101 protein-coding genes, 1 tRNA gene, 3 rRNA genes, 2 pseudogenes and 1 riboswitch (1 of these 108 running past the window's edge) are annotated in these 115,343 nt (G+C 50.9%); of the genes and pseudogenes, 62 read left to right on the top strand and 45 right to left on the bottom strand.

Annotated features, from left to right (window positions below):
- The 9 genes from FFT88_RS01110 to rpoC all read left to right on the top strand — a co-directional run.
- On the top strand, nucleotides 1-482 hold a 482-nt coding region (locus FFT88_RS01110), incomplete at its 5' end, for an EF-Tu/IF-2/RF-3 family GTPase (RefSeq protein WP_032274332.1).
- Between the two features lie 229 nt (nucleotides 483-711).
- Nucleotides 712-1,095 carry a preprotein translocase subunit SecE gene (secE, locus tag FFT88_RS01115; RefSeq protein ID WP_001275702.1) on the top strand — a complete coding sequence of 128 codons (384 nt, stop codon included), beginning with the start codon at nucleotides 712-714 and terminating at the stop codon, nucleotides 1,093-1,095.
- A 1-nt stretch (nucleotide 1,096) separates the two neighbouring features.
- Nucleotides 1,097-1,642: a transcription termination/antitermination protein NusG gene (gene nusG / locus FFT88_RS01120; RefSeq protein ID WP_001287516.1), complete on the top strand. Its 546-nt coding sequence runs from the start codon at nucleotides 1,097-1,099 to the stop codon at nucleotides 1,640-1,642.
- Nucleotides 1,643-1,800: 158 nt separating this feature from the next.
- Nucleotides 1,801-2,229 (top strand): 50S ribosomal protein L11, encoded by a 429-nt coding sequence (rplK, locus tag FFT88_RS01125; RefSeq protein ID WP_001085926.1) that lies wholly within the window; start codon nucleotides 1,801-1,803, stop codon nucleotides 2,227-2,229.
- 3 nt (nucleotides 2,230-2,232) lie between these two features.
- Entirely contained in the window at nucleotides 2,233-2,937 is a 705-nt protein-coding gene (rplA, locus tag FFT88_RS01130) for a 50S ribosomal protein L1 (RefSeq protein WP_001096684.1), read from the top strand.
- A gap of 412 nt (nucleotides 2,938-3,349) precedes the next feature.
- Nucleotides 3,350-3,847 (top strand): 50S ribosomal protein L10, encoded by a 498-nt coding sequence (gene rplJ / locus FFT88_RS01135; protein WP_001207201.1) that lies wholly within the window; start codon nucleotides 3,350-3,352, stop codon nucleotides 3,845-3,847.
- A 66-nt stretch (nucleotides 3,848-3,913) separates the two neighbouring features.
- Complete coding sequence (rplL, locus tag FFT88_RS01140) at nucleotides 3,914-4,279, top strand: 50S ribosomal protein L7/L12 (RefSeq protein ID WP_000028879.1); 366 nt, start codon at nucleotides 3,914-3,916, stop codon at nucleotides 4,277-4,279.
- 319 nt (nucleotides 4,280-4,598) lie between these two features.
- Entirely contained in the window at nucleotides 4,599-8,627 is a 4,029-nt protein-coding gene (gene rpoB / locus FFT88_RS01145; protein WP_000263098.1) for a DNA-directed RNA polymerase subunit beta, read from the top strand.
- A 76-nt stretch (nucleotides 8,628-8,703) separates the two neighbouring features.
- Nucleotides 8,704-12,927 carry a DNA-directed RNA polymerase subunit beta' gene (rpoC, locus tag FFT88_RS01150; RefSeq protein WP_000653944.1) on the top strand — a complete coding sequence of 1,408 codons (4,224 nt, stop codon included), beginning with the start codon at nucleotides 8,704-8,706 and terminating at the stop codon, nucleotides 12,925-12,927.
- Between the two features lie 241 nt (nucleotides 12,928-13,168).
- On the opposite strand, the gene thiH is transcribed toward rpoC, so the two are convergent.
- The 7 genes from thiH to FFT88_RS01185 all read right to left on the bottom strand — a co-directional run bounded on the left by thiH (nucleotide 13,169) and on the right by FFT88_RS01185 (nucleotide 19,242).
- Complete coding sequence (gene thiH, locus FFT88_RS01155; protein WP_135405226.1) at nucleotides 13,169-14,302, bottom strand: 2-iminoacetate synthase ThiH; 1,134 nt, start codon at nucleotides 14,300-14,302, stop codon at nucleotides 13,169-13,171.
- Nucleotides 14,299-15,069: a thiazole synthase gene (gene thiG, locus FFT88_RS01160; protein WP_135405228.1), complete on the bottom strand. Its 771-nt coding sequence runs from the start codon at nucleotides 15,067-15,069 to the stop codon at nucleotides 14,299-14,301. Before thiG ends, thiH begins: the two co-directional genes overlap by 4 nt.
- Nucleotide 15,070: 1 nt before the next feature.
- Complete coding sequence (thiS, locus tag FFT88_RS01165) at nucleotides 15,071-15,271, bottom strand: sulfur carrier protein ThiS (RefSeq protein ID WP_001166232.1); 201 nt, start codon at nucleotides 15,269-15,271, stop codon at nucleotides 15,071-15,073.
- Nucleotides 15,255-16,010 (bottom strand): thiazole biosynthesis adenylyltransferase ThiF, encoded by a 756-nt coding sequence (gene thiF / locus FFT88_RS01170; RefSeq protein ID WP_135405231.1) that lies wholly within the window; start codon nucleotides 16,008-16,010, stop codon nucleotides 15,255-15,257. Before thiF ends, thiS begins: the two co-directional genes overlap by 17 nt.
- Nucleotides 16,003-16,638 (bottom strand): thiamine phosphate synthase, encoded by a 636-nt coding sequence (thiE, locus tag FFT88_RS01175; RefSeq protein WP_135405536.1) that lies wholly within the window; start codon nucleotides 16,636-16,638, stop codon nucleotides 16,003-16,005. The genes thiF and thiE overlap by 8 nt, the downstream gene beginning before the upstream one ends.
- Nucleotides 16,638-18,533, bottom strand: coding sequence for a phosphomethylpyrimidine synthase ThiC (gene thiC, locus FFT88_RS01180; protein WP_135405234.1), 1,896 nt, complete (start codon nucleotides 18,531-18,533; stop codon nucleotides 16,638-16,640). The genes thiE and thiC overlap by 1 nt, the downstream gene beginning before the upstream one ends.
- A gap of 80 nt (nucleotides 18,534-18,613) precedes the next feature.
- A riboswitch (TPP riboswitch) is annotated at nucleotides 18,614-18,714 on the bottom strand.
- 51 nt (nucleotides 18,715-18,765) lie between these two features.
- On the bottom strand, nucleotides 18,766-19,242 hold the full coding sequence (locus tag FFT88_RS01185; RefSeq protein ID WP_064530412.1) for an Rsd/AlgQ family anti-sigma factor: 477 nt from the start codon (nucleotides 19,240-19,242) through the stop codon (nucleotides 18,766-18,768).
- Between the two features lie 94 nt (nucleotides 19,243-19,336).
- Here FFT88_RS01185 and nudC point away from each other — a divergent pair, with 94 nt between their 5' ends.
- From nudC to FFT88_RS01215, 6 genes are all read left to right on the top strand, one after another.
- Nucleotides 19,337-20,110: an NAD(+) diphosphatase gene (gene nudC / locus FFT88_RS01190; protein WP_130210155.1), complete on the top strand. Its 774-nt coding sequence runs from the start codon at nucleotides 19,337-19,339 to the stop codon at nucleotides 20,108-20,110.
- A gap of 39 nt (nucleotides 20,111-20,149) precedes the next feature.
- Complete coding sequence (gene hemE / locus FFT88_RS01195; RefSeq protein ID WP_130222636.1) at nucleotides 20,150-21,214, top strand: uroporphyrinogen decarboxylase; 1,065 nt, start codon at nucleotides 20,150-20,152, stop codon at nucleotides 21,212-21,214.
- 9 nt (nucleotides 21,215-21,223) lie between these two features.
- On the top strand, nucleotides 21,224-21,895 hold the full coding sequence (gene nfi / locus FFT88_RS01200; RefSeq protein ID WP_130216333.1) for a deoxyribonuclease V: 672 nt from the start codon (nucleotides 21,224-21,226) through the stop codon (nucleotides 21,893-21,895).
- A gap of 42 nt (nucleotides 21,896-21,937) precedes the next feature.
- Nucleotides 21,938-22,528 carry a YjaG family protein gene (locus tag FFT88_RS01205; RefSeq protein WP_135405236.1) on the top strand — a complete coding sequence of 197 codons (591 nt, stop codon included), beginning with the start codon at nucleotides 21,938-21,940 and terminating at the stop codon, nucleotides 22,526-22,528.
- A 186-nt stretch (nucleotides 22,529-22,714) separates the two neighbouring features.
- Nucleotides 22,715-22,987 (top strand): nucleoid-associated protein HU-alpha, encoded by a 273-nt coding sequence (gene hupA / locus FFT88_RS01210; protein WP_001044513.1) that lies wholly within the window; start codon nucleotides 22,715-22,717, stop codon nucleotides 22,985-22,987.
- A gap of 12 nt (nucleotides 22,988-22,999) precedes the next feature.
- On the top strand, nucleotides 23,000-23,695 hold the full coding sequence (locus tag FFT88_RS01215; RefSeq protein WP_032147960.1) for a DUF1481 domain-containing protein: 696 nt from the start codon (nucleotides 23,000-23,002) through the stop codon (nucleotides 23,693-23,695).
- Nucleotide 23,696: 1 nt separating this feature from the next.
- On the opposite strand, the gene zraP is transcribed toward FFT88_RS01215, so the two are convergent.
- Nucleotides 23,697-24,125, bottom strand: coding sequence for a zinc resistance sensor/chaperone ZraP (gene zraP / locus FFT88_RS01220; protein ID WP_130222640.1), 429 nt, complete (start codon nucleotides 24,123-24,125; stop codon nucleotides 23,697-23,699).
- Nucleotides 24,126-24,362: 237 nt separating this feature from the next.
- Here zraP and zraS point away from each other — a divergent pair, with 237 nt between their 5' ends.
- Nucleotides 24,363-25,760 carry a two-component system sensor histidine kinase ZraS gene (zraS, locus tag FFT88_RS01225; RefSeq protein WP_135405239.1) on the top strand — a complete coding sequence of 466 codons (1,398 nt, stop codon included), beginning with the start codon at nucleotides 24,363-24,365 and terminating at the stop codon, nucleotides 25,758-25,760.
- Nucleotides 25,757-27,082, top strand: coding sequence for a sigma-54-dependent response regulator transcription factor ZraR (gene zraR / locus FFT88_RS01230; RefSeq protein ID WP_135405242.1), 1,326 nt, complete (start codon nucleotides 25,757-25,759; stop codon nucleotides 27,080-27,082). The genes zraS and zraR overlap by 4 nt, the downstream gene beginning before the upstream one ends.
- On the opposite strand, the gene purD is transcribed toward zraR, so the two are convergent.
- Both purD and purH read right to left on the bottom strand, forming a co-directional pair.
- Complete coding sequence (purD, locus tag FFT88_RS01235; RefSeq protein ID WP_135405245.1) at nucleotides 27,079-28,368, bottom strand: phosphoribosylamine--glycine ligase; 1,290 nt, start codon at nucleotides 28,366-28,368, stop codon at nucleotides 27,079-27,081. The two genes, zraR and purD, sit on opposite strands and share 4 nt — an antisense overlap.
- Before the next feature lie 11 nt (nucleotides 28,369-28,379).
- Nucleotides 28,380-29,969 (bottom strand): bifunctional phosphoribosylaminoimidazolecarboxamide formyltransferase/IMP cyclohydrolase, encoded by a 1,590-nt coding sequence (gene purH, locus FFT88_RS01240; RefSeq protein ID WP_135405247.1) that lies wholly within the window; start codon nucleotides 29,967-29,969, stop codon nucleotides 28,380-28,382.
- Nucleotides 29,970-30,585: 616 nt separating this feature from the next.
- Between purH and FFT88_RS01245 the strand changes: the two genes are divergently transcribed.
- From FFT88_RS01245 to rrf, 4 genes are all read left to right on the top strand, one after another.
- Nucleotides 30,586-32,127: ribosomal RNA gene (locus FFT88_RS01245) — 16S ribosomal RNA — on the top strand.
- An 85-nt stretch (nucleotides 32,128-32,212) separates the two neighbouring features.
- A tRNA-Glu gene (locus FFT88_RS01250) sits at nucleotides 32,213-32,288 on the top strand.
- Nucleotides 32,289-32,481: 193 nt separating this feature from the next.
- Nucleotides 32,482-35,383, top strand: a 23S ribosomal RNA gene (locus FFT88_RS01255).
- Between the two features lie 97 nt (nucleotides 35,384-35,480).
- Nucleotides 35,481-35,596 (top strand): 5S ribosomal RNA (gene rrf / locus FFT88_RS01260).
- The 16S, 23S and 5S rRNA genes sit together here with 1 tRNA gene alongside, the layout of an rRNA operon.
- A gap of 102 nt (nucleotides 35,597-35,698) precedes the next feature.
- On the opposite strand, the gene mobB is transcribed toward rrf, so the two are convergent.
- Nucleotides 35,699-36,226 (bottom strand): molybdopterin-guanine dinucleotide biosynthesis protein MobB, encoded by a 528-nt coding sequence (gene mobB / locus FFT88_RS01265; RefSeq protein ID WP_135405250.1) that lies wholly within the window; start codon nucleotides 36,224-36,226, stop codon nucleotides 35,699-35,701.
- Nucleotides 36,208-36,792 (bottom strand): molybdenum cofactor guanylyltransferase MobA, encoded by a 585-nt coding sequence (mobA, locus tag FFT88_RS01270; protein ID WP_135405252.1) that lies wholly within the window; start codon nucleotides 36,790-36,792, stop codon nucleotides 36,208-36,210. The genes mobB and mobA overlap by 19 nt, the downstream gene beginning before the upstream one ends.
- 69 nt (nucleotides 36,793-36,861) lie before the next feature.
- On the opposite strand from mobA, the gene FFT88_RS01275 reads away from it, so the two are divergent.
- The 4 genes from FFT88_RS01275 (at nucleotide 36,862) to FFT88_RS01290 (ending at nucleotide 40,423) form a co-directional block, all read left to right on the top strand.
- Complete coding sequence (locus tag FFT88_RS01275) at nucleotides 36,862-37,131, top strand: YihD family protein (protein WP_001295263.1); 270 nt, start codon at nucleotides 36,862-36,864, stop codon at nucleotides 37,129-37,131.
- Nucleotides 37,132-37,207: 76 nt separating this feature from the next.
- Entirely contained in the window at nucleotides 37,208-38,194 is a 987-nt protein-coding gene (srkA, locus tag FFT88_RS01280) for a stress response kinase SrkA (protein WP_130216161.1), read from the top strand.
- 16 nt (nucleotides 38,195-38,210) lie between these two features.
- Complete coding sequence (gene dsbA / locus FFT88_RS01285) at nucleotides 38,211-38,837, top strand: thiol:disulfide interchange protein DsbA (RefSeq protein WP_064527999.1); 627 nt, start codon at nucleotides 38,211-38,213, stop codon at nucleotides 38,835-38,837.
- A gap of 155 nt (nucleotides 38,838-38,992) precedes the next feature.
- A complete protein-coding gene (locus FFT88_RS01290; protein ID WP_130223072.1) occupies nucleotides 38,993-40,423 on the top strand; it encodes a DUF945 family protein in 1,431 nt (476 codons plus the stop codon).
- 40 nt (nucleotides 40,424-40,463) lie between these two features.
- Here the strand turns inward: FFT88_RS01290 and FFT88_RS01295 are convergent, their stop codons facing one another.
- Nucleotides 40,464-41,396 (bottom strand): acyltransferase, encoded by a 933-nt coding sequence (locus FFT88_RS01295; RefSeq protein WP_130223070.1) that lies wholly within the window; start codon nucleotides 41,394-41,396, stop codon nucleotides 40,464-40,466.
- Nucleotides 41,397-41,759: 363 nt separating this feature from the next.
- Between FFT88_RS01295 and polA the strand changes: the two genes are divergently transcribed.
- Complete coding sequence (gene polA, locus FFT88_RS01305; protein ID WP_135405256.1) at nucleotides 41,760-44,546, top strand: DNA polymerase I; 2,787 nt, start codon at nucleotides 41,760-41,762, stop codon at nucleotides 44,544-44,546.
- A 391-nt stretch (nucleotides 44,547-44,937) separates the two neighbouring features.
- Here polA and yihA read toward each other — a convergent pair whose 3' ends face one another.
- Nucleotides 44,938-45,570, bottom strand: a complete 633-nt coding sequence (gene yihA, locus FFT88_RS01310) for a ribosome biogenesis GTP-binding protein YihA/YsxC (RefSeq protein ID WP_130258776.1) — start codon at nucleotides 45,568-45,570, stop codon at nucleotides 44,938-44,940.
- 296 nt (nucleotides 45,571-45,866) lie between these two features.
- Here yihA and FFT88_RS01315 point away from each other — a divergent pair.
- From FFT88_RS01315 to hemN, 3 genes and pseudogenes are all read left to right on the top strand, one after another.
- Nucleotides 45,867-46,033 (top strand): annotated as a pseudogene (locus FFT88_RS01315) (hypothetical protein).
- 118 nt (nucleotides 46,034-46,151) lie between these two features.
- Nucleotides 46,152-46,661, top strand: coding sequence for a Der GTPase-activating protein YihI (yihI, locus tag FFT88_RS01325; RefSeq protein ID WP_130216171.1), 510 nt, complete (start codon nucleotides 46,152-46,154; stop codon nucleotides 46,659-46,661).
- Between the two features lie 188 nt (nucleotides 46,662-46,849).
- Nucleotides 46,850-48,223: an oxygen-independent coproporphyrinogen III oxidase gene (gene hemN / locus FFT88_RS01330; RefSeq protein ID WP_130216173.1), complete on the top strand. Its 1,374-nt coding sequence runs from the start codon at nucleotides 46,850-46,852 to the stop codon at nucleotides 48,221-48,223.
- A 178-nt stretch (nucleotides 48,224-48,401) separates the two neighbouring features.
- Here the strand turns inward: hemN and FFT88_RS01335 are convergent, their stop codons facing one another.
- The 4 genes from FFT88_RS01335 to glnA all read right to left on the bottom strand — a co-directional run bounded on the left by FFT88_RS01335 (nucleotide 48,402) and on the right by glnA (nucleotide 52,679).
- Nucleotides 48,402-48,512 carry a YshB family small membrane protein gene (locus FFT88_RS01335; protein WP_064527982.1) on the bottom strand — a complete coding sequence of 37 codons (111 nt, stop codon included), beginning with the start codon at nucleotides 48,510-48,512 and terminating at the stop codon, nucleotides 48,402-48,404.
- 113 nt (nucleotides 48,513-48,625) lie between these two features.
- Complete coding sequence (glnG, locus tag FFT88_RS01340) at nucleotides 48,626-50,035, bottom strand: nitrogen regulation protein NR(I) (RefSeq protein ID WP_088563506.1); 1,410 nt, start codon at nucleotides 50,033-50,035, stop codon at nucleotides 48,626-48,628.
- 11 nt (nucleotides 50,036-50,046) lie between these two features.
- Nucleotides 50,047-51,096: a nitrogen regulation protein NR(II) gene (gene glnL / locus FFT88_RS01345; RefSeq protein ID WP_000190577.1), complete on the bottom strand. Its 1,050-nt coding sequence runs from the start codon at nucleotides 51,094-51,096 to the stop codon at nucleotides 50,047-50,049.
- Between the two features lie 173 nt (nucleotides 51,097-51,269).
- A complete protein-coding gene (gene glnA, locus FFT88_RS01350) occupies nucleotides 51,270-52,679 on the bottom strand; it encodes a glutamate--ammonia ligase (RefSeq protein ID WP_137511117.1) in 1,410 nt (469 codons plus the stop codon).
- 372 nt (nucleotides 52,680-53,051) lie between these two features.
- On the opposite strand from glnA, the gene typA reads away from it, so the two are divergent.
- The 4 genes from typA to FFT88_RS01370 all read left to right on the top strand — a co-directional run bounded on the left by typA (nucleotide 53,052) and on the right by FFT88_RS01370 (nucleotide 58,157).
- Nucleotides 53,052-54,875, top strand: coding sequence for a ribosome-dependent GTPase TypA (gene typA, locus FFT88_RS01355; protein ID WP_001514692.1), 1,824 nt, complete (start codon nucleotides 53,052-53,054; stop codon nucleotides 54,873-54,875).
- A gap of 216 nt (nucleotides 54,876-55,091) precedes the next feature.
- Nucleotides 55,092-55,802: a GntR family transcriptional regulator gene (locus FFT88_RS01360; protein ID WP_000147433.1), complete on the top strand. Its 711-nt coding sequence runs from the start codon at nucleotides 55,092-55,094 to the stop codon at nucleotides 55,800-55,802.
- A 7-nt stretch (nucleotides 55,803-55,809) separates the two neighbouring features.
- Nucleotides 55,810-56,790: a TIM barrel protein gene (locus FFT88_RS01365; RefSeq protein ID WP_130216175.1), complete on the top strand. Its 981-nt coding sequence runs from the start codon at nucleotides 55,810-55,812 to the stop codon at nucleotides 56,788-56,790.
- Between the two features lie 101 nt (nucleotides 56,791-56,891).
- Nucleotides 56,892-58,157, top strand: a complete 1,266-nt coding sequence (locus FFT88_RS01370; RefSeq protein WP_130216177.1) for an MFS transporter — start codon at nucleotides 56,892-56,894, stop codon at nucleotides 58,155-58,157.
- Between the two features lie 110 nt (nucleotides 58,158-58,267).
- Here FFT88_RS01370 and FFT88_RS01375 read toward each other — a convergent pair whose 3' ends face one another.
- Both FFT88_RS01375 and FFT88_RS01380 read right to left on the bottom strand, forming a co-directional pair.
- Complete coding sequence (locus tag FFT88_RS01375; RefSeq protein ID WP_000022286.1) at nucleotides 58,268-59,056, bottom strand: DeoR/GlpR family DNA-binding transcription regulator; 789 nt, start codon at nucleotides 59,054-59,056, stop codon at nucleotides 58,268-58,270.
- A 39-nt stretch (nucleotides 59,057-59,095) separates the two neighbouring features.
- Entirely contained in the window at nucleotides 59,096-59,992 is an 897-nt protein-coding gene (locus FFT88_RS01380; protein ID WP_135405538.1) for a sugar kinase, read from the bottom strand.
- A 172-nt stretch (nucleotides 59,993-60,164) separates the two neighbouring features.
- Here FFT88_RS01380 and yihU point away from each other — a divergent pair, with 172 nt between their 5' ends.
- The 10 genes from yihU to fabY all read left to right on the top strand — a co-directional run bounded on the left by yihU (nucleotide 60,165) and on the right by fabY (nucleotide 69,855).
- Nucleotides 60,165-61,043, top strand: a complete 879-nt coding sequence (gene yihU, locus FFT88_RS01385; RefSeq protein WP_135405259.1) for a sulfolactaldehyde 3-reductase — start codon at nucleotides 60,165-60,167, stop codon at nucleotides 61,041-61,043.
- Nucleotides 61,044-61,067: 24 nt separating this feature from the next.
- Complete coding sequence (locus tag FFT88_RS01390) at nucleotides 61,068-61,955, top strand: aldolase (protein WP_135405261.1); 888 nt, start codon at nucleotides 61,068-61,070, stop codon at nucleotides 61,953-61,955.
- Nucleotides 61,956-61,987: 32 nt separating this feature from the next.
- On the top strand, nucleotides 61,988-62,998 hold the full coding sequence (locus FFT88_RS01395) for an alcohol dehydrogenase catalytic domain-containing protein (protein WP_135405264.1): 1,011 nt from the start codon (nucleotides 61,988-61,990) through the stop codon (nucleotides 62,996-62,998).
- 69 nt (nucleotides 62,999-63,067) lie between these two features.
- The gene (locus tag FFT88_RS01400) at nucleotides 63,068-64,501 is read left to right on the top strand and encodes an MFS transporter (protein WP_130223060.1); all 1,434 of its coding nucleotides are present in this window, start codon (nucleotides 63,068-63,070) and stop codon (nucleotides 64,499-64,501) included.
- A 101-nt stretch (nucleotides 64,502-64,602) separates the two neighbouring features.
- On the top strand, nucleotides 64,603-65,952 hold the full coding sequence (locus tag FFT88_RS01405) for an MFS transporter (protein ID WP_135405539.1): 1,350 nt from the start codon (nucleotides 64,603-64,605) through the stop codon (nucleotides 65,950-65,952).
- Complete coding sequence (locus FFT88_RS01410; RefSeq protein ID WP_135405266.1) at nucleotides 65,942-66,829, top strand: aldose 1-epimerase; 888 nt, start codon at nucleotides 65,942-65,944, stop codon at nucleotides 66,827-66,829. Before FFT88_RS01405 ends, FFT88_RS01410 begins: the two co-directional genes overlap by 11 nt.
- 140 nt (nucleotides 66,830-66,969) lie before the next feature.
- Nucleotides 66,970-67,569 (top strand): glucose-1-phosphatase, encoded by a 600-nt coding sequence (gene yihX, locus FFT88_RS01415; protein WP_135405269.1) that lies wholly within the window; start codon nucleotides 66,970-66,972, stop codon nucleotides 67,567-67,569.
- Nucleotides 67,563-68,435 carry a virulence factor BrkB family protein gene (locus FFT88_RS01420; RefSeq protein ID WP_000920721.1) on the top strand — a complete coding sequence of 291 codons (873 nt, stop codon included), beginning with the start codon at nucleotides 67,563-67,565 and terminating at the stop codon, nucleotides 68,433-68,435. The genes yihX and FFT88_RS01420 overlap by 7 nt, the downstream gene beginning before the upstream one ends.
- Nucleotides 68,432-68,869 (top strand): D-aminoacyl-tRNA deacylase, encoded by a 438-nt coding sequence (gene dtd, locus FFT88_RS01425; RefSeq protein WP_000560983.1) that lies wholly within the window; start codon nucleotides 68,432-68,434, stop codon nucleotides 68,867-68,869. Before FFT88_RS01420 ends, dtd begins: the two co-directional genes overlap by 4 nt.
- A 44-nt stretch (nucleotides 68,870-68,913) precedes the next feature.
- Nucleotides 68,914-69,855, top strand: coding sequence for a fatty acid biosynthesis protein FabY (gene fabY, locus FFT88_RS01430; protein WP_001297068.1), 942 nt, complete (start codon nucleotides 68,914-68,916; stop codon nucleotides 69,853-69,855).
- Between the two features lie 10 nt (nucleotides 69,856-69,865).
- On the opposite strand, the gene FFT88_RS01435 is transcribed toward fabY, so the two are convergent.
- Both FFT88_RS01435 and FFT88_RS01440 read right to left on the bottom strand, forming a co-directional pair.
- Nucleotides 69,866-70,321, bottom strand: coding sequence for a helix-turn-helix domain-containing protein (locus FFT88_RS01435; RefSeq protein ID WP_135405271.1), 456 nt, complete (start codon nucleotides 70,319-70,321; stop codon nucleotides 69,866-69,868).
- The gene (locus FFT88_RS01440) at nucleotides 70,278-70,628 is read right to left on the bottom strand and encodes a type II toxin-antitoxin system HigB family toxin (RefSeq protein WP_135405274.1); all 351 of its coding nucleotides are present in this window, start codon (nucleotides 70,626-70,628) and stop codon (nucleotides 70,278-70,280) included. The genes FFT88_RS01435 and FFT88_RS01440 overlap by 44 nt, the downstream gene beginning before the upstream one ends.
- Before the next feature lie 398 nt (nucleotides 70,629-71,026).
- Between FFT88_RS01440 and FFT88_RS01450 the strand changes: the two genes are divergently transcribed.
- From FFT88_RS01450 to FFT88_RS25795, 3 genes and pseudogenes are all read left to right on the top strand, one after another.
- On the top strand, nucleotides 71,027-71,245 hold the full coding sequence (locus FFT88_RS01450) for a CopG family transcriptional regulator (protein ID WP_135405279.1): 219 nt from the start codon (nucleotides 71,027-71,029) through the stop codon (nucleotides 71,243-71,245).
- A gap of 218 nt (nucleotides 71,246-71,463) precedes the next feature.
- Nucleotides 71,464-71,706: a CopG family transcriptional regulator gene (locus tag FFT88_RS01455; protein WP_135405282.1), complete on the top strand. Its 243-nt coding sequence runs from the start codon at nucleotides 71,464-71,466 to the stop codon at nucleotides 71,704-71,706.
- A 49-nt stretch (nucleotides 71,707-71,755) separates the two neighbouring features.
- Nucleotides 71,756-71,854, top strand: a pseudogene (locus tag FFT88_RS25795) (hypothetical protein); the annotation flags it as partial.
- Nucleotides 71,855-72,035: 181 nt separating this feature from the next.
- On the opposite strand, the gene fdhE reads toward FFT88_RS25795, so the two are convergent.
- The 4 genes from fdhE to fdnG are packed head-to-tail and all read right to left on the bottom strand — an operon-like array spanning nucleotide 72,036 to nucleotide 77,559.
- Nucleotides 72,036-72,965, bottom strand: coding sequence for a formate dehydrogenase accessory protein FdhE (gene fdhE, locus FFT88_RS01465; RefSeq protein WP_000027708.1), 930 nt, complete (start codon nucleotides 72,963-72,965; stop codon nucleotides 72,036-72,038).
- On the bottom strand, nucleotides 72,962-73,597 hold the full coding sequence (fdoI, locus tag FFT88_RS01470; protein WP_000829013.1) for a formate dehydrogenase cytochrome b556 subunit: 636 nt from the start codon (nucleotides 73,595-73,597) through the stop codon (nucleotides 72,962-72,964). The genes fdhE and fdoI overlap by 4 nt, the downstream gene beginning before the upstream one ends.
- Entirely contained in the window at nucleotides 73,594-74,496 is a 903-nt protein-coding gene (fdoH, locus tag FFT88_RS01475) for a formate dehydrogenase O subunit beta (protein WP_000331381.1), read from the bottom strand. The genes fdoI and fdoH overlap by 4 nt, the downstream gene beginning before the upstream one ends.
- A gap of 12 nt (nucleotides 74,497-74,508) precedes the next feature.
- Complete coding sequence (fdnG, locus tag FFT88_RS01480; RefSeq protein WP_130209998.1) at nucleotides 74,509-77,559, bottom strand: formate dehydrogenase-N subunit alpha; 3,051 nt, start codon at nucleotides 77,557-77,559, stop codon at nucleotides 74,509-74,511.
- Between the two features lie 193 nt (nucleotides 77,560-77,752).
- On the opposite strand from fdnG, the gene fdhD reads away from it, so the two are divergent.
- The 4 genes from fdhD to FFT88_RS01500 all read left to right on the top strand — a co-directional run bounded on the left by fdhD (nucleotide 77,753) and on the right by FFT88_RS01500 (nucleotide 84,308).
- Entirely contained in the window at nucleotides 77,753-78,589 is an 837-nt protein-coding gene (fdhD, locus tag FFT88_RS01485) for a formate dehydrogenase accessory sulfurtransferase FdhD (RefSeq protein WP_130258789.1), read from the top strand.
- 310 nt (nucleotides 78,590-78,899) lie between these two features.
- On the top strand, nucleotides 78,900-80,735 hold the full coding sequence (locus FFT88_RS01490; protein WP_135405286.1) for an ATP-binding protein: 1,836 nt from the start codon (nucleotides 78,900-78,902) through the stop codon (nucleotides 80,733-80,735).
- A 1-nt stretch (nucleotide 80,736) separates the two neighbouring features.
- The gene (locus FFT88_RS01495) at nucleotides 80,737-83,043 is read left to right on the top strand and encodes a hypothetical protein (protein ID WP_135405289.1); all 2,307 of its coding nucleotides are present in this window, start codon (nucleotides 80,737-80,739) and stop codon (nucleotides 83,041-83,043) included.
- A gap of 209 nt (nucleotides 83,044-83,252) precedes the next feature.
- Complete coding sequence (locus FFT88_RS01500) at nucleotides 83,253-84,308, top strand: YiiG family protein (RefSeq protein ID WP_135405292.1); 1,056 nt, start codon at nucleotides 83,253-83,255, stop codon at nucleotides 84,306-84,308.
- Nucleotides 84,309-84,472: 164 nt separating this feature from the next.
- On the opposite strand, the gene araD is transcribed toward FFT88_RS01500, so the two are convergent.
- The 10 genes from araD to yiaK all read right to left on the bottom strand — a co-directional run bounded on the left by araD (nucleotide 84,473) and on the right by yiaK (nucleotide 93,453).
- Complete coding sequence (gene araD, locus FFT88_RS01505; RefSeq protein ID WP_135405294.1) at nucleotides 84,473-85,168, bottom strand: L-ribulose-5-phosphate 4-epimerase; 696 nt, start codon at nucleotides 85,166-85,168, stop codon at nucleotides 84,473-84,475.
- Nucleotides 85,162-86,022, bottom strand: coding sequence for an L-ribulose-5-phosphate 3-epimerase (locus FFT88_RS01510; protein WP_130258794.1), 861 nt, complete (start codon nucleotides 86,020-86,022; stop codon nucleotides 85,162-85,164). Before FFT88_RS01510 ends, araD begins: the two co-directional genes overlap by 7 nt.
- Nucleotides 86,015-86,677 (bottom strand): 3-keto-L-gulonate-6-phosphate decarboxylase UlaD, encoded by a 663-nt coding sequence (gene ulaD, locus FFT88_RS01515; RefSeq protein ID WP_135405297.1) that lies wholly within the window; start codon nucleotides 86,675-86,677, stop codon nucleotides 86,015-86,017. Before ulaD ends, FFT88_RS01510 begins: the two co-directional genes overlap by 8 nt.
- Entirely contained in the window at nucleotides 86,674-88,170 is a 1,497-nt protein-coding gene (gene lyxK / locus FFT88_RS01520; protein ID WP_135405300.1) for an L-xylulokinase, read from the bottom strand. Before lyxK ends, ulaD begins: the two co-directional genes overlap by 4 nt.
- Nucleotides 88,171-88,173: 3 nt before the next feature.
- Nucleotides 88,174-89,160 carry a 2,3-diketo-L-gulonate TRAP transporter substrate-binding protein YiaO gene (gene yiaO, locus FFT88_RS01525; protein ID WP_135405302.1) on the bottom strand — a complete coding sequence of 329 codons (987 nt, stop codon included), beginning with the start codon at nucleotides 89,158-89,160 and terminating at the stop codon, nucleotides 88,174-88,176.
- A 12-nt stretch (nucleotides 89,161-89,172) separates the two neighbouring features.
- Complete coding sequence (yiaN, locus tag FFT88_RS01530) at nucleotides 89,173-90,450, bottom strand: 2,3-diketo-L-gulonate TRAP transporter large permease YiaN (RefSeq protein WP_167851620.1); 1,278 nt, start codon at nucleotides 90,448-90,450, stop codon at nucleotides 89,173-89,175.
- A gap of 2 nt (nucleotides 90,451-90,452) precedes the next feature.
- Nucleotides 90,453-90,920, bottom strand: coding sequence for a 2,3-diketo-L-gulonate TRAP transporter small permease YiaM (gene yiaM / locus FFT88_RS01535; protein WP_130223023.1), 468 nt, complete (start codon nucleotides 90,918-90,920; stop codon nucleotides 90,453-90,455).
- A 114-nt stretch (nucleotides 90,921-91,034) separates the two neighbouring features.
- On the bottom strand, nucleotides 91,035-91,955 hold the full coding sequence (locus tag FFT88_RS01540) for a DUF4862 family protein (RefSeq protein WP_135405307.1): 921 nt from the start codon (nucleotides 91,953-91,955) through the stop codon (nucleotides 91,035-91,037).
- Nucleotides 91,956-91,978: 23 nt separating this feature from the next.
- Nucleotides 91,979-92,443, bottom strand: a complete 465-nt coding sequence (locus tag FFT88_RS01545; protein WP_135405310.1) for a YhcH/YjgK/YiaL family protein — start codon at nucleotides 92,441-92,443, stop codon at nucleotides 91,979-91,981.
- Between the two features lie 11 nt (nucleotides 92,444-92,454).
- The gene (yiaK, locus tag FFT88_RS01550) at nucleotides 92,455-93,453 is read right to left on the bottom strand and encodes a 3-dehydro-L-gulonate 2-dehydrogenase (RefSeq protein WP_135405313.1); all 999 of its coding nucleotides are present in this window, start codon (nucleotides 93,451-93,453) and stop codon (nucleotides 92,455-92,457) included.
- Nucleotides 93,454-93,668: 215 nt separating this feature from the next.
- On the opposite strand from yiaK, the gene yiaJ reads away from it, so the two are divergent.
- Nucleotides 93,669-94,502 carry an IclR family transcriptional regulator YiaJ gene (gene yiaJ / locus FFT88_RS01555; protein ID WP_135385348.1) on the top strand — a complete coding sequence of 278 codons (834 nt, stop codon included), beginning with the start codon at nucleotides 93,669-93,671 and terminating at the stop codon, nucleotides 94,500-94,502.
- Nucleotides 94,503-94,603: 101 nt separating this feature from the next.
- Nucleotides 94,604-95,077, top strand: coding sequence for a 4Fe-4S binding protein (locus tag FFT88_RS01560; RefSeq protein ID WP_135405315.1), 474 nt, complete (start codon nucleotides 94,604-94,606; stop codon nucleotides 95,075-95,077).
- A 141-nt stretch (nucleotides 95,078-95,218) separates the two neighbouring features.
- Here the strand turns inward: FFT88_RS01560 and avtA are convergent, their stop codons facing one another.
- Both avtA and malS read right to left on the bottom strand, forming a co-directional pair.
- Complete coding sequence (gene avtA, locus FFT88_RS01565) at nucleotides 95,219-96,472, bottom strand: valine--pyruvate transaminase (RefSeq protein ID WP_130216234.1); 1,254 nt, start codon at nucleotides 96,470-96,472, stop codon at nucleotides 95,219-95,221.
- 174 nt (nucleotides 96,473-96,646) lie between these two features.
- Complete coding sequence (gene malS / locus FFT88_RS01570; RefSeq protein ID WP_135405317.1) at nucleotides 96,647-98,677, bottom strand: alpha-amylase; 2,031 nt, start codon at nucleotides 98,675-98,677, stop codon at nucleotides 96,647-96,649.
- A 320-nt stretch (nucleotides 98,678-98,997) separates the two neighbouring features.
- Here malS and FFT88_RS01575 point away from each other — a divergent pair, with 320 nt between their 5' ends.
- Entirely contained in the window at nucleotides 98,998-99,822 is an 825-nt protein-coding gene (locus FFT88_RS01575; RefSeq protein WP_130216238.1) for a protein bax, read from the top strand.
- Between the two features lie 128 nt (nucleotides 99,823-99,950).
- On the opposite strand, the gene xylR is transcribed toward FFT88_RS01575, so the two are convergent.
- From xylR to xylF, 4 genes are all read right to left on the bottom strand, one after another.
- Nucleotides 99,951-101,129: a D-xylose utilization transcriptional activator XylR gene (gene xylR / locus FFT88_RS01580; RefSeq protein ID WP_130210034.1), complete on the bottom strand. Its 1,179-nt coding sequence runs from the start codon at nucleotides 101,127-101,129 to the stop codon at nucleotides 99,951-99,953.
- A gap of 77 nt (nucleotides 101,130-101,206) precedes the next feature.
- Nucleotides 101,207-102,388 carry a xylose ABC transporter permease XylH gene (gene xylH / locus FFT88_RS01585; RefSeq protein WP_130210036.1) on the bottom strand — a complete coding sequence of 394 codons (1,182 nt, stop codon included), beginning with the start codon at nucleotides 102,386-102,388 and terminating at the stop codon, nucleotides 101,207-101,209.
- On the bottom strand, nucleotides 102,366-103,907 hold the full coding sequence (locus tag FFT88_RS01590) for a D-xylose ABC transporter ATP-binding protein (protein ID WP_135405320.1): 1,542 nt from the start codon (nucleotides 103,905-103,907) through the stop codon (nucleotides 102,366-102,368). Before FFT88_RS01590 ends, xylH begins: the two co-directional genes overlap by 23 nt.
- 77 nt (nucleotides 103,908-103,984) lie before the next feature.
- Entirely contained in the window at nucleotides 103,985-104,977 is a 993-nt protein-coding gene (gene xylF, locus FFT88_RS01595; RefSeq protein ID WP_130210040.1) for a D-xylose ABC transporter substrate-binding protein, read from the bottom strand.
- Between the two features lie 366 nt (nucleotides 104,978-105,343).
- On the opposite strand from xylF, the gene xylA reads away from it, so the two are divergent.
- The 4 genes from xylA (at nucleotide 105,344) to yiaA (ending at nucleotide 109,183) form a co-directional block, all read left to right on the top strand.
- On the top strand, nucleotides 105,344-106,666 hold the full coding sequence (gene xylA, locus FFT88_RS01600; RefSeq protein ID WP_064527882.1) for a xylose isomerase: 1,323 nt from the start codon (nucleotides 105,344-105,346) through the stop codon (nucleotides 106,664-106,666).
- Between the two features lie 70 nt (nucleotides 106,667-106,736).
- The gene (xylB, locus tag FFT88_RS01605) at nucleotides 106,737-108,191 is read left to right on the top strand and encodes a xylulokinase (protein WP_135405323.1); all 1,455 of its coding nucleotides are present in this window, start codon (nucleotides 106,737-106,739) and stop codon (nucleotides 108,189-108,191) included.
- Nucleotides 108,192-108,358: 167 nt separating this feature from the next.
- Nucleotides 108,359-108,700, top strand: coding sequence for an inner membrane protein YiaB (gene yiaB / locus FFT88_RS01610; RefSeq protein ID WP_130210044.1), 342 nt, complete (start codon nucleotides 108,359-108,361; stop codon nucleotides 108,698-108,700).
- A 45-nt stretch (nucleotides 108,701-108,745) separates the two neighbouring features.
- Nucleotides 108,746-109,183, top strand: coding sequence for an inner membrane protein YiaA (gene yiaA / locus FFT88_RS01615; RefSeq protein ID WP_130216246.1), 438 nt, complete (start codon nucleotides 108,746-108,748; stop codon nucleotides 109,181-109,183).
- Nucleotides 109,184-109,219: 36 nt separating this feature from the next.
- Here yiaA and wecH read toward each other — a convergent pair whose 3' ends face one another.
- On the bottom strand, nucleotides 109,220-110,215 hold the full coding sequence (gene wecH / locus FFT88_RS01620; protein WP_135405325.1) for an O-acetyltransferase WecH: 996 nt from the start codon (nucleotides 110,213-110,215) through the stop codon (nucleotides 109,220-109,222).
- Between the two features lie 174 nt (nucleotides 110,216-110,389).
- Here wecH and FFT88_RS01625 point away from each other — a divergent pair, with 174 nt between their 5' ends.
- From FFT88_RS01625 to yidD, 5 genes are all read left to right on the top strand, one after another.
- The gene (locus FFT88_RS01625; RefSeq protein WP_135405328.1) at nucleotides 110,390-110,689 is read left to right on the top strand and encodes a YsaB family lipoprotein; all 300 of its coding nucleotides are present in this window, start codon (nucleotides 110,390-110,392) and stop codon (nucleotides 110,687-110,689) included.
- 94 nt (nucleotides 110,690-110,783) lie between these two features.
- On the top strand, nucleotides 110,784-111,695 hold the full coding sequence (gene glyQ, locus FFT88_RS01630; RefSeq protein ID WP_001168544.1) for a glycine--tRNA ligase subunit alpha: 912 nt from the start codon (nucleotides 110,784-110,786) through the stop codon (nucleotides 111,693-111,695).
- A 9-nt stretch (nucleotides 111,696-111,704) separates the two neighbouring features.
- On the top strand, nucleotides 111,705-113,774 hold the full coding sequence (glyS, locus tag FFT88_RS01635) for a glycine--tRNA ligase subunit beta (RefSeq protein WP_135405330.1): 2,070 nt from the start codon (nucleotides 111,705-111,707) through the stop codon (nucleotides 113,772-113,774).
- A 320-nt stretch (nucleotides 113,775-114,094) separates the two neighbouring features.
- A complete protein-coding gene (hokA, locus tag FFT88_RS01640; RefSeq protein ID WP_130223007.1) occupies nucleotides 114,095-114,247 on the top strand; it encodes a type I toxin-antitoxin system toxin HokA in 153 nt (50 codons plus the stop codon).
- A 157-nt stretch (nucleotides 114,248-114,404) separates the two neighbouring features.
- Entirely contained in the window at nucleotides 114,405-114,785 is a 381-nt protein-coding gene (yidD, locus tag FFT88_RS01645) for a membrane protein insertion efficiency factor YidD (protein WP_135405333.1), read from the top strand.
- A gap of 53 nt (nucleotides 114,786-114,838) precedes the next feature.
- Here yidD and cspA read toward each other — a convergent pair whose 3' ends face one another.
- Together cspA and FFT88_RS01655 are read right to left on the bottom strand one after the other, a co-directional pair.
- Entirely contained in the window at nucleotides 114,839-115,051 is a 213-nt protein-coding gene (cspA, locus tag FFT88_RS01650) for an RNA chaperone/antiterminator CspA (RefSeq protein ID WP_000014594.1), read from the bottom strand.
- A 281-nt stretch (nucleotides 115,052-115,332) separates the two neighbouring features.
- Nucleotides 115,333-115,343: the final stretch of an HTH-type transcriptional regulator gene (locus FFT88_RS01655; protein ID WP_130216258.1), read on the bottom strand. Its footprint extends 280 nt past the window's final position; 11 of the gene's 291 nt are visible here — the last part of the coding sequence; its start codon lies beyond the right edge, outside the window; it ends in the stop codon at nucleotides 115,333-115,335.

The following is a 115,343-nucleotide window of genomic DNA, read 5'->3' on the forward strand; positions in this document are numbered from 1 at the left end:
GTATCATCAAAGTTGGTGAAGAAGTTGAAATCGTTGGTATCAAAGAGACTCAGAAGTCTACCTGTACTGGCGTTGAAATGTTCCGCAAACTGCTGGACGAAGGCCGTGCTGGTGAGAACGTAGGTGTTCTGCTGCGTGGTATCAAACGTGAAGAAATCGAACGTGGTCAGGTACTGGCTAAGCCGGGCACCATCAAGCCGCACACCAAGTTCGAATCTGAAGTGTACATTCTGTCCAAAGATGAAGGCGGCCGTCATACTCCGTTCTTCAAAGGCTACCGTCCGCAGTTCTACTTCCGTACTACTGACGTGACTGGTACCATCGAACTGCCGGAAGGCGTAGAGATGGTAATGCCGGGCGACAACATCAAAATGGTTGTTACCCTGATCCACCCGATCGCGATGGACGACGGTCTGCGTTTCGCAATCCGTGAAGGCGGCCGTACCGTTGGCGCGGGCGTTGTAGCAAAAGTTCTGAGCTAATTGCCGATAACATTTGACGCAATGCGCACTAAAAGGGCATCATTTGATGCCCTTTTTGCACGCTTTCGTACCAGAACCTGGCTCATCAGTGATTTTCTTTGTCATAATCATTGCTGAGACAGGCTCTGTTGAGGGCGTATAATCCGAAAAGCTAATACGCGTTTCGATTTGGTTTGCCTCGCGATCGCGGGGTGAAAATGTTTGTAGAATACTTCTGACAGGTTGGTTTATGAGTGCGAATACCGAAGCTCAAGGAAGCGGGCGCGGCCTGGAAGCGATGAAGTGGGTCGTTGTGGTGGCATTGCTCCTGGTGGCAATTGTCGGCAACTACCTTTATCGCGACATTATGCTGCCGCTGCGTGCGCTGGCCGTAGTAATTCTGATTGCTGCAGCGGGTGGTGTCGCGCTGTTAACGACAAAAGGTAAAGCAACCGTTGCTTTTGCCCGTGAAGCGCGTACCGAAGTCCGTAAGGTCATTTGGCCGACTCGCCAGGAAACATTGCACACCACGCTGATTGTGGCTGCGGTTACCGCAGTAATGTCACTGATCCTGTGGGGACTGGATGGTATTCTGGTTCGCCTGGTATCCTTTATCACTGGCCTGAGGTTCTGAGATGTCTGAAGCTCCTAAAAAGCGCTGGTACGTCGTTCAGGCGTTTTCCGGTTTTGAAGGCCGCGTAGCAACATCGCTGCGTGAGCATATCAAATTACACAACATGGAAGATTTGTTTGGTGAAGTCATGGTACCAACCGAAGAAGTGGTTGAAATCCGTGGCGGTCAGCGTCGCAAAAGCGAACGCAAATTCTTCCCAGGTTACGTCCTCGTTCAGATGGTGATGAACGACGCGAGCTGGCACCTGGTGCGCAGCGTACCGCGTGTGATGGGCTTCATCGGCGGTACTTCCGATCGTCCTGCGCCAATTAGCGATAAAGAAGTCGATGCGATTATGAACCGCCTGCAGCAGGTTGGTGATAAGCCGCGTCCGAAAACGCTGTTTGAACCGGGTGAAATGGTCCGTGTTAATGATGGTCCGTTCGCTGACTTCAACGGTGTTGTTGAAGAAGTGGATTACGAGAAATCTCGTCTGAAAGTGTCTGTTTCTATCTTCGGTCGTGCGACCCCGGTAGAACTTGACTTCAGCCAGGTTGAAAAAGCCTAACCCAGCGATCAAAAAAGCGGCGATTTAATCGTTGCACAAGGCGCGAGATTGGAATACAATTTCGCGCCTTTTGTTTTTATGGGCCTTGCCCGTAAAACGATTTTTTATATCACGGGGAGCCTCTCAGAGGCGTTATTACCCAACTTGAGGAATTTATAATGGCTAAGAAAGTACAAGCCTATGTCAAGCTGCAGGTTGCAGCTGGTATGGCTAACCCGAGTCCGCCAGTAGGTCCGGCTCTGGGTCAGCAGGGCGTAAACATCATGGAATTCTGCAAAGCGTTCAACGCAAAAACTGATTCCATCGAAAAAGGTCTGCCGATTCCGGTAGTAATCACCGTTTACGCTGACCGTTCTTTCACTTTCGTTACCAAGACTCCGCCGGCAGCAGTTCTGCTGAAAAAAGCGGCTGGTATCAAGTCTGGTTCCGGTAAGCCGAACAAAGACAAAGTGGGTAAAATTTCCCGCGCTCAGTTGCAGGAAATCGCGCAGACCAAAGCTGCCGACATGACTGGTGCCGACATTGAAGCGATGACTCGCTCCATCGAAGGTACTGCACGTTCCATGGGCCTGGTAGTGGAGGACTAAGAAATGGCTAAACTGACCAAGCGCATGCGTGTTATCCGCGAGAAAGTTGATGCAACCAAACAGTACGACATCAACGAAGCTATCGCTCTGCTGAAAGAGCTGGCGACTGCTAAATTCGTAGAAAGCGTGGACGTTGCTGTTAACCTCGGCATCGACGCTCGTAAATCTGACCAGAACGTACGTGGTGCAACAGTACTGCCGCACGGTACTGGCCGTTCCGTTCGCGTAGCCGTATTTACCCAGGGTGCAAACGCTGAAGCTGCTAAAGCTGCAGGTGCTGAACTGGTAGGTATGGAAGATCTGGCTGACCAGATCAAGAAAGGCGAAATGAACTTTGACGTTGTTATTGCTTCTCCGGATGCAATGCGCGTTGTAGGCCAGCTGGGCCAGGTTCTGGGTCCGCGCGGCCTGATGCCAAACCCGAAAGTGGGTACTGTAACGCCGAACGTTGCTGAAGCGGTTAAAAACGCTAAAGCTGGCCAGGTTCGTTACCGTAACGACAAAAACGGCATCATCCACACCACCATCGGTAAAGTGGACTTTGACGCTGACAAACTGAAAGAAAACCTGGAAGCTCTGCTGGTTGCGCTGAAAAAAGCAAAACCGACTCAGGCGAAAGGCGTGTACATCAAGAAAGTTAGCATCTCCACCACCATGGGTGCAGGTGTTGCAGTTGACCAGGCTGGCCTGAGCGCTTCTGTAAACTAATGCCTTTACGTGGGCGGTGATTTTGTCTACAATCTTACCCCCACGTATAATGCTTAATGCAGACGTATATCCGAGAGCTTCGGATTGTGGCAAGGCGGCAACTGAGTGAGTCGCCAGGAGCATAGCTAACTATGTGACTGGTGCGAACGAAGAAAGCCAACGCCGCCACAAGCTGAATAGCGACGGATAGAAAAGATTTGTTCGTTGGAGCCTGGCCTATCCAGGCCTCCGTCGAAGACCGCAGGAGTTTCGCAAGAAACTTAATCCCCTGCGTAGACGGTGACAGAACGCTAAGATTATTCTTTTATATTCTGGCTTGTTTCTGCTCACCGTAATTAAGACGCTCTCTCCATTTGGAGGAGTGAAGTGAGTTCCAGAGATTTTCTCTGGCAAACATCCAGGAGCAAAGCTAATGGCTTTAAATCTTCAAGACAAACAAGCGATTGTTGCTGAAGTCAGCGAAGTAGCCAAAGGCGCGCTGTCTGCAGTAGTTGCGGATTCCCGTGGCGTAACTGTAGATAAAATGACTGAACTGCGTAAAGCAGGTCGCGAAGCTGGCGTATACATGCGTGTTGTTCGTAACACCCTGCTGCGCCGTGCTGTTGAAGGTACTCCGTTCGAGTGCCTGAAAGACGCGTTTGTTGGTCCGACCCTGATTGCATACTCTATGGAACACCCGGGCGCTGCTGCTCGTCTGTTCAAAGAGTTCGCGAAAGCGAATGCAAAATTTGAGGTCAAAGCCGCTGCCTTTGAAGGTGAGCTGATCCCGGCGTCTCAGATCGACCGCCTGGCAACTCTGCCGACCTACGAAGAAGCAATTGCACGCCTGATGGCAACCATGAAAGAAGCTTCGGCTGGCAAACTGGTTCGTACTCTGGCTGCTGTACGCGATGCGAAAGAAGCTGCTTAATCGCAGTTATCTTTTTAACGCATTCGCTTACGTATAAACTTATTCTGATATTCAGGAACAATTTAAATGTCTATCACTAAAGATCAAATCATTGAAGCAGTTGCAGCTATGTCTGTAATGGACGTTGTAGAACTGATCTCTGCAATGGAAGAAAAATTCGGTGTTTCCGCTGCTGCTGCTGTAGCTGTAGCTGCTGGCCCGGTTGAAGCTGCTGAAGAAAAAACTGAATTCGACGTAATTCTGAAAGCTGCTGGCGCTAACAAAGTTGCTGTTATCAAAGCAGTACGTGGCGCAACTGGCCTGGGTCTGAAAGAAGCTAAAGACCTGGTAGAATCTGCACCGGCTGCGCTGAAAGAAGGCGTGAGCAAAGACGACGCAGAAGCACTGAAAAAATCCCTGGAAGAAGCTGGCGCTGAAGTTGAAGTTAAATAAGCCAACCCTTCCGGTTGCAGCCTGAGAAATCAGGCTGATGGCTGGTGACTTTTTGGTCACCAGCCTTTTTGCGCTGTAAGGCGCCAGTAGCGTTTCACACTGTTTGACTACTGCTGTGCCTTTCAATGCTTGTTTCTATCGACGACTTAATATACTGCGACAGGACGCCCGTTCTGTGTAAATCGCAATGAAATGGTTTAAGCGTGATAGCAACAGGCATTGCGGAAAGTGTTCCATTTTCCGGTCAACAAAATAGTGTTGCACAAACTGTCCGCTCAATGGACAGATGGGTCGACTTGTCAGCGAGCTGAGGAACCCTATGGTTTACTCCTATACCGAGAAAAAACGTATTCGTAAGGATTTTGGTAAACGTCCACAAGTTTTGGATGTACCTTATCTCCTTTCTATCCAGCTTGACTCGTTTCAGAAATTTATCGAGCAAGATCCTGAAGGGCAGTATGGTCTGGAAGCTGCTTTCCGTTCCGTATTCCCGATTCAGAGCTACAGCGGTAATTCCGAGCTGCAATACGTCAGCTACCGCCTTGGCGAACCGGTGTTTGACGTCCAGGAATGTCAAATCCGTGGCGTGACCTATTCCGCACCGCTGCGCGTTAAACTGCGTCTGGTGATCTATGAGCGCGAAGCGCCGGAAGGCACCGTAAAAGACATTAAAGAACAAGAAGTCTACATGGGCGAAATTCCGCTCATGACAGACAACGGTACCTTTGTTATCAACGGTACTGAGCGTGTTATCGTTTCCCAGCTGCACCGTAGTCCGGGCGTCTTCTTTGACTCCGACAAAGGTAAAACCCACTCTTCGGGTAAAGTGCTGTATAACGCGCGCATCATCCCTTACCGTGGTTCCTGGCTGGACTTCGAATTCGATCCGAAGGACAACCTGTTCGTACGTATCGACCGTCGCCGTAAACTGCCTGCGACCATCATTCTGCGCGCCCTGAACTACACTACTGAACAGATCCTCGACCTGTTCTTTGAAAAAGTTATCTTTGAAATCCGTGATAACAAGCTGCAGATGGAACTGGTGCCGGAACGCCTGCGTGGTGAAACCGCATCTTTTGACATCGAAGCTAACGGTAAAGTGTACGTAGAAAAAGGCCGCCGTATCACTGCGCGCCACATTCGCCAGCTGGAAAAAGACGACGTCAAACTGATCGAAGTCCCGGTTGAGTACATCGCAGGTAAAGTGGTTGCTAAAGACTATATTGATGAGTCTACCGGCGAGCTGATCTGCGCAGCGAACATGGAGCTGAGCCTGGATCTTCTGGCTAAGCTGAGCCAGTCTGGTCACAAGCGTATCGAAACGCTGTTCACCAACGATCTGGATCACGGCCCATATATCTCTGAAACCTTACGTGTCGACCCAACTAACGACCGTCTGAGCGCACTGGTAGAAATCTACCGCATGATGCGCCCTGGCGAGCCGCCGACTCGTGAAGCAGCTGAAAGCCTGTTCGAGAACCTGTTCTTCTCCGAAGACCGCTATGACCTGTCTGCGGTTGGTCGTATGAAGTTCAACCGCTCTCTGCTGCGCGAAGAAATCGAAGGTTCCGGTATCCTGAGCAAAGACGACATCATTGATGTTATGAAAAAGCTCATCGATATCCGTAACGGTAAAGGCGAAGTCGATGATATCGACCACCTCGGCAACCGTCGTATCCGTTCCGTTGGCGAAATGGCGGAAAACCAGTTCCGCGTTGGTCTGGTACGTGTAGAGCGTGCGGTGAAAGAGCGTCTGTCTCTGGGCGATCTGGATACCCTGATGCCTCAGGATATGATCAACGCCAAGCCGATTTCCGCAGCAGTGAAAGAGTTCTTCGGTTCCAGCCAGCTGTCTCAGTTTATGGACCAGAACAACCCGCTGTCTGAGATTACGCACAAACGTCGTATCTCCGCACTCGGCCCAGGCGGTCTGACCCGTGAACGTGCAGGCTTCGAAGTTCGAGACGTACACCCGACTCACTACGGTCGCGTATGTCCAATCGAAACCCCTGAAGGCCCGAACATCGGTCTGATCAACTCTCTGTCCGTGTACGCACAGACTAACGAATACGGCTTCCTTGAGACTCCGTATCGTAAAGTGACCGACGGTGTTGTAACTGACGAAATTCACTACCTGTCTGCTATCGAAGAAGGCAACTACGTTATCGCCCAGGCGAACTCCAACCTGGATGAAGAAGGCCACTTCGTAGAAGACCTGGTAACTTGCCGTAGCAAAGGCGAATCCAGCTTGTTCAGCCGCGACCAGGTTGACTACATGGACGTATCCACCCAGCAGGTGGTATCCGTCGGTGCGTCCCTGATCCCGTTCCTGGAACACGATGACGCCAACCGTGCATTGATGGGTGCGAACATGCAACGTCAGGCCGTTCCGACTCTGCGCGCTGATAAGCCGCTGGTTGGTACGGGTATGGAACGTGCTGTTGCCGTTGACTCCGGTGTAACTGCGGTTGCTAAACGTGGTGGTGTCGTTCAGTACGTGGATGCTTCCCGTATCGTTATCAAAGTTAACGAAGACGAGATGTATCCGGGTGAAGCAGGTATCGACATCTACAACCTGACCAAATACACCCGTTCTAACCAGAACACCTGTATCAACCAGATGCCGTGTGTGTCTCTGGGTGAACCGGTAGAACGTGGCGACGTGCTGGCAGATGGTCCGTCTACCGACCTCGGTGAACTGGCGCTTGGTCAGAACATGCGCGTAGCGTTCATGCCGTGGAATGGTTACAACTTCGAAGACTCCATCCTCGTATCCGAGCGTGTTGTTCAGGAAGACCGTTTCACCACCATCCACATTCAGGAACTGGCGTGTGTGTCCCGTGACACCAAGCTGGGGCCGGAAGAGATCACCGCTGACATCCCGAATGTGGGTGAAGCTGCGCTCTCCAAACTGGATGAATCCGGTATCGTTTACATTGGTGCGGAAGTGACCGGTGGCGACATTCTGGTTGGTAAGGTAACGCCGAAAGGTGAAACTCAGCTGACCCCAGAAGAAAAACTGCTGCGTGCGATCTTCGGTGAGAAAGCGTCTGACGTTAAAGACTCTTCTCTGCGCGTACCAAACGGTGTATCCGGTACGGTTATCGACGTTCAGGTCTTTACTCGCGATGGCGTAGAAAAAGACAAACGTGCGCTGGAAATCGAAGAAATGCAGCTCAAACAGGCGAAGAAAGACCTGTCTGAAGAACTGCAGATCCTCGAAGCGGGTCTGTTCAGCCGTATCCGTGCTGTGCTGGTAGCCGGTGGTGTTGAAGCTGAGAAGCTCGACAAACTGCCGCGCGATCGCTGGCTGGAGCTGGGCCTGACCGACGAAGAGAAACAAAATCAGCTGGAACAGCTGGCTGAGCAGTATGACGAACTGAAACACGAGTTCGAGAAGAAACTCGAAGCGAAACGCCGCAAAATCACCCAGGGCGACGATCTGGCACCGGGCGTGCTGAAGATTGTTAAGGTATATCTGGCGGTTAAACGCCGTATCCAGCCTGGTGACAAGATGGCAGGTCGTCACGGTAACAAGGGTGTAATTTCTAAGATCAACCCGATCGAAGATATGCCTTACGATGAAAACGGCACGCCGGTAGACATCGTACTGAACCCGCTGGGCGTACCGTCTCGTATGAACATCGGTCAGATCCTCGAAACCCACCTGGGTATGGCTGCGAAAGGTATCGGCGACAAGATCAACGCCATGCTGAAACAGCAGCAAGAAGTCGCGAAACTGCGCGAATTCATCCAGCGTGCGTACGATCTGGGCGCTGACGTTCGTCAGAAAGTTGACCTGAGTACCTTCAGCGATGAAGAAGTTATGCGTCTGGCTGAAAACCTGCGCAAAGGTATGCCAATCGCAACGCCGGTGTTTGACGGTGCGAAAGAAGCAGAAATTAAAGAGCTGCTGAAACTTGGCGACCTGCCGACTTCTGGTCAGATCCGCCTGTACGACGGCCGCACTGGTGAACAGTTCGAACGTCCGGTAACCGTTGGTTACATGTACATGCTGAAACTGAACCACCTGGTCGACGACAAGATGCACGCGCGTTCCACCGGTTCTTACAGCCTGGTTACTCAGCAGCCGCTGGGTGGTAAGGCACAGTTCGGTGGTCAGCGTTTCGGGGAGATGGAAGTGTGGGCGCTGGAAGCATACGGCGCAGCATACACCCTGCAGGAAATGCTCACCGTTAAGTCTGATGACGTGAACGGTCGTACTAAGATGTATAAAAACATCGTGGACGGCAACCATCAGATGGAACCGGGCATGCCAGAATCCTTCAACGTATTGTTGAAAGAGATTCGTTCGCTGGGTATCAACATCGAACTGGAAGACGAGTAATTCTCGCTCAAACAGGTCACTGCTGTCGGGGTAAAACCCGGCAGCGGATTGTGCTAACTCCGACGGGAGCAAATCCGTGAAAGATTTATTAAAGTTTCTGAAAGCGCAGACTAAAACCGAAGAGTTTGATGCGATCAAAATTGCTCTGGCTTCGCCAGACATGATCCGTTCATGGTCTTTCGGTGAAGTTAAAAAGCCGGAAACCATCAACTACCGTACGTTCAAACCAGAACGTGACGGCCTTTTCTGCGCCCGTATCTTTGGGCCGGTAAAAGATTACGAGTGCCTGTGCGGTAAGTACAAGCGCCTGAAACACCGTGGCGTCATCTGTGAGAAGTGCGGCGTTGAAGTGACCCAGACTAAAGTACGCCGTGAGCGTATGGGCCACATCGAACTGGCTTCCCCGACTGCGCACATCTGGTTCCTGAAATCGCTGCCGTCCCGTATCGGCCTGCTGCTCGATATGCCGCTGCGCGATATCGAACGCGTACTGTACTTCGAATCCTATGTGGTTATCGAAGGCGGTATGACCAACCTGGAACGTCAGCAGATCCTGACTGAAGAGCAGTATCTGGACGCGCTGGAAGAGTTCGGTGACGAATTCGACGCGAAAATGGGTGCGGAAGCAATCCAGGCCCTGCTGAAGAGCATGGATCTGGAGCAAGAGTGCGAACAGCTGCGTGAAGAGCTGAACGAAACCAACTCCGAAACCAAGCGTAAAAAGCTGACCAAGCGTATCAAACTGCTGGAAGCGTTCGTTCAGTCTGGTAACAAACCAGAGTGGATGATCCTGACCGTTCTGCCGGTACTGCCGCCAGATCTGCGTCCGCTGGTTCCGCTGGATGGTGGTCGTTTCGCGACTTCTGACCTGAACGATCTGTATCGTCGCGTCATTAACCGTAACAACCGTCTCAAACGTCTGCTGGATCTGGCTGCGCCGGACATCATCGTACGTAACGAAAAACGTATGCTGCAGGAAGCGGTAGACGCCCTGCTGGATAACGGTCGTCGTGGTCGTGCGATCACCGGTTCTAACAAGCGTCCTCTGAAATCTTTGGCCGACATGATCAAAGGTAAACAGGGTCGTTTCCGTCAGAACCTGCTCGGTAAGCGTGTTGACTACTCCGGTCGTTCTGTAATCACCGTAGGTCCATACCTGCGTCTGCATCAGTGCGGTCTGCCGAAGAAAATGGCGCTGGAGCTGTTCAAACCGTTCATCTACGGCAAGCTGGAACTGCGTGGTCTTGCTACCACCATTAAAGCTGCGAAGAAAATGGTTGAGCGCGAAGAAGCTGTCGTCTGGGATATCCTGGACGAAGTTATCCGCGAACACCCGGTACTGCTGAACCGTGCACCGACTCTGCACCGTCTGGGTATCCAGGCATTTGAACCGGTACTGATCGAAGGTAAAGCTATCCAGCTGCACCCGCTGGTTTGTGCGGCATATAACGCCGACTTCGATGGTGACCAGATGGCTGTTCACGTACCGCTGACGCTGGAAGCCCAGCTGGAAGCGCGTGCGCTGATGATGTCTACCAACAACATCCTGTCCCCGGCGAACGGCGAACCAATCATCGTTCCGTCTCAGGACGTTGTACTGGGTCTGTACTACATGACCCGTGACTGTGTTAACGCCAAAGGCGAAGGCATGGTGCTGACTGGCCCGAAAGAAGCAGAACGTCTGTATCGCTCTGGTCTGGCTTCTCTGCATGCGCGGGTTAAAGTGCGTATCACCGAGTATGAAAAAGATGCTAACGGTGAATTAGTAGCGAAAACCAGCCTGAAAGACACGACTGTTGGCCGTGCCATTCTGTGGATGATTGTACCGAAAGGTCTGCCTTACTCCATCGTCAACCAGGCGCTGGGTAAAAAAGCAATCTCCAAAATGCTGAACACCTGCTACCGCATTCTCGGTCTGAAACCGACCGTTATTTTTGCGGACCAGATCATGTACACCGGCTTTGCATATGCAGCGCGTTCTGGTGCATCTGTTGGTATCGATGACATGGTCATCCCGGAGAAGAAACACGAAATCATCTCCGAGGCAGAAGCAGAAGTTGCTGAAATTCAGGAGCAGTTCCAGTCTGGTCTGGTAACTGCGGGCGAACGCTACAACAAAGTTATCGATATCTGGGCTGCGGCGAACGATCGTGTATCCAAAGCGATGATGGATAACCTGCAAACTGAAACCGTTATTAACCGTGACGGTCAGGAAGAGAAGCAGGTTTCCTTCAACAGCATCTACATGATGGCCGACTCCGGTGCGCGTGGTTCTGCGGCACAGATTCGTCAGCTTGCTGGTATGCGTGGTCTGATGGCGAAGCCGGATGGCTCCATCATCGAAACGCCAATCACCGCGAACTTCCGTGAAGGTCTGAACGTACTCCAGTACTTCATCTCCACCCACGGTGCTCGTAAAGGTCTGGCGGATACCGCACTGAAAACTGCGAACTCCGGTTACCTGACTCGTCGTCTGGTTGACGTGGCGCAGGACCTGGTGGTTACCGAAGACGATTGTGGTACCCATGAAGGTATCATGATGACTCCGGTTATCGAGGGTGGTGACGTTAAAGAGCCGCTGCGCGATCGCGTATTGGGTCGTGTAACTGCTGAAGATGTTCTGAAGCCGGGTACTGCTGATATCCTCGTTCCGCGCAACACGCTGCTGCACGAACAGTGGTGTGACCTGCTGGAAGAGAACTCTGTCGACGCGGTTAAAGTACGTTCTGTTGTATCTTGTGACACCGACTTTGGTGTATGTGCGCACTGCTACGGTCGTGACCTGGCGCGTGGCCACATCATCAACAAAGGTGAAGCAATCGGTGTTATCGCGGCACAGTCCATCGGTGAACCGGGTACACAGCTGACCATGCGTACGTTCCACATCGGTGGTGCGGCATCTCGTGCGGCTGCTGAATCCAGCATCCAGGTGAAAAACAAAGGTAGCATCAAGCTCAGCAACGTGAAGTCGGTTGTGAACTCCAGCGGTAAACTGGTTATCACTTCCCGTAACACCGAACTGAAACTGATCGACGAATTCGGTCGTACCAAAGAAAGCTACAAAGTACCTTACGGTGCGGTACTGGCGAAAGGCGATGGCGAACAGGTTGCTGGCGGCGAAACCGTTGCAAACTGGGACCCGCACACCATGCCGGTTATCACCGAAGTAAGCGGTTTTGTACGCTTTACTGACATGATCGACGGCCAGACCATTACTCGTCAGACCGACGAATTGACCGGTCTGTCTTCGCTGGTGGTTCTGGATTCCGCAGAACGTACCGCAGGTGGTAAAGATCTGCGTCCGGCACTGAAAATCGTTGATGCTCAGGGTAACGACGTTCTGATCCCGGGTACCGATATGCCAGCGCAGTACTTCCTGCCGGGTAAAGCGATTGTTCAGCTGGAAGATGGCGTACAGATCAGCTCTGGTGACACCCTGGCGCGTATTCCGCAGGAATCCGGCGGTACCAAGGACATCACCGGTGGTCTGCCACGCGTTGCGGACCTGTTCGAAGCACGTCGTCCGAAAGAACCGGCAATCCTGGCTGAAATCAGCGGTATCGTTTCCTTCGGTAAAGAAACCAAAGGTAAACGTCGTCTGGTTATCACCCCGGTAGACGGTAGCGATCCGTACGAAGAGATGATTCCGAAATGGCGTCAGCTCAACGTGTTCGAAGGTGAACGTGTAGAACGTGGTGACGTAATTTCCGACGGTCCGGAAGCGCCGCACGACATTCTGCGTCTGCGTGGTGTTCATGCTGTGACTCGTTACATCGTTAACGAAGTACAGGACGTATACCGTCTGCAGGGCGTTAAGATTAACGATAAACACATCGAAGTTATCGTTCGTCAGATGCTGCGTAAAGCTACCATCGTTAACGCGGGCAGCTCCGACTTCCTGGAAGGCGAACAGGTTGAATACTCTCGCGTCAAGATCGCAAACCGCGAACTGGAAGCGAACGGCAAAGTGGGTGCAACTTACTCCCGCGATCTGCTGGGTATCACCAAAGCGTCTCTGGCAACCGAGTCCTTCATCTCCGCGGCATCGTTCCAGGAGACCACTCGCGTGCTGACCGAAGCAGCCGTTGCGGGCAAACGCGACGAACTGCGCGGCCTGAAAGAGAACGTTATCGTGGGTCGTCTGATCCCGGCAGGTACCGGTTACGCGTACCACCAGGATCGTATGCGTCGCCGTGCTGCGGGTGAAGCTCCGGCTGCACCGCAGGTGACTGCAGAAGACGCATCTGCCAGCCTGGCAGAACTGCTGAACGCAGGTCTGGGCGGTTCTGATAACGAGTAATCGTTAATCCGCAAATAACGTAAAAACCCGCTTCGGCGGGTTTTTTTATGGGTGTAGTTCAGAGGGCAAAGTCTTCACGGGAAATATTAAGAAAGGCAGGGCGAAACGAGGAAGAAGCTTTTCGCCCTGGACAACATTCCTGCTGACGGCACTACCATAAAAAAACACAACGCTTTCAACAACCTTGCGTTTTTCATCTTCCGTAGCGGCTCGGAATAAATTTACGTTGTTACATTCTGTCTCATGGCCTTTGCGAGGCGCGTCCCAGATAGCTGTCCCAGTCTTTCCATACCGGCTGCAAACCCTGAGCAGTTAACGCGGCAGCAACCGCTTCCGGTCTGCGATCGTCGTGTGGTGAGAACTGTTCCAGCTCGGGGTGATTGTCGGCATAGCCACCTGGCTGCGTTTTCGAAAAAGCGCTGACGTTATTAATTGCCAGCGGAATCACGCGATCGCGAAACCACGGTGATTCCCGCGTGGAGAGTGACAGTTCAATCTCCGGTGCAAGCAGCCGGAAGGCACAGATGGTTTGCACTAACTGGCGTTCATCCATAATCGACGCAGGCTCAATGCCGCCAGTACACGGGCGCAGGCGCGGGAAGGAGACAGAGTAACGGCTTTGCCAGTAATGCTGTTGCAACCATAGCAAATGTTCGGCAACCATATAGCAGTCAACGCGCCAGCTGTCGGAAAGACCGATCAGAGCGCCGAGGCCTATCTTATCAATTCCCGCACACCCCAGCCGATCCGGCGTTTCCAGCCGCCAGAAGAAGTCCTGTTTTTTGCCTTTCAGATGATGGCGGGCATATGTCGCCTCGTGATACGTCTCCTGATAAACCATCACGCCATCGAGACCAAGCTGTTTTAGTTCGGCATATTCCGCCTCCGCCAGCGGTTGCACTTCCATCTGTAGTGAAGAGAACTGTTCACGCAGGGCAGGGAGATGACGACGAAAGTAATCCATCCCCACTTTCGCCTGATGTTCACCAGTGACTAATAGCAGATGTTCAAAGCCCATCTCCCGTATAGCGGCACTTTCCCTGGCAATATCTGCTTCATCCAGCGTTTTGCGCTTGATGCGATTGCTCATGGAAAATCCGCAGTACGTGCAGTCGTTAGCGCAAAGATTGGAAAGATAAAGCGGGACGTAGAAACTAACTGTGTTGCCAAATCGCTGACGGGTCAGGCGCTGCGCCCGTTGGGCCAGTGGTTCCAGATAGCCACTGGCAGCTGGCGATAACAGCGCCATCATATCGTCGCGGGTGAGTTGCGAGGCATTTAGCGCTCGCTCTACGTCAGCAGCCGTTTTGCCGTTGATACGCAGGCGGATGTCGTCCCAGTCCAGTTGTCGCCAGCGATCGCTGAAGGTTTTCATGCCGATGCCTCCAGAAATCCAGTCAGCGGGCTGGTGGCATGGGCAAAATGACTGCGGCTGCCCGGTCCGGACTGACGAGCCAGCAGGCCTGCTTCTACTGCCAGACGAAATGCCTTCGCCATGTTGACGGGATCGTCCGCGACGGCAATCGCCGTATTCACTAACACCGCGTCGGCCCCCATTTCCAGCGCCTGTGCGGCATGGCTGGGAACGCCGATGCCAGCATCAACGACCACCGGAACAGTGGCTTGCTGGATAATAATCTCCAGCATGGCACGGGTTTCCAGTCCCTGATTCGAGCCAATCGGCGCGCCGAGCGGCATCACCGCTGCACAGCCGACTTCTTCCAGACGTTTACACAATACCGGATCGGCCCCGCAGTAAGGCAGCACGACAAATCCCTGTTGTACCAGTGTTTCGGCGGCTTTTAATGTTTCGATGGGTTCGGGCAACAGCCAGCGGGCGTCAGGGTGAATCTCCAATTTTAGCCAGTTTGTGCCTAACGCTTCACGAGCCAGATGGGCGGCGAAAATGGCTTCTTCCGCGGTTTTCGCCCCGGATGTATTCGGCAGCAGGGTCACACCCGCCGCGATAAGCGGTTCGAGGATAGCGTCGTTGTGCTGGCGCAAGTCGACACGTTTCATCGCCAGCGTCACCAGTTGGCTGCCGGAAGCGCGGATCGCCTCCACCATCAGTTGTGAAGAGGCGAATTTCCCTGTGCCGGTAAAAAGATGTGAATCAAACGTTTTGTCCGCAATACGTAACATCTCAACCCCCTGCAATAACCTGAAAAAGCAGGATCTGGTCGCCATCCTGCACGATATGTTGCGTCCACTGCTCACGCGGGACGATTTGCTGATTAATCGCCAGAGCCGCGCCCGCTTGTCGTTGGTCGAGTTGCTCCAGTAGTTCGTGAACAGTTTGCCCGGCGGCGCACTGCATCGGTTGATCGTTAAACAGGATCTGCATTGCGTCCTCCGCATACCGGGCAACCTGTAGCGCGGCGCAACGCCAGGCTGCGCCACTGGCTCGACTTACCGTCGAATAGTCGGAGTTCTCCCGCCGGCGTCTCTATACCGCTTAATAACTTAATTGCTTCCAGTGCCTGCAAAGTGCCCATAACCCCGACCACCGGGCCAACCACGCCCGCCGTGCGGCAGTTGCGTTCTGGCTCCTGGTTATCTGGCCACAGGCAGCGGTAACACCCCTGCTCCCAGGGCGGCGTCAGTACCATCAACTGACCGCCAAATCCGACCGCGCTGGCGGTGATAAGCGGCGTGTTGAGTGCTACGCAGGCGGCATTAATCTCCTGGCGAGTCGCCATATTGTCGGTACAGTCGAGCACCACATCGGCTTGTGCAACCGCATCTTTTAACGCCTCACCCGTTAACCGCTGTTGCAATGCCGTCAGCTGAATATCGGGATTCAACTGAGTCAGTCGCTGTTGGCTGACATGTGATTTCGGGCGATCGATATCTTCAGTGGTAAAGAGGATTTGTCGTTGAAGGTTGCTTAAATGCACATGGTCGTCATCTGCCAGTATCAGCGTCCCGACGCCAGCGCCCGCCAGGTACAGCGCAGCAGGTGTACCCAGCCCGCCCAGACCAATAATCAGCACCTGGCTGTCGAGCAGTTTTTGCTGCCCGTCAAGAGCGATATCGTCGAGCAGGATTTGGCGGCTATAACGCATAAAATCACGGTCATTCATCGCCAACTCCTGCAATTTCCAGCAACTGTGCCGTTGCCAAACGCCAGTCTGCGGCTTGAGTAATGGCGCTAACGACGGCGATACTGCCGACACCCGTTGCTATCACCGCAGGCGCGCGTGGCAGACTGATACCGCCAATCGCCACGGTGGGATAATCCGCCAGTCGCTCAATGTGCCGTGCCAGTTGTTCCAGTCCCTGCGGTGCAGAAGGCATCTGTTTGGTTTGCGTCGGGAACACATGTCCCAGCGCGATATAAGAAGGGCGTGCTGCCAGCGCGACGTCGATCTCCATATCGTCATGGGTCGAAACGCCCAGCCGCAGGCCTGCCGCGCGGATGGCGTGGAGATCGGTGGCTTGCAAATCTTCCTGCCCCAAATGGACGCCATACGCCTGATGCTTGATCGCCAGCCGCCAGTAATCGTTGATAAACAATCGCGCGTTATAGCGGCGGCCCAGCGCAATTGCCGCCACGACATCGGCTTCCACTTCTTCATCGCGTTGATCTTTGATGCGTAGCTGGAGAGTACGTACGCCTGCACCCAACAGACGTTCGATCCACTGTACGCTGTCCACCACCGGGTACAGTCCTAAACGAAAAGGTACAGGAGGAAAATCAGGCTGATACATCACGCTTCCTCCTTACGCAGGTAGATTTCTCCGCCTCTGGCGCGGAAGTTCTCCGACATATCCGCCATTCCCACTTCAATGGTTTGCGCGGCGGCGTAATCACGTACTTCCTGGCTGATTTTCATCGAGCAGAATTTCGGCCCACACATGGAGCAAAAATGGGCGACTTTGCCGGACTCTTGCGGCAGGGTTTCATCGTGATAAGCGCGGGCGGTAAACGGGTCGAGGGCCAGATTAAACTGGTCTTCCCAGCGAAATTCGAAGCGGGCTTTCGACATGGCGTTATCGCGAATTTGCGCGCCCGGATGCCCTTTCGCCAGGTCGGCGGCGTGGGCGGCAATCTTATAGGTGATAAGCCCCTGCTTAACATCTTCTTTATTAGGCAGACCCAGATGCTCTTTTGGCGTTACGTAACAGAGCATCGCGCAGCCAAACCAGCCAATCATCGCCGCACCAATCCCCGACGTGAAGTGGTCATAGCCCGGCGCAATATCGGTAGTTAGCGGCCCCAGAGTGTAAAACGGCGCTTCGTGGCAGTGCTCTAACTCCTCGGTCATATTGCGGCGAATCATCTGCATCGGCACGTGGCCTGGGCCTTCAATCATCACCTGTACGTCATATTCCCAGGCGATTTTGGTCAGTTCGCCCAGCGTATGCAGTTCGGCAAACTGCGCTTCATCGTTGGCGTCCTGAATAGAACCGGGGCGCAGGCCGTCGCCCAGCGACAGCGAAACGTCATAAGCGGCACAGATTTCACAAATTTCGCGGAAGTGTTGATAGAGGAAATTTTCCTGATGATGGGAGAGGCACCATTTCGCCATAATCGAACCGCCGCGAGAGACGATACCGGTCAGGCGTTTCGCGGTCATCGGCACGTAGCGCAGCAGCACGCCCGCATGGATAGTGAAGTAATCCACACCTTGCTCGGCCTGTTCCAGCAACGTGTCGCGGAACGCTTCCCAGGTAAGATCTTCGGCGATCCCGTTAACCTTCTCCAGCGCCTGGTAGATCGGCACAGTACCGATCGGCACCGGGCTGTTACGCAAAATCCACTCGCGGGTTTCGTGAATATAGCGACCGGTGGAGAGATCCATCACCGTATCCGCTCCCCAGCGCGTGGACCATACCAGCTTTTCCACTTCTTCTTCGATGGAAGAGGTGACCGCCGAGTTGCCGATATTGGCGTTAACTTTTACCAGGAAGTTGCGACCAATAATCATCGGCTCCGATTCCGGATGATTAATGTTGGCCGGGATAATCGCACGTCCGGCAGCAACTTCATCACGGACAAATTCCGCAGTGATATTTTCCGGCAGACGTGCGCCAAAGCTCATTCCCGGATGCTGGTGGCGTAAAACTTCGCTACGGATGCGCTCGCGGCCCATATTCTCGCGGATGGCGATGAATTCCATCTCCGGTGTGATGATGCCCTGGCGGGCGTAGTGCAGTTGTGTGACGCGGCGCCCTGCTTTGGCGCGTTTTGGCGTTAATACGCCGCTAAAACGCAGCTCGTCGAGGCCATCATCTGCCAGCCGCGCTTTAGTGTAATCGGAACTGCGCACGGTAAGTTCTTCGGTATCGCCGCGCGCATCGATCCACGGCTGGCGTAGTTTTGCCAGCCCTTGTTGCACGTTAATGGCAATCTGCGGATCGCCATACGGGCCGGAGGTGTCGTAGACCGGAATCGCTTCGTTTTCTTCGTACTGCGGCTGTTCTTTGCTGCCGCCAATTAGTGTCAGGCTAAGCTGGATCTCACGCATCGGTACGCGCACGCCGGGGTGTGTGCCAGTGATATAAATGCGTTTTGAGTTCGGAAAGGCGGTGCCTTCCAGGGTGTCGATAAAATGTTGGGCCCGGGCGCGTTGTTCGCGGCGGGTCAGTTTTGTTGCAGACATAGCTCATTCCAAAAAGTTAAGGACGTGGCTTGTCAGACGACGGATGAAGCAAGAGACGATCGCCGCAAAGGCGATGCGATAGCAGATTAACTCTTGTTCCCTTCGCAGGTATTAGCCTGATCAGGTTCCGCGGATCCCGAATGAACGGTCTCAGCCAGTTAAGGCACTCCGACAAGAAATTAGCCCCGCAAACGGGGCGTTGAATGTAAATTACGCGTTAACAGCGCAGAACTCAAGCAGGATGTTTGACGCGGGCGGCGTCAAGCACAAGCAGAATCAGCTTATCTTCCAGCACAAAGCGTGCTTCCAGCGCCTCGCCGATGTCAGATAAAACCTGTTGAAACTCAAGGTAATTATCATGATCGATGGCGGTTTCCAGGCTGGAATCGTAGTAATCCATAATCTGTTGCGTGTTGGCTTCGAGTTGCGGCCAAATCTTCGCGGCATGAGCGAGTTGCCCGTTGCCTTCCAGTTTATGAAGAATGCGTTCATAAATACTGAAATGTCCGGCAGACAGGTAGTCGACCAGACTCTGGCAAAAATCATCAAGGGCTTTTTCATTCAGCCTCATGTACGATTCTTTGCCAGGCTTAATGCCAACCAGATTGTAGTAAGCCACGAGCAGATGCTTACGTACATGTAGCCAGCGATCAACCAGTTTGTTACTTCCTCTGACGTGCTCCGTCAGGTTATCGAGCTGGTTAAGCATGATTGACTCCGCAAGTTTGTATTCAAAAACTGCTCAGTGAGAAATGTAAAAACCATGTTAAACATGCCAGTGATGCAAAGGTAGTGCAAGAGCTATGGATCGTATAATTGAAAAATTAGATCACGGCTGGTGGGTAGTCAGTCATGAACAAAAATTATGGTTGCCGAAGGGAGAATTACCATACGGCGAAGCGGCAAATTTCGATCTTGTGGGTCAGCGCGCACTACAAATCGGCGAATGGCAGGGAGAACCTGTTTGGCTAGTGCAACAGCAGCGTCGTCACGATATGGGCTCGGTGCGCCAGGTCATTGATCTGGATGTCGGGCTGTTTCAATTAGCCGGACGTGGTGTGCAACTGGCGGAGTTTTATCGCTCGCATAAATACTGCGGTTACTGTGGGCATGACATGTATCCGAGCAAAACCGAATGGGCGATGCTATGCAGCCACTGCCGTGAGCGTTACTACCCACAAATCGCTCCCTGCATTATCGTTGCCATCCGTCGCGATGATTCAATCCTACTTGCTCAGCATACCCGGCATCGTAACGGTGTCCATACGGTACTCGCCGGATTCGTCGAAGTGGGCGAAACCCTCGAACAGGCAGTCGCGCGGGAAGTGATGGAAGAGAGTGGCATCAAAGTCAAAAACTTGCGTTACGTGACTTCCCAGCCGTGGCCGTTTCCTCAGTCTTTAATGACCGCGTTTATGGCGGAATATGACAGCGGCGACATCGTGATCGACCCGAAAGAATTGCTCGAGGCGAACTGGTATCGCTATGACGATTTGCCGTTACTTCCACCGCCCGGCACCGTAGCGCGCCGTCTGATAGAAGATACGGTGGCGATGTGTCGGGCAGAGTATGAGTGATGATACACTGACCGCCTGACGCACTAAGGAACAGCCAAAATGACCGAACTTAAAAACGATCGTTATCTGCGGGCGCTGCTGCGCCAGCCCGTTGATGTCACTCCAGTATGGATGATGCGCCAGGCGGGCCGCTATCTACCGGAATATAAAGCCACGCGCGCCCAGGCGGGCGATTTTATGTCGCTGTGCAAAAACGCCGAGCTGGCGTGCGAAGTGACTTTGCAACCGCTGCGTCGCTACCCGCTGGATGCGGCGATCCTCTTTTCCGATATCCTCACCGTGCCGGACGCGATGGGGTTAGGGCTCTATTTTGAAGCCGGAGAAGGTCCGCGTTTTACCTCGCCAGTCACCTGCAAATCCGACGTCGATAAACTGCCAATTCCGGACCCGGAAGATGAGCTGGGTTACGTGATGAACGCGGTGCGTACCATTCGTCGCGAACTGAAAGGCGAAGTGCCGCTGATTGGTTTTTCCGGCAGTCCGTGGACGCTGGCGACCTATATGGTGGAAGGCGGCAGCAGCAAAGCGTTCACCGTGATTAAAAAAATGATGTATGCCGATCCGCAGGCGCTGCACGCTCTGCTCGATAAACTGGCGAAAAGCGTCACTCTGTACCTGAATGCGCAGATTAAAGCCGGTGCTCAGGCAGTGATGATTTTCGACACCTGGGGCGGCGTGCTAACCGGGCGCGATTATCAACAGTTCTCGCTCTATTACATGCATAAAATTGTTGATGGTTTACTGCGTGAAAACGACGGTCGCCGCGTACCGGTCACGCTGTTTACCAAAGGTGGCGGACAGTGGCTGGAAGCCATGGCAGAAACCGGTTGCGATGCGCTGGGCCTCGACTGGACAACGGACATCGCCGATGCACGCCGCCGCGTGGGTGATAAAGTCGCGCTGCAGGGCAATATGGACCCGTCAATGTTGTACGCGCCGCCTGCCCGTATTGAAGAAGAAGTGGCGACAATCCTTGCCGGTTTCGGTCACGGTGAAGGCCACGTCTTTAACCTCGGCCACGGTATCCATCAGGATGTGCCGCCAGAACATGCTGGCGTATTTGTGGAGGCAGTGCATCGCCTGTCTGCGCCTTATCATCAGTAAGGAGTGGTTATGGATCTCGCGTCATTACGCGCTCAACAACTTGAACTAGCTTCTTCTGTGATCCGCGAGGATCGACTCGATAAAGATCCGCCGGATCTGATCGCTGGAGCCGATGTCGGGTTTGAGCAGGGCGGAGAAGTGACGCGAGCGGCGATGGTGCTGCTGAAATACCCCTCGCTTGAGCTGGTGGAGTATAAAGTGGCCCGCATCGCTACTACCATGCCTTACATTCCAGGTTTTCTTTCCTTTCGCGAATATCCTGCGCTGCTGGCAGCGTGGGAGATGCTGTCGCAAAAGCCGGATTTAGTGTTTGTCGATGGTCACGGGATCTCGCATCCGCGCCGTCTTGGCGTCGCCAGCCATTTTGGCTTATTGGTGGATGTGCCGACCATTGGCGTAGCGAAAAAACGGCTCTGCGGTAAATTCGAAGCGCTCTCCAGCGAACCGGGCGCGCTGGCCCCTCTGATGGATAAAGGCGAGCAGCTGGCCTGGGTCTGGCGCAGCAAAGCGCGCTGTAACCCTCTGTTTATTTCTACCGGCCATCGGGTCAGTGTGGATAGCGCGCTGGCGTGGGTACAACGCTGCATGAAAGGCTATCGCCTGCCGGAACCAACGCGCTGGGCGGACGCGGTGGCCTCGGAACGTCCGGCGTTCGTGCGCTATACAGCAAATCAGCCCTAATTCAGGTAAACTGCGGATAATTTCCGTATTTGAGAACTCAACATGTTACAAAACCCAATTCATCTGCGTCTGGAGCGCCTGGAAAGCTGGCAGCATGTCACTTTCATGGCTTGTCTGTGCGAACGCATGTACCCCAATTACGCTATGTTCTGCAAGCAAACCGGTTTTGGCGATGGGCAAATTTATCGGCGTATTCTCGATCTCATCTGGGAAACGCTGACCGTCAAAGACGCAAAAGTAAATTTCGACAGCCAACTGGAGAAATTTGAAGAAGCGATCCCGTCAGCCGACGATTTCGATCTGTACGGCGTTTATCCGGCAATCGATGCCTGCGTGGCGTTAAGTGAACTGGTCCATTCGCGTTTGAGTGGTGAAACGCTCGAACACGCGGTGGAAGTGAGTAAGACCTCTATTACCACCGTTGCGATGCTGGAAATGACTCAGGCTGGTCGCGAAATGAGCGATGAAGAGCTGAAAGAAAACCCAGCCGTTGAGCAAGAATGGGACATTCAGTGGGAAATATTCCGACTTTTAGCCGAGTGTGAAGAACGTGACATCGAGCTGATAAAAGGCCTTAGAGCCGACCTGCGTGAGGCGGGTGAGAGCAATATTGGTATAATTTTTCAGCAATAAGACCAGAAAACGTGAATTAACGCCTGATTTGTCGTACCTGGAGTCTTCCCTTTCGCCCCCCGTCTGGTCTACATTTGGGGGGCGAAAAAAAGTGGCTATCGGTGCGTGTATGCAGGAGAGTGCTATTCTGGCATTTCCGTCGCACTCGATGCTTAGCAAGCGATAAACACATTGTAAGGATAACTTATGAACAAGACTCAACTGATTGATGTAATTGCAGAGAAAGCAGAACTGTCCAAAACCCAGGCTAAAGCTGCTCTGGAGTCCACTCTGGCTGCAATTACTGAGTCTCTGAAAGAAGGCGATGCTGTACAACTGGTTGGTTTCGGTACCTTCAAAGTGAACCACCGCGCTGAGCGTACTGGCCGCAACCCGCAGACCGGTAAAGAAATCAAAATCGCCGCTGCAAACGTACCGGCATTTGTTTCTGGCAAGGCACTGAAAGACGCAGTTAAGTAAGATTGCGTGGCAGTGAACAGTTTTAACGAAGGGGTGGTTTCACCCCTTTTGTCTTTCTGGCGTCGCTCATTGATGCTGGCAGGCGCGCTGTTTCTTACTGCTTGTAGCCATAACTCCTCACTTCCTCCCTTTACCGCCAGTGGATTTGCTGAAGATCAGGGCGCGGTACGCATCTGGCGAAAAGACAGCGGCGATAATGTCCATCTGCTTGCTGTATTTAGCCCGTGGCGCAATGGCGATACCACGACGCGAGAGTATCGCTGGCAGGGCGATAACCTCACGCTTATCAATATCAATGTTTACAGCAAACCGCCGGTGAACATTCGCGCGCGTTTTGACGATCGCGGCGATCTGAGCTTTATGCAACGTGAATCCGACGGGGAAAAGCAGCAGCTTTCTAACGACCAAATTGATTTATATCGTTATCGTGCTGACCAAATCCGCCAGATTAGCGATGCCTTACGTCAGGGGAGAGTCGTGCTGCGCCAGGGGCGCTGGCATGCGATGGAACAGACCGTGACCACCTGCGAAGGGCAAACCATTAAACCTGATTTAGATTCGCAGGCGATAGCGCATATCGAGCGCCGCCAGAGCCGCTCTTCTGTTGATGTCAGCGTGGCATGGCTGGAAGCGCCCGAAGGTTCGCAATTACTGTTAGTGGCAAACTCTGATTTCTGTCGCTGGCAACCCAACGAGAAAACGTTCTGATTTACCAGTGGCCCATTCCCATATGACCGCCACCACCACCGCAGCCGCTGTAACCCATGCCCATTCCGGTACCGCGCGGAATACCCGCTTCAGCCATCGCAATATCCCGTTTCACCCGTAACTCATCTAACGACTGACGCAAAGCCTCCATCTCTTTGGCGACCGCGTTAATTTTGCTGCTATCCGGTGGGTTCGCGGCTAACAGGGCATTGTATTCATAACGCTTCGTCACCAGTTGCTGTTGCAGTGCGCTGCTTTGAGCGTAAAAGTCATTATGGATTTTCTGCCACGCTGTCTGTTGTTCGCTGGTCAAAGGCGCGGCATTTTGTTGCCACATCCCGTGTCCGCCGTGAGCAAATGCAGATGTCGATCCCATCGCCATTGCTGAAAGCGCCATCATCACCAGGGCAATTTTCGTGTTCCGTTTCATGGTTAATCCTCCAGTGGTTGTCTTACTTTGGGTATTGCATCTTTCGTGCCAACAACGAAACGCTGATATGACGGGCAATCTGGCGTGATAAGCGAGTAAAAATGACTCGCCTGCTGTGGTAAGCGAGTCATTTTTACTCATTGAAATTTAAGTCTTTGTGTTACAGCGCAGGGTAAGCGCTGCTAAAAGATGGCATGATTTCTGCTGTCAAAAAGGGATGAACAGGCAAAGAAGAAGATACGTTTTATGCAACGTTCAAAAGACACCTTAGCCAAATGGTTAAGCACGATCCTCCCCGTGGTCATTGTTGGGCTGGTGGGATTGTTTGCGGTAACTGTGATTCGTGATTATGGGCGGGCAAGTGAGGCTGACCGTCAGGCATTACTGGAAAAAGGTAATGTGCTCATTCGCGCTCTGGAGTCAGGAAGCCGCGTAGGGATGGGGATGCGAATGCACCATGTGCAGCAACAGGCGCTTCTGGAAGAGATGGCAGGCCAGCCTGGGGTGTTGTGGTTTGCGGTCACCGATGCGCAGGGCATCATCATTCTTCACAGTAACCCCGAAATGGTCGGGCGTGCACTCTATTCTCCTGATGAAATGCAGCAGTTAAAGCCAGAGGAAAACTCCCGCTGGAGACTGCTTGAGGATGCAGAAAAAACGCCTGCGCTTGAGGTCTATCGTTTGTTCCAGCCAATGTCATTGCCCTGGCGGCATGGTATGCACAATATGCCGCGCTGTAACGGCAAAGCTGTGCCACAGGCAGAAGCACAACAGGCTATTTTCATCGCCGTTGACGCCAGCGATCTGGTTGCAACCCAGAGTGGGGAAAAGCGCAATACCCTGATTATCCTCTTCGCCCTGGCGACGGTCTTACTGGCAAGCGTGTTGTCATTCTTCTGGTATCGCCGCTATCTGCGCTCGCGCCAGCTTCTACAGGATGAGATGAAGCGCAAAGAGAAGCTGGTGGCGCTGGGGCATCTGGCGGCAGGCGTTGCCCACGAAATCCGTAACCCACTTTCCTCGATTAAAGGGCTGGCGAAATATTTTGCCGAACGTGCGCCAGCAGGGGGAGAAGCGCATCAACTGGCGCAGGTGATGGCGAAAGAAGCCGACCGTTTAAACCGCGTGGTAAGCGAGCTGCTGGAACTGGTTAAACCAACGCATCTGGCTTTGCAGGCGGTGGATCTCAACAATCTGATTAACCACTCATTACAGCTGGTAAGCCAGGATGCAAACAGCCGGGAGATCCAGTTACTCTTTACCGCCAACGACATGTTGCCGGAAATTCAGGCCGATCCGGACAGGCTGACTCAGGTCCTGTTGAATCTCTATCTCAATGCTATTCAGGCGATTGGTCAGCATGGCGTGATTAGCGTGACGGCCAGCGAAAGCGGCGCGGGCGTGAAAATCAGCGTTACCGACAGCGGTAAGGGAATTGCGGCAGATCAGCTTGAAGCCATCTTCACTCCGTACTTCACCACCAAAGCCGAAGGCACCGGATTGGGGCTGGCGGTCGTGCATAATATTGTTGAACAACACGGTGGTACAATTCAGGTCGCAAGCCAGGAGGGAAAAGGCGCAACATTCACTCTCTGGCTTCCGGTCAATATTACGCGTAAGGACCCACAAGGATGACGCACGATAATATCGATATTCTGGTGGTGGATGATGACATTAGCCACTGCACTATTTTGCAGGCATTGCTGCGCGGCTGGGGCTATAACGTCGCGCTGGCGAACAGCGGGCGACAGGCGCTGGAGCAGGTGCGGGAACAGGTTTTTGATCTTGTGCTTTGCGATGTGCGAATGGCGGAGATGGACGGCATTGCCACGCTAAAAGAGATCAAAACGTTAAACCCGGCGATTCCGGTACTGATTATGACCGCGTACTCCAGCGTCGAGACGGCGGTAGAGGCGTTGAAAACCGGGGCGCTGGATTATCTCATCAAACCGCTGGATTTCGATAACCTGCAGGCGACGCTGGAAAAGGCGCTCGCGCATACGCACAGTGTCGATGCTGAAATACCTGCGGTGTCCGCCAGCCAGTTCGGTATGGTCGGTAAAAGCCCGGCGATGCAACACCTGCTCAGTGAAATCGCCCTCGTCGCGCCATCGGAAGCCACGGTGCTGATCCACGGCGATTCCGGCACCGGTAAAGAGCTGGTCGCCAGGGCGATTCACGCCAGTAGCGCACGTAGCGAAAAACCGCTGGTAACGCTCAACTGTGCGGCACTCAACGAATCCTTGCTGGAATCTGAATTGTTCGGTCACGAAAAAGGGGCGTTTACTGGAGCCGATAAACGCCGGGAAGGGCGCTTTGTTGAGGCGGACGGCGGCACGCTGTTTCTCGATGAAATTGGCGATATCTCGCCGATGATGCAGGTGCGTCTGCTGCGTGCGATTCAGGAGCGCGAAGTTCAGCGTGTCGGTAGCAACCAGACTATCTCGGTTGATGTCCGGCTGATTGCGGCGACCCATCGCGATCTTGCCGCAGAGGTAAATGCCGGGCGTTTTCGCCAGGATCTCTACTATCGCCTGAACGTGGTGGCGATTGAAGTACCGTCGCTGCGTCAGCGGCGGGAAGATATCCCTCTGCTGGCTGGCCATTTTCTTCAGCGCTTTGCCGAACGTAATCGCAAGGCCGTAAAAGGCTTTACGCCCCAGGCGATGGATTTGCTGATCCACTACGACTGGCCGGGAAACATTCGTGAACTGGAAAACGCGGTGGAACGGGCGGTGGTGCTGCTGACCGGGGAATATATTTCCGAACGCGAGCTGCCGCTGGCGATTGCCAGTACGCCGATCCCGCTGGCACAAAGTCAGGATATTCAGCCGCTGGTGGAAGTCGAAAAAGAAGTGATTCTGGCTGCACTGGAGAAAACGGGCGGCAACAAAACCGAAGCCGCCCGTCAGTTAGGGATCACGCGTAAAACGCTATTGGCAAAACTGTCGCGTTAGTTCTGTTCGCGTTCGATGGCGCGCCAGCCGATATCTTTCCGGCAGAAGCAGTCGTCCCAGTGGATATCGGTCATTAAGGCATAAGCGCGTTTCTGCGCTTCAGCTACGGTATGACCCAGCGCGGTGACGCACAGTACGCGCCCGCCGCTGGTCACTACCTGCTCGTCATCCGCCAGTTTTGTGCCCGCGTGGAACACTTTGCCGCCTTCCACTTCTTCCAGCGGCAGGCCGTGGATCACATCGCCGGTGCGGTAATTACCCGGATATCCACCCGCAGCCATCACCACGCCGAGAGAAGCGCGTTCATCCCACTCGGACGTTTTCTCGTCCAGCTTGCCTTCACAGGCTGCCAGGCACAGTTCAACCAGATCGGACTTCATGCGCAGCATAATCGGCTGGGTTTCCGGATCGCCAAAGCGGCAGTTAAATTCAATAACCTTCGGATTGCCCTGTTTGTCGATCATCAGGCCCGCATAGAGAAAACCGGTGTAGGTGTTGCCTTCCGCCGCCATGCCTTTCACGGTTGGCCAGATGATACGTTCCATCGTGCGCTGATGAACTTCATCGGTCACTACCGGCGCAGGAGAGTAAGCGCCCATTCCGCCAGTGTTTGGCCCGGTATCTTTATCGCCTACGCGTTTGTGATCCTGGCTGGTGGCCATCGGTAGCACATGCTCGCCGTCCACCATCACGATAAAGCTCGCTTCTTCGCCATCGAGGAACTCTTCGATAACGATGCGATGACCCGCGTCGCCAAAAGCGTTGCCTGCCAGCATATCGTGAACAGCCGCTTCAGCTTCTTCCTGCGTCATCGCCACGATAACGCCTTTCCCGGCAGCCAGACCGTCAGCTTTAATGACGATTGGCGCGCCTTTCTCACGCAGATACGCCAGCGCAGGTTCTACCTCGGTGAAGTTCTGGTATTCCGCCGTAGGGATCTTATGGCGGGCCAGGAAATCTTTGGTAAACGCTTTTGAACCTTCCAGTTGCGCGGCATCTGCGGTTGGGCCGAAGATTTTCAGCCCGGCGGCGCGGAAGGTATCAACCACGCCTTTCACCAGCGGCGCTTCCGGGCCGACGATGGTCAGATCGATCTTTTCGTTTTGTGCGAAATCCAGCAGCGCCGGGATATCGGTCACGCCGATATCGACGTTCTGTAGCGCGGGTTCCAGCGCAGTGCCTGCGTTACCCGGTGCGACAAATACGGTCTTAACCAGCGGCGACTGGGCCGCTTTCCAGGCCAGCGCGTGCTCGCGCCCGCCGTTACCAATCACTAATACTTTCATCTGTCGCTCCATTAATGGCGGAAGTGGCGCATGTCGGTGAAGAGCATCGCAATACCGTGCTCGTCGGCGGCGGCAATCACTTCGTCATCACGGATAGAACCGCCAGGCTGGATTACACAGGTCACGCCCGCAGCGGCGGCGGCATCAATACCGTCGCGGAACGGGAAGAACGCGTCAGAAGCCATCGAGGAACCTTTCACTTCCAGGCCTTCATCGGCAGCTTTAATACCGGCGATTTTCGCGGAGTACACGCGGCTCATCTGGCCCGCGCCAATACCGATGGTCATATTGTTTTTGGCATAGACGATGGCGTTGGATTTCACGAACTTCGCCACTTTCCAGCAGAACAGCGCATCACGCAGTTCCTGTTTGGTCGGCTGGCGTTTGGTGACGACACGCAGTTTTTCCGCGCCGACCATCCCCAGGTCACGATCCTGAACCAGCAGACCGCCGTTCACGCGTTTGAAATCAAGACCCGGAATACGTTCGCCCCACTGACCGCAGGTCAGAACGCGTACGTTCTGCTTGGCGGCGGTGATTTTCAGGGCTTCTTCGCTGGCGGACGGCGCAATAATCACTTCGACAAACTGACGAGAAATGATGGCCTGTGCGGTTTCCGCATCCAGCTCGCGGTTAAAGGCGATAATGCCGCCGAATGCGGAGGTTGGGTCGGTTTTGTACGCGCGATCGTAAGCATCAAGAATGGAATTGCCGATAGCCACGCCGCAAGGGTTGGCGTGCTTCACAATCACACATGCCGGCTCGGCGAACTCTTTCACGCACTCCAGCGCTGCATCGGTATCGGCGATGTTGTTATAAGAGAGGGCCTTACCCTGAACCTGGGTTGCTGTGGCAACGGAGGCTTCTTTTACATTCTCTTCTATATAGAAGGCAGCCTGCTGGTGGCTGTTCTCGCCGTAGCGCATATCCTGCTTCTTAATGAAGTTCAGGTTCAGCGTGCGCGAGAAGCGACCGGCGGCTTCTTTGCTTTCGCCGTGGTAAGCCGGAACCATGCTGCCGAAATAGTTGGCAATCATGCTGTCGTAGGCGGCGGTGTGTTCGAAGGCTTTGATAGCGAGGTCGAAACGGGTTGCAAGCAGAAGCGATCCTTCGTTGGCATCCATCTCATTAATAATGGCGTCGTAGTCGCTGCTCTTCACCACGATTGCGACATCTTTATGGTTCTTGGCGGCGGAGCGCACCATGGTTGGGCCGCCGATATCGATGTTCTCAACCGCATCTTCCAGCGAGCAGCCTTCACGAGCAACGGTCTGGGCGAACGGATACAGGTTAACAACCACCATATCGATAGGTTGGATCTGATGTTCTTCCATAATGGCATCGTCCTGGCCGCGACGGCCCAGAATGCCACCATGTACTTTCGGATGCAGGGTCTTCACGCGTCCATCCATCATCTCCGGGAAACCGGTGTAATCGGAAACTTCGGTTACCGGCAGACCTTTTTCTGCTAACAGACGGGCAGTGCCCCCTGTAGACAGCAGCTCCACACCGCGTGCGGAAAGTGCCTGGGCGAATTCGACGATACCGGCTTTGTCAGAAACACTGAGCAGAGCGCGGCGGACTGGACGACGTTGTTGCATGGTAAATCCCCTGGATTTGACTATTACAGAGAGCGTTAGCTGAATTTTTCGCGAAAAACTCAGCTAACGCCCCTAACGGGGCATCCTTATTTTTCGCCCGCATTGTAACGAAAACGTTTGCGCAACGCTCGCGAATTTTTCTCTTTCAATGGCGATCACAATTTTGACAGTGGTTACCGTGGGAAAAATACAGAAATTACATTGATGATTGTGGATAACTCTGTGCGTAAAAAGGTATAAAGCGGGGTTTTGCTGGGGAATGCAGCAGTCAGTCATTTTTTTGCAATTTTTCTATTGCGGCCTACGGAGAACTCCCTATAATGCGCCTCCATCGACACGGCGGATGTGAATCACTTCACACAAACAGCCGGTTCGGTTGAAGAGAAAAATCCTGAAATTCTGGGTTGACTCTGAAAGAGGAAAGCGTAATATACGCCACCTCGCGACAGTGAGCTGAAAGCCGCGTCGCAACTGCTCTTTAACAATTTATCAGACAATCTGTGTGGGCACTCGAAGATACGGATTCTTAACGTCGCAAGACGATAAATGAATACCAAGTCTCAAGAGTGAACACGTAATTCATTACGAAGTTTAATTTTTTGAGCATCAAACTTTTAAATTGAAGAGTTTGATCATGGCTCAGATTGAACGCTGGCGGCAGGCCTAACACATGCAAGTCGAACGGTAACAGGAAGAAGCTTGCTTCTTTGCTGACGAGTGGCGGACGGGTGAGTAATGTCTGGGAAACTGCCTGATGGAGGGGGATAACTACTGGAAACGGTAGCTAATACCGCATAACGTCGCAAGACCAAAGAGGGGGACCTTCGGGCCTCTTGCCATCGGATGTGCCCAGATGGGATTAGCTAGTAGGTGGGGTAACGGCTCACCTAGGCGACGATCCCTAGCTGGTCTGAGAGGATGACCAGCCACACTGGAACTGAGACACGGTCCAGACTCCTACGGGAGGCAGCAGTGGGGAATATTGCACAATGGGCGCAAGCCTGATGCAGCCATGCCGCGTGTATGAAGAAGGCCTTCGGGTTGTAAAGTACTTTCAGCGGGGAGGAAGGGAGTAAAGTTAATACCTTTGCTCATTGACGTTACCCGCAGAAGAAGCACCGGCTAACTCCGTGCCAGCAGCCGCGGTAATACGGAGGGTGCAAGCGTTAATCGGAATTACTGGGCGTAAAGCGCACGCAGGCGGTTTGTTAAGTCAGATGTGAAATCCCCGGGCTCAACCTGGGAACTGCATCTGATACTGGCAAGCTTGAGTCTCGTAGAGGGGGGTAGAATTCCAGGTGTAGCGGTGAAATGCGTAGAGATCTGGAGGAATACCGGTGGCGAAGGCGGCCCCCTGGACGAAGACTGACGCTCAGGTGCGAAAGCGTGGGGAGCAAACAGGATTAGATACCCTGGTAGTCCACGCCGTAAACGATGTCGACTTGGAGGTTGTGCCCTTGAGGCGTGGCTTCCGGAGCTAACGCGTTAAGTCGACCGCCTGGGGAGTACGGCCGCAAGGTTAAAACTCAAATGAATTGACGGGGGCCCGCACAAGCGGTGGAGCATGTGGTTTAATTCGATGCAACGCGAAGAACCTTACCTGGTCTTGACATCCACGGAAGTTTTCAGAGATGAGAATGTGCCTTCGGGAACCGTGAGACAGGTGCTGCATGGCTGTCGTCAGCTCGTGTTGTGAAATGTTGGGTTAAGTCCCGCAACGAGCGCAACCCTTATCCTTTGTTGCCAGCGGTCCGGCCGGGAACTCAAAGGAGACTGCCAGTGATAAACTGGAGGAAGGTGGGGATGACGTCAAGTCATCATGGCCCTTACGACCAGGGCTACACACGTGCTACAATGGCGCATACAAAGAGAAGCGACCTCGCGAGAGCAAGCGGACCTCATAAAGTGCGTCGTAGTCCGGATTGGAGTCTGCAACTCGACTCCATGAAGTCGGAATCGCTAGTAATCGTGGATCAGAATGCCACGGTGAATACGTTCCCGGGCCTTGTACACACCGCCCGTCACACCATGGGAGTGGGTTGCAAAAGAAGTAGGTAGCTTAACCTTCGGGAGGGCGCTTACCACTTTGTGATTCATGACTGGGGTGAAGTCGTAACAAGGTAACCGTAGGGGAACCTGCGGTTGGATCACCTCCTTACCTTAAAGAAGCGTTCTTTGAAGTGCTCACACAGATTGTCTGATAGAAAGTGAATAGCAAGGCGTCTTGCGAAGCAGACTGATACGTCCCCTTCGTCTAGAGGCCCAGGACACCGCCCTTTCACGGCGGTAACAGGGGTTCGAATCCCCTAGGGGACGCCACTTGCTGGTTTGTGAGTGAAAGTCGCCGACCTCTGTATCTCAAAACTCACTTACGAGTGATGTTTGAGATATTTGCTCTTTAAAAATCTGGATCAAGCTGAAAATTGAAACACTGAACAACGAGAGTTGTTCGTGAGTCTCTCAAATTTTCGCAACACGATGATGAATCGCAAGAAACATCTTCGGGTTGTGAGGTTAAGCGACTAAGCGTACACGGTGGATGCCCTGGCAGTCAGAGGCGATGAAGGACGTGCTAATCTGCGATAAGCGTCGGTAAGGTGATATGAACCGTTATAACCGGCGATTTCCGAATGGGGAAACCCAGTGTGTTTCGACACACTATCATTAACTGAATCCATAGGTTAATGAGGCGAACCGGGGGAACTGAAACATCTAAGTACCCCGAGGAAAAGAAATCAACCGAGATTCCCCCAGTAGCGGCGAGCGAACGGGGAGCAGCCCAGAGCCTGAATCAGTGTGTGTGTTAGTGGAAGCGTCTGGAAAGGCGCGCGATACAGGGTGACAGCCCCGTACACAAAAATGCACATGCTGTGAGCTCGATGAGTAGGGCGGGACACGTGGTATCCTGTCTGAATATGGGGGGACCATCCTCCAAGGCTAAATACTCCTGACTGACCGATAGTGAACCAGTACCGTGAGGGAAAGGCGAAAAGAACCCCGGCGAGGGGAGTGAAAAAGAACCTGAAACCGTGTACGTACAAGCAGTGGGAGCCTCTTTATGGGGTGACTGCGTACCTTTTGTATAATGGGTCAGCGACTTATATTCTGTAGCAAGGTTAACCGAATAGGGGAGCCGAAGGGAAACCGAGTCTTAACTGGGCGTTAAGTTGCAGGGTATAGACCCGAAACCCGGTGATCTAGCCATGGGCAGGTTGAAGGTTGGGTAACACTAACTGGAGGACCGAACCGACTAATGTTGAAAAATTAGCGGATGACTTGTGGCTGGGGGTGAAAGGCCAATCAAACCGGGAGATAGCTGGTTCTCCCCGAAAGCTATTTAGGTAGCGCCTCGTGAATTCATCTCCGGGGGTAGAGCACTGTTTCGGCAAGGGGGTCATCCCGACTTACCAACCCGATGCAAACTGCGAATACCGGAGAATGTTATCACGGGAGACACACGGCGGGTGCTAACGTCCGTCGTGAAGAGGGAAACAACCCAGACCGCCAGCTAAGGTCCCAAAGTCATGGTTAAGTGGGAAACGATGTGGGAAGGCCCAGACAGCCAGGATGTTGGCTTAGAAGCAGCCATCATTTAAAGAAAGCGTAATAGCTCACTGGTCGAGTCGGCCTGCGCGGAAGATGTAACGGGGCTAAACCATGCACCGAAGCTGCGGCAGCGACACTATGTGTTGTTGGGTAGGGGAGCGTTCTGTAAGCCTGTGAAGGTGTACTGTGAGGTATGCTGGAGGTATCAGAAGTGCGAATGCTGACATAAGTAACGATAAAGCGGGTGAAAAGCCCGCTCGCCGGAAGACCAAGGGTTCCTGTCCAACGTTAATCGGGGCAGGGTGAGTCGACCCCTAAGGCGAGGCCGAAAGGCGTAGTCGATGGGAAACAGGTTAATATTCCTGTACTTGGTGTTACTGCGAAGGGGGGACGGAGAAGGCTATGTTGGCCGGGCGACGGTTGTCCCGGTTTAAGCGTGTAGGCTGGTTTTCCAGGCAAATCCGGAAAACCAAGGCTGAGGCGTGATGACGAGGCACTACGGTGCTGAAGCAACAAATGCCCTGCTTCCAGGAAAAGCCTCTAAGCATCAGGTAACATCAAATCGTACCCCAAACCGACACAGGTGGTCAGGTAGAGAATACCAAGGCGCTTGAGAGAACTCGGGTGAAGGAACTAGGCAAAATGGTGCCGTAACTTCGGGAGAAGGCACGCTGATACGTAGGTGAAGTCCCTCGCGGATGGAGCTGAAATCAGTCGAAGATACCAGCTGGCTGCAACTGTTTATTAAAAACACAGCACTGTGCAAACACGAAAGTGGACGTATACGGTGTGACGCCTGCCCGGTGCCGGAAGGTTAATTGATGGGGTTAGCGCAAGCGAAGCTCTTGATCGAAGCCCCGGTAAACGGCGGCCGTAACTATAACGGTCCTAAGGTAGCGAAATTCCTTGTCGGGTAAGTTCCGACCTGCACGAATGGCGTAATGATGGCCAGGCTGTCTCCACCCGAGACTCAGTGAAATTGAACTCGCTGTGAAGATGCAGTGTACCCGCGGCAAGACGGAAAGACCCCGTGAACCTTTACTATAGCTTGACACTGAACATTGAGCCTTGATGTGTAGGATAGGTGGGAGGCTTTGAAGTGTGGACGCCAGTCTGCATGGAGCCGACCTTGAAATACCACCCTTTAATGTTTGATGTTCTAACGTAGACCCGTGATCCGGGTTGCGGACAGTGTCTGGTGGGTAGTTTGACTGGGGCGGTCTCCTCCTAAAGAGTAACGGAGGAGCACGAAGGTTGGCTAATCCTGGTCGGACATCAGGAGGTTAGTGCAATGGCATAAGCCAGCTTGACTGCGAGCGTGACGGCGCGAGCAGGTGCGAAAGCAGGTCATAGTGATCCGGTGGTTCTGAATGGAAGGGCCATCGCTCAACGGATAAAAGGTACTCCGGGGATAACAGGCTGATACCGCCCAAGAGTTCATATCGACGGCGGTGTTTGGCACCTCGATGTCGGCTCATCACATCCTGGGGCTGAAGTAGGTCCCAAGGGTATGGCTGTTCGCCATTTAAAGTGGTACGCGAGCTGGGTTTAGAACGTCGTGAGACAGTTCGGTCCCTATCTGCCGTGGGCGCTGGAGAACTGAGGGGGGCTGCTCCTAGTACGAGAGGACCGGAGTGGACGCATCACTGGTGTTCGGGTTGTCATGCCAATGGCACTGCCCGGTAGCTAAATGCGGAAGAGATAAGTGCTGAAAGCATCTAAGCACGAAACTTGCCCCGAGATGAGTTCTCCCTGACTCCTTGAGAGTCCTGAAGGAACGTTGAAGACGACGACGTTGATAGGCCGGGTGTGTAAGCGCAGCGATGCGTTGAGCTAACCGGTACTAATGAACCGTGAGGCTTAACCTTACAACGCCGAAGATGTTTTGGCGGATGAGACATCGATAAGTAAGCTTGATAACAGATTAGATTAACCGGCGTAAGCGGGTTAATAAAACAGAATTTGCCTGGCGGCCTTAGCGCGGTGGTCCCACCTGACCCCATGCCGAACTCAGAAGTGAAACGCCGTAGCGCCGATGGTAGTGTGGGGTCTCCCCATGCGAGAGTAGGGAACTGCCAGGCATCAAATTAAGCAGAAGGCCATCCGTCAGGATGGCCTTTTTGCGTTGATGCAGAAAAAATGCCGGATGCGACGCTGGCGCGTCTTCTCCAGCCTACTCTTGCTTATCCGGCCTGCTTTTGCATCCACTCCACCACAAAATCAGCCAGCCTCTCAATATCATTAATATCCAGTAACGCGACATCAAGATTAAGCGGCACATCACTGGCTACAGCAATAACATGCCTGTCTATCACTAATTCTTCCGGTCGATGTCCAGCTCCATCGCGAAACAGCACAATCTTCGCGATCTCTTCATGCTTGAACCCTTCAACCAGAATCAGATCCAGCTTTGAGGTATCCATTCGACTTGCGAGAAAATTCAGATCCAGCGCTTCTTCGTCTGGCGTCTCCGTTATTAGCGCCCAACGCTGCTGGCTGGCAACGATGGTTTGCGCCGCGCCAGCCTTGCGCAGCTCATAGCTATCTTTGCCCGGTTTATCGACATCCATATCATGATGCGTATGTTTAATCAGCCCCGGGCGGATCCCTCTGGCGCATAATACCGGGATAAGTTTTTTCAACAGCGTCGTTTTTCCGGTGCCGCTCCACGCGGCAAAGGCGAGTAGCGGTATCATTGTTTTTCCTGCCATCGGGCAAGCTCCTCTGGCGTATTCACGTTCACAAATGCTTCTTTACGGTCGCTAAAATCAACCGCGTGACCGCCAGCAAGATTCATAAATGCCATTACCCGGCGTTCTCCTGCTTGTAGATATTCCTGCAATAAAGGTTCAATAGCGCAATTTACCAGAGCAATAGTTGGATGATCGCGTTCACCGTCATGGACCCACACAACAGGTGCATCTTTGCGCTGATGATTAAGCTGGGAGACTAAATCGTGGGGGATATAAGGCGTATCGCACGGACAAAACAGAAACCACTCACCTGCTTCCTGCTGCATTACCGAAAGCATTCCCGCCAGCGGGCCAGGATAATCCGCCAGTGAATCCGCTATTACTTTCAGACCACTGGCCTGATAGATTTCCTGATGACGATTGGCATTAACCACGACGTGAGAGAGCTGCGTCATAAGCGCGTCAGCGACATGTTGCCACAGCGGTTTGCCGTTTAATTCCAGCAATCCTTTATCTACGCCGCCCATTCGTCTGGCTTTACCGCCCGCCAGTACAACGCCTGTTATCGTCGTCATCAGATTCACCGATATCGCCTCTTTTATTGTGGGATTGACCCTGCTAACGTGTCTGTCTCAAGAGTAAGGAGCATTACTATGAAATGTAAACGTCTGAATGAAGTTATTGAACTCCTCCAGCCAGCCTGGCAAAAAGAGCCAGACCTTAACCTGCTGCAATTTTTGCAGAAACTGGCGAAAGAGTCAGGTTTTGATGGCGAACTGGCGGATTTGACGGATGACATTCTGATCTATCACCTGAAAATGCGCGATTCCGCGAAAGATGCGGTGATCCCTGGGTTGCAGAAAGATTATGAAGAAGACTTCAAAACGGCGCTATTACGCGCGCGTGGCGTAATTAAAGAGTAAAAGCTTGTAAGCGCTACCAACAAAATCATTGTGAAATGATATCCTTCATTATTCGTAATGTTTTCCGGATGATGGGATGAACAACAGCGCTTTTACTTTCCAGACACTACACCCGGATACCATCATGGACGCTCTGTTTGAGCATGGGATCCGGGTGGATTCCGGTCTTACCCCGCTTAACAGCTATGAAAACCGTGTCTATCAATTTCAGGACGAAGATCGTCGACGTTTTGTCGTCAAATTTTATCGCCCTGAACGTTGGACAGCTGATCAAATCCTCGAAGAACATCAATTTGCGTTGCAGCTGGTAAGCGATGAAGTTCCGGTCGCAGCACCTGTGGCCTTTAACGGTCAAACTTTATTGAATCATCAGGGATTTTATTTTGCCGTTTTTCCAAGCGTCGGTGGTCGCCAGTTCGAAGCTGATAATATCGATCAGATGGAAGCGGTTGGGCGTTATTTAGGGCGTATGCACCAGACGGGGCGCAAACAGCTTTTTATCCATCGCCCGACCATCGGTCTGAATGAATATCTCATTGAGCCACGCAAGCTGTTTGAAAATGCTACGCTGATACCTTCTGGGCTGAAAGCGGCCTTCCTTAAGGCAACGGATGAGCTTATTACCGCCGTTACAGCACACTGGCGGGAGGACTTCACCGTTCTGCGATTACATGGTGACTGCCATGCCGGAAATATTCTCTGGCGCGATGGCCCAATGTTTGTCGATTTGGATGATGCGCGTAATGGCCCTGCAATTCAGGACCTGTGGATGTTGCTGAATGGCGATAAAGCTGAGCAGCGGATGCAGTTAGAAACTATTATTGAAGCTTATGAAGAATTTAGCGAGTTCGACACCGCTGAAATCGGACTGATTGAACCTTTACGCGCCATGCGTTTGGTTTATTATCTTGCCTGGCTAATGCGGCGTTGGGCTGATCCGGCGTTCCCGAAAAATTTCCCGTGGTTAACCGGGGAAGATTACTGGCTGCGACAGACGGCGACTTTTATAGAACAGGCAAAAGTTCTACAAGAACCCCCTTTGCAATTAACACCTATGTATTAATCGGAGAGAGTAGATCATGAAAAAGATTTGGCTGGCGCTGGCCGGTTTGGTTTTAGCGTTTAGCGCATCGGCGGCGCAGTATGAAGATGGTAAACAATACACCACGCTGGAAAAGCCGGTTGCTGGCGCACCGCAAGTGCTGGAGTTTTTCTCTTTCTTCTGCCCACACTGCTATCAGTTTGAAGAAGTTCTGCATATTTCTGAGAATGTGAAGAAAAAACTGCCGGAAGGTGTGAAGATGACTAAATACCACGTCAACTTCATGGGCGGGGAGCTGGGGCAATCTCTGACACAAGCGTGGGCTGTGGCGATGGCGCTGGGCGTAGAAGATAAAGTGACTGTACCACTGTTTGAAGGCGTACAGAAAACACAGACCATTCGCTCTACGGCCGACATTCGTGATGTCTTCATCAACGCAGGTATTAAAGGTGAAGAGTATGATGCAGCATGGAACAGCTTTGTTGTTAAATCTCTGGTCGCACAGCAAGAAAAAGCGGCTGCAGATGTACAATTGCGTGGCGTTCCAGCGATGTTTGTTAACGGTAAATATCAGCTGAATCCGCAGGGTATGGATACCAGCAATATGGATGTTTTTGTTCAGCAGTATGCTGATACAGTGAAATATCTGTCTGAGAAAAAATAATTTATTGTAATTCACATAAAGCCCGTGAATATTCACGGGCTTTTTTTGTTGTTTAATCAATATAAATACTTTCTGATAATTCACCTCGTTTCTGGACATTTTAATATCAAGCGCGGATATTAAAAGTTTTGCTGTTTTATCAGGGAATAATAGAAATGATACGTAAGTCAGCCACAGGTGTTATTGTTGCATTAGCCATTATTTGGGGCGGTGGAACATGGTATGAAGGGACTCAAATCCAGTCTGGCGTCGAAAAATTTATTAAAGATTTTAACGACAGTAAAAAGAAGGGAGAGCATGCCTATGATATGACCGCCAGCTATAAAAACTTTGACAAAGGTTTTTTTAGCTCTCATTTTCAAATGCTTATTACCTTTGATAAAGGTGCGCCAGATCTCAATATCAAGCCAGGACAAGGTATTGCATTTGATGTGGATGTCGATCATGGTCCCTTGCCGCTATCAATGTTAAAAAGCGGCAATATCTTACCTGCTATGGCGGCAGCAAAAGTTAAATTAGTCAATAATGAACTGACACAGCCGCTATTTATTGCTGCAAAAGATAGAGCGCCCGTCGAAGCGACATTGCGATTCGCCTTTGGCGGTTCTTTCTCTACAACTCTGGACGTTGCCCCTGCAGAGTATGGAAAACTCTCCTTTGGTGAAGGTCAGTTTACTTTTAATGGTGATGACAGTTCATTGTCTAATCTGGATGTTGAAGGCAAAGTCGAAGATATTGTTCTGGAATTATCGCCAATGAACAAAGTCATGGCGAAAAATTTTACCATTAATTCTCTGACGCGATTAGAAGAAAAGAAATTTCCGGTTGGTGAAAGCGAGTCGAAATTTAATCAGATTAGCATTGTCAATCACGGTAGCGAAGTTGCCAAAATCGACGCTTTCGTCGCGAAAACCACACTAGAGCGCGTAAAAGATAAAGATTATATCAATGTCAATCTGACCTACGAACTTGATAAGTTAACAAAAGGGAATCAACAACTCGGTAGCGGTCAGTGGTCATTGATTGCTGAATCTATTGATCCCTTAGCAGTTCGCCAGTTTATCATCCAGTACAACATTGCGACGCAGAAGCAACTTGCAGCACACCCCGAGTTAGTAAATGATGAAGATGCACTGGAAGCAATGAATACTGCATTGTTCAAAGAGTATTTACCGTTATTACAAAAAAGTGAGCCGATCATTAAACTACCTGTAAGCTGGAAGAACGCTGTCGGTGAACTAAATGCTAATCTGGATATTAGTATTGTCGATCCAGCCAAATCTTCATCATCCACAAACAAAGATATTAAATCGTTCAATCTGGATATGAATGTACCGATTAATGTCGTCACTGAAATAGCTAAACAGCTTAATTTATCTGAAGGAATGGATGCTGAAAAAGCTCAAAAGCTGGCTGATAAACAAATCGGCGGAATGGCAACATTAGGTAAGATGTTTCAGTTAATCACAATTGACAACAATATTGCCTCGCTGCAACTGCATTATTTGCCAGGTAAAGTTGTTTTTAACGGTCAAGAGATGAGCGAAGAAGAATTTATGTCTCGTGCCGGACGTTTAGTGCATTAAAATGATAACTCGCCTCTGCTAATACGGAGGCGAGTTATAACTACTTATCCTGATGCCGTGATGACATCAGTGAAGTCAGAAGTCGGTCTTTTTCCTGCCACAGTGTGTTCAGCCACTGCTGAAAATGACGTTTGAAGCTTTTGTCATTGATATAGTCGCCATGCAACTCTTCAGCAATGGGTTGTAAATCCACATGCACGACAATCCGCGTCAGTTTGCCACTTAACATATCGAAGAATGGCTGGCGGTTATTGTCCGGATAACACAGCGTAACATTGAGTAGTTTATCGAATTGTTTACCCAGTACATTCAGCGCCATCGCGATACCGGCGGCTTTGGGAGGCAGGAGATTTTTAAATGTCGAGTGGGTTTGCTGGTGTTTCTGTTCAGTAAAACGGGAGCCTTCAACAAAATTCACAATCGTGGTGGGATGCAGGCGAAACTTTTCGCAAGACCGACGAGTGGTTTCAACATCTTTACCGCGCCGTTCCGGATGACGTATCAAATAAGCGCGGGAATAGCGCTTCATAAATGGCATATCCAGCGCCCAGCACGCCAGGCCCAGGAAAGGCACCCAGGCCAGTTGCTGCTTGAGAAAATATTTGTTCATTGGAATATGCTTACGAAACAACACGCACAGTACAACAATATCAGCCCAACTGCGGTGGTTACAAATAAGCAGATACCAGTTCTTCTTACTTAGCCCTTCCAGTCCGCGAACTTCCCATTGCAGGTGTGGGTTAAGGTGCAGTAATAGCGCTAATCCTTCACACCAGCAATACATCATAAAATCACAAAAAAGCGATACCTTTCGCCAAATCACTGGCACAGGTAACAATAGTTTTACGATCCCGGCAATGATGATCGGGACAGAACAAAAAATGGTGACCAAAATGGTCAATACGATACTCACCAAAAGTGTTATCGCAGCGAGTATTCTCGTCATAATTAAATTATTCAAAAGGTTAGCCATAGACAGTGCGCTAAAGAAGCGCAAGGCGCAGATTTTAGCAGAAAACGGCCCAAATAACGGATGATCCTTAAATAGAAAAATAATTCATATCTATCCACATTAGAAAAAATCCCTATTACTCAATCACCAGCAATGCTTTTATTTTTAACTTTATGAAAAACAACAACAAACCTAATGCTGTAACAAGCATGATAATAAATTAAAAGTGATGTAAATAATTTATACACAAAGTTATCCACATGACGATTTGCGAGCGATCCACAAGATCTACAAAAGATTTTCACGAAAAGCGGTGAAAAACTCATGTTTTCATCCTGTCTGTGGCATCCTTTACGCATAATCTGATAAACAGGCACGGACATTATGGTTCAGATCCCCCAAAACCCACTAATCCTTGTAGATGGTTCATCTTACCTTTATCGCGCATATCACGCGTTTCCGCCGCTGACTAACAGCGCAGGCGAGCCAACCGGTGCGATGTACGGTGTCCTCAACATGCTGCGTAGTCTGATCATGCAATACCAACCGACGCATGCAGCGGTGGTCTTTGACGCCAAGGGAAAAACCTTTCGTGATGAACTGTTTGAACATTACAAATCACATCGCCCGCCAATGCCGGACGATTTGCGCGCGCAGATCGAACCCCTGCACACAATGGTAAAAGCGATGGGGCTGCCTCTGCTGGCCGTTTCTGGCGTAGAAGCAGACGACGTTATCGGTACTCTGGCGCGTGAAGCAGAAAAAGCGGGGCGTCCGGTATTGATCAGCACCGGTGATAAAGATATGGCGCAACTGGTGACGCCAAATATCACGCTTATCAACACCATGACAAATACTATCCTCGGCCCGGAAGAGGTGGTGAATAAGTATGGCGTACCGCCAGAACTGATCATCGACTTCCTCGCGCTGATGGGCGACTCCTCTGATAACATTCCTGGCGTACCGGGCGTCGGCGAAAAAACCGCGCAGGCACTGCTACAAGGTCTTGGCGGCCTGGATACGCTGTATGCCGAGCCGGAAAAAATTGCTGGATTGAGCTTCCGCGGCGCGAAAACAATGGCGGCGAAGCTTGAGCAAAATAAAGAGGTGGCCTATCTCTCTTACCAGCTGGCGACGATTAAAACCGACGTTGAGCTGGAACTGACCTGCGAACAACTGGAAGTACAACAACCGGCGGCTGAAGAGTTGTTGGGACTGTTCAAAAAGTATGAGTTCAAGCGTTGGATTGCTGATGTCGAAGTGGGCAAATGGTTACAGGCCAAAGGGGCAAAACCAGCTGCGAAGCCGCAGGAAACCATTGTTGTCGACGAAACACCCGAAGTGACTGCAACAGCGATTTCTTACGATAACTACGTCACTATTCTGGACGAAGAAACTCTAAAAGCATGGATTACGAAGCTGGAAAAAGCGCCTGTATTTGCGTTTGATACCGAAACTGACAGCCTCGATAACATCTCTGCCAACCTGGTCGGGCTTTCTTTTGCTATTGAGCCAGGCGTAGCGGCCTATATTCCGGTTGCTCATGATTATCTTGATGCGCCCGATCAGATCTCCCGCGAGCGTGCACTCGAGTTGCTAAAACCGCTGCTGGAAGATGAAAAGGCGCTGAAGGTCGGGCAAAACCTGAAATACGATCGCGGCATTCTGGCGAATTACGGCATTGAGCTGCGGGGGATTGCGTTTGATACCATGCTCGAGTCCTACATTCTCAACAGCGTTGCCGGTCGCCACGATATGGACAGCCTCGCGGAACGTTGGTTGAAGCACAAAACCATCACTTTTGAAGAGATTGCCGGTAAAGGTAAAAATCAACTGACCTTTAACCAGATTGCCCTGGAAGAGGCCGGACGCTATGCTGCCGAAGATGCGGATGTCACCTTGCAGCTGCATCTGAAAATGTGGCCGGATCTGCAAAAACACAAAGGGCCACTGAACGTCTTCGAAAACATCGAAATGCCGCTGGTACCGGTGCTTTCGCGCATCGAACGCAACGGTGTGAAGATCGACCCGAAAGTGCTGCACAATCATTCTGAAGAACTCACCCTGCGTTTAGCAGAACTGGAAAAGAAAGCGCATGAAATTGCAGGTGAAGAATTTAACCTTTCTTCCACCAAGCAACTGCAAACTATTCTTTTTGAAAAACAGGGTATTAAGCCGCTGAAGAAAACGCCGGGTGGTGCGCCGTCAACGTCGGAAGAGGTACTGGAAGAGCTGGCACTGGACTATCCGTTGCCAAAAGTGATTCTGGAGTATCGTGGTCTGGCGAAGCTGAAATCGACTTACACCGACAAGCTGCCGCTGATGATCAACCCGAAAACCGGGCGCGTGCATACTTCCTATCACCAGGCAGTAACTGCAACGGGGCGTTTATCCTCAACCGATCCTAACCTGCAAAACATTCCGGTGCGTAACGAAGAAGGCCGCCGTATCCGCCAGGCGTTTATTGCGCCGCAGGATTACGTGATTGTCTCGGCGGACTACTCGCAGATTGAACTGCGCATTATGGCGCATCTTTCACGAGACAAAGGCTTGCTGACCGCATTTGCAGAAGGAAAAGATATCCACCGGGCAACGGCTGCAGAAGTGTTTGGTTTGCCACTGGAAACTGTCACCAGCGAACAACGCCGTAGCGCGAAAGCGATCAACTTTGGTCTGATTTATGGCATGAGTGCTTTCGGTCTGGCACGGCAATTGAACATTCCACGTAAAGAAGCACAGAAGTACATGGACCTTTACTTCGAACGCTACCCAGGCGTACTGGAGTATATGGAACGCACTCGTGCTCAGGCGAAAGAGCAGGGATACGTTGAAACCCTGGACGGACGTCGCCTTTATCTGCCGGATATCAAATCCAGCAACGGTGCACGCCGTGCTGCGGCTGAACGTGCAGCCATTAACGCACCAATGCAGGGAACCGCTGCGGATATCATCAAACGGGCTATGATTGCCGTTGATGCCTGGCTACAGGAAGAGCAACCGCGCGTGCGTATGATCATGCAGGTACACGATGAACTGGTGTTTGAAGTTCATAAAGATGATGTCGATGCGGTAGCGAAGAAGATCCATCAGTTGATGGAAAACTGTACCCGCCTGGATGTGCCGTTGCTGGTGGAAGTGGGTAGTGGCGAAAACTGGGATCAGGCGCACTAAGATTTGCCTTAACAAGCCTTTTTTTCGTAACTAAGCAACATAACCAGCCACGATTTGTGATGGGTATTAGAAATTCCTATGCAACAACTGAAAAAAAATTACAAAAAGTGCTTTCTGAACTGAACAAAAAAGAGTAAAGTTAGTCGCGTAGGGTACAGAGGTAAGATGTTCTATCTTTCAGACCTTTTACTTCACGTAATCGGATTTGGCTGAATTTTTTAGCCGCCCCAGTCAGTAATGACTGGGGCGTTTTTTATTGTGCGAAAGAAAAGATCCGTATTGCCGGATACGTTGTGCTTAACAGGCCTACGGTAGAAAAATAGCTCATTGAGTTTGCATGATTTTATGTGCCAGATACGCGATATCCGGCACATGCGTAAGGGCTAGAAAATTATTCGCCGCCCTGCGTTTCTTCTACAGGCTGCATCTCGCTGAACCAGGTATCCAGTTTCTGCCGCAGCTTATCCACACCTTGCTTCTTCAGAGAAGAGAATGTCTCTACCTGCACATCACCGTTAAACGCCAGCACTGCTTCACGCACCATATTCAATTGCGCTTTACGTGCACCGCTCGCCAGTTTATCCGCTTTGGTCAGCAACACCAGTACGGCGATATTGCTGTCCACCGCCCACTCAATCATCTGCTGGTCGAGATCTTTCAGCGGATGGCGAATATCCATCAGCACGACCAGGCCTTGTAGACTCTGACGTTTTTCGAGGTACTCACCGAGCGCGCGCTGCCATTTGCGCTTCATCTCTTCAGGAACTTCCGCGTAGCCATAGCCAGGCAAGTCGACCAGACGTTTGCCCTCAGCCACTTCAAACAGGTTGATAAGCTGGGTACGTCCTGGTGTTTTCGAGGTACGCGCCAGGCTTTTCTGGTTAGTCAGCGTGTTCAGCGCGCTGGATTTACCTGCGTTGGAACGGCCTGCAAAAGCCACTTCGATCCCGGTATCGGAAGGTAAGTGGCGAATATCAGGCGCACTCATCACAAAATGCGTCTGTTGATAATTCAAATTAGTCAAAGCGGTCGTCTCCGTCAGTCAAAGCTTTGCGGCGATTATACCTGAACCACAATAAAAGACGGATTTTTCGGCGTGAACGGTGTAAGTAAATACCATGTACTTTGTGAGACATTGCCGATTGTTTTTATGAGAAATCGAAGAGAAATTTCTGCGACGCATGTCAAATAGGCTAAATAAATCATGTGATTAGTTTTATACAATAATCTGAAAATGAGTAAATACTGATGATAGTTTATTGTTTGTTTAACACAGAAGCGTAAAGTAGCACCCATAGAGCGAGGACGCTAACAGGAACGATGACTCAGGATGAGGGTCAGGAGCGCCAGGAGGCGAAGACAGAGGATTGTCAGGAAGACAAACGTCCGGAGACGTCACTAAAGGGAAATGGAATCAACACGGAATGTTCCGGCTAATGGAAAAACAGGGTGTGTTGGCGGCCTGCAAGGATTGTAAGACCCGTTAAGGGTTGTGAGTCAGGAAAAAAGGCGACAGAGTAATCTGTCGCCTTTTTTCTTTGCTTGCTTTCTGTTAGATTCCGCCGCAAATCTATACTAAATAAAACGGCTAAAAGACGAATTGATATGAAACCATCATCTTCAAACTCACGCAGCAAAGGTCATGCAAAAGCGCGTCGTAAAACCCGCGAAGAGCTGAATCAGGAAGCTCGTGATCGCAAGCGCCAGAAAAAACGTCGTGGTCATGCACCAGGCAGCCGCGCAGCGGGCGGTAGCACTACTTCGGGTAGCAAAGGCCAGAATGCACCGAAAGATCCACGTATTGGCAGTAAAACCCCTATTCCATTGGGCGTGACTGAAAAAGTCACCAAACAGCACAAACCGAAGAGTGAGAAACCTATGCTTTCACCGCAGGCGGAGTTGGAGTTACTGGAGACGGATGAGCGTCTGGATGCGCTGCTGGAACGTCTGGAAGCAGGCGAAACCCTGAGTGCCGAAGAGCAATCCTGGGTAGATGCCAAGCTGGATCGTATTGATGAGCTGATGCAGAAACTCGGCCTCTCTTATGACGACGACGAAGAAGAGGAAGAAGACGAGAAGCAAGAAGACATGATGCGTCTACTGCGGGGCAACTAACGGATTGCCGCCGTGGGCCTTCCCGTTCTGCTGATAACCCTTCCGGTTATATGTTATCTGGTGTGGTTATTCGTTAAACTACAGCGGTTGTCGCGGCGACAAAAGTGGCTGCGCAACCGGCTGATGACCCGAAACGGGCATCCGCCGGTACGCCGTAGCCGCCAGAGACGCCATCGGAAGGAGTGAGCATGTCTGTACAGCAAATCGACTGGGACCTGGCCCTGATCCAGAAATATAACTATTCCGGGCCACGATACACCTCGTACCCGACCGCGCTGGAGTTTTCAGAAGACTTCGGTGAACAGGCGTTTTTACAAGCCGTGGCGCGCTACCCAGAGCGTCCCTTATCTCTCTACGTACATATCCCGTTCTGCCACAAACTTTGCTACTTCTGCGGTTGCAACAAGATTGTGACTCGTCAGCAGCACAAGGCCGACCAGTATCTGGACGTGCTTGAGCAAGAAATCGTTCATCGTGCTCCGCTTTTTGCCGGGCGCAAGGTGAGCCAGCTGCACTGGGGCGGTGGAACGCCAACATACCTGAATAAAGCGCAAATCAGCCGCCTGATGAAGCTGTTGCGCGAAAACTTCCAGTTCAATGCCGATGCGGAAATCTCGATCGAAGTCGATCCGCGCGAAATCGAACTGGATGTACTGGATCATTTACGCGCGGAAGGCTTTAATCGCCTGAGCATGGGCGTGCAGGACTTCAACAAAGAAGTACAGCGTCTGGTTAACCGCGAGCAGGATGAAGAGTTCATCTTTGCGCTGCTTAACCATGCGCGTGAGATTGGCTTTACCTCCACCAACATTGACCTGATTTACGGCCTGCCGAAACAGACGCCGGAGAGTTTCGCTTTTACCCTGAAACGCGTGGCGGAACTGAACCCTGACCGTCTGAGCGTCTTTAACTACGCGCATCTGCCAACTATTTTTGCCGCCCAGCGCAAAATCAAAGATGCTGACTTGCCGAGTCCGCAACAAAAACTCGATATTCTGCAGGAAACCATCGCCTTCCTGACACAATCGGGCTATCAGTTTATCGGTATGGATCACTTTGCTCGCCCGGATGACGAGCTGGCAGTGGCCCAGCGTGAAGGCGTGCTGCATCGTAACTTCCAGGGCTACACCACCCAGGGCGATACCGACCTGCTTGGGATGGGCGTTTCCGCCATCAGCATGATTGGCGACTGCTACGCGCAGAACCAGAAAGAGTTGAAGCAGTACTATCAGCAGGTGGATGAACAAGGTAATGCGCTGTGGCGTGGTATTGCGCTAACGCGTGATGACTGTATTCGCCGCGATGTGATTAAGTCGCTCATCTGCAACTTCCGTCTGGATTACGCCCCCATTGAGCAACAGTGGGATTTGCACTTCGCTGATTACTTTGCGGAAGATCTCAAGCTGCTGGCCCCATTAGCAAAAGACGGGCTGGTGGATGTGGATGAGAAGGGGATTCAGGTGACGGCGAAAGGTCGCTTGCTGATCCGCAACATTTGCATGTGCTTTGATACTTATCTGCGCCAGAAAGCGCGAATGCAGCAGTTCTCACGGGTGATTTAAATAGTGAATGGCGCTTCGTTTACAACGGTGATAAACGAAAGCGCCATCAATGTGCTGAGAACAAGGTTGCCTGATGCGCTACGCTTGTCAGGTCTACAAAATCTGTTTTTGTAGGCCGGATAAGGCGTTCACGCCGCATCCGGCATGAACAAAGAGCACTTCATCAGCAATCTGAAACTCAGCTAAACAGCCCAATCATTGCGGCACACAGCACGGCAGCAACGGCAGTTTGCGGCGTGTGGCTGTTAACTGCGCCACTTGATAGCAGATTAATTATTGATTCCAGCATAATGACACTCCCCCCGTTTTTCGGGCATGATCATACTGAACTTACCGGAACAGTAAAGCGCAAAATAACAGCAATTTGCGCTCAATAATCAATCTTTACATGGCGAGCCTGAATCACTCCATCCCCAGCTCTTTTAACTTACGCGTCAGGGTGTTACGCCCCCAGCCAAGTAAGCGTGCTGCTTCCTGTTTATGCCCCTGCGTATGTCGCAACGCGGTAGTCAGTAACGTCCGCTCCAGCTCTGGTTGCGCTTCAGACAGCAAGTTTTGATGACCGGAACGTAGCGCCCGATCTGCCCACTGTGCTAACAGCGTTGCCCAACTGTCCGGCTGCATTTGTGAAGTGCTTTCCGGTACGGTTGATTCAAACAGTTCGCCAGGCAAATCCTGAATCAACACTTCCTGTCCGGCAGCCATTACCGTTAGCCAGCGGCAGGTGTTTTCCAGCTGGCGCACGTTGCCTGGCCACGCCAGACGCGTCAGAGCGGCTTCAGTTTCCGGATGCAGCAACTTTGCTTCTACGCCCAGCTCGCGAGCGGCAACTTGTAAAAAATGGCGTGCCAGACGGGGAATATCTTCCCGACGCTCACGCAGCGGCGGCAGATGAACACGGATAACGTTCAGGCGGTGGAACAAATCCTCACGGAACTTGCCTTCCTGCACCCGCTGTTCGAGATTCTGGTGGGTCGCAGCGATAATCCGCACATCCACTTTCACCGGCGCATAGCCGCCAACGCGATAAAACTGACCGTCTGCCAGCACGCGCAGCAAACGCGTCTGCACATCCAGCGGCATATCGCCAATTTCATCGAGGAATAATGTGCCGCCATCGGCCTGTTCAAAACGCCCCTGACGAATGGTATTCGCGCCGGTAAACGCGCCTTTTTCGTGACCGAACAGTTCTGATTCGATCAAATCCTTCGGGATAGCCGCCATATTGAGCGCGATAAACGGCGCTTTGGCGCGCGGGCTGTGGCGATGCAGGGCATGAGCGACCAGTTCTTTACCGGTGCCGGATTCGCCATTAATCAGCACGCTAATCGAAGAACGCGAAAGCCGACCGATAATCCGGAACACGTCCTGCATGGCTGGCGCTTCGCCGATGATATCGGTCGTTGGGCCGTTAAGCTGAACATTACGCGGCTGCTGCTGTTCCTGGTAATGACTGATGGCGCGCTCAACCAGCGCCACGGCTTCGTCGATATCAAACGGTTTAGGCAGATAATCAAACGCCCCTTGTTGATAGGCGCTGACGGCAGCATCCAGATCGGAATGTGCGGTCATAATGATGACCGGAAGCATCGGATGGCGCTGTTTAATCTGCTTGAGCAGCGCCAGCCCATCCATTCCCGGCATACGGATATCCGACAGCAGCACATCCGGCGTTTTGCTCGCCAGTGCTTCCAGCACCTCCGCGCCGTTCTCAAACGTCGTACAGGTTAAACCTGCCCCAGCGAGCGCACGTTCAAGCACCCAACGGATGGAACTATCGTCATCGACTACCCAGACTATCCCTCGTTGCATAAACGTCACCTTTATTTCCTGATAGGCAGGTAAACCGAGAACTCGGTATGACCTGGCCAACTGGTAAATTCAATTTTGCCTGAATGCTGATCAATTAAATTTCGGGCGATGGATAAGCCAAGCCCGGTGCCACCTTCGCGGCCGCTGACCATCGGGTAAAACAGCGTATCCTGCAAATGAGGCGGAATGCCCGGCCCGTTGTCTTCCACATCAATCCGCGCCGCCAGCCGATAGCGTTCGCCGTGTAAGGTCAGTTGAAACGCGGTGCGGGTACGCAGAATGATTTCACCACCTTCCGGCCCCAGCGCCTGTAGCGCATTGCGCACAATATTCAGCAGCACTTGCTCAATTTGATCCGGGTCGTGCGCCAGTTCCGGCAGGCTGGGGTCGTAATCACGAATCAACCGCACGTTGTCCGGCAGTTCCATCGACACCAGCGTCACCACGCGTTCAGCCACTTTGTGAATACTTTCGGTAACGCGCGTACCGGGCAGCTGCGGCCCCAACAGACGGTCGACCAGATTTCGCAGCCGGTCCGCCTGTTCGATAATCACTTTGGTATATTCCAGCAGCGACGGGTCAGGCAGTGCTTTGCTGAGTAGCTGCGCTGCGCCACGTAAGCCGCCAAGCGGATTTTTAATCTCATGCGCCAGGCCGCGCACTAAATCACGGGCAGCAACCTGCTGGGCGTGCTGTAGCTGTTCCTGACTTAAGCGGCGCTGGTTATCCATCGGCGCCATCTCCAGCAGGATCATGCCGTCCGGCATACGCTGGGCCGTCACAGAAAGGATATGCGAGCGCCCGTCGATGACCAGCGTCACTTCGTTATCGGTAAAACCTTGCCCCGCCTCCAGACTTTCTTGCATCAGCTCGATATTTAATGAGAAGTAGCTCAACAGTTCCGGTAACGGTGTACCAAACAATTTGCGGGAGCTTTGGGCGAGCAGTTGTTGCGCGGCGGGGTTGGCGTAATGGATCGCCAGGTTGTCATCAATTAACAAAATACTGTTAATCAGCGAGTTGAGGATCTGCCCAGCATCGGGCTGCGTGCCTGTTGCCATAAAGCAGTCTCCTGAACAGGTTGCACCATTTTAGTGCATTATAGCTTTTTACGGATAAAAAGCGCGAAGCATCTGAGAATTGACGGAGAAAAAAGCCCATGCAGAGATGGGCTGAAAGTTTCCACGGCAACTAAATCCCGGCGTTGTTGCGCCGGGTAGTACAACTTCAACTATTAGACGCTGTAGTACAGCTCAAACTCTACCGGATGCGGAGTCATACGCACGCGGTCATCTTCTTCGCGACGCAGAGCGATGTACGCATCGATCGCTTCATCCGTGAACACTCCACCGGCTTTCAGGAACTCGCGGTCCAGATCCAGTTCGTTCAGTGCTTCTTCCAGAGAGCCTGCAACCTGTGGGATCTCTTTCGCTTCTTCTGGCGGCAGGTCATACAGGTTTTTGTCCATGGCTTCGCCCGGATGGATCTTGTTTTTGATGCCATCAAGACCGGCCATCAGCAGGGCAGCAAAGCACAGGTACGGGTTAGCCGCCGGGTCCGGGAAACGGACTTCGATACGACGTGCTTTCGGAGAAGAAACCACCGGAATACGGATAGACGCAGAACGGTTACGCGCAGAGTAAGCCAGCATTACCGGTGCTTCGTAGCCCGGGACCAGACGCTTGTAAGAGTTGGTGGTCGGGTTTGCCAGGGCGTTAATTGCTTTAGCGTGTTTGATTACGCCGCCAATGTAGTACAGCGCCTGTTCAGACAGACCTGCGTATTTGTCGCCCGCGAACAGGTTAACGCCGTTTTTAGACAGCGACATGTGGCAGTGCATACCGGAGCCGTTATCACCGAACATCGGTTTTGGCATAAAGGTCGCGGTTTTGCCGAAGCGGTGCGCTACGTTGTGCACAACATATTTGTAGATCTGAATTTCGTCAGCTTTTTTGGTCATGGTATTGAAGCGGGTAGCCACTTCGTTCTGACCTGCAGTCGCTACTTCGTGGTGATGGGCTTCAACCACCAGACCCATCTGTTCCATCACCAGACACATTTCAGAACGAATATCCTGAGCAGAGTCTACCGGAGGCACCGGGAAGTAACCGCCTTTCACTGCCGGACGGTGACCTTTGTTACCACCTTCGTATTGGGTGGCGGAGTTCCATGCACCTTCGATATCGTCGATAGCAACGTGAGAACCGGAGATAGATGATCCGAAACGGATGTCATCGAACAGGAAGAATTCAGGTTCTGGCCCGAACAGTACGGTGTCGGCAATGCCAGTAGAACGCAGGTAATCTTCGGCGCGCTTCGCAATGGAGCGCGGGTCACGGTCATAGCCTTGCAGGGTGCCAGGTTCAAGGATGTCGCAACGGATAATCAGGGTAGAGTCGGCGAAGAACGGGTCAATCACTGCGGTGGATGCGTCTGGCATCAGCACCATGTCGGATTCGTTAATGCCTTTCCAGCCGCCAATCGAGGAGCCGTCAAACATTTTGCCTTCTTCGAAGAATTCAGCATTCACCTGATGAGCAGGGATAGTGACGTGCTGTTCTTTACCTTTGGTATCGGTGAAGCGCAAATCAACAAACTTCACTTCGTGCTCGTTCAGCATCGTCAGTACGTGTTCAGCGGACATACTTTAACTCTCCTGGATTGGTCATTGTCGTCGTGGTAACGAAATCTGCAATTATTTTGGCCGTGTCGCCGTAAAAAAGATAAAGCGAAATCTGTGCCAACTTTTAAATTGCCCCTAAAAGGCGTTATCATGCTTAACATCGTGCAAAAGGGCTGCACCATGATGTGAATGTTGCACCAATATAGTGCTTCAATGGAAACATTAAGCACCATGTTGGTGCAATGACCTTTGGATAACCCTTTTTATGCTCCGTGAAAGCGATCACAAAGGGACTCTGCAATACTTGTTTGCGGAGGATGTTTGTGATCCTGTTTTGTAGTGCGATTAATCCGTGTACAATAACGCGCTATTTCTAATGCCTGAGGCAAAGTTGTGATCGAAAAATTGCGTAATATCGCCATCATCGCGCACGTCGACCATGGTAAAACCACCCTGGTAGACAAGCTGCTCCAACAATCCGGTACGTTCGACTCTCGTGCCGAAACCCAAGAGCGCGTGATGGACTCCAACGATTTGGAGAAAGAGCGTGGGATTACCATCCTCGCGAAAAACACCGCTATCAAATGGAATGATTACCGTATCAATATCGTTGATACCCCGGGGCACGCCGACTTCGGTGGTGAAGTTGAACGTGTAATGTCCATGGTAGACTCAGTGCTGCTGGTGGTTGACGCATTTGACGGCCCGATGCCGCAAACGCGCTTCGTAACCAAAAAAGCGTTTGCTTACGGCCTGAAGCCGATTGTTGTTATCAACAAAGTTGACCGCCCTGGCGCGCGTCCTGACTGGGTTGTGGATCAGGTATTCGACCTGTTCGTAAACCTCGACGCGACCGACGAGCAGCTGGACTTCCCGATCGTTTACGCTTCTGCGCTGAACGGTATCGCGGGTCTGGACCACGAAGATATGGCGGAAGACATGACCCCGCTGTATCAGGCGATTATTGACCACGTTCCTGCGCCGGACGTAGACCTTGACGGTCCGTTCCAGATGCAGATTTCTCAGCTCGATTACAACAGCTATGTTGGTGTTATCGGCATTGGCCGCATCAAGCGCGGTAAAGTGAAGCCGAACCAGCAAGTTACTATCATCGATAGCGAAGGCAAAACCCGCAACGCGAAAGTCGGTAAAGTGCTGGGCCACCTCGGTCTGGAACGTATCGAAACCGATCTGGCGGAAGCTGGCGATATCGTGGCGATCACGGGCCTTGGCGAACTGAACATTTCTGACACCGTTTGCGACACGCAAAACGTTGAAGCGCTGCCGGCACTCTCCGTTGATGAGCCGACCGTTTCTATGTTCTTCTGCGTTAACACCTCGCCGTTCTGCGGTAAAGAAGGTAAGTTCGTAACGTCTCGTCAGATCCTGGACCGTCTGAACAAAGAACTGGTACACAACGTTGCGCTGCGCGTAGAAGAAACCGAAGACGCCGATGCGTTCCGCGTTTCTGGTCGTGGCGAACTGCACCTGTCTGTTCTGATCGAAAACATGCGTCGTGAAGGTTTCGAACTGGCGGTATCCCGTCCGAAAGTTATCTTCCGTGAAATCGACGGTCGTAAACAAGAGCCGTATGAAAACGTGACTCTGGACGTTGAAGAACAGCATCAGGGTTCTGTGATGCAGGCGCTGGGCGAACGTAAAGGCGACCTGAAAAACATGAATCCAGACGGTAAAGGCCGCGTACGTCTCGACTACGTGATCCCAAGCCGTGGTCTGATTGGCTTCCGTTCTGAGTTCATGACCATGACTTCCGGTACAGGTCTGCTGTACTCCACCTTCAGCCATTACGACGACGTTCGTCCGGGTGAAGTGGGTCAGCGTCAGAACGGCGTACTGATCTCTAACGGTCAGGGTAAAGCGGTAGCGTTCGCGCTGTTCGGTCTGCAGGATCGCGGTAAGCTGTTCCTCGGTCACGGTGCAGAAGTTTACGAAGGTCAGATTATCGGTATTCACAGCCGCTCTAACGACCTGACTGTAAACTGCCTGACCGGTAAGAAACTGACCAACATGCGTGCTTCCGGTACTGACGAAGCCGTTGTTCTGGTTCCGCCTATCCGCATGACTCTGGAACAAGCTCTGGAGTTCATCGATGATGACGAACTGGTAGAAGTGACTCCGACCTCTATCCGTATTCGTAAACGTCACCTGACGGAAAACGATCGTCGTCGCGCTAACCGCGCACCGAAAGACGATTAATTTCGTTTTTTAGTCATAAAAAACCTGCCAGCGATGGCAGGTTTTTTTTTGCCTGTCGTGAGCACTCACCAATGCGAGTATCTCCCTTATAAGTCTGTGGTTACGTCAATAGAGAGCTTTGTCACAATTATCTGCAAAGTCATACGCCGTTAATTGCTTTCTTTTTTGGCGTAAGCGTAAGATGCCTCATCTGGTTTAAACCAAAAGGATTAAACAATGACGGGAAATCAATCCACCGTAGAAAATGCAAAAGAGAAACTGGATCGGTGGTTAAAAGATGGCATCACTACGCCGGGTGGAAAACTCCCTTCAGAAAGAGAACTGGGAGAGCTGCTGGGCATTAAACGTATGACGCTGCGCCAGGCGTTGCTGAACCTCGAGGCAGAATCCAAAATCTTCCGTAAGGATCGTAAAGGGTGGTTCGTGACTCAGCCGCGATTTAATTACAGCCCGGAGCTGTCGGCGAGCTTTCAGCGGGCCGCAATTGAGCAAGGGCGGGAACCTTCCTGGGGGTTTACCGAGAAAAGCCGTACCAGCGACATTCCCCAGACGCTTGCGCCACTGATTGCAGTGACGCCATCAACCGAACTCTATCGTATTACCGGCTGGGGGGCGCTGGAAGGACATAAAGTTTTCTATCACGAAACATATATTAATCCTGAAGTTGCCCCAGGTTTTATTGAACAACTTGAAAACCACTCATTTTCTGCAGTCTGGGAAAAGTGCTACCAAAAAGAGACGGTAGTAAAAAAATTGATTTTCAAACCCGTCAGAATGCCGGGCGATATCAGCAAGTATCTTGGCGGTTCTGCGGGTATGCCAGCGATCTTAATTGAAAAGCATCGCGCCGACCAGCAAGGCAATATTGTCCAGATAGATATTGAATATTGGCGATTTGAGGCCGTAGACCTCATCATTAATCTGTAGGTGTTTTATGGTGACAACAAATAACGCAAGAAAGATTCTACAACGTGTCGATACTCTTCCTCTTTATTTACATGCCTATGCCTTTCATTTAAATATGCGGCTGGAAAGAGTATTGCCTGCTGATTTACTTGATATCGCGAGTGAAAATAATCTGCGGGGCGTCAAAATTCATGTTCTGGATGGCGAGCGTTTTTCTCTTGGCAATATGGACGATAAAGAACTCTCTGCCTTTGGTGATAAAGCCCGCCGTCTGAACCTTGATATTCATATTGAAACCAGCGCCTCAGATAAGGCATCTATTGACGAAGCCGTCGCCATCGCGTTGAAAACCGGGGCATCGTCCGTACGTTTTTATCCACGTTATGAAGGTAATTTGCGCGACGTATTATCGATCATCGCTAACGACATTGCCTATGTACGGGAAACGTATCAGGACAGCGGCCTGACTTTTACGATCGAGCAGCATGAAGATTTAAAAAGCCATGAGCTGGTGTCGCTGGTCAAAGAAAGTGAGATGGAGTCTCTTTCCTTACTGTTTGATTTTGCGAACATGATCAATGCAAATGAGCATCCCATCGACGCTTTAAAAACGATGGCGCCACATATTACCCAGGTGCATATCAAAGATGCATTGATTGTTAAAGAACAGGGGGGGCTGGGCCATAAAGCCTGTATTTCAGGTCAGGGAGATATGCCCTTCAAAGCGTTATTAACGCACCTTATCTGCCTGGGCGATGATGAGCCGCAGGTGACGGCATATGGCCTGGAAGAAGAGGTTGATTATTATGCTCCGGCGTTCCGCTTTGAAGACGAAGATGATAATCCGTGGATCCCTTATCGCCAGATGAGTGAAACACCATTACCAGAAAATCATTTACTGGATGCGCGGTTACGTAAAGAAAAAGAAGATGCGATTAATCAGATAAATCATGTGCGTAACGTACTACAACAAATCAAACAAGAGGCAAGCCATCTTCTGAACCACTAATAAGTTTTAACTCATACGCAGTTAATAAAACCATTCCATAAGAATGGTCGATATCTTATTGCCTTTAAAACAGTGATTTTAAAAATCGCTTAGGGGATGTTATGCTCACGAAAAAGAAATGGGCGTTATTTAGTCTATTAACACTGTGTGGCGGTACAATTTATAAATTACCGTCGCTGAAAGATGCGTTTTATATCCCGATGCAGGAATATTTCCATTTGACTAATGGTCAAATTGGTAATGCTATGTCGGTAAACTCGTTTGTCACCACAGTGGGCTTTTTTCTGTCTATTTATTTTGCCGATAAACTACCGCGCAGATACACCATGTCACTCTCACTCATTGCGACGGGATTACTGGGTGTTTATTTGACAACAATGCCGGGATATTGGGGCATCCTCTTTGTCTGGGCGCTATTTGGCGTTACCTGCGACATGATGAACTGGCCGGTCTTGCTCAAGTCAGTAAGTCGATTGGGCAATAGCGAACAACAAGGTCGTTTGTTTGGCTTCTTCGAAACAGGGCGTGGCATTGTCGATACCGTGGTGGCATTTTCTGCGTTGGCAGTTTTTACCTGGTTTGGCAGTGGCTTATTGGGCTTTAAAGCGGGTATCTGGTTCTATTCCCTTATTGTGATTGCTGTGGGCGTTATCATTTTCTTTGTCCTCAATGACAAAGAAGAGGCACCGTCCGTGGAGGCGAAAAAAGAAGACGGAGCATCGCAAAACACCAGTATGACCTCGGTGCTGAAAGACAAAACCATCTGGCTTATCGCTTTCAACGTCTTCTTCGTTTACGCGGTTTACTGTGGCCTGACGTTCTTCATTCCATTCTTGAAAAACATCTATCTACTGCCCGTTGCGCTGGTGGGGGCTTACGGCATCATTAACCAATACTGTCTGAAAATGATCGGAGGACCGATTGGTGGCATGATTTCAGATAAGATCCTGAAATCACCGAGTAAATATCTATGCTACACCTTTATCATCAGTACCGCTGCGCTCGTACTGTTGATTATGCTGCCGCACGAAAGCATGCCGGTCTATTTAGGGATGGCCTGTACATTGGGCTTTGGTGCGATAGTCTTTACTCAGCGCGCCGTATTTTTTGCACCTATTGGCGAAGCAAAAATTGCTGAAAATAAAACAGGCGCGGCGATGGCGTTGGGTAGCTTTATCGGTTACGCCCCGGCGATGTTCTGCTTCAGTCTGTATGGCTACATTCTGGATTTAAATCCGGGGATTATTGGCTACAAAATCGTGTTTGGCATTATGGCCTGCTTCGCATTCTGTGGTGCGGTGGTTTCCGTAATGCTGGTTAAGCGAATTAGTCAACGTAAGAAAGAGATGCTGGCGGCTGAAGCTTGATTAATGGCCGGATGTGCTTAATCCGGCCAACGAAAACCGTATCAACCGTAGGCCGCATCCGGCAAAATAAAATCCGCTGAATCCCCAGCGGATTTTTCGAAGTTTCAATTTCAGGAAACTTCCTGCTCGGCAACCACCAGTTCAACATTCTCTTCACTTAACAACTGGCAGAAAGAATTGGGAGGCGGGGCATCAGTAAAAAAAGCCCTGACATTCCGCGCATTGCCAATTGAAACCGCAGCCGAAGCGGCAAACTTAGTATGATCTGCCACTAGCAATGTATTCCGCGCATGTTTAATCATCGTTCTCGCGACTAACGCTTCATTGACATCAAATTCCAGCAGGGTGCCGTCATGTTCAATGGCACCAATACTGGTGATTAAATAGTCTGCGCGAAAACCTTCAATAAAATCCACGGCTCCAGGGCCGATAATCCCACCGTTATGGGCGCGTAAAGTGCCTCCCGGCACCATCACTTCAATATCCTGATTCTTATAAAGAATCTGTGCCACACGAAGGCTGTTAGTGATAATGCGTAAATCACGACGGTTGAGTAATGCCCTGGCAACGGCTTCTACGGTTGTACCGATGGTGATGAAGACAGTACAGCGTTCGGGAAGGTAATCGGCGACCGCCTCAGCGATCGCCCGTTTCTCGGCGGTTAGCGAAAGTTCCCGTTGCTCAAAAGCGGTATTCATGACGCTGGAGACGCGCCCGGCCCCTCCATGATGACGGGTGATCAAGCCCTGCTCACTGAGTTTTCGGATATCCCGGCGCACGGTTTGCGTTGAAACATCCAGCAGTTGTGCCAGTTCTTCAATATTCATATAACCGCGTTCTGCGATTAGATGAACGAGTTGGTCATGGCGTGGATTACCTGTCACTTCGATGATACTCATGAATACTCCCTTGCCCCTCCTCGGTAGATGTTTACCATTTTACGCATAAAGTGACAAAAATGATTCGGTTTGCTCACGATTAGGAATGCCAGCCCGACCGCCAGGCTGGGTACATTTCATCGCGGCAACCGCACTGGCAAAACGAATAGCCTCTTTTGTTGGCATTTTTTCTGCCAACGCTACCGCGAGTGCACCGTGAAAAACATCGCCTGCTCCAGTGGTATCAACCACATTGACAGAAAATGCCTCCTGTTGACACAAATGATCATCTTCAATCCACAACGAACCTTCAGAACCCAGCGTGACATACACTTTACCTGCTGTTTGTGTCGTTGCCTGGTACAAGCTTTCTTCAGGTGACTGAAGGCCAGTCATACGTTTCAGCCCTGGCGTAGAGAACACAGCATGATCGGCAAGCGCGACAAGTGGAGAAATATCCTGCGGTGTCATATCGGCGTCTAAAAGCGTTGTCACCCCCGCAAGGCGCGCTAGCGAGAATGCTTTTTCAGTACCGCTATGCCAGCGAACATCGGCCAGAATCAGATCATAACGAGAGAAATCGATCGCTTCTAACCATTCGGCATCAGTACCGAGATCGGGACTTGGATAATTAACGATAATCCGTTCGCCATGCTGATCAACGAGGATCGCTGATTGCGACGAACGGGCGTTAGGATATCGGCGGCAAAATGCGGTATTGACGCCCCAACCCTCAAGTTCTGCAAGTAAGGTATTTCCACAACTGTCATCGCCGACGCGACCGATGAAATCAACCTCCACGCCAAGTTTTGCGATTGCAACAGCGGCTGTTGCTGCCGGGCCGCCACCAATCTCAAGATAATGATTTGCCTGATATTTCCCGCCGCCCTCCGGCAGAGTAGGCAAAGAATAAATCCTGTCCTGAACTGTGATACCCACGCATGCAATTCTGGTCATATTTGTCTTGTCCTGTTTAATTTTGTCGTCTTTGGTCAATTTAAATGACACAAATGATCGAATTAGTGATGTGTGTCGTGTTTTTGAACATAAATTACAAATATGCTCAAAAACAGACGAAAACGAATTTTCAATTGTCATTATTTTGTCAATGTCAGACAGGAGAGCATTCATGGCAACCATTGCATTTCTCGGGCTGGGGCAGATGGGTAGCCCAATGGCTAACAATCTATTGCAAAAAGGGCATTCATTGCAGGTATTTGATGTCAATGCACAGGCCGTCGATGCGCTAGTTACGCAGGGGGCCACTGCGGCACAAACCCCAGCGGAAGCGGCAGCAGGCGCTGAATTTATCATCACTATGCTTCCCAATGGTGACATTGTTCGACAGGTGCTGTTGGGGGAAAAAGGCGTCTGTGAAACTGTTTCATCTGACGCGTTAGTGATTGATATGTCGACTATTCATCCCTTACAGACCGATGCATTAATACGGGAATTACAAGAAAAAGGCATCAGTATGATGGACGCCCCCGTGGGCAGAACGTCCGTGAATGCGATTGATGGCACATTGCTGATTTTAGCGGGTGGCACTGATGAGCAGATTGCGCGTGCACGCCCGATTCTCATGTGCATGGGTAATGAGCTGGTCGAGGCTGGCGGCCCAGGAATGGGGATCCGCGTGAAGCTAATTAACAACTATATGAGCATTGCGCTTAATGCGCTGTCCTCCGAAGCCGCTGTGTTATGTGAGTCACTGGGATTAAATCTTGATGTCGCAATTAAGGTGATGAGTGGTACTGCAGCAGGGAAAGGACATTTTACGACCACCTGGCCTGGCAAAGTGCTGAAAGGCGATCTTTCTCCCGCCTTCATGGTGGACCTGGCATTGAAAGATCTGCGTATTGCAGTTGACGTCGCTCGGGAAACGGGGGCGCCGCTCAATATGGGGATTGCAGCAGAAAGTTATTACGCCGCAGCAAGCCAAGACGGCAAAGGGCGGCAGGACTGGAGCGCCCTGCTAAATCAGGTTCGCCAGCAGGCTGGTCTTTAATTTTATCTATTAACAGGAGTTTCTATGTCATCCCACTTCACCCCATACACGCTGAAAGATATCTCCCGCCCAGGTGGTGGATTCGCTATGTTAGCTGTCGATCAGCGTGAAGCCATGCGCCTGATGTTTGCGGCAGCAGGGCAGCCAAAACCCATCGCCGACAGTGTACTCACCGATTTTAAAGTTGCCGCGACCCGAATCCTTTCTCCTTATGCTTCTGCCGTTCTGGCGGATAAACAATTTTGTCTTGAGCAAATAGTCGAGCAGGGCGCTGTGGCTAATTCTTGCGGCCTGATTGTCGCTGCCGATCTTTTTATTCCTGGTAATGGCATCCCGGTTGATAGCGTTGAAATAGATATGTCCGTCGACCCGCATAAAGCCCGTGAAATGGGGGCTAAGGCAATGAAATTACTTGTACTCTGGCGTGAAGACGAACCCGCAGAGGAACGTCTGGCAATGGTTGATAAATTTGTTCGTCGCTGCCGTAGTGCCGGGCTGGTTAGCATTATTGAACCTGTGGTGCGTCCACCTCGTCGCGGTTGGGACTTTGATCGTGAAAGCGCCATTGTTGCCGCCGCCGCAGAGCTTGGTGGAACAGAGGCTGATCTTTACAAAGCCGAGATGCCATTAGGGGGCAAAGGCGATGAAAAAACCTTACTTGCCGCCTGTCAGAAACTTAACGATCAGATGAAGATGCCGTGGGTAATTCTTTCTTCTGGCGTTGATGCCGATATTTTTGGCCGCGCAGTCAGTATTGCCATGAAAGGTGGTGCGTCGGGCTTCCTGGCTGGACGAGCGGTTTGGGCGTCGGTTGTTGGTGCACAAGATCCACAAACTATGCTGCGCGATGTCTCCGTTCCACGCTTGCAACGGCTGGCTGAAATTGTCGATGAAGGTATCGCGCAACGCTAATCCCCTATGGATATCGATTCTGGAGAATAACAATGGATAAAATTACCCAGGTTTTATTTTCAGATATTGGGAAAGTCACCACTCAATATGTTGAAGTACCACACCAGGAACTTAAACCGCACGAAGTACGGATTGCGCCCGTGTTCTACGGGATATGCGGTTCGGATCTGCATGTTCTGAAAGGCGGTCATCCGTTTGCCAAACCGCCTGTCGTCCCCGGTCATGAAATTGCAGCGTGCGTTACGGAAATTGGCAGCGACGTTAAAAATGTACAGCCGGGCGATCATGTTGTGGTCGATCCCATCATGGCTTGCATGGAATGCCGAGCCTGCAAAGCAGGACGTTTTAATCTTTGTGAACCACCGCAGGTTGCCGGTTTTCGCGCGCCGGGCTTTGCTCGCTCACAGCACATTGTTCCTGCGCGTAATTGCCATGTTGCACCAGCCTCTTTACCGCTAAAAGTGTTGGCCTTTGCCGAACCGGCGGCTTGTGCTCGCCATTGCGTTAACCGGATGCCGAAGACTTCTCTGGAAAGCGTACTGGTTATTGGTGCCGGAACGATTGGATTATCTATCGTGCAGGCACTGCGCATTATGGGAGCAGGGAAGATCACCGTGATTGAACCTGACGCTGCCAAACGCGCCCTGGCGTTAAAGCTGGGCGCAGCAGAAGTTTGGGCTCCAGGGGAACTGGCCGCAGATGTGCGATTTACGGGGGCGATTGATGTTGTTGCAGCGCAGGCCACGCTTAATGATGCCTGTACCCGTGTGTATGCCGGAGGCACCGTCGTGTGCATGGGCGTACCGAGTGGGCCGCGTGAAATACCGCTACCGATGATGCAACGTTTCGAGCGTGACTTGCTCAACTCTGGCATGTACATCCCTGAAGATTTCGATGCCGTTATCGAATGGCTGGCGGATGGGCGGTTTGATACCAGTGAACTGGTTACCGATTTATTTGCCATTGAGGATGCAGCGGCAGCGTTCGAACGTGCGCAGCAAAATGATTCCATAAAAGTCATGCTGCAATTTGCGCCGGAATGATTTTCTAAATCTCTGTCTGGCGCTGCGCCACGCTAGCGCCACCCTACAACAATTAAAAAGGACACTGCGATGAGTCAAATCACCAGTCCTGCAACTTATTCAATTAGTCGGCCACAGGACGTAATTGATATTGTTAATAAGAACTCTGCAATCAACACCAGCATCGGCGTTATTTTTATCGCTTTAGGCGGCATATTGATTGATGCCTACCAGGCGGCGATGGTGGGGTTTGGTAATAAATACATTGCCGCTCAATTTGGCATTTCGCCGGGCCTTGCCGCAACCGTTAATGCGTCAGTATTAATCGCCGCGTTAATTGGTGGTTTATTAGCGAACCGAGTAATAAACCGCTTTGGGCAAAAGCGGGCATTTATTATTGGCATGGGGCTGTGCACCATCGGGGCTGCTGCGGTAGCTATTGCGCCCAGTATCTGGTGGGTACTGGTGTGCCGCGTCATCATGGGCTTTGGCTTAGGCATCGACTTCCCTTTGGCAACCAATGCCGTGGCAGAGCTTCGTGGTTCAACGTCGAAGAAAACCGGAACGTCGGTCAACCTCTGGCAAATGGCCTGGTATGTTTCGACAACCGTTGTTTATTTGGTGCTTTTGCCGCTGCTTCTGTCGGGTATCGCTGAAGAACAGTTGTGGCGTTACGGAATATTCATCGGAGCTATTTTCGCAGTCATCTTCATGGTTTTGCGTTACTTCTTTATTGGTGAATCCGCAATGTGGGCCGCTCGCGTCGGGCGTTACCAGGAAGCCTGCGACATTCTGGGAAAACGTTATGGTGTTCAGGCTCGCGTTGCGGCACCGGGTACAGCAGAAGCCAGATCCTCGGAAAAAGCAGAGAATAAATACAGCGGTGGATATGGCATCTTATTTAATGATCGTTACCGCAAACGCACCATTCTTGGCTGTGTCGTGGCAACCATGCAGGCGTGGCAATATAACGCCGTAGGTGTTTATCTTCCTCTTACGTTGGCGGGAATAATAAGTGGCGGGCTTACTGGTGCGTTGACGGGTTCTGCCGTCGTGAATGCCCTTTGTGGGGTGACTGGCGGGATGATCGGCTCGTTTATTCTCCAACGACTGGGTACTCGCCGACAATCGATGTATGGATTTGCCGTTGTGACCTTAGCATTACTGTCGTTAGGCGCGCTGGCAACGACTAACCCCTGGCTGTCTTTAGGGTTATTGGGATCAATTATTTTCTTCCATTCAGCGGGTCCTGGTGGGCTGGGTATGACTATTGCCACACTCTCTTATCCTCCTGCTATTCGCCCTACAGGGGTCGGATTTGCCCGCGCGATTATGCGCACCGGTGCGATTGCCGGGCTTATTTTCTGGCCGATGCTGTGGGGTGCGTTGAAAACTGAAGCGTTTTACTGGTTGGCAATTGTGCCATTCCTGGGATTCCTGACCTGCGTATTGATTAATTGGGAACCTTTGGGGGCGAATGTGGATGCCGAAGACGCGGAAGTTCTGGCGGAATTGAACAAATAAACATAACGCGTATCGGCATCGGGCCGATGCGCGTATTTATCAGACTGCCCACTTTGTAGTGGGTTATTCCCCAATTTCTCGCCGACCAGGAGAGGAAAATGATGTCTGAAACGTTACCCACACCGCGAGAAGGACTTTCCGGTAAAGCCATGAGACGTGTCGTAATGGGCAGTTTCGCGGGCGCGTTGATGGAATGGTATGACTTCTTTATTTTTGGCACGGCAGCAGGGCTGGTATTTGCTCCGCTTTTTTTCCCGAACAGCGATCCTTTTATAGGTCTTATAGCCGCCTTTGCGACCTTTGGCGTGGGTTTTTTGACTCGTCCCTTAGGTGGCATCGTCTTTGGTCATTTTGGCGATAAAATTGGGCGAAAAATAACACTTATCTGGACACTGGCTATTGTCGGTTGCTCCACATTTTTGATTGGTTTTATTCCGACGTATCAGGAAATTGGGATCTGGGCACCGCTCATATTAATGACGCTGCGTTTAATTCAGGGCTTTGGCCTTGGTGGCGAGTATGGCGGAGCGGCATTGATGACCATTGAATCTGCGCCCGAATCCCGGCGCGGTTTTTTAGGTTCGCTTCCACAAACGGCTGCATCAGTGGGGATTATGCTGGCAACCGGTGTTTTTGCGCTCTGTAACCATTTACTGACTCAGGAACAGTTTCTCTCCTGGGGATGGCGTATTCCGTTCTGGCTTTCTGCGGTGATGTTGAGCGTTGGATTATTTATCCGCCTACATACTGAGGAGACACTGGATTTTCAAAAGCAAAAAACGACGAATAATAAAGAAAAGTCTGTTCCTCCGTTGATTGAGTTATTCAAAAAACATCCGCGAAATATTTTATTAGCGCTGGGCGCGAGGCTGGCGGAGAGTGTCTCTTCCAATATTATTAACGCCTTTGGTATTGTTTATATTTCCAGCCAATTAGCATTATCGCGAGATATTCCCCTGACGGGGATGTTGATTGCCTCGGCGATCGGTATTTTCAGTTGTCCGTTGGTCGGGTGGTTATCAGATCGTATAGGTCAAAAATGTCTGTATTTATCAGGCGCGGGATTTTGTGTCCTGTTCGCGTTTCCTTTCTTCTTATTGCTGGATAGTAAAAGTACGCTCATCATCTGGTGCAGTATGATCCTCGGCTATAACTTAGGCCCGACGATGATGTTCGCCGTGCAGCCGACACTCTTCACCCGCATGTTCGGCACCAAAGTACGATATACCGGCCTTTCTTTTGCCTATCAATTTTCCGCGATTCTTGGCGGATTAAGCCCTCTTATCGCCTCAAGTTTGCTGGCGCTAGGGGGAGGAAAGCCGTGGTATGTCGCTCTGTTTTTATTTGCTGTCTCAGTTCTTTCTTTTGTTTGCGTCTGGCTGATTGAGCCGACTGATGAACAAGAAACCGCTTCTTACCGCTACATCAGGGAACAATCACATGAAAACTGAACGGAAAAACGAACATCACCAGGCGCTACAGCTCGCATTTGACGCGCCCTGGCCTGGGCCTGTAGGAGAGTTAGTGACGCTGGAAAAAGGCAATATTCGCCTGCAGATTTATCCGCATGATGGTGCCAGGATAACCTCGTTACAGGCATTTGGTTCTGAAGTATTACGCCAATGGCAGCCGCAACGCAGAGCTTTTCAGTACGGCTGTTTTCCAATGGTGCCGTGGGCAGGGCGACTGGGGAACGCGACGCTGAATGCTGGTGGGCAATGTTATTCTTTACCCGCCAATAAACCACCGCATGCATTGCATGGTATGGCTTGTTACTCAACGTGGAAAATCATCGACAAAACAACAGATTCCCTGACTTTACGTATGCCCCTGGCTTCACCGTGGCCCTGGCAAGGGGAAGTGGTTCAGACTTTTTTGCTGGAGAATGATGCGCTGGTTTTGCAACTGGAAATCCATTCACATACCGATACATTCCCGGCCTCTGCAGGCTGGCATCCGTGGTTTGCGAAAAAGCTGACCCCGCAAAGCACAGAATCGTTGCAGGTGCTTTTTGATGCGGACTGGCAAGAAGAAGCGGGTAATGATGAACTGCCAACAGGAAATCGCATCTCTCCTCAAGCCGGTCCCTGGGATGACTGTTTTGGTTTTTATGACGGGATGAAGGTTAAGTTACTGTGGCCTGGTAAACTCGCGATGACCATGACTTCGTCTGCAAACAGTCTGGTGGTATTTGATAAACAGCCTGATGCTACCTGTGTTAATCCGCTTACCCAGGCACCTAACGCAATAAATTTAACGCCAGAATTGGTGATGCCAGAGAAGCCGCTGGTCATCGAAACTCGTTGGCAATTTACACCTGAATCTTAACCATTCATCTATTGCGAAAAAGTCAGTGAAATTACTCTGCTTTTTCGCAATCAGCATCACAAGATTACCCTTATTGCCACATAGCCAAACCCATCCTTTCCCGCTACAGTTAATTTCTTGTGGCGAGAAAGGAGGCAAAAATGCTCTATATCTTTGATTTAGGTAATGTGATTGTCGATATCGACTTTAACCGTGTGCTGGGAACCTGGAGCGATTTAACGCGTATTCCGCTGGCATCGCTTAAGAAGAGTTTTCATATGGGGGATGCGTTTCATCAGCATGAGCGCGGGGAAATTAGCGACGAAGCGTTCGCAGAGGCGATGTGTCATGAGATGGCTCTACCGCTAAGCTACGAGCAGTTCTCCCACGGCTGGCAGGCGGTGTTTGTCGCGCTGCGCCCGGAAGTGATCGCCATCATGCATAAACTGCGTGAGCAGGGGCATCGCGTGGTGGTGCTTTCCAATACCAACCGCCTGCATACCACCTTCTGGCCGGAGGAATACCCGGAAATCCGTGATGCTGCTGACCATATCTATCTTTCGCAAGATCTGGGCATGCGCAAACCTGAAGCGCGAATTTACCAGCATGTTTTGCAGGCAGAAGGTTTTTCACCCAGCGATACAGTCTTTTTCGACGATAACGCCGATAATATAGAAGGAGCAAATCAGCTAGGCATTACCAGTATTCTGGTGAAAGATAAAACCACCATCCCGGACTATTTCGCGAAGGTGTTATGCTAAAAACCATCCATGAAAAAGCCAGGCATCGTACCCGTCCGCTATGGGCCTGGCTGAAACTACTCTGGCAACGCATTAATGAGGACAACATGACCACCCTGGCAGGTAATCTTGCCTATGTGTCGTTGCTCTCATTAGTGCCGCTGGTTGCCGTTGTTTTTGCGCTTTTCGCCGCTTTTCCCATGTTTTCCGACGTCAGCATTCAGTTGCGTCACTTTATTTTTGCCAACTTTCTGCCTGCCACTGGCGACGTTATCCAGCAATATATTGAACAGTTTGTTGCCAATTCCAACAAGATGACTGCCGTCGGGGCATGTGGCCTGATCGTCACGGCGTTATTGTTGATGTATTCCATTGATAGCGCATTGAATGCCATCTGGCGAAGTAAACGGGTACGGCCAAAAATTTACTCTTTTGCTGTGTACTGGATGATCCTGACGTTAGGGCCGCTGCTGGCAGGGGCCAGTCTGGCGATCAGTTCCTATCTGCTCTCCCTGCGTTGGGCGAGCGATCTCAATACTGTCATCGACAATGTGCTGCGTATTTTTCCGCTGCTGTTGTCGTGGATCTCCTTTTGGTTGCTTTACAGCATCGTTCCCACCATCCGCGTACCGAATCGTGATGCTATTGTCGGCGCGTTTGTCGCCGCACTCCTGTTCGAAGCAGGAAAGAAAGGTTTCGCGCTTTATATCACCATGTTCCCGTCATATCAGCTCATTTACGGCGTGCTGGCGGTGATCCCCATTCTCTTTGTCTGGGTGTACTGGACATGGTGTATCGTCTTGCTTGGCGCGGAAATTACTGTCACTCTCGGGGAATACCGCAAACTAAAACAAGCAGCTGAACAAGAAGAAGACGACGAACCATGATTGCATTAATTCAACGCGTAACCCGTGCCAGCGTCACCGTGGAGGGAGAAGTGACGGGCGAAATTGGCGCGGGACTTTTGGTGTTATTGGGTGTCGAAAAGGATGACGACGAACAGAAAGCAAACCGTCTGTGCGAGCGTGTGCTCGGCTATCGTATCTTCAGCGATGCCGAAGGCAAGATGAATCTCAACGTGCAACAGGCGGGCGGTAGTGTGCTGGTGGTTTCCCAGTTTACCCTTGCCGCAGATACCGAACGGGGGATGCGCCCAAGTTTCTCCAAAGGCGCATCACCGGATCGCGCAGAGGCGTTATATGACTATTTCGTCGAACGCTGCCGTCAGCAGGAGATGAACACGCAAACAGGACGCTTCGCTGCGGATATGCAGGTATCGCTGGTCAATGATGGTCCCGTGACATTCTGGTTGCAGGTATGAGCCAGCTTCCAGGGGTGTCACGGGAAACAAGAGAGAGTATCGCTATGTATCACCTTCGGGTTCCACAAACAGAAGAAGAATTAGAGCGCTACTATCAGTTCCGCTGGGAGATGTTGCGTAAACCCTTGCATCAACCAAAAGGTTCGGAACGCGACGCCTGGGATGCGATGGCGCATCACCAGATGGTCGTCGACGAGCAGGGTAATCTGGTGGCAGTAGGGCGGCTGTATATTAATGCCGATAACGAAGCGTCCATTCGCTTTATGGCCGTTCATCCCGACGTGCAGGACAAAGGGCTGGGCACGCTGATGGCGATGACCCTGGAGTCAGTGGCGCGCCAGGAAGGCGTTAAGCGCGTGACCTGTAGCGCCCGTGAAGACGCGGTGGAGTTTTTCGCCAAGCTGGGGTTTGTTAATCAGGGAGAGATCACCACACCAACCACCACGCCGATTCGCCATTTTTTGATGATTAAACCCGTCGCTACTCTGGATGACATTCTGCATCGTGGCGACTGGTGCGCGCAGTTGCAACAAGCGTGGTACGAACATATCCCGCTGAGTGAAAAAATGGGCGTGCGCATTCAGCAATATACCGGGCAAAAATTTATCACCACCATGCCGGAAACCGGCAATCAGAATCCGCATCATACGCTGTTTGCCGGGAGTTTATTCTCGCTGGCAACGCTCACCGGTTGGGGGCTTATCTGGCTGATGCTGCGCGAACGCCATCTCGGCGGAACGATTATTCTTGCCGATGCGCATATCCGCTACAGCAAGCCGATTAGCGGTAAACCTCATGCGGTAGCCGACCTCGGTGCCTTAAGCGGCGATCTCGACCGTCTGGCGCGCGGACGAAAAGCACGGGTACAAATGCAGGTCGAAATCTTTGGCGATGAGACGCCGGGTGCAGTGTTTGAAGGCACGTATATCGTTCTGCCCGCGAAGCCATTTGGCCCGTATGAAGAGGGCGGGAACGAAGAAGAGTAGGGTGGATATTTTACTTATCAATAAACGCTTCAGCCGGGAGATTAAAACGCTCGCTTAACGCCTTGATATGGCGAACGGTGAGCGCCCGGCGCCCATTAAGAATATTACTCACATTGGATTTAGAGCCAAGTTCTTGTGCCAAATCAGCCGCTTTAAGCCCATGTTGATCCATGAGCATCCTTAACAGACTTACGCCACAAGGGGTTGCCGCTAACCGCTGATTGAAATGCTGAAATTCTGGAGCGTTATTTTCATAGTCGCGTATCCGCGCGCAGAGTAATTCAAACAAAGGGTTTTCCAGATCGTCACGATCAACTAAAAATTCGATCAGTTTCAGCGCCTTATGGTATTCCTCTTGATCCACTTTAGGGCCACATAAAGGGATGTCTTTCACTGCGTGGGTGAAGGTCTTAACCAGCATTTCAAAATTGGCCGAGTCTTCTGCTGGAGTGTGATGGGTTCTCATTTTTATGGCTCCGGTACCAGGTTGTGAGTCGGTCGTATTCATTGTGGGTAACAATATGTTTGATAAAACACTTTTGGAGCCTGAAATCTATATAGGCGATAAGTCGTAAATGATTGCCTGCAATATTAATAACCCACCATTTATCTCTGTATTTAAAATTATCCAGTGAGGGAATATATCTCTTCATCTCACCCGGATCGCTAAACGCTGTTTTCTCAAGAAGATTTAATAAATCAATAAGTGCATCTTCGTAAGGTGGAAAGCGTTTTATCGCCTCGTTAAAAGGCTTGTGGCTGATAACATGCATGGTGTAATTCCATTACGAGTTTTCAACCTGAAAACACTGTAAGGCAGACCTGTGATATTTTCAAGTTGAAAACAATTTTTATCTGGATCCGGAGTTATCTACCTGCTCTCCAGGCCACATCCCGTAGCGCTGTACGCGCTGCCTAGCTGAAAAAATCCGTGGTGATAAACTCTGCAATTCCTTTTTCCAGTGCCATTGGAGAACTCATTTTGCAGTACGAATGCACAGCCTTATACGCCCGTTTTTGCTGGATGGAAACAGGGAAATTCACGGGCGTGAAAAATCTGGAAAGCGTCTCGCAAAAACAAAACAACATGCAAATATCCACTTTCGTTAATTAATTTTTCGGCGTAATTTTCGCACATACATTAATGAGTAATATATGTAAGGTGGTGGCAATGGCGATGAATACGGTTTTTCTTCATTTATCAGAAGAGGCAATTAAACGGCTGAATAAACTCAGGGGCTGGCGTAAGGTTTCACGATCTGCAATTTTACGCGAAGCGGTAGAGCAATATCTGGAGCGTCAGCAATTCCCGGTACGTAAGGCAAAAAGTGACAGGCAAAGGGGTGAGGTAGTTGGTGTTGATGATCAGTGTAAGGATCATAAGGAATGACAAAAAATTTTTTATTATTGAATATAAAAAACCAGATGCTCTTATTCTGGCATTAATACAAGGCTGTTTTACCTGAACTTATAATAACTGCAACTGTTACATCATATCTGGAAAACGCCTCGCAAAAATAAAAGTGATACGTAAATGCACTTTCTTTAAGCATTCGACAAAGGTACTTTTCTCTCCATAGATTCAAAAATGATATTGGCGAGATATTTATGAACTCTCTGGCAGGTATGGATATGGGCAGAATTTTACTCGATTTATCGAATGAGGTGATTAAGCAACTTGATGATCTTGAGGTGCAGCGTAATCTTCCTCGTGCGGAGCTATTACGGGAAGCGGTAGATCAATACCTGGTAAATCAATCGCAAACAGCAAGAACCAGTGCTTTTGGCATATGGCAAGGGCGTGAGGAAGATGGTGTCGAATACCAGCGTAAGCTGCGCGAGGAATGGTAATGGCAAAAATGATATCAATCAGATTGCTGACAACGTGCGCGTTGTTCATGCCGGATGCGGCGTGAACGCCTTATCCGGCCTACAAAGTCCTGCAAATTCAATGTGTTGTAGTTTATTGGTAGGCCTGATAAGCGTAGCGCATCAGGCAATCTTACGCTTGTCATCAGTCTCATACCCATAACCTTATTGATGTGTTGGTGGGTAAATTGAGGGCAAACAGACATTGGCGACATGGTCTTGAATGGATAACGCGGAATACGAGAGATGGTGTCGTCACACCCTATGAGCTGTAATCCGGGCGACCAGCGCCACCCGGAAAACGTCAGAGATTACTCCCCTTCACCCGGAAACAGGAACGGGTTGATGGAACTACGGGCGTAGCCTTCTTGCTCCATTCGCGCGTCCAGGACCAGAGAGGCGAGGTCATCTGCCACGGCTTCAACTTTTGGTTCTTTTTCCTGATAAAGAATCTTCAGGTAAGTGCCGCAGTCATCGCAGCTTTCGGCTTTAATCGCGGCCTGTTCGTCATCCAGCGACCAGTAATGCAGTTTGCCGCTCTGTTCACAGTTGCTGCATTTTACGCGCACTACGTGCCATTCGGTTTCACACAGGTTGCAGTGCAGGTAACGCAGACCCTGAGTGGTGCCAATTTGCACCATGCTGGACACAGGCATAGAACCACAAACCGGGCAATATTGACGCTGTTCGCCGTATTCAGCGCGGGCTTTGCCGGGGATCAGATTGGCCATCTGCGCCCAGTAGAGCGACAGTGCAGCCCAGATAAACGGCGCTTTATCGCTGCTGACGGACGAGAAATCAGAGGCAAACAGTGCGCTGGCCATATCTTCCAGCTCCTGGGTCGATGCCTTCTCCAGATTCTCAATCACTGCCAGCGCCGGGCCGCTCATTTCAGGTTTCAGTTCAGCAATCAGCGCCATCAGCAGTTTTTGCCAGTGCTTATCACGCGGCAGAACGTGAATATCCAGCGGGGGCTTGCCTTGTGCGCTGGCTTCTTTAATGCGCGCGGTCAGATCCATCTCCAGCGGATGGTCGTACAGCACCACTTCCTGGGCGTGGGCGATAAGCGCAGCAAAGCGCAGGTAATCACCCAGCGGATTATTTTCTGCCAGCTCGCGCAGACGCTCGGCGCGGCGGTTGTATAAATTCTTGAGCCGAGGGAACAATAACGGCGGAATCATATCCGCCGTACGTTTCTCGCTCGAACCCAGCTCATCTTGCGGGATTATGCGAATACTCATTCAGCTTTCTTTTCCGTTGTCTTGCGGACCTCACGGTACCAGCGCGGGTGATGTTTCTTCGCCCAGGCGCTGGTAACCCATCCTTCCACCATGGCGGTAATCGTGCCTTTCACCCAAAGGGCGGCGTAGATATGCACCATGATAACCACAATTAACGCCACTGCGGCAAATGAATGCAGCATTAACGCGAATCGGATCACCGGGATTGAGAAAGCAGGCGCAAAATAAGGACGCCAGATAATCACGCCGCTCACCAGCAGCAGAACCAGGAAAATAATCGCCGCCCAGAAAACGCATTTCTGACCGAAGTTATAACGCCCGGTGTCACCTACTTCCTCGTTGACGACGATCTTACGAATATTCTTCGCCCAAAAGATATCATCCCGATTGATTAGGTTGTGATGCCAGTAACGGAAAAACATGATGATGAACGAGGCAAACATAACCACGCCGACAAACGGGTGCAGAATTCGCGCCAGCTGCGGTGTGCCCATGATTTGCATCAACCAGTTGAAGGACGGGAACAAAAAGCCCAGCCCGCTCACCGCCGCCAGGATGAAGCAGAAGGCGGTGATCCAGTGGTTGATACGTTCCGGCGCGGTGTAGCGCACGATGGTGTCACGTCGTTTCATTTGCGCTCCTCGTCTTTCTCTTCGTGCAGATTGTTCTCTTCCTCATCCGCACGGTTCGGACCGACACCCACGTAGTGGAAGATACTGGCCGCAAAGGTAGCCGCAAAGCCAACAGCCGCGAGCGGTTTCCAGATGCCTTTCCAGAATTTCACGGTTTGGCTGATTTCCGGGTTCTCCGGCAAGCCATGATACAGATTTGGCTTGTCAGCATGGTGCAGCACGTACATGACGTGTGTACCACCAACGCCTGCCGGATCGTACAGACCCGCATTGTCGTAACCACGGGTTTTCAGCTCAGCCACGCGCTCGCTCGCCAGCGTTTTCATCGACTCTTTCGTACCGAAGTGAATCGCACCCGTCGGGCAGGTTTTCACGCAGGCCGGTTCTTGCCCAACCACCACGCGGTCAACGCACAGCGTACATTTGTAGACGCGGTTGTCTTCCGGGTTGAGGCGCGGAATATCGAACGGGCAGCCCGCAATGCAATAACCGCAGCCAATGCACTGCTCGGACTGGAAGTCGACGATACCGTTGGCATACTGAATAATTGCCCCTTCCGCCGGGCACGCTTTCAGGCAGCCTGGATCGGAACAGTGCATACAGCCGTCTTTGCGGATCAGCCATTCCAGTTTGTCGTTCTGCTCCACTTCCGAGAAGCGCATTACCGTCCACGATTTGGCGCTTAAATCATTGGGGTTGTCGTACACCCCAATGTTATTGCCGACGGTATCGCGAATGTCGTTCCACTCTGAACACGCCACCTGACAGGCTTTACAGCCGATGCAGGTGGTGACGTCGATGAGTTTCGCCACTTCTTCCTGGAAGTCCCGCGCCTGAGGCGCGGGGGTCAGACCGTTAGTCGCGGAGCGACGAATAATGTCTTGCGATTGATAAGCCATATGTCGTCTCCGTTATACCTTTTCCACATTCACAAGGAAGGACTTAAACTCTGGCGTCTGCGTGTTCGCATCACCAACGAATGGCGTCAACGTATTGGCAATAAAGCCTTTTTTCGCAACACCTTCATAGCCCCAGTGAATCGGAATACCGATGGTATCGATATCTTTGCCGTTCGCTTTCAGCGTGCGAATGCGTTTGGTCACCACCGCTTTGGCTTTGATATAGCCACGGTTGGAGGAGACTTTCACGGTATCGCCCTGGGCAATGCCAAGTTTATTCGCCAGCGACTCCCCGATTTCCACAAACTGCTCTGGTTGCAAAATCGCGTTCAACAGCGCGTGTTTGGTCCAGTAGTGGAAGTGCTCGGTCAGACGATAGGTGGTTCCGACATACGGGAACTTATCGGCTTTACCCAATGCTTCGGCGTCGTCTTTAAAGATTCGCGCAGCCGGGTTCGAGATAACGTTTGGATGCAGCGGGTTAGTTCCCAGCGGCGTTTCAAACGGCTCGTAGTGTTCCGGGAACGGACCTTCCGCCATCTTATCGAGGGCAAACAGACGCCCCATGCCTTCCTGCTGCATGATAAACGGCCCGACGCCACTGCCCGGAGGTGCTGCGCTGTAGTCCGGAATATCCCAGCCGGTCCACTTAGTGCCGTCCCATTTCAGCAACTGACGCTTCGGATCCCACGGGTTACCCTGCGGGTCTGCGGAGGCGCGGTTATACAGAATGCGGCGGTTAAGCGGCCATGCCCATGCCCAGCCCAGCGTGTTACCGAGGCCAGACGGATCGGCGTTATCACGGCGTGCCATCTGGTTACCTTCTGGCGTCCAGCTACCGGCGAAAATCCAGCAGCCACAGGAGGTCGTACCGTCATCGCGCAGTTGGGCGAACGAGCTAAGTTGTTGGCCTTTCTTGACGATAACCGCACCGGTTGCCGGATCGGTAATATCGGCCAGCGCCTTACCGTTGCTCTCCATCGCCACTTCTTCTGAAGATGGCTCATGCGGGATAGCGTAGTTCCAGGTCATGTTCAGCACCTGGTCCGGGTTCGCGCCACCCTGTTCGGCATACATCTTGCGCAAGCGCAGGAAGATACCGGAGAGGATCTCGCCGTCAGTCAGCGCAATCCCCGGGGCGTCCGCACCTTTCCAGTGCCACTGCAACCAGCGACCTGAGTTAACGATTGAACCGTTCTCTTCCGCGAAGCAGGTCGATGGCAGACGGAACACTTCGGTCTGGATCTTCGACGAGTCAACTTCGTTCAGCTCACCGTGGTTCTGCCAGAAGTTAGAGGTTTCAGTGTTCAGCGGGTCGATGGTGACGAGGAACTTCAGTTTCGACAGACAACCGATCACTTTGTTTTTGTTCGGGAATGAGGCAACCGGGTTAAAGCCCTGGCAGATATAGCCATTGACCTTGCCCTCTTTCATCATCTCGAAGTATTGCAGGACGTCGTAGCCTTTATCCCACTTCGGCAACCAGTCAAAGCCCCAGCTATTTTCCGCCGTTGCTTTATCGCCAAAGAAGGCCTTCATCATGGAGACGAAGAATTTCGGGTAGTTGCTCCAGTAGTTAACCTGTCCTTCCAGCAGCGGTTTCGGCGTGCTGGCGGCGAGGTAGGTTTGCAGATCGGTCTGCTTCTCGCTTGGCAGCGTCATGTAACCTGGCAGGCTCTGCGACAGCAGCCCCAGGTCCGTCAGCCCCTGAATATTGGAGTGACCGCGCAGGGCGTTAACGCCGCCGCCTGCCATCCCCATGTTGCCGAGCAGCAGCTGGATCATCGCCATCGTACGAATGTTCTGCGCACCAACGGAATGTTGCGTCCAGCCGAGCGCGTAGAGGAACGAGGCAGTTTTATCGTGAGCACTGGTTTCTGCGATGTATTCGCAGACTTTCAGGAACGCGTCTTTTGGCGTACCACAGATGTTTTCAACCACATCTGGCGTGTAGCGGGAAACGTGCTGTTTCAGCAAGTTCCACACGCAGCGCGGATGTTGCAGCGTGGTATCGCGTTTGGCGAAGCCGTTTTCGTCCAGTTCGTAAGTCCAGGAGGATTTATCGTACTTGCGTTTTTCCGCGTCGTAGCCGGTGAACAGGCCATCTTCAAAGCCGTAATCCTCACGCACGATAAGGCTGGCGTTGGTATAGGCTTCGGTGTATTCGCGGTTGAATTTTTCATTGTTCAGCAGGTACAGCAATACGCCTGACAGGAAAGCAATGTCAGTACCGGAACGAATAGGGGCATAGTAGTCAGCCACCGCCGCCGTACGCGTAAAGCGAGGATCGATCACAATCAGCTTCGCGCCGTTGTGAATTTTGGCTTCCATCGCCCAGCGGAACCCGACCGGGTGAGCTTCAGCGGCGTTACCGCCCATCACCACGACGAGGTTGGCGTTCTTGATGTCGACCCAGTGGTTGGTCATCGCACCGCGACCAAATGTTGGAGCAAGACTTGCTACCGTTGGTCCGTGTCAGACACGCGCCTGGTTGTCGACCGCGAGCATACCCAGCGCGCGGGAGAATTTTTGCGTTAAATAGCCGGTTTCGTTACTCGACGCGGAAGCACACAGCATCCCGGTGGAGAGCCAGCGGTTAACAGTCACGCCTTCGGCGTTTTGCGCAATGTAGTTAGCATCGCGGTCTTCTTTCATCAGTTTGGCGATGCGATCAAACGCCTCTTCCCAACTGATTTGCTGCCATTTATCAGAACCTGGCGCACGGTATTCCGGAAACTTCAGACGGCTTTCGGAGTGGATGAAATCCACCAGGCCAGCGCCTTTCGGACAAAGTGCACCGCGGTTGACCGGGTGATCCGGATCGCCTTCGATATGGAAGATAGATGCTTTGGCGTTTTTTGCTCCGTCACCGAGGCTGTACATCAACAGCCCACAGCCTACGGAACAATAGGTGCAGGTATTACGGGTTTCGCGGGTGCGCAGCAGTTTATACTGCCGGGTTTCCGCGAGTGCTACGCTGGGTGCAAAACCCAGTGCCGCTGCCGTGGTGCCTGCCATACCGCCAGCGCAGATCTTAAAGAACTGCCTTCTGCTGACCTGCATGGATTGCTCCTTGTTTCGACATTGTCACGTCCCATTTACATTCGCTTGCTGAGTGTGCAGGGAGTGGGAGTTATTTTTCTTTGCGGAAGGGGCCGCAAAGGTCCAGAATTGGCTCAATTTCCCTCCATCCAGGAAGGGTTTGTAACAGAATACCATAATGTTGGTGTGTGTGTTCTTATCTGGTTAATATAAAGTGAAAAAAACACGGCAAAAAGAAGTCAAAAATGTGACAAATGTCACAGGCGTTAGCCAAATTGAGTTATGGCGTCGTGACGATTTACAGCACCCACGGTTAGATGAGGTGGCGGAAGAAGTTCCCGTTGCGCTGGTCTACAACGGTATTTCGCATGTGGTGATGATGGCATCGCCCAAAGACCTTGAACTGTTTGCGCTCGGTTTTTCGCTTTCCGAAGGAATTATCGAAAGTCCGCGCGATATCTTCGGCATGGATGTCGTTCCTTCCTGTAACGGTCTGGAAGTGCAAATTGAGCTGTCCAGCCGCCGTTTTATGGGGCTTAAAGAGCGCCGCCGCGCGCTGGCCGGGCGCACGGGCTGTGGCGTATGCGGCGTGGAGCAACTTAATGACATCGGTAAACCGGTGCAGCCGCTGCCGTTCACTCAGACATTTGATCTCAACAAACTGGATGATGCGTTGCGCCAACTCACCGACTTCCAGCCAGTGGGGCAACTGACCGGTTGTACCCACGCCGCCGCCTGGATGTTGCCATCTGGCGAACTGGCAGGCGGGCATGAAGACGTGGGCCGCCATGTGGCGCTGGATAAACTGTTAGGCCGCCGGGCGCAAGAAGGTGAAAGCTGGCAGCAAGGTGCGGTGCTGGTTTCCAGCCGTGCCAGTTATGAAATGGTGCAAAAGTCGGCGATGTGCGGCGTAGAGATTTTGTTTGCGGTGTCTGCCGCGACCACGCTTGCTGTAGAAGTGGCTGAACGCTGTAATTTGACGCTGGTGGGCTTTTGTAAGCCGGGGCGGGCAACGGTTTATACCCATCCGCAGCGTTTGATTCATAATTAAAGAAATACCGCAATTCTGATTCTGGATTGCGGTTTTATTTTTCTATTAAATAATCCTCAATATATTATTCAGCATTTAAATAATAATTTCACCACAAGAAATTATCTCGTTAACTCCGGTTTATATCGATATACTCCAGTCGCATTAATCCTTTAAGAATTAATCATTATTTATATAAGACATTTTGTTTTAATCATCGCGTCAATAAATAAATGTTTCCGATGCGTGAATGAAAATAACAAACCTTGCACCGGTTGTAAAAACAGCAATGTATTTTCAATAGTAGGTGATGGATTATGAGTATTGAAAAATGAGTACATTACAGTTACCTGGCAGTTCATATTCTACAGAAGTTAATTTAAACGGCTTAATTGAGGTGCTCAGCAAGCATCTTTACTCCACTCCCGTGGTTGCCGTGCGCGAGCTGGTGCAGAACGGCCATGATGCGATTGTGCGCCGCAGGATTGAGCAGCCCGATGCGCCAAAGGATAACCAAATTCGTGTGGTGGCTGACGTGGCGAAGTCCACTATCACTATTACCGATACCGGTGCGGGACTGACAGAAAGCGAAATTCACGGCTTCCTGGCGACAGTGGGCGTGGGTTATACCCGAATGTTGCGCCAGCAGGATGACAACACCGGTTTAATTGGTATGTTCGGCCTCGGTTTTTTGTCGGCCTTTGTACTGGCAAAAGAGGTCACGGTGTTGACCACATCCTGGCAAACGCCTGATCAGAGCTGGAAATACCACTCTACCGACGGGCAAAAATATACCGTTACGCCGCATCAGTCCTCGGAAACAGGAACGCAGGTGATTCTGACGCTCAAGGAAGAGTACAGCCATCTGGCGAGTAATAATTTGTTGAACCGCGTTCTTTCCCGCTACTGCATATTGCTGCACGAACCGGTCTATGTCGGCGATGCCAGCGAGCCGGTAAATAAACTTCAACCACCGTGGCGTGACGTTGCCCCCGAAGGCGTAACCATGCACCGCGCGCTGGTACAGCGTAAAAATCTCGCCTTTGCCGCCCAGTTTGAATCCTCCTTCGAACCGATTTGCACCATTCCGGTGGTGCCAGCGGGAATGAGCGACGCGGTTGGGATTTTATGGATTCAGGATGGCGCGACCTACGGCACCAGCGATAACCGCAACCTGTCGTTGTTTTTGCGCGGCATGTTACTGGATGATGAAGCGCGTGAGTTGTTACCGCCCTGGGCCGGATTTATTGGCGGCGTGATTGAGTCATCGAAACTGACGCCGACGGCAAGCAGGGAAGATCTCCAGCGGGATGAAACTTGGGTTGCGGTACAAGAGGCGTTAAAAGAGGCGCTGATCTCTGGTTTGTCCGATCTCGCACAAAATCAGCCAGAAATCTGGCGGCGTGTATTAATGCGCCACAACGAAGCGTTGCTGGGTGCGGCCTTGTGTGATGACCGTCTGTTTGATTTGCTCAAAGATCGCTTGCAGGTGCCAACGTCAAAAGGCGCGCTGCTGGCGAAGGATTTACGCGTTAATAACAGCATTCATATTCTGTTAAGCCGCGACGGCGGTTTTGAAGAGATGTTGTTCCACATTCTGCAACGGCCTGTAGCCCGTGGCGATCGCTATGCGGTGGTGCCATTTTTACGCCGTTGGGCGCTGTTATATCACTGCCGGATTATCGAAGTCGGTACGCAAACGGGCAATGAGCAGTTGTTCAGCCTGGCAGAATTACCTGAAGAGCAGGTGGCTTATCTGGAAGAGCATCTCTGCGATGGCGAGCAATTAATTATCTCCCGCTTCGAACCAGCGGTTTTACCGCTCGTGGTCACGCCAGACCGAGAAGCAGAATTAAAACAAATTCTCGAACAGGATGACGCAGATAAACGCATCAGTACCGCAGCGTTAATGCTGGCGCGGCAATTTACCTCGAAAATCCAAAAAACGAAAACCTCAAGTCTGTATATCAATCTTAATAACCCCTGTGTCATGCAACTGGTGACGGCCTTACAACAGCATCAGCAGCCAGCGGCAGCATTACGGTTATTAAAATCGCTGAAAGTGATTTTGTGCTCCAGCGGTAATAAAGAACAGCAGTGGGATTTACACCAGGCACTGGAAGATTTTACTCAGGTTATTCCTGTCTTAATTAATCAAGGAAAATAAAATGGATACATGGGAGTGGTACAACAAATATAGTCAGGAGTTGCGCGATGCCGGGCAAGAATATATTCCGCAGCTTATTGATGATTTTTCAGAAAGTGTTTTGCACCTGCAAATAGAAAAATGCGATTCGCTATTGCCGGAAATGAAAGCGCTGAATCAAGTAGCTAAAAATCCGTGGCTGGAAATATTTATCGGTCACTGGGAGATGCGTCATCGCCTGACTAACTATGAAGAAGGCGAAAAAGTGCTGCCAGACGTGGTAGCGCTGTTTGAAAAAGCGCACCGGGAAGAGGCAAAAGATTGCCCGCAATCCATTTGCGTTACCCAGGATTTATCAGCCTGCTACGAAAATATCGATGGCCCAGGCTGGGCGAATGAACGCATGGCAGTATGTGAAGAAACCATTGCGCGCATTGATCCGACCTGGAGCTGTTTTATGTGTTTATCCTGCGAGTATGCCAGTGCACTGGTGGACTCCAACAAAACAGAAGAAGCGTTGGTTTATATCGACAGGCAAATCGAGGCGGTGAAAGCATCGGGGAGTGAATATTTAGAAGCGCTGCTGGCAACACGCGCTGATATTTTGGTTGCCCTTCAGCGCTACGATGAAGCTCGTGAACTGATTGATGAACTGGCAAAAGAGAATGATTACTGGGGCCGTGATCGCATCAATTATCATCTCAAAAAACTGTACATTCTGGCGTTATGCGGGCAGGACGAAGAAGTCTGGGAAGAATTACCGCGTTGGTCAGATCTGACCCCCTATTCATGGGGCATGTGGGTAAAGATTATTACCGTACTGCTTCCTCGCCATCCACAGAGAAACCACTGGCAGCTGGCGCGCATCATCCAGACAATGCTGGATCAACGTTCGCAGGCCGGGGCGCACCGCAAAGCGGTTGATCTGGCAAAACTGCAAATCACTCTGGCGCTGGAGCGTGAATCCGTCTGGGTGGCCAAAATGGCGATGAAACAGGCCCAACGGCACATGCCGAAATTACGTTCGTTAGTGGGCGTTGATCGCGAGTTTCTCGAACTGAGTGAAAAAATCGCCGCCAAAGAGGCGGAGTTGCTTGCTCGTCCGGTTGTAGAAGTCCCTGAAAATAGCGATGAAGAAACGCAACCAGATCCAGAAAAAGACGTAGAAACATTCCGCCGCGCTTATCTGAACACGCCTGATGATGCGGAATTGCTGGGCAAGCTGGTCAATGCGTTAAACGCCTGCAATGCGATTGATGAATCGATTGAACTCCTGCAACGCTACGTTGAAAGCCATCTTCAGGAAGATAATGGACTTTGCTTCGATCTGTTGGATCTCTTGCTCCACCGTGACGATCTGCAAACTATCGAGCATCTGGCGAAGCAGTATGAACAGGCGGGGCTGCTACATATGGCCTTGTGGTTCCGCGCGCGAGTGATCAACCAACAGGAAGACTGGAGTGAACTGGAGTCGATTGGGCAACAGTTGCTGCAACACGAAAAAGGGCGTGAGTGGGTTGGCGTTTATCGCATGTGCTCCTGGGCAGCACAAAAACAGGAAGCCTGGGATCGACAACTGGATTATTTACAGCAATTGCAGCAACTGATGATTAGCCGTGAAGAAGATATTCGAAATCTCCAGTGGGATATCATGGCGACCGCCAGCATCCTGCAACAATGGGATTTGGTTCGTGCTATTGCTGCTGAACTGGAAATCGAACTCACGGAAGGCGAAGGTTTTATTGATGAAAAATGGGGGCTGTTAAACATCCGCTTCCGGGAAAATTATGAATACCGCTATTACTATGCTCAACGTATTGGGCCGGTAACAGCAAGGATCATTGAGCCAACTTACCGGACCGATTATCCGCAACATGTTGATGAAGTTGTGGTATTCGATGCAGAAATGTTGAACTCCCGACCAGAGGATGAGGAAGAGCAGAAGAATTTCACGCCACTTTATGGGTGTCTGAAAACCATTATCCCGACCGAGTACGGCGAGTCCTGGTTCTGCGAAGGTGTTATGCCTGGTGAAGAACAGTTTAATGCCTTCCGTGAGGCGCTCCGTGAACGAAACTGGTACTACTGGAGCAACAGTAATGATGACTATACGTTAACCGATAGTCATCAGGGAGAAGGCGCTGATCCGCTGCCCGCATTCTATTTTGTTATTAGCGCACCGCGTTCGATAGCCAAAGCTGATATCGACAAAACACTTAGCCAACTAACCGCTGACTGGGAACATCCGTTGTGCTGGTGGCGTCTTGCCAAAGAAGCCGGGGCGAATGAAGAGAAGCATGCCGCTATTGCCGAACGCTACGGGATGTAGTGCATGATTAATGGCGGTGGGAGATGACGCTCCCCCGCAAAGGTTGTGCCGTTAATTAAAATAAGTCCTGTGATTTAGAAATTAAATTACAGGACTTATTCATTTTGTGAATATTATCAATTTATTTATAAACAAAACGCGTGTAGTGACATTTTCTTTTTTCCTTTATTATATTCACTCTCTTATTTATCTATTTATAAGGCAATTAAATGAAAAGGAATTTATTATCTTCCGCTATTATAGTCGCTATAATGGCCCTCGGTATCACTGGCTGTGATGATAAAAAAATCGAAACAGAAACTCCCCCGCCCGCCAATGGTCAACCTGCCGCACCAGCCCCTGAAGCGAAACCTACTGAAGCTCCCGTTGCAAAAGCAGAAGCTAAACCTGAAACGCCTGCGCAACCGGAGGTGGATGAACAAGCGGTTTTCGATGAAAAAATGGATGTCTATATCAAGTGCTATAACAAGTTACAGATCCCTGTACAGCGCAGTCTGGCGCGTTATGCCGACTGGCTGAAAGATTTTAAACAGGGACCAACGGGTAAAGAGAGTCATGTTTATGGCATCTACGGCATTAGTGAATCCAGTCTTTCTGAGTGTGAAAAAGGCGTGAAAAGTGTTGTGGCGTTAACGCCTGAGCTGCAACCTATTGATGGCGTGGCGTTGAATTATATTAATACCGCAGTCGCGCTGGGGAATACTATTAATGAAATGGACAAATATTACACCCAGGAAAATTATAAAGACGACGCATTTGCTAAAGCCAAAACGCTGCACCAGGCATTATTGAAAAATATCGAAGCCTTTGAACCGGTTGCGGAATCTTATCACTCGGCGATTCAGGAAATTAATGATAAGCGCCAGCTTGTGGAACTGAAAAATATTGAACAAAGAGAAGGGAAAACATTCCACTACTATTCTCTGGCTATCATGATTTCAGCGAAACAAATTAATAACCTGATTTCGCAAGAGAATTTTGATGCAGAAGCGGCAATGAAGAAAGTCACTGAGCTGGAAACGCTGGTGGCGCAGGCCAAAGAAGCGGATAAAGGTGGCATGAATTTTTCATTCATCCTTTCGGCAGACCAGTATCAGCTTGAGGCTAAAAAATATGTTCGCCGCGTCAGAGATAAAGTCCCGTACTCTGACTGGGATAAAGAGCAACTTCAGGACGCAAATTCAAGCTGGATGGTCCAGGATTCTTTCCCGAAAGCATTACGCGAGTACAACGAAATGGTCGATGATTATAATCGCCTGCGTTAAACATTTTTGATTTTGCTGATCAATGTAATGTCGGATACGGCAGTGGACATCAGCCTGACCGAGCCAGCGCAACAGACGAGCTGCTAACCGAAGTGGCAGTGTTGTGCGGATACGGGAGCATATCAATTCATAGTACCGGGGCGATGAAGCCCCGGCGTGAGAGATTATTGCCCGTAATAAGCATTGGCCCCATGCTTACGCAGGTAGTGTTTATCCAGCAGTTCGTTTTGCATGGCAGGAAGCTGCGGCGAGAGCTGGCGTGAGAACAGTCCCATATAGGCGCATTCTTCCAGTACTACGGCATTATGCACCGCATCGGCGGCGTTTTTTCCCCAGGCGAACGGGCCGTGAGAATGCACCAGCACCGCCGGAATTTGCGCTGGACTCCTGCCGCGTTCTTCGAAAGTTTCAATGATCACTTCGCCGGTCTGGTATTCATACTCGCCGTTGATCTCCTCTGCGGTCATCAGGCGCGTGCAGGGGATGGCACCATAGAAATAATCGGCATGAGTAGTACCCCAGGCGGGGAGATCCAGTCCGGCCTGCGACCAGATGGTCGCGTGGCGCGAGTGGGTATGCACAATGCCACCGATTTCGGCATAGCGACGGTAGAGCGCCAGATGCGTTGGCGTATCGGACGAGGGCTTTTTGCTGCCTTCAACCACCTTGCCGCTGGCTATCTCAACCACCACCATATCGTCGGCGGTCATCACGTCGTACTCGACGCCGGAAGGTTTGATTACCATCCATTGCCGCGTTTCGTCTACCGCGCTGACATTGCCCCAGGTGAACGTCACCAGATGGTGAGCGGGAAGCGCCAGATTCGCCGCCAGCACGTCGGCTTTCAGTTGCTCTAACATAGAAATCCGGCCTCCTGCATACGCGCTTCAATCCACCGCCGTGCCTGAATAATCTCCAGTACCGGCTCGTTGGCTTTTTCGGTCCACATCTCAATCAGGAAAGAACCGCGATAGTTCAGTTCATGCAGCGTTTTGAAGATGCCAACGAAATCGACGCAGCCTTCGCCAAACGGCACATCACGGAACTGTCCGGGGCTTTGCTCGGTGACGGGTTGAGTGTCTTTCAGGTGGATTGCGGCAATACGGTCAATGCCCAGTTTTAGTTCAGCGGGAACATCATTGCCCCAGGCACTGAGGTTGCCGACGTCCGGGTAGACGGTGAACCACGGCGAGGCGAGCATCTCGTCCCATTTTTTCCATTTGCTGATGGAGTTCATAAACGCGGTGTCCATGATCTCTACCGCCAGCATCACTTGCGATGCCGCCGCCTGTTCAACCGCCCATGCCAGCCCTTCAGCAAAACGTTGCTGGGTGCCTTCGTCATGGTCTTCGTAATAGACGTCGTAACCCGCCAGTTGAATGGTACGAATGCCGAGATCGCGCGCCAGGCGAATCGCTTTACTCATGATTTCCCGCGCCCGTTCGCGTACCGCCTCGTCCCGGCTGCCAAAAGGAAAACGGCGATGGGCAGACAAACACATTGACGGAATGGCAACACCCGTTTCGATCATCGCGGTGACCAGCGAAGCCCTTTGTGCGGCGCTCCAGTCAAGGCGTGAGAGCCGTTCGTCGGTTTCATCCACCGACATTTCGACAAAATCAAAGCCACAGCTTTTCGCCAGCACCAGCCGCTCCGGCCAGGAGAGATCTTTCGCCAGTGCTTTTTCATAAATCCCTAACGGATGATTACGCACGTGCGCCTCCCCAGATGGCATCAATTTGTGCATGGAAATCGCCAGCTACCTGCGCTGGATTTGCTGCGCCTGCCAGCGCCCGCCCGGCTATAAACGCTTTCACGCGGATATCTTTAAACAGCGGCAGGTCAGCAGGGGTAATCCCGCCAGTAATCGAAAGCTCAAGGCCGATATCGGAAAGCGCTTTCATGCGTGCCAGATCGGCCCCGCCCCACTGTTGCCCGCTGGCCTGCGCGTCACGACCGCGATGATAAATCGCCTGCCGCACGCCAATACGATGCCAGTCGCGGGCGTCGTCCAGCGTCCAGTTACCGAACAGCTCTATCTGGATTTCACCGCCGCAGTTCTGCGCCATGGCGTGGCCTTTTTCTACCGTGGCGAGCGGCGCGGCGCAGATGATGGTCATCCAGTTTGCACCTGCGGTAAATGCTTGTTGAGCGAGTGTTTCACCAGCGTCGGCGACCTTCCAGTCAGCAACGATGATTTTGTCCGGGCACTGTTCGCGCAAGGCTTTCACCGCGCCAAGCCCTTCGTTTAAACAGAGAATGGTGCCCGCTTCGACAATATCGACGCTGTCTTTTAACAGCGTCACGTCGCGCTGCGCGGCTTCAAGTGATGAGTGGTCGAGGGCCAGTTGCAGAAGTGGTCTGCTCATAATGTGTGCTCCTTGATGCGGGTGTGATAACCCTGAAGTGCGGCAATGAGATGCTGATAGCGTTGATATTTTTGTTGGTAAAGTTGATGCGTGGTCATATCCGGCAGCAGGGTGCGTACCGGGTGCTGTAAGCCTCGTTGGGCTTCGCTGAAATCGCGATAAACCCCGGTGCCGACGCGGGCAGCGAGCGCCGCGCCAAAACAGCCGGTTTCTTCAACCTGCGGCAATTCGATTCGTAAGCCGCTGACGTCCGCCAACATTTGCATCCAGACATCGGAATGCGCCGGGCCGCCAGTGACGCGCAGGGTGTGCACATCAGTAAAACGTTCGCGCATCCGGTTGAGGTGGGTCATATGGCTGAACACCACGCCTTCATAGATGGCCTGCAACAGGTGCGCGCGGGTGTGAATGGCCTGCATCCCGTAGAAACCGCTGGTCATCTCGAGTCCGGCGTTGCTGCCGTACAGGAACGGCAGGAAAAAGAGATCGCCACTGGCTTTCGGCAAGCTGGCAACGGCCTGGTTAATCTCATCAAACGAGATTTCTCCCCACTGTGCGGTAAACCATTCGAGATTGCCGGAAGAGGTGGGGCTGGCTTCGTGAACGATAAATTCACCGTCATTAACGTAGCGGCCATAGACATACGGATGCGCTTCACCGTCACCTAAACCGTGGGTTATGCCGCTGGTCACCGCCCAGGTCCCCATCACCGCATTGAGGGTGAATTCGTCTTCGATCCCGGCGCAGAGTGCGGTGGAAACCACATCAAACAGGCCGCCGACAACGGGCGTACCCGCTTTCAGACCGGTCAGTACGGCTGTCTGAGCGGTGATTTCCCCGCAGATTTCGGCAGATCCGACAACAGGCGGCAGGGCGTGATTGATTTCACCGATCCCCAGCCAGTCGGTGAGGCACGGGTCATATTCCCCGCGACTCATGTTGTAGAGATTGGACTCGGAAATATTGCTCTCTTCGCAACCTTTGACGCCGGTTAAACACCAGCGCAGGTAGTCGTGCGTCATCATCACGCAGCCAATTTGTGTGTAGCGCTCCGGTTCGTGCTCTTTTAGCCAGCGTAACAGCGACACCGGATGCCCGGTCCATAAGGTCTGTCGGGTCAGCGGGTAGAGTTTTTCCGGGATGCCATCTTCCTGCCAGCGACGAACGATTTCCATCGCCCGGCGATCCGAGGACAATATGGCGTTACCGAGCGGCTTGTTGTTTTTATCCAGCAAAAACAAACCCTTTCCCTGTGCGGAGATACCGATACCAACTATTTGTTCCCCGCTAACGCCAGAATGAGTAAGCAGGGCGCGAATGACAGCCATGCAGCATTGCCACAGTTCTGCCATATCGCGCTCTGCCCAACCTGGCTGCGGGCTTAATGCGCACAGCGGCAGGCGCTGCACGCCTGCCTCCCGGCCTTCGCGGTCATACAGCCCGGCTTTCAGCCAGCTACCGCCACAATCTAACCCCAGCCAGTATTGCGTCATGGTTTATTGCACCTCATCCACGGCTTTCAGCAGATCGGCACCCTGCGGAACATCTTTAACAAACATGTCGCGGACTTGAGTACCCAGTGCGTCGCTAAAGGCTTTGCGGTCGAGATCGGTAATCACTTCCACGCCCGCTTCTTTCATGCCGTCGATGATTTTTTGCTGATCTTCGGCAACCAGTTTGCGCTGGTAGTTGCCCGCTTCCTGCGCAGATGAGATCAGCGCTTGCTGGAACTCCGGGGTTAAGCCATCAAACTTCGCTTTGTTGATCACCACCAGAAGCGGGGAATAGGCGTGGTGCGTCAGAGAAAGGTACTTCTGCACTTCGTAAAATTTTGCTGACCAGACAACGTTGATCGGGTGTTCCTGAGCGTCGATAGTGCGCGTTTCCAGCCCGGTATACACTTCGGCAAACGGCATCGGGATAGGGTTAGCGCCAAAAACTTTGAATGCCGCGATATTCATCGGGCTATTGTTGGTGCGGATTTTCAGCCCTTTCAGGTCGGCAGGCGTTTTAACCGGTGCGCGCGAGTTGGTGACATCGCGCCAGCCGTTTTCCCAGTAGGCCAGTACTTTCAGTCCTTTACCTTCAAGGGAGGCTTTCAGGTCATCACCGACTTTACCATCAAGCGTTTTATGCGCATGGGCGGTGTCGCGGAACAGGAAAGGAACGTCGAGCAGGTTCATCACCGGCGACAACCCGGCGAAGTTATTCGAGCCGGACATCTCCATATCAATAGTGCCGCCGCGCACGCCGCTAATCATCGCCTGTGCGTTACCGAGAGTGCTGTCCGGGAACAGTTTTAATTTCAGTTCGCCTTTGGTTCTCTCCTGTAATAATTCATTGAATTTTTTCGCCGCAATATGTTGTGAATCGGTTTGTGAGGTTTCATAACCGAAACGTAAAGATTGCGCCGCCAGTGAAGATGTGCTGAACGCCGCCACTCCGGCAATTAATAATGCGTAGGTTACAGAACGTAATTTCATTATGATTTCCTTTTAACTCATCCATTTAAGAGGAGCGGTAATAAGCTCCGGTATAAAAATAAATAATGCTAACAACATGAATAAAACCATGACGTAAGGCACAACGCCTTTTACCGCATCGTCAAATTTAAGTTTCGCCACGCCGCATACCACGTTAAGAACGTTACCGACTGGAGGCGTAATCAGTGATATTGAACAGTTGATAATAAACATGATGCCGAAATAGACCGGATCTATTCCCGCTTCTTTCACTAATGGCATTAATACAGGTGTAAGAATTAAGACGGTAGGCGTTAAGTCCATTACCGTACTGATCACCATAATAGCGAGCATAATGACGATGAATAATAAGCGAGGCGAATCTACCAACGGTTGTAATAGCTCTGATACCATCATGGGTAATTCGGCGATAGTAATAAGCCATGCAGATACCGCAGCAGAGGCCACCAGGAACATCACCACCGAAGTGGTTTTCGCTGCGTTAATCAGTACATGATAAAGCGTGGAGAAGGTCATTTCGCGATAGACCACCACCGAGACGAACAGGGCGTAGAAGGCGGCAACCGCGCCTGCTTCGGTGGGTGTGAATAACCCCGAACGGAAACCGCCAATAATGATTATCGGTAAAAAGAGCGCCCAAATACCGGAAACTAACGATTGCCAGACTTCCCGCAGTGAGGCTTTCGGCTGACAAGGTAAATTCAGTCGTTTTGCCTGCCACCACCAGGTTACCATCAGTGTGACGCCCATCATGATGCCCGGCGCGATGCCCGCCATAAACAATTTACTGATGGAGAGTCCGCTGGAGACGCCGAAGATAATGAGCGGAATGGATGGCGGAATAATAGCTGCAATAATACCGCCAGAACCGATTAGCCCAGCGGCGCGGTTTACCGGATAGTTGGCCTGACGCATCATCGGCACCAGCAGCGCCGCGACGGCTGCGGTATCGGCCACCGCAGAACCGGACAGGCTTGCCATGATCATTGCCGCCAGTACACCAACGTAGCCCAGACCGCCTGGCCTGTGGCCTACCAGCTTCATTGGCAAGTCGACAATACGTTGCGACAGGCCGCCCGCGTTCATGATCTCACCCGCCAGTACAAAGAAGGGAATGGCTAACAGGGAGAAGCTGTCTGCGCCATTTACCAACGTTTGTGCCAGAATTTGCACATCAAAGATATCCATCCAGAACATCAATGAAATGCCGCACAGCAATAATGCCCAGGCGATGGGAACACCAATCGCGATAGCCCCCAACAAACTGACAATAAATATAAGGATTGTCATCGTCAGGCTCCTTGTTGGTTTCGGCTGGGGGTATTTGTGAACTGCCGGTATAAGTGACGTAATTCCAGCATCGCGATAATCAGGCTGGTGGGGATAGCGGCGGCGTACATTAAGCCAACGGGGACACCGAGAATGGGAGATAAGTTGCTCCAGTCCTGCGCTGTTTTTTCTATAGCGCCCCAGGCCAGCCCCAGACACAGCAATAAAATGAGCGTATGGGTTAGCAGCGAAACACGTTGTTGATTAGCAGGTGAGAGTTTTTCGACTAAAAAAGTAACCTGCACATGGCTGTTGTCCATATAAGCAACGATAGCGCCAATAAAGGTTAACCAGACAAATAAAAGTCGGGATAATTCATCAATCGATAATATGCTTGTGTGGAATCCATATCGAAGAATTATATTAATAAAAATAATACAAGACAGTATTGCGATGATGATCGCTAGAATGCCTTCGAGTATCCGTTTCATAACGAGTCCTTCTTGTTATGCAATATGTTTTCATTAATTAATGTTGTTGGTATTCGTAATATTTATTGGAAAGCGACTAATCAGACATTCAATGTGCTATTTAAGTGAAACGGATTAACGAGGTTCATTCAGAGTGTGAATGCCGTTACGTAATATTTCGATTCGATGTTGTACATCAGCCGTCGCATTTATTTCTAGCAGCTTGATGCCAGCAAAATGCAATGTTGACGGTTCTGCTGCATTAAATAACTCGCGAACATGGTCTGTGGTCATCAGGCTTTCTGCACAGAAAGGCGCAAACGGCGCGTGTAAATCCTGCCATTCTCCGTATGCTCCGTTTAGCGTCGTACCAGAGAACATCAACCCGCCGAGTTTGCCGGCCTGTTTCGCCATTTGGGTATGGGTCAGCGGCAACGTTGTATTGCGCCCTTCAATGGCGGATCGCGCCCAGTTAATACAGATGCTGATGTCATAATCGGCAATAACTTCCAACACATTTTCTAAAGGCAAAAAGCCTTTGCGTGGAGAGGCAGACGTCATGGCATCGCAGTGTTCGAGCACCAGTTTGCACGGCCAGTCCCAACTGACGATTTCTTTCAACGAGCGGGCAAAAGCATCTGTCGCTTGCATAACATTGGGATTCGTTGCTAACGGTGCAGCCTGGATCTCCAGTGCGAGTACTTTATTTACCTGCAATGAGTTGATTTTATTCAACAAGTGGCGATAGTACGCCACGCACGCCTTGCGTTGCTCTTCATCACTGGAGGCGAGGCCAAAACCGTTGTTTTCGCTGCGGCGACGCATGGTTTCCATCACAGCGGTGACGACAAATTTCCAGCTCTCTGGCGTATGACGGAGTAACCATTGGTCGCCAAGAGGATGAAAATTTTCCAGGCAGGGTTGTTCCAGACCGCAAATATCAGGGGTATCTGATAATTGTCGCCAGAATTCCTTCTCTTCCTCTTCACTTCTTTGGTGAAAAGAAGGTGCACAGGGATACGCACCGATAATATAACCGGCATTATTCGCTTTCATTTTGTGCTCCAGTAATAACTTTTTTATAAAGCAGAGAGGGCCACTTTAACCACGATTTTCCGTATTGCCGTTGTGGCATTTTTATTACATGCCGGGCGGTGAACATCCTGCGGGAAGAAAATAGCGTAGCTACCCGGTATCATTTCTATAAATGATTCATGTTCACTATTGTGATAAAAAATAATATCGCGCTGCTCTAATAGGGATTCGCTGACTTTATTATTTCCTGTATCAATAGCAATGCCGATTTTCTCTTCACCCCACGCCAGGAACTGGATATCGATATAGCGACGATGCACTTCCGGGCGGTTTTCCACCGCCTCGCGCGTCGTTAAATCGATAATTTGCGCATAAATATTTTTACCGTCGATTTCGACAACGCCCGATTCCAGGGCGTTGAAATCGGTAGTGCGCAGAAAATCGAGCGCCTTTTCAATGGCGGCAGGCAAACGGCACGGGTTAGGCTGCGCAATATGTCCAAAAATCATGGCTTATCTCCTTATAACGCCTGGATTTTTTCCCACACACTGTCATCAACGGTGATGCCGTTACGGCGGTTTTCGGCCAGCAGGGTAGTAAATTCGTGGCCGGGTAAGCGAATGGCCTGATTTTCGTCAGCACGCTCGGCACTGGTAACGTAATCCATGATGCGTTGCAGCTTGGCGTCGCGGGTGGTGCCTTCGATCAGTTTGTCTACTTCAATGGCGATAAAGATTTGCGAAATGCCGTATTCGTCGCTGTTATCCTGGGTGACTTCAGCAACCGATGCGCCATCAGAAAGGAGAGTAGCGATCATATCCAGCACAATCGACATGCCCGAACCTTTCCAGTAGCCCATCGGCAAAATGCGGCGATTTTTCTCGATAACGCCAGGTTCTTTGGTCAAATTGCCCTCATCATCAAAGCCACCATCTACCGGGAGCTGACGACCTGCCAGACGGTTAACTTCTAACATGCCGTAGGAAAACATCGACATCGACATATCGACCATGGTGATCGGCGTGGAAGGAATGGCGACGATCAGCGGGTTGGTGCCGATGCGACACTCTTTTGCGCCCCACGGCGGCATTACGGCGATGGAGTTGGTCCAGCAAATGCCAATATAGCCTTTTTCCGCCGCCTGCCAGCCATAGCTGCCACCGCGCATCCAGTGGTTGGCATTACGTAACGCCACCAGGCCAATCCCATGATTTGCCGCCAGTTCAATGGCGCGATCCATCATCTTTTTCGCCGTCAGGTTACCGATCGAACGCTGGGCGTCCCACTGCTCAATTGCGCCGAGGCTGGTCACGCGTTTTGGTTGGGCGTCAGGAATGATATCGCCATTATCCAGTTGTTGAATGAAGCGTGGGAAACGGTTAACACCGTGAGAATAAACGCCGGACTCGGTGGTGCGGGCGAACATCTCTGCACAGGCATCGGCCGTTTCGCTGTCAACACCACGTGAAATTAATACCCGATTAAAGGCTGTTTTTAACTGCTCAAATGTCACTTTCATCCCTGGCTTCCTTGTTTTTTTTGATCGCTTTTTTGTCTTTAAATTTCAATATGCGAAATTTGATTTCAAATATATCGATCGCGTTTTAACAAAGCAATCCGCGCCGTGAATTTCAAAAATCATTAAAATCAAATGGTTGCAAATTATCTGCCCAGATCGTGAACTATGACACACTTTGCGCTACCATCAGGACGCGACAAAAGGGGAACCTGGACATGGGGAAAAAAGAGGGCGAGATGACGCAAGAAAAAGAAAGGCCAGCCGGAAGCCAGAGCCTATTTCGTGGTTTGATGTTAATTGAGATCCTCAGCAACTATCCAAACGGTTGCCCGCTGGCGCATCTTTCGGAACTGGCAGGTTTAAATAAGAGTACCGTCCATCGCTTATTGCAGGGGTTACAATCCTGTGGCTATGTGACTACCGCGCCCGCCGCAGGGAGTTACCGCCTGACCACCAAATTTATTGCCGTCGGTCAGAAGGCTCTGTCTTCGCTGAATATTATTCATATTGCTGCGCCGCATCTTGAGACGCTGAACATTGCCACCGGAGAAACCATTAACTTCTCCAGCCGCGAAGATGATCACGCTATTTTGATTTATAAACTGGAACCTACTACCGGTATGCTACGAACCCGCGCCTATATTGGCCAGCATATGCCGCTCTACTGTTCCGCAATGGGTAAGGTCTACATGGCGTTTGGTCACCCGGACTACGTGAAATCGTATTGGGAAAGCCATCAGAATGAAATTCAGCCGTTAACCCGCAATACCATTACCGAACTGCCTGCGATGTTCGACGAACTGGCGCACATTCGTGAAAGCGGAGCGGCGATGGACAGAGAAGAAAACGAACTCGGCGTCTCCTGTATTGCTGTTCCGGTGTTTGATATTCATGGGCGGGTGCCGTACGCCGTGTCGATTTCGCTTTCGACATCACGGTTGAAACAGGTGGGGGAGAAAAATCTCCTGAAACCACTGCGTGAAACCGCGCAGGCTATTTCTAATGAGCTGGGATTTACTGTCAGGGACGACCAGGGCGCGATCACATAACGCTTTGGACAAGTGCCAAAACTTTAACATTTCCTTCGTTGGATCAAAGCAGTAGGGACGCGCTCTCTGGCACTCTGCTGTTTTAGTGCAAAGGAGTGATCATGAACCGGTTTATTATTGCGGATGCGACGAAATGTATCGGTTGCCGTACCTGTGAAGTGGCTTGCGCAGTGTCGCATCAGGAAAATCAGGATTGCTCTGCGTTGTCGCCGGGCGAGTTTATTTCCCGTATTCGTGTTATTAAAGACCACAGCTGGACCACGGCAGTAGCCTGTCATCAGTGTGAAGATGCACCGTGCGCGAATGTCTGCCCTGTTGACGCGATAAGCCGCGAACATGGGCATATTTTCGTTGAACAATCACGTTGCATTGGCTGTAAAAGCTGTATGCTGGCTTGCCCGTTTGGTGCGATGGAGGTCGTTTCTTCGCGCAAAAAGGCGAGGGCGATTAAGTGTGACCTGTGCTGGCATCGGGCGACGGGACCGGCTTGTGTTGAAGCCTGCCCGACAAAGGCGTTGCAGTGTATGGATGTCGAAAAAATCCAGCGTCAACGGTTACACCAGCAACCTGTTTGAGATTTTATTCCGGCGATTCTCATCGCCGGAATAGTGCACTTTGTTTATGCCGGATGCGGCGTGAACACCTTATTCGGCCTACAAATTCAATTGATTGCAGAAATTATGTAGGTCTGATAAGCGCAGCGCATCAGGCAATTTTTAATGGCTTTCAGCCCAGGCGCGTTCAATCTCTTCCGCCAGAATCTTCACACCCGCCTCAATTTTCTCCGGCTCTGGTACGTAGTTCATGCGCATACATTGATGCGTATGCGGCCACGGTTTATCCAGCCCTGGGAAGAAGTTGTGGCCTGGCACCATCAGCACGCCGCGCGCTTTCAGGCGCTGATAGAGTTGCTCGGTGGTAATCGGCAAATCCTTAAACCATAACCAGAGGAATATTGCCCCTTCTGGTTTATGAATCAGGCAGCGATCTTCCGGTAAATAGCGGCGAATGATGGCGATAGTCTCCTGAACACGCTGGTAATAGAACGGCTTGATGACCGTTTCTGACAGGCGCAGCAGATCGTTACGCTTAATCATTTCACACATTATCGCCGGACCAATGCCGCCAGGCGCGAGACTGATAATGCCGTTCATATTAGTGATGGCGGTGATGATTTTTTCATTGGCGATGATAATGCCGCAGCGCGAACCTGGCAGACCTAGCTTGGAAAGGCTCATGCATAGCACGATATTCGGATTCCACAGCGGGCGCGCTTCGCTAAAGATGATGCCCGGGAACGGGACGCCATAGGCGTTATCAATCACCAGCGGGATCCCGTGCTGATTCGCCAGCGCATCCAGCTTCAGCAACTCTTCATCGGTTATCACATTACCTGTTGGGTTCGTCGGTCGCGAGACGCAAATCATCCCCGTCTCTTCGCCAATGCGCAGATGTTCGAAATCGACGTGATATTTAAACTGGCCCTCTGGCAGTAGTTCGATATTCGGACGCGTAGAGACAAACAGATCCTCTTCCAGCCCGGCATCCGCGTAGCCAATATATTCCGGTGCCAGCGGGAACAGTACTTTTTTGACCCGGCCATCGGCACGGCGTCCGGCAAACAGGTTAAATAAGTAGAAAAAGGCGCTCTGGCTACCGTTTGTTAGTGCAATATTCTGTGGTTCGATATCCCAACCCAGCTTCTCGCGTAACATACCGGCAAGCAGAGACAGCAGCTCCGTTTTCCCCTGTGGCCCATCGTAATTGCACAGCGCATCAGTGGCTTTGCCACTTTCCAGCATGTCGGTTAGCAGCGTCTGGAAATAGTCCTGCATTTCCGGGATCTGCGCCGGATTGCCGCCGCCAAGCATAATCGCGCCGGGGGTGCGTAAACCGTCGTTCAGATCTTCCATCAGCAGCGTAATGCCGGAGTGGCGGGTAAATTTGTCACCAAAAAGGGAGAATGTCATAGCGGGATATCTGTCGAACTCTGTAGCAAGGAAGGTAACAATAACGCTACATTTGCCGGGGTGCAAATCACGCCGTTGACGGTGGATTGACACTTTATGCTGTGGTTTTCGATTAGGCTGGTATTTTAGGCTGCGTGGCTTCCCGACGTACTGCCGCACGGGAAGCCGGAAAAGTTACTGTTGCCCCGCCCAGACGACCATTACTTTATCGTCGCCGTGTTCACGGACAAATCCGTACCCCTGTTTCAGCGAAAGCGCCGTTTGTTTGCCTGCGCCAATGGCTGGATGCCGTGCGCGGAACTGACTGATGCGCTGCCAGTGCGCGACGCTGGCGGTAGATTTACCACTGATATCCTGCCAGTTCATATCAGAACGTGTGCCTTGTAGGGGATCAGAACCGGTGGGACCGAACGGACGTAAGGATTCATCACCGTAAAAGATTTGCACTGCACCTGGCGCGAGTAACAATAACTCTGCTGCTTTGTCGCCCCCTTCGCGGAACAAGCGGGTATCATGCGAGGAGAGATAGCTCAACACGTTGAAATCCTGCAATTTCTCCGCCATTTGCTGCCAGGTGGTATCTATCTGCGCAAGACAATCGACTGCTTTCGCCGCCTGCTCCTGATAATCGAAATTGATCATCGCATCGAAGCCGTGGCGATAGTAGTCACTTTGCATCACGCCGTGGCCCCAGGCCTCGCCGGTCATCCAGAAAGGTTTGTCATCTAATGCTTTCTCGGGGTTAGCTTTTTTCCATTCGCGAAGTGCGGCGCTGGCCTGAGTTTTCAGTTGCTGCCAGGCGGGCAACTCAACATGTTTGGCGGTATCGACCCGAAAACCATCAATACCGTAGTCGCGGACCCATTGACTTAACCAGTGGGTTAAGTAATCGCGCGGCGTATAGCCGTTAATGGCTTTGGCGTGGGTATCCGGTTTGTTTTTATAGAACACCGGCAGACCAGAAGCGGTAGTTGATTCGGTTTTGATATCCGGCAAAAAGGCTAGCGACATGGTGAGATCGTCGAATCCAGGATTGTCGTAATCGCCGATATCGGTACGGATCCAGTTTTTCCCCCACCATTTATCCCAGCCTGTTTTGTCGCTGAAATTAATGTAATCGTTAAAGCTATGCCAGGTTTGCCCGGCGGTAGGTTTCCAGTCGCTCCAGCGTTCACCCAGCGTTTTTTTCACTTCGTCACCTGAAAGGTATAACGCGCCAAACTGATACTCCTGCATATCTGCCAGTGTGGCATAGCCGGTGTGGTTCATCACCACATCAAAAATAATGCGGATACCGCGCTGGTGCGCGCTATCAACCAGCGTCCGTAGATCTGCTTCGTTGCCCATATTGGCATCAAGATTCGTCCAGTCCTGTGTGTAATATCCGTGGTAGGCATAATGTGGGAAATCGCCTTTTGTACCGCCGCCGACCCAGCCGTGAATTTGCTCAAATGGGGCGCTTATCCATAAAGCATTGACGCCCAGCTGCTGGAGATAATCCAGTTTGTTGGTCAGGCCGCGTAAATCACCGCCGTGGAAAGTGCCAATTTCCTCCATGCCGTCTTTATGACGTCCGTAGCTCTGGTCATTGCTGGGATCGCCGTTTTCGAAACGGTCTGTTAGCACAAAGTAAACCGTGGCGTTATGCCAGTCGAAAGGGGCAGGTGCGTCAGTTTCCGCGCGTTCCAACAGAAGTAAACCATTGCTGGTGGCGGCAGGTTGTAACGTTATTTGGCCGTTCTTCACCGTCGCGATTTGCTGGCTGTAATAATCCCGGACTACCGTACCTTCCGGGAAAGTGCCGCTGACATTAAGCGTCAGTGGTTTTCCATCCCATTTGGGGCATTCGCGGACCTGTTTTGCTACCGGTTCGGCGGTGTTCTGGACCGAAATCATCAACGTTGGTGTGCCGGAGCGGGTATTTATTTGCAGCGTATATTCACCGTTCCTGAACAATCGCCACTGAGGGGGCGTGCTGTCGCAAGGTTTGAGAGAAAGCATCTGATTGAGTTTTATCGCATCCGCAGGCTGCCAGCATTGTTGGTTAAAATTTAGCGTCAGCGGTCGCGTACCTTTGGTCAGCTGGGCATGACTAACAAATGTTCCTGCACTTTGTTCAGCAAAGGTGGGAAATCCCTGAGATGTCCAGTCGGCGGCAATGGCAACACTGGGCAGGAGTATCAGAAAACAGGCGGCAAGTTTCATAACGGATGGGTCCTTGTTGCTGCGAATTTCACCAGTTTGCCAGTGATAATACTGGTAAAACTCATCCCTGATGAGGATTGCGCCAGGATGAGACGAAAGGGGGAGTATTTCACCTGAGATTTAAGTTTATTTTTTGCGATAAACCCCACATTTTCTGCGATTTAGCGCCAATCTGAACGGTTAACACGTGACATAGTTTCAGATTTGGACTATTCCTTGGGGTGCTCTTGACAGCTATTTTTGATATGATTTGAGATTCAACTCTCAAATTTGTGAAAAATATAAGGTGTTGGAATGATTAAATCCGACCAGGAGAACTGATGATTTTGACTCCCATACGACGATATGGGGCGATGATTCTTATGTTACTCACTCTGATGTTTTCGAGTGAGGTGTTAGCGAAAACGCACACGACAACAGCGAGTCAAAAGTCCCACATAACCAAAGCTAGTAATAAACAGGTAAGCAGTAAACAAGAGTATTCTCGCAATAGTGCAAAGAGCAGTTCACTTCCTGATTTGCGAAAATACCCTTCCGGAACACCAAGGAAAAAAGCGTTTCTCCGGACCGTAATGCCTTACATTACCAGCCAAAATGCTGCCATTACGGCGGAACGTAACTGGCTGATTTCAAAACAGTACCAGGGCCAATGGTCGCCTGCAGAGCGTGCGCGTCTGAAAGACATCGCCAAACGCTATAAGGTGAAGTGGTCTGGTAATACACGAAAAATCCCGTGGAATACGCTGCTTGAACGCGTAGACATTATCCCGACCAGTATGGTGGCGACGATGGCTGCGGCAGAAAGTGGTTGGGGGACGTCGAAGCTGGCGCGTAACAACAACAACCTGTTTGGCATGAAGTGTGGCAAAGGTCGTTGTAATAATGGTCCGGGTAAAGTGAAAGGCTATTCTCACTTTGATTCTGTCAAAGAGTCGGTGAGCGCCTATGTTACTAACCTGAATACGCACCCGGCTTACGCTTCGTTCCGTAAATCACGTGCACAATTGCGTAAAGCTGATCAGGAAGTCACCGCCACAGCGATGATTCACAAGCTGAAAGGTTATTCAACGAAGGGACAGAGTTATAACAACTACCTGTTCGCGATGTACCAGGATAACCAGCGGTTAATCGCTGCGCATATGTAATTGCATTCCCTCGAGCCTTATCCGACTTGTTGGTCGGATAAGGCTTTTGCTCGCATCAGGCGGTTGTGCTGCGTTACCTGATGCGACGCTGGCGCGTCTTATCATGCCTGGCGGCTTTTCCCCTCCTGCTACAGCAGGACCTCGCTGTTTACATCGCGATACTCTTTCGGCGTTGTGTCATATGCTTTTTTAAATACAGAGTAGAAATATTGCAACGATGGATAACCGCACATTTGCGATATTTCGTTGATTGATAAGGTTGTTGAAATTAGCAGGCTGCGCGCTTTCTCCAGCTTCTCGGCATGAATCATTGCGTGAATGGTTTCGCCCACCTCTTCTTTAAAACGCTTCTCAAGATTGGAGCGTGATATGCCAACAGCGTCCAGCACCTGATCCACTTTAATCCCTTTGCAGGCATGATTGCGGATGTAATGCATGGCCTGAATAACAGCCGGGTCGGTCAACGAACGGTAATCTGTAGAACGCCGTTCAATGACGCGTACTGGCGGGACCAAAATCCGCTGCAACGGCATCGCTTCTTTATCTAACAACCGATGCAGAAGTTTTGCCGCCTGATAGCCCATTTGCCGTGCGCCCTGGGCAACCGAAGAAAGCGCGACGCGAGAAAGATAGCGGGTCAGCTCTTCGTTATCGATGCCAATTACGCATAGTTTTTCCGGTACGGGAATATGCAGATGCTCGCAAACTTGCAGAATATGCCGCGCCCGGGCGTCAGTAACGGCAATAATCCCGGTTTGCGGTGGCAGCGTTTGCAACCAGTCGGCCAACCGGTTTTGCGCGTGCTGCCAGTTTTCTGGTGCAGTTTCCAGTCCCTGATAAACGACACCACGGTACTTTTCTTCGGCAACAAGCTGGCGAAAAGCATATTCGCGTTCGGCTGCCCATCTTTTGCCACTCGACTCTGGCAGACCATAAAAAGCAAAGCGGTTAACGCCTTTTTCTTTTAAATGCAAAAATGCGCTTTCAACCAGCGCATAGTTATCAGTGGCAATGTAATGTACGGGCGGATAGCTTTCTGCCAGGTGATACGAGCCGCCAACCCCGACAATGGGGACATCGACATCAGCCAACGCTTGCTCGATTTGTTTATCGTCAAAGTCGGCAATAACGCCATCTCCTAACCAGTCCTTGATTTTATCAATGCGGGCGCGGAAATCTTCTTCAATGAAAATATCCCATTCCGATTGTGACGCCTGTAAATATTCCCCCACACCTTCTACAACTTGACGGTCATAGGCTTTATTAGCATTGAACAGTAATGTGATTCGGTGACGTTTAGTAAACATGGTTCTTTTCCTGCTGAATCATGCAAAAACTCAAAACCGGCAACACGTTACCGGTTTTGAGAAAATTTTTATCAAAATCAGGAACGGCGTTTGGTTGCGGAGTCCATCCATACTGCCAGCAACAGAATCGCACCTTTGACGATATACTGCCAGAAGGTCGGAACATCCATCATACTCATGCCGTTATCCAGCGAAGCCATGATGAATGCCCCCATCACAGCCCCCGCAACACTCCCTACGCCGCCAGCCAGACTGGTGCCGCCAATCACGCAGGCTGCAATGGCATCCAGTTCGGCGATATTACCGGCAGAAGGCGAGCCTGCACCAAGCCGTGAACTGAGGATTAACCCCGCGATGGCCACCATCAAACCGTTGATAGCAAACACGACAAGTTTGGTGCGTTCTACGTTAATCCCGGAGAGTCGCGCCGCTTCCAGATTGCCGCCAATAGCGTAAATGCGCCGCCCGAAAGCTGTCCTTGTTGCCATAAACATGCCGCCGAGTAACAGCAACGTCAGCAGCAGGACAGGAGTAGGAACGCCACGGTAATCATTCAGTAGCCAGATTGCGCCTAATACGATGATGGCGGTCAAAGCCTGGCGACCGACCACCGCTGTAGATGCCGGAGACTGTAAACCCAAAGCTTGTCGGCGCATTCTTCCACGCCATTGCCAGCCGACAAAAGCCATTAAGCCAAGCGCGCCAATAATGAAACCGGTGCTGGCGGGTAGATAGCTCTGTCCAATTTGTGACATCGCGGCGCTGGTGGGTGAAACCGTCGTACCGTTGGTGATGCCAATGAGGATGCCGCGAAATGCCAACATGCCCGCCAGGGTGACAATAAATGAAGGCACTTTGCGGTACGCGACCCACCAACCATTCCATGCGCCGAGAAGCAGGCCCAGAACCAGCGTCACAATAATGGTGAGCGGCAGAGGCCAGCCTAACCAGACGTCGCAGATAGCGGCGACGCCGCCTAATAGCCCCATCATCGAGCCGACCGAGAGGTCGATTTCGGCAGAAATTATGACGAACACCATCCCTACCGCAAGGATGCCGGTAATCGCGGTCTGGCGCAGCAAGTTGGAGACGTTACGGGCGCTTAAATAGGCGCCGTCAGTAGTCCAGGTAAAGAACAGCATGATGGCGATGATTGCTGCAATCATCACGAAAACTTGTAAATTCAGTGACTTCAGCACAGAGAAGCCACCGGATGTCGGTACGGCTAATTTCACTTCAGACGGATTGCTTTTCGACATGATGTTCGCTCCTCAATGCGGCTTCCATCACCTGCTCCTGAGTCAGGTTATGATTTATCAGGTTGGCTTTTAGTTTTCCTTCATGCATCACCAGTACGCGATCGCTAAGACCAAGTACTTCAGGTAATTCAGAAGAGATGACAATAACGGCGATACCCTGCTGGACGAGTTGGTTAATTAATTTGTAGATCTCGTATTTCGCGCCAATATCGATACCCCTGGTAGGTTCATCAAGAATGAGAATGCGCGGGTTGAGTAACAGACAGCGTGCCAGGATCGCTTTTTGTTGATTGCCGCCGCTTAAACGTCCAATAGCAAGTTCCGGAGACGACGTTTTCACTTTGAGTCGCTGGATAGATTCCAGAATACATTTTTGCTCTGCGGCATCATCAAGCTGGCTAATACCCCCGGTAAATTTGTTGAGTGCGGCGAGGGTAATATTTTTACCAACCGCCATTACCGGAACGATGCCATCACGCTTTCTGTCTTCTGGCACCATTGCAATACCCTGGGCGATGGCTTGCTGGCAATTACGAATATCCACTTGTTTGCCATCAATATAGATTTTCCCTTCCCATTGTCCGGGCCAAACGCCAAAAAGGCATTGAATAGTTTCGGTGCGACCAGCGCCGACCAGTCCAGCAATCCCCAGTATTTCGCCACGTTTCAGGGAAAACGAGACATCGTTAACCCGTTTAATATGACGATTAACCGGATGCCATGCCGTCAGATGTTCTATGCGTAATATTTCATCGCCAGTGGTATGTGGTTCGTTTGGGTACAGTGCCGTTAATTCTCGCCCAACCATCATGGTGATAATATCGTCTTCGCTCATTCCGGCTGCATCACGCGTACCTATGTGTTGACCGTCGCGAATAACACAAATTGTGTCGGAAATCGCTTTGACTTCGTTGAGCTTGTGAGAAATATAGATACATGCGATGCCGTGTTGTTGCAGATCGCGAATAATATCCAGTAAAACTGTGGTTTCCAGCTCAGTTAATGAGGCGGTTGGTTCATCGAGAATTAATAAACGCACCTGTTTATTTAGTGCCTTGGCAATTTCAACGAGTTGTTGTTGCCCAAGCCCTAAATCACCAACGCGGGTATCCGGTGAAATGGATAAGCTGACTTGCGCTAACAGTTTCTGACAGCGTAGCGTCATCTGGTCATAATCCATGACTCCATTGCGGGTTATCTCATTGCCAAGAAAGATATTTTCCAGCACGGTCAATTCTTTCACCAATGCTAATTCCTGGTGAATGATGGCAATACCTTTGCGTTCGGTATCGCGGATGTGACTTGCCTGTATTACTTCACCAGCAAAAGTAATTTCGCCTTCGTAACTGCCAAAGGGATAAATTCCGCATAGCACTTTCATTAATGTTGATTTACCAGAACCGTTCTCACCGCAAAGTGAGACGATCTCACCAGCATTTAGCCGCAAACTGACGTTATCTATCGCCTTTACGCTGCCGAAAGTTTTGGTAATGCTCTTCATTTCAAGTAGATAAGACATAACGACTCCACCTAAGCCAATCAGTTCATGCGGCATGGAGAGAAATCACGTCCCCGTTGTCGACAGGGACGTAACGCTTAAAGCTCGCTCTCCTTGTGGAAACCGTCTTTAATCACCGTGTCTTTGATGTTGTTTTTATTCACATCAATAGGTGTCAGCAGGCGGGATGGAACATCTTTCAGCCCATTATTCAGCGTGGTATCTGCTTTAGGTTGTTGATCGTTACCCAGTTCAACGGCAATTTCCGCGGCAGTATTTGCCAGAAGAGTAATCGGTTTATACACCGTCATGGTTTGCGTACCCGCAGCAATACGTTTAATGCCGGCGAGATCCGCATCCTGACCGGAAATGGCGACTTTCCCTGACAAACCTTGCGCGCTTAATGCCTGAATAGCCCCGCCAGCAGTAGCATCGTTAGAAGCAACAACAGCGTCAATTTTGTTATTGTTGGCGGTCAACGCGTTTTCCATAATTTTCAGCGCGTTTTCTGGTAACCAGCCATCAACCCATTGGTCGCCTACGACTTTAATTTTCCCGGAGTCGACGTAAGGTTTTAATACTTTCATTTGCCCGGCGCGGAAAAGCTTAGCGTTGTTATCTACCGGAGAGCCGCCCATCAGGAAATAATTTCCTTGCGGGACGATATCGACCAGCGCTTTTGCTTGTAGTTCACCCACTTTTTCGTTATCGAAAGAAATATAAAAGTCGATATCAGCATCATTAATCATGCGGTCGTAAGCTAATACTTTAATGCCTTCTTGTTTTGCTTCTTTTACAACGTTACTTAATACCTGTCCGTTATACGGAATAATGACAAGAACATCGACTCCCCGGTTAATCATGTTTTCAATCTGCGACATTTGAGTTTCTTCGTTGCCATTTGCAGACTGCACAAATACTTTGGCGCCGAGAGATTCAGCTTTTTTCACGAAAATATCCCGGTCTTTCTGCCAGCGCTCAAGACGGAGATCATCAATAGCCATACCGATTTTGACTTCTTTAGCATGTGCCGCAACGTTGGTTAGCAGAAGTGAGGTGCACAGGGTGAGTAAAATGTTCTTTATTTTCATGGTTCAGAGGCCTTCTTTTGTTAGAGGGTAGCTTTAAAAAGTAACAATCACCGCGTTAAACGTGACCAATTTTTAGCAACTAAATGGGGGAAAACAATTACAGATTTTTATCTTTCGATTACGATTTTTCGTTTATTTCTTGATTTATGACCGAGATCTTATTTTTGTTGGTTAATCGAATTTGTTGCATTTTTCTCTTCGAGTAATTACCCAATTTCATCATTCCATTTTATTTTGCGAGCGAGCGCACACTTGTGAATTATCTCAATAGCAGTGTGAAATAACATAATTGAGCAACTTAAAGGGTGTGCCCAATATTACGACATCATCCATCACCCGCGGCATTACCTGATTATGGAGTTCATTATGCAAGCTTATTTTGACCAGCTCGATCGCGTTCGTTATGAAGGCCCGAAATCCTCTAACCCGTTAGCATTCCGTCACTACAACCCCGACGAATTGGTGTTGGGTAAGCGTATGGAAGACCATTTGCGTTTTGCCGCTTGCTACTGGCACACCTTCTGCTGGAACGGGGCGGATATGTTTGGCGTAGGCGCGTTTAACCGTCCCTGGCAGCAACCTGGCGAGGCGCTGGCATTGGCGAAGCGTAAAGCAGATGTCGCATTTGAGTTTTTCCACAAATTACATGTGCCTTTTTATTGCTTCCACGATGTGGACGTTTCCCCGGAAGGCGCATCGTTAAAAGAGTACATCAATAACTTTGCGCAAATGGTCGATGTGCTGGCAGGTAAACAAGAAGAGAGCGGCGTGAAACTGCTGTGGGGAACCGCTAACTGCTTTACTAACCCACGTTATGGTGCAGGCGCAGCTACGAATCCCGACCCGGAAGTTTTCAGCTGGGCAGCAACACAAGTCGTTACGGCGATGGAAGCGACGCATAAACTGGGTGGTGAAAACTATGTGCTGTGGGGCGGTCGCGAAGGTTACGAAACGCTGCTGAATACCGATTTGCGTCAGGAGCGTGAACAGATTGGCCGCTTTATGCAGATGGTGGTTGAGCATAAACATAAAATCGGTTTCCAGGGTACTCTGCTTATCGAACCGAAACCGCAAGAGCCGACCAAACATCAATATGATTACGATGCCGCGACGGTCTACGGCTTCCTGAAGCAGTTTGGCCTGGAAAAAGAGATTAAACTGAATATTGAAGCAAACCATGCAACGTTGGCGGGTCACTCTTTCCACCATGAAATTGCCACCGCCATTGCGCTTGGTCTGTTCGGTTCTGTCGATGCTAACCGTGGTGACGCGCAGTTGGGCTGGGATACCGACCAGTTCCCGAACAGCGTGGAAGAAAATGCGCTGGTGATGTATGAAATTCTCAAAGCGGGCGGTTTTACCACCGGTGGTTTGAACTTCGATGCCAAAGTACGTCGTCAGAGCACCGATAAATATGACCTGTTCTACGGTCATATTGGCGCGATGGATACGATGGCACTGGCGCTGAAAATTGCAGCACGCATGATTGAAGACGGTGAGCTGGATAAACGCGTCGCGCAACGTTATTCCGGCTGGAATAGCGAACTGGGCCAGCAAATTCTGAAAGGCCAAATGTCACTGGCGGATTTAGCAAAATATGCCCAGGAACATAATCTTGCACCGGTGCATCAGAGTGGTCGCCAGGAGCAGTTAGAAAATCTGGTAAACCATTATCTGTTCGACAAATAACGGCTAACTGTGCAGTCCGTTGGCCCGGTTATCGGTAGCGATACCGGGCATTTTTTAAGGAACGATCGCTATGTATATCGGGATAGATCTTGGCACATCGGGCGTGAAAGTCATTCTGCTCAACGAACAGGGTGAGGTAATTGCTTCACAAACAGAAAAGCTGACCGTTTCGCGCCCGCATCCCCTCTGGTCTGAACAAGACCCGGAACAGTGGTGGCAGGCAACAGATCGTGCAGTGAGAACGCTTGCGCGACAATATTCTTTGCAAGAGGTTAAGGCGTTAGGTATTGCCGGACAGATGCACGGAGCAACGTTACTTGATGCTCGGCAGCAGGTATTACGTCCAGCGATTTTGTGGAATGACGGGCGCTGTGCGCAAGAGTGCGCTTTGCTTGAAACACGAGTCCCGGATTCGCGCGCTATAACCGGCAATCTGATGATGCCCGGATTTACCGCGCCTAAGCTGCTGTGGGTGCAACGCCATGAGCCAGATATATTCCGTCAGGTAGACAAGGTTTTATTGCCAAAAGATTATTTGCGTCTGCGTATGACCGGAGAGTTTGCCAGTGATATGTCTGATGCGGCAGGCACCATGTGGCTGGATGTCGCGAAGCGTGACTGGAGTGATGTCATGCTGCAAGCTTGCCAGCTGTCCCGTGACCAGATGCCAGCATTATACGAAGGCAGTGAAATTACCGGGACTTTGCTACCCGAGGTGGCAAAAGCATGGGGAATGGCGGCAGTGCCTGTTGTCGCGGGCGGCGGCGATAATGCGGCTGGCGCGGTTGGTGTGGGTATGGTTGATGCCAACCAGGCAATGCTGTCGCTGGGAACTTCTGGTGTTTATTTTGCGGTGAGCGAAGGGTTCTTAAGCAAGCCGGAAAGCGCCGTACACAGCTTTTGCCATGCATTACCACAGCGTTGGCATTTAATGTCGGTGATGTTGAGTGCGGCATCGTGTCTGGATTGGGCTGCGAAATTAACCGGCCTGAGTAATGTCCCAGGCTTAATTGCAGCTGCGCAACAGGCAGATGAAAGTGCCGAGCCAATCTGGTTTTTGCCTTATCTTTCCGGCGAGCGTACCCCGCACAATAATCCACAGGCGAAGGGGGTTTTCTTTGGCCTGACCCATCAACACGGCCCTAATGAACTGGCGCGAGCAGTGCTGGAAGGCGTGGGTTATGCGCTGGCCGATGGCATGGATGTAGTGCACGCCTGCGGCATTAAACCGCAAAGTATTACCCTGATTGGTGGTGGAGCGCGTAGTGAGTACTGGCGTCAGATGCTGGCGGATATCTGCGGTCAGCAGTTGGATTACCGCACGGGTGGTGATGTAGGGCCTGCACTGGGCGCAGCAAGGTTGGCGCAGATTGCGGTGAATCCAGATAAATCGCTCAGTGAATTGTTGCCGCAACTGCCGTTAGAGCAGTCGCATATGCCGAACGCGCAGCATCATGCCGCTTATCAGCCACGACGCGAAACATTCCGTCGTCTCTATCAGCAACTTCTGCCACTAATGGCGTAAACGTATCCCCTGCCTGGCCGGGCAGGGAATAATTCTCGTCTATATATACTATCAATTCATTAATATTTCATATGAATTTATTCTGAAAATCATTTGTTAATGGTGTTTTTCAGTTTTGTCTTTCGTTGGTTAATCGTAATGTATCGCTGGTAGATATGGAGATCATTATGAAAACCTCAAAGACTGTGGCAAAACTATTATTTGTTGTCGGGGCGTTGGTTTATCTGGTTGGGCTATGGATCTCATGCCCATTGTTAAGCGGCAAAGGCTATTTTCTCGGCGTGTTAATGACGGGAACGTTTGGCAATTATGCTTATCTTCGTGCTGAAAAACTCGGGCAACTGGATGACATGTTTATTCGCATCTGCCAGTTAGTTGCGTTAATCACTATCGGTCTGTTGTTTATCGGTGTTTTAAATGCACCTATCAATGCTTATGAAATGGTGATCTACCCCATCGCCTTTTTTGTCTGCTTGTTTGGTCAAATGCGTTTGTTTCGCTCGGCATGAGCAACATAAAGCTCTTACACATTCAGGAATGAAAGGAATACTGTGATGGAAAACAAAATATCAACCTATTCTCCAGCATTTAGCATTGTGTCATGGATAGCGCTTGGCGGCGGTATTGTTACCTATTTATTAGGGCTATGGAATGCGGAAATGCAATTAAATGAAAAAGGATATTACTTTGCTGTTCTGGTGCTAGGACTATTTTCAGCCGCATCTTATCAAAAAACTGTGCGGGACAAATATGAAGGCATACCCACTACATCCATTTATTATATGACCTGTCTGGTTGTCTTTATCATTTCTGTCGCATTACTGATAGTTGGTCTGTGGAATGCAACATTATTACTCAGCGAAAAAGGGTTTTATGGCCTGGCCTTCTTTTTAAGTTTGTTTGGTGCAGTAGCAGTACAGAAGAATATTCGTGATGCTGGAGTTAACCCATCAAAAGAAACTGTGGTTGCTCAGGAAGAATATAGCGAATAATCCTTGCAAGCCCGGTCAGTGTGACCGGGCTTTTGCTCAACTTACGAATCTGTTTCGGTCGATTCGTTGCACCAGCACAGAAAGTAATAAGCTTGTGGCCAGCGTGGCGCAGAAGATCCAGATAATATCCAGTATTGGCCAGTTTTTAAGCTCAATCCCCCGGGTACGCAGCGCATGGATAATCAAAGCGTGGAACCCGTATATACCTAAAGAATGGCGTGATATCAGCCCAAGCCCGGGAACAGTGTGTGTATCCAGCGTATTTTTTACCAGAGTCAGTAACGCGATTGCGCAGATAAAAACCATCGGTCCGCAATAGAGATACCAGGTATCGGCAAAATTTCCGCGCCACTGTAATTCATATAATGTCCCGCGAGAGATGATAAATACCCCCGCAACAAACAGTACGGCGCTCACCCACGACAGTGATTTATGTTGCGTATCCATCATGCCAATGGCGCGGCCCAACATGCCATACAGGATGTAGTAAAAAGTATCGCCATTGATATATAAGTTAATCGGTAGCCATTCGAAGCCGTCGATCTTCTGTGGCACTGTGTTTGGGTTAGCGATGATGCCAATCACCACCATGAGTACCAGCAACATTTTACCGCTAACGTTTTTCACCTGAACCAGCGGCGAAACCAGATAAATCACCGCAATCGCGAAGAAAAACCATAAGTGATAAAACACAGGCTTTTGTAGCAGGTTTTTCAGCGCTAACTCCACATTGATAGCGGTAAAAAGCGCAATGTAGATCAACGCGATGACACTATAAAACAGCAGACATAAGCCAATACGCAAGAAATGACGGGGCTGGGCGCTACGTTCGCCAAAAAAGAGATAGCCTGAAATCATGAAAAATAGCGGCACGCTGACACGGGAGGCAGAATTTAGAACATTCGCGATATCCCAGGTTATGGGGCTAACGCTATGGGCGTTAGTTACATACCAGGTGGTGGTATGAATCATCACCACCATTAAACAGGCTATCCCTCGCAGGTTATCAATCCAATAAATTTTGGGCTGCATCTGTGTCTCTGTAACTGGTTAAAAAAAGGTCTGACCGATAAATCATTCAGCTGGTGCACTGGAATAATCCGAGTTTTATCTCTACAGCTTATAGAGGCTTGAGGAAATTCGTTAGATTCAGCCACTATACCGATATTAATAATAAGACTCACCTGCAAATAAGACGGTAATTTAATGATGATGAACTATTTCTTTCCAGCAATGGCACTTATTGTGTTAGTGGGATGCTCGACACCGCCACCCGAGCAGAAAGCACAGCGGGTAAAGGTTGAGCCGCTGCGTTCATTGAATATGGAAGCGTTGTGCAAGGAGCAGGCAGCAAAACGTTATAACACCGGTGAGCAAAAAATCGACGTCACCGCATTTGAACAGTTCCAGGGGAGCTACGAAATGCGTGGTTATACCTTCCGGAAAGAGCAGTTTGTCTGTTCTTTTGACGCAGATGGCCATTTTTTGCATCTTTCCATGCGTTAAGCCCTGCTTTTTCCCGTTTCGTACTGTATATCTTCCATCCAGCGGGTATACTGATCCCTTCCTTTAAATCCACACGTATCCAGCACGAAATAATATGCAAAAGTTTGATACCAGGACCTTCCAGGGCTTGATCCTGACCTTACAGGATTACTGGGCTCGCCAGGGCTGCACCATTGTTCAACCATTGGACATGGAAGTCGGCGCGGGAACCTCTCACCCAATGACCTGTCTGCGCGCGCTGGGGCCAGAACCGATGGCGGCTGCTTATGTTCAGCCTTCTCGTCGCCCGACCGATGGTCGCTACGGCGAAAACCCCAACCGTTTACAGCACTACTATCAGTTCCAGGTGGTCATTAAGCCATCGCCGGACAATATTCAGGAGCTGTACCTCGGTTCTCTGAAAGAGCTGGGCATGGACCCGACTATCCACGATATCCGTTTCGTGGAAGATAACTGGGAAAACCCGACGCTGGGTGCCTGGGGGCTGGGCTGGGAAGTGTGGCTGAACGGCATGGAAGTGACGCAGTTCACTTACTTCCAGCAGGTTGGTGGTCTGGAGTGTAAACCGGTTACCGGCGAGATCACCTACGGTCTGGAACGTCTGGCAATGTACATTCAGGGCGTAGACAGCGTTTACGACCTGGTCTGGAGCGACGGCCCGCTGGGTAAAACCACCTACGGCGACGTGTTCCATCAGAACGAAGTGGAGCAGTCCACTTACAACTTCGAATACGCGGATGTGGACTTCCTGTTCACCTGCTTCGAGCAATATGAGAAAGAAGCGCAGCAGTTGCTGGCGCTGGAAAATCCGCTGCCGCTGCCAGCCTACGAGCGTATTCTGAAAGCCGCCCACAGCTTCAACTTGCTGGATGCGCGTAAAGCCATCTCCGTCACTGAGCGTCAGCGCTATATTCTGCGCATTCGCACCCTGACTAAAGCAGTGGCAGAAGCATACTACGCTTCCCGTGAAGCCCTCGGCTTCCCGATGTGCAACAAAGATAAGTAAGAGGCGGCTATGTCTGAGAAAACTTTTCTGGTGGAAATCGGCACTGAAGAGCTGCCACCAAAAGCACTGCGCAGCCTGGCTGAGTCCTTTGCTGCGAACTTTACTGCGGAGCTGGATAACGCTGGCCTCGCACACGGTACCGTTCAATGGTTTGCTGCTCCGCGTCGTCTGGCGCTGAAAGTAGCTAACCTGGCGGAAGCGCAACCGGATCGTGAAATCGAAAAACGCGGCCCGGCGATTGCCCAGGCGTTCGATGCCGAAGGTAAACCGAGCAAAGCGGCAGAAGGTTGGGCGCGTGGTTGCGGTATTACCGTTGACCAGGCTGAGCGTCTGACTACCGATAAAGGCGAATGGCTGCTGTATCGCGCCCATGTGAAGGGCGAAAGCACCGAAGCACTGCTGCCGAATATGGTTGCGACTTCGCTGGCGAAACTGCCGATTCCGAAATTGATGCGCTGGGGTGCAAGCGACGTGCATTTTGTGCGTCCGGTGCACACCGTGACCCTGCTGCTGGGCGACAAAGTCATTCCGGCAACCATTCTGGGGATTCAGTCCGATCGCGTGATTCGCGGTCACCGCTTTATGGGCGAACCGGAATTCACTATCGACAATGCCGATCAGTATCCGGAGATTCTGCGTGAGCGCGGTAAAGTCATCGCCGATTACGAAGAACGTAAAGCGAAGATTAAAGCCGATGCTGAAGAAGCGGCGCGTAAGATTGGCGGTAACGCTGACTTAAGCGAAAGTCTGCTGGAAGAAGTGGCTTCTCTGGTTGAATGGCCGGTTGTTCTGACCGCGAAATTCGAAGAGAAATTCCTCGCGGTGCCGTCTGAAGCACTGGTTTACACCATGAAAGGTGACCAGAAGTACTTCCCGGTGTATGCGAACGACGGCAAACTGCTGCCGAACTTCATCTTCGTTGCCAACATCGAATCGAAAGATCCGCAGCAAATTATCTCTGGTAACGAGAAAGTCGTTCGTCCACGTCTGGCAGATGCCGAGTTCTTCTTCAACACTGACCGTAAAAAACGTCTTGAAGATAACCTGCCGCGCCTGCAAACCGTGCTGTTCCAGCAACAGCTGGGTACGCTGCGCGACAAAACTGACCGCATCCAGGCGCTGGCTGGCTGGATTGCTGAACAGATTGGTGCAGACGTTAACCACGCTACCCGTGCGGGCCTGCTGTCTAAGTGCGACCTGATGACCAACATGGTCTTCGAGTTCACCGACACCCAGGGCGTTATGGGGATGCACTACGCGCGTCACGATGGCGAAGCGGAAGATGTTGCTGTTGCGCTGAATGAGCAGTATCAGCCGCGCTTTGCCGGTGATGACCTGCCGTCCAACCCGGTAGCTTGTGCGCTGGCGATTGCTGACAAGATGGACACCCTGGCGGGTATCTTCGGTATCGGTCAGCATCCGAAAGGCGACAAAGACCCGTTTGCGCTGCGTCGTGCGGCCCTTGGCGTGCTGCGCATTATCGTCGAGAAGAACCTCAACCTTGATCTGCAAACGCTGACTGAAGAAGCGGTGCGTCTGTATGGCGATAAGCTGACTAATGCCAACGTGGTTGATGATGTTATCGACTTTATGCTCGGTCGCTTCCGCGCCAGGTATCAGGACGAAGGTTACACCGTTGACACCATCCAGGCGGTACTGGCGCGTCGTCCGACCCGTCCGGCAGATTTCGATGCCCGTATGAAGGCGGTATCGCATTTCCGTACCCTGGATGCAGCTGCTGCACTGGCGGCGGCGAACAAACGTGTATCCAACATTCTGGCGAAATCTGACGAAGTGCTGAGCGACCGCGTGAATGCCTCTACCCTGAAAGAGCCGGAAGAAATTAAACTGGCGATGCAGGTGGTTGTTCTGCGAGACAAACTGGAGCCGTACTTTGCTGAAGGTCGTTACCAGGATGCGCTGGTCGAACTGGCCGAGTTGCGTGAACCTGTCGATGCTTTCTTCGATAAAGTGATGGTCATGGTTGATGATAAAGATCTGCGTATCAACCGCCTGACCATGCTGGAAAAACTGCGCGAATTGTTCCTGCGCGTTGCGGATATTTCGCTGTTGCAGTAATAACAGCGTTATTAAATAGCCTGCCACTTGGCAGGCTTTTTTTATCGCTAATAATACAGCTACCTTTAATAATTTTCTGCTGAATAAAAATTATCTCATATATTAATTTCATGAGATTTTTTTAGGATTTTATTAAGGAGAGGAAAGGAATTTATTACGCTAGAATAGCTGCGGGTGCTTGAGACTGTTTGTCTCAGGTATCACCGAAAGGCAGACAGAGAAAAGCCCCACCTGACTATAAATCAAAGTGAGGCTACCCTATGCCTGAACACCATAAGGTTAGCCTCTTACTCGTTGGAAATCAACACAGGAGGCTGGGAATGCCGCAGAAATATAAATTGCTTTCTTTAATAGTGATTTGTTTTACGCTTTTATTTTTCACCTGGATGATAAGAGATTCACTGTGTGAATTGCATATTAAACAGGAGAGTTATGAGCTGGCGGCAGTTTTAGCCTGCAATTTGAAAGAGTAAGAGTCTTCGGCGGGAAGTTATTCCCGCCTTTCTTCCGGTGTTGGGTATTCTCAATGCACCCTAATTTATTTCCTTGATGAATATTATTTAAAAAATACGAACGGATTTGGCTATTAAATAGGTTTTTAATTGAGAACAGGAATGGTTCGGAGCCTTCATGAATAAACTGCTTTTACTGTTGATAATGCTTTATCAACGACATCTTTCTCCTCGCAAAGGATATCGCTGTGCTTACAGTGTGTTGTACCAAACGCAGGGATGTTCGGGGGCAGTCAAAGAGATTATTCAACAGAAAGGTGTTATTGCAGGCTGGGGCGAGATACGTCAGCGTTTTGCAGATTGCCGACTTGCGGCACAGACAATCAGGCAGAAGCAACACCTGAACGAGGTTATACGTAAAAAGAAGAATAATGAGTGTAATGATTGTGATTGTTCCGGGTGTGATGGTACGGTCTGTCGTGATTGCCACATCCCGGTGCCGGATCTGGATTGTTCCTGGGACTGTTCTTCTTTACATATAAGGCGGTTTTTCCAATAAAAAAATCCCCGCCAAATGGCAGGGATCTTAGATTCTGTGCTTTTAAGCAGAGATTACAGGCTGGTTACGTTACCAGCTGCTGGGCCTTTAGCGCCGCTTTCGATGGTGAAGGACACTTTCTGACCTTCGTCCAGAGATTTGTAACCATCGTTCTGGATAGCAGAGAAGTGTACGAACACGTCTTTAGAGCCATCGTCAGGAGTGATGAAGCCGAAGCCTTTGTCAGCGTTGAACCATTTTACGATACCAGTCATTTTACCGGACATAGTGTATTACCTTTAATAATTAAGTGTGCCTTTCGGCGATATGGCGTGCTTTACAGATTTTGAAGCGTTAAAGGAAATGTGCACTACGAGGGGTATCAACGATAACTCTTGAAGGGACTTGCCTTACTACACTGCTTTAATGGTCTGTACGTCAAACCGTTGATGTGCATTAAGCCACGCATTGGAGGTGGATGCAACAATTATTTTTCAAATTTATGATTAATCGGTCGGAAAACGGCCCTGTCATCAGGACCGTAAACATCAAAAAAGTTAATAAAACTCTATTCCATCA

The organism is Escherichia sp. E4930 (assembly GCF_005845405.1).
Classification (GTDB): Bacteria; Pseudomonadota; Gammaproteobacteria; order Enterobacterales; family Enterobacteriaceae; genus Escherichia.

What these genes read in the sequence shown, in the direction of transcription:
- fdoI (WP_000829013.1), bottom strand. Translation starts at nt 73,597, where the DNA reads ATGAAACGACGTGACACCATCGTGCGCTACACCGCGCCGGAACGTATC.
- cspA (WP_000014594.1), bottom strand. Translation starts at nt 115,051, where the DNA reads ATGTCCGGTAAAATGACTGGTATCGTAAAATGGTTCAACGCTGACAAA.
- hupA (WP_001044513.1), top strand. Translation starts at nt 22,715, where the DNA reads ATGAACAAGACTCAACTGATTGATGTAATTGCAGAGAAAGCAGAACTG.
- yidD (WP_135405333.1), top strand. Translation starts at nt 114,405, where the DNA reads ATGAATAAACTGCTTTTACTGTTGATAATGCTTTATCAACGACATCTT.
- yiaB (WP_130210044.1), top strand. Translation starts at nt 108,359, where the DNA reads ATGAAAACCTCAAAGACTGTGGCAAAACTATTATTTGTTGTCGGGGCG.
- thiF (WP_135405231.1), bottom strand. Translation starts at nt 16,010, where the DNA reads ATGAATGACCGTGATTTTATGCGTTATAGCCGCCAAATCCTGCTCGAC.
- nusG (WP_001287516.1), top strand. Translation starts at nt 1,097, where the DNA reads ATGTCTGAAGCTCCTAAAAAGCGCTGGTACGTCGTTCAGGCGTTTTCC.
- FFT88_RS01545 (WP_135405310.1), bottom strand. Translation starts at nt 92,443, where the DNA reads ATGATTTTTGGACATATTGCGCAGCCTAACCCGTGCCGTTTGCCTGCC.
- hemN (WP_130216173.1), top strand. Translation starts at nt 46,850, where the DNA reads ATGTCTGTACAGCAAATCGACTGGGACCTGGCCCTGATCCAGAAATAT.
- rplL (WP_000028879.1), top strand. Translation starts at nt 3,914, where the DNA reads ATGTCTATCACTAAAGATCAAATCATTGAAGCAGTTGCAGCTATGTCT.
- nudC (WP_130210155.1), top strand. Translation starts at nt 19,337, where the DNA reads ATGGATCGTATAATTGAAAAATTAGATCACGGCTGGTGGGTAGTCAGT.
- glnL (WP_000190577.1), bottom strand. Translation starts at nt 51,096, where the DNA reads ATGGCAACAGGCACGCAGCCCGATGCTGGGCAGATCCTCAACTCGCTG.
- yiaM (WP_130223023.1), bottom strand. Translation starts at nt 90,920, where the DNA reads ATGAAACGGATACTCGAAGGCATTCTAGCGATCATCATCGCAATACTG.
- FFT88_RS01540 (WP_135405307.1), bottom strand. Translation starts at nt 91,955, where the DNA reads ATGAAAGCGAATAATGCCGGTTATATTATCGGTGCGTATCCCTGTGCA.
- FFT88_RS01365 (WP_130216175.1), top strand. Translation starts at nt 55,810, where the DNA reads ATGGTGACAACAAATAACGCAAGAAAGATTCTACAACGTGTCGATACT.
- thiC (WP_135405234.1), bottom strand. Translation starts at nt 18,533, where the DNA reads ATGTCTGCAACAAAACTGACCCGCCGCGAACAACGCGCCCGGGCCCAA.
- dtd (WP_000560983.1), top strand. Translation starts at nt 68,432, where the DNA reads ATGATTGCATTAATTCAACGCGTAACCCGTGCCAGCGTCACCGTGGAG.
- FFT88_RS01420 (WP_000920721.1), top strand. Translation starts at nt 67,563, where the DNA reads ATGCTAAAAACCATCCATGAAAAAGCCAGGCATCGTACCCGTCCGCTA.
- FFT88_RS01395 (WP_135405264.1), top strand. Translation starts at nt 61,988, where the DNA reads ATGGATAAAATTACCCAGGTTTTATTTTCAGATATTGGGAAAGTCACC.
- yihX (WP_135405269.1), top strand. Translation starts at nt 66,970, where the DNA reads ATGCTCTATATCTTTGATTTAGGTAATGTGATTGTCGATATCGACTTT.
- FFT88_RS01405 (WP_135405539.1), top strand. Translation starts at nt 64,603, where the DNA reads ATGTCTGAAACGTTACCCACACCGCGAGAAGGACTTTCCGGTAAAGCC.
- fabY (WP_001297068.1), top strand. Translation starts at nt 68,914, where the DNA reads ATGTATCACCTTCGGGTTCCACAAACAGAAGAAGAATTAGAGCGCTAC.
- FFT88_RS01495 (WP_135405289.1), top strand. Translation starts at nt 80,737, where the DNA reads ATGGATACATGGGAGTGGTACAACAAATATAGTCAGGAGTTGCGCGAT.
- hokA (WP_130223007.1), top strand. Translation starts at nt 114,095, where the DNA reads ATGCCGCAGAAATATAAATTGCTTTCTTTAATAGTGATTTGTTTTACG.
- yiaK (WP_135405313.1), bottom strand. Translation starts at nt 93,453, where the DNA reads ATGAAAGTGACATTTGAGCAGTTAAAAACAGCCTTTAATCGGGTATTA.
- yiaN (WP_167851620.1), bottom strand. Translation starts at nt 90,450, where the DNA reads ATGACAATCCTTATATTTATTGTCAGTTTGTTGGGGGCTATCGCGATT.
- yihI (WP_130216171.1), top strand. Translation starts at nt 46,152, where the DNA reads ATGAAACCATCATCTTCAAACTCACGCAGCAAAGGTCATGCAAAAGCG.
- glyS (WP_135405330.1), top strand. Translation starts at nt 111,705, where the DNA reads ATGTCTGAGAAAACTTTTCTGGTGGAAATCGGCACTGAAGAGCTGCCA.
- xylF (WP_130210040.1), bottom strand. Translation starts at nt 104,977, where the DNA reads ATGAAAATAAAGAACATTTTACTCACCCTGTGCACCTCACTTCTGCTA.
- avtA (WP_130216234.1), bottom strand. Translation starts at nt 96,472, where the DNA reads ATGACATTCTCCCTTTTTGGTGACAAATTTACCCGCCACTCCGGCATT.
- FFT88_RS01390 (WP_135405261.1), top strand. Translation starts at nt 61,068, where the DNA reads ATGTCATCCCACTTCACCCCATACACGCTGAAAGATATCTCCCGCCCA.
- ulaD (WP_135405297.1), bottom strand. Translation starts at nt 86,677, where the DNA reads ATGAGCAGACCACTTCTGCAACTGGCCCTCGACCACTCATCACTTGAA.
- zraR (WP_135405242.1), top strand. Translation starts at nt 25,757, where the DNA reads ATGACGCACGATAATATCGATATTCTGGTGGTGGATGATGACATTAGC.
- rplJ (WP_001207201.1), top strand. Translation starts at nt 3,350, where the DNA reads ATGGCTTTAAATCTTCAAGACAAACAAGCGATTGTTGCTGAAGTCAGC.
- purH (WP_135405247.1), bottom strand. Translation starts at nt 29,969, where the DNA reads ATGCAACAACGTCGTCCAGTCCGCCGCGCTCTGCTCAGTGTTTCTGAC.
- araD (WP_135405294.1), bottom strand. Translation starts at nt 85,168, where the DNA reads ATGTTAGAGCAACTGAAAGCCGACGTGCTGGCGGCGAATCTGGCGCTT.
- glnG (WP_088563506.1), bottom strand. Translation starts at nt 50,035, where the DNA reads ATGCAACGAGGGATAGTCTGGGTAGTCGATGACGATAGTTCCATCCGT.
- FFT88_RS01490 (WP_135405286.1), top strand. Translation starts at nt 78,900, where the DNA reads ATGAGTACATTACAGTTACCTGGCAGTTCATATTCTACAGAAGTTAAT.
- FFT88_RS01455 (WP_135405282.1), top strand. Translation starts at nt 71,464, where the DNA reads ATGAACTCTCTGGCAGGTATGGATATGGGCAGAATTTTACTCGATTTA.
- FFT88_RS01450 (WP_135405279.1), top strand. Translation starts at nt 71,027, where the DNA reads ATGGCGATGAATACGGTTTTTCTTCATTTATCAGAAGAGGCAATTAAA.
- wecH (WP_135405325.1), bottom strand. Translation starts at nt 110,215, where the DNA reads ATGCAGCCCAAAATTTATTGGATTGATAACCTGCGAGGGATAGCCTGT.
- FFT88_RS01275 (WP_001295263.1), top strand. Translation starts at nt 36,862, where the DNA reads ATGAAATGTAAACGTCTGAATGAAGTTATTGAACTCCTCCAGCCAGCC.
- FFT88_RS01295 (WP_130223070.1), bottom strand. Translation starts at nt 41,396, where the DNA reads ATGGCTAACCTTTTGAATAATTTAATTATGACGAGAATACTCGCTGCG.
- FFT88_RS01185 (WP_064530412.1), bottom strand. Translation starts at nt 19,242, where the DNA reads ATGCTTAACCAGCTCGATAACCTGACGGAGCACGTCAGAGGAAGTAAC.
- fdoH (WP_000331381.1), bottom strand. Translation starts at nt 74,496, where the DNA reads ATGGCTTATCAATCGCAAGACATTATTCGTCGCTCCGCGACTAACGGT.
- xylB (WP_135405323.1), top strand. Translation starts at nt 106,737, where the DNA reads ATGTATATCGGGATAGATCTTGGCACATCGGGCGTGAAAGTCATTCTG.
- dsbA (WP_064527999.1), top strand. Translation starts at nt 38,211, where the DNA reads ATGAAAAAGATTTGGCTGGCGCTGGCCGGTTTGGTTTTAGCGTTTAGC.
- srkA (WP_130216161.1), top strand. Translation starts at nt 37,208, where the DNA reads ATGAACAACAGCGCTTTTACTTTCCAGACACTACACCCGGATACCATC.
- purD (WP_135405245.1), bottom strand. Translation starts at nt 28,368, where the DNA reads ATGAAAGTATTAGTGATTGGTAACGGCGGGCGCGAGCACGCGCTGGCC.
- secE (WP_001275702.1), top strand. Translation starts at nt 712, where the DNA reads ATGAGTGCGAATACCGAAGCTCAAGGAAGCGGGCGCGGCCTGGAAGCG.
- yihU (WP_135405259.1), top strand. Translation starts at nt 60,165, where the DNA reads ATGGCAACCATTGCATTTCTCGGGCTGGGGCAGATGGGTAGCCCAATG.
- thiE (WP_135405536.1), bottom strand. Translation starts at nt 16,638, where the DNA reads ATGTATCAGCCTGATTTTCCTCCTGTACCTTTTCGTTTAGGACTGTAC.
- thiG (WP_135405228.1), bottom strand. Translation starts at nt 15,069, where the DNA reads ATGTTACGTATTGCGGACAAAACGTTTGATTCACATCTTTTTACCGGC.
- FFT88_RS01335 (WP_064527982.1), bottom strand. Translation starts at nt 48,512, where the DNA reads ATGCTGGAATCAATAATTAATCTGCTATCAAGTGGCGCAGTTAACAGC.
- zraP (WP_130222640.1), bottom strand. Translation starts at nt 24,125, where the DNA reads ATGAAACGGAACACGAAAATTGCCCTGGTGATGATGGCGCTTTCAGCA.
- FFT88_RS01360 (WP_000147433.1), top strand. Translation starts at nt 55,092, where the DNA reads ATGACGGGAAATCAATCCACCGTAGAAAATGCAAAAGAGAAACTGGAT.
- glyQ (WP_001168544.1), top strand. Translation starts at nt 110,784, where the DNA reads ATGCAAAAGTTTGATACCAGGACCTTCCAGGGCTTGATCCTGACCTTA.
- rplK (WP_001085926.1), top strand. Translation starts at nt 1,801, where the DNA reads ATGGCTAAGAAAGTACAAGCCTATGTCAAGCTGCAGGTTGCAGCTGGT.
- FFT88_RS01625 (WP_135405328.1), top strand. Translation starts at nt 110,390, where the DNA reads ATGATGATGAACTATTTCTTTCCAGCAATGGCACTTATTGTGTTAGTG.
- yiaJ (WP_135385348.1), top strand. Translation starts at nt 93,669, where the DNA reads ATGGGGAAAAAAGAGGGCGAGATGACGCAAGAAAAAGAAAGGCCAGCC.
- FFT88_RS01435 (WP_135405271.1), bottom strand. Translation starts at nt 70,321, where the DNA reads ATGAGAACCCATCACACTCCAGCAGAAGACTCGGCCAATTTTGAAATG.
- FFT88_RS01380 (WP_135405538.1), bottom strand. Translation starts at nt 59,992, where the DNA reads ATGACCAGAATTGCATGCGTGGGTATCACAGTTCAGGACAGGATTTAT.
- FFT88_RS01590 (WP_135405320.1), bottom strand. Translation starts at nt 103,907, where the DNA reads ATGTCTTATCTACTTGAAATGAAGAGCATTACCAAAACTTTCGGCAGC.
- malS (WP_135405317.1), bottom strand. Translation starts at nt 98,677, where the DNA reads ATGAAACTTGCCGCCTGTTTTCTGATACTCCTGCCCAGTGTTGCCATT.
- FFT88_RS01375 (WP_000022286.1), bottom strand. Translation starts at nt 59,056, where the DNA reads ATGAGTATCATCGAAGTGACAGGTAATCCACGCCATGACCAACTCGTT.
- rplA (WP_001096684.1), top strand. Translation starts at nt 2,233, where the DNA reads ATGGCTAAACTGACCAAGCGCATGCGTGTTATCCGCGAGAAAGTTGAT.
- FFT88_RS01370 (WP_130216177.1), top strand. Translation starts at nt 56,892, where the DNA reads ATGCTCACGAAAAAGAAATGGGCGTTATTTAGTCTATTAACACTGTGT.
- glnA (WP_137511117.1), bottom strand. Translation starts at nt 52,679, where the DNA reads ATGTCCGCTGAACACGTACTGACGATGCTGAACGAGCACGAAGTGAAG.
- rpoB (WP_000263098.1), top strand. Translation starts at nt 4,599, where the DNA reads ATGGTTTACTCCTATACCGAGAAAAAACGTATTCGTAAGGATTTTGGT.
- FFT88_RS01410 (WP_135405266.1), top strand. Translation starts at nt 65,942, where the DNA reads ATGAAAACTGAACGGAAAAACGAACATCACCAGGCGCTACAGCTCGCA.
- FFT88_RS01560 (WP_135405315.1), top strand. Translation starts at nt 94,604, where the DNA reads ATGAACCGGTTTATTATTGCGGATGCGACGAAATGTATCGGTTGCCGT.
- FFT88_RS01500 (WP_135405292.1), top strand. Translation starts at nt 83,253, where the DNA reads ATGAAAAGGAATTTATTATCTTCCGCTATTATAGTCGCTATAATGGCC.
- hemE (WP_130222636.1), top strand. Translation starts at nt 20,150, where the DNA reads ATGACCGAACTTAAAAACGATCGTTATCTGCGGGCGCTGCTGCGCCAG.
- polA (WP_135405256.1), top strand. Translation starts at nt 41,760, where the DNA reads ATGGTTCAGATCCCCCAAAACCCACTAATCCTTGTAGATGGTTCATCT.
- FFT88_RS01290 (WP_130223072.1), top strand. Translation starts at nt 38,993, where the DNA reads ATGATACGTAAGTCAGCCACAGGTGTTATTGTTGCATTAGCCATTATT.
- FFT88_RS01440 (WP_135405274.1), bottom strand. Translation starts at nt 70,628, where the DNA reads ATGCATGTTATCAGCCACAAGCCTTTTAACGAGGCGATAAAACGCTTT.
- FFT88_RS01205 (WP_135405236.1), top strand. Translation starts at nt 21,938, where the DNA reads ATGTTACAAAACCCAATTCATCTGCGTCTGGAGCGCCTGGAAAGCTGG.
- FFT88_RS01400 (WP_130223060.1), top strand. Translation starts at nt 63,068, where the DNA reads ATGAGTCAAATCACCAGTCCTGCAACTTATTCAATTAGTCGGCCACAG.
- mobB (WP_135405250.1), bottom strand. Translation starts at nt 36,226, where the DNA reads ATGGCAGGAAAAACAATGATACCGCTACTCGCCTTTGCCGCGTGGAGC.
- xylA (WP_064527882.1), top strand. Translation starts at nt 105,344, where the DNA reads ATGCAAGCTTATTTTGACCAGCTCGATCGCGTTCGTTATGAAGGCCCG.
- lyxK (WP_135405300.1), bottom strand. Translation starts at nt 88,170, where the DNA reads ATGACGCAATACTGGCTGGGGTTAGATTGTGGCGGTAGCTGGCTGAAA.
- thiH (WP_135405226.1), bottom strand. Translation starts at nt 14,302, where the DNA reads ATGAAAACCTTCAGCGATCGCTGGCGACAACTGGACTGGGACGACATC.
- thiS (WP_001166232.1), bottom strand. Translation starts at nt 15,271, where the DNA reads ATGCAGATCCTGTTTAACGATCAACCGATGCAGTGCGCCGCCGGGCAA.
- yiaA (WP_130216246.1), top strand. Translation starts at nt 108,746, where the DNA reads ATGGAAAACAAAATATCAACCTATTCTCCAGCATTTAGCATTGTGTCA.
- FFT88_RS01575 (WP_130216238.1), top strand. Translation starts at nt 98,998, where the DNA reads ATGATTTTGACTCCCATACGACGATATGGGGCGATGATTCTTATGTTA.
- fdhE (WP_000027708.1), bottom strand. Translation starts at nt 72,965, where the DNA reads ATGAGTATTCGCATAATCCCGCAAGATGAGCTGGGTTCGAGCGAGAAA.
- yiaO (WP_135405302.1), bottom strand. Translation starts at nt 89,160, where the DNA reads ATGAAATTACGTTCTGTAACCTACGCATTATTAATTGCCGGAGTGGCG.
- xylR (WP_130210034.1), bottom strand. Translation starts at nt 101,129, where the DNA reads ATGTTTACTAAACGTCACCGAATCACATTACTGTTCAATGCTAATAAA.
- xylH (WP_130210036.1), bottom strand. Translation starts at nt 102,388, where the DNA reads ATGTCGAAAAGCAATCCGTCTGAAGTGAAATTAGCCGTACCGACATCC.
- nfi (WP_130216333.1), top strand. Translation starts at nt 21,224, where the DNA reads ATGGATCTCGCGTCATTACGCGCTCAACAACTTGAACTAGCTTCTTCT.